126 protein-coding genes, 5 tRNA genes, 1 pseudogene and 1 riboswitch (2 of these 133 running past the window's edge) are annotated in these 112366 nt (G+C 51.5%); of the genes and pseudogenes, 73 read left to right on the top strand and 59 right to left on the bottom strand.

What is annotated here, in order from left to right:
* The 4 genes from dacD to WN16_RS18180 form a co-directional block, all read left to right on the top strand.
* Window positions 1-716, top strand: partial view of a serine-type D-Ala-D-Ala carboxypeptidase DacD gene (gene dacD, locus WN16_RS18195; protein ID WP_044701552.1) — the 3' portion only. The gene continues 457 nt to the left of window position 1, outside the view; only the last 716 of its 1173 coding nucleotides appear in the window; the start codon falls outside the window, past its left edge; its stop codon occupies window positions 714-716.
* A 123-nt stretch (window positions 717-839) separates the two neighbouring features.
* Window positions 840-1307 carry a DNA gyrase inhibitor SbmC gene (gene sbmC / locus WN16_RS18190; RefSeq protein ID WP_003030184.1) on the top strand — a complete coding sequence of 156 codons (468 nt, stop codon included), beginning with the start codon at window positions 840-842 and terminating at the stop codon, window positions 1305-1307.
* A 107-nt stretch (window positions 1308-1414) separates the two neighbouring features.
* Window positions 1415-2473 (top strand): FUSC family protein, encoded by a 1059-nt coding sequence (locus tag WN16_RS18185; protein ID WP_044701549.1) that lies wholly within the window; start codon window positions 1415-1417, stop codon window positions 2471-2473.
* A 238-nt stretch (window positions 2474-2711) separates the two neighbouring features.
* The gene (locus WN16_RS18180; protein WP_003030187.1) at window positions 2712-3047 is read left to right on the top strand and encodes a DUF496 family protein; all 336 of its coding nucleotides are present in this window, start codon (window positions 2712-2714) and stop codon (window positions 3045-3047) included.
* A 40-nt stretch (window positions 3048-3087) separates the two neighbouring features.
* On the opposite strand, the gene WN16_RS18175 is transcribed toward WN16_RS18180, so the two are convergent.
* The 21 genes from WN16_RS18175 to pduA all read right to left on the bottom strand — a co-directional run bounded on the left by WN16_RS18175 (window position 3088) and on the right by pduA (window position 19848).
* The gene (locus WN16_RS18175; protein WP_003844259.1) at window positions 3088-3954 is read right to left on the bottom strand and encodes an L-threonine kinase; all 867 of its coding nucleotides are present in this window, start codon (window positions 3952-3954) and stop codon (window positions 3088-3090) included.
* Window positions 3955-4046: 92 nt separating this feature from the next.
* Window positions 4047-5261 (bottom strand): acetate/propionate family kinase, encoded by a 1215-nt coding sequence (locus tag WN16_RS18170; protein ID WP_044701547.1) that lies wholly within the window; start codon window positions 5259-5261, stop codon window positions 4047-4049.
* Window positions 5246-5698: a propanediol utilization protein PduV gene (gene pduV / locus WN16_RS18165; protein WP_003838992.1), complete on the bottom strand. Its 453-nt coding sequence runs from the start codon at window positions 5696-5698 to the stop codon at window positions 5246-5248. The genes WN16_RS18170 and pduV overlap by 16 nt, the downstream gene beginning before the upstream one ends.
* Before the next feature lie 4 nt (window positions 5699-5702).
* Window positions 5703-6053 (bottom strand): propanediol utilization microcompartment protein PduU, encoded by a 351-nt coding sequence (gene pduU, locus WN16_RS18160; RefSeq protein WP_003030198.1) that lies wholly within the window; start codon window positions 6051-6053, stop codon window positions 5703-5705.
* Window positions 6053-6607, bottom strand: coding sequence for a propanediol utilization microcompartment protein PduT (pduT, locus tag WN16_RS18155; RefSeq protein ID WP_003030201.1), 555 nt, complete (start codon window positions 6605-6607; stop codon window positions 6053-6055). Before pduT ends, pduU begins: the two co-directional genes overlap by 1 nt.
* 2 nt (window positions 6608-6609) lie before the next feature.
* Window positions 6610-7965, bottom strand: coding sequence for a cobalamin reductase PduS (pduS, locus tag WN16_RS18150; RefSeq protein ID WP_044701545.1), 1356 nt, complete (start codon window positions 7963-7965; stop codon window positions 6610-6612).
* Window positions 7962-9074 (bottom strand): 1-propanol dehydrogenase PduQ, encoded by a 1113-nt coding sequence (locus WN16_RS18145; RefSeq protein ID WP_044701544.1) that lies wholly within the window; start codon window positions 9072-9074, stop codon window positions 7962-7964. Before WN16_RS18145 ends, pduS begins: the two co-directional genes overlap by 4 nt.
* 10 nt (window positions 9075-9084) lie before the next feature.
* Window positions 9085-10470 (bottom strand): CoA-acylating propionaldehyde dehydrogenase PduP, encoded by a 1386-nt coding sequence (gene pduP, locus WN16_RS18140; protein ID WP_044701542.1) that lies wholly within the window; start codon window positions 10468-10470, stop codon window positions 9085-9087.
* Window positions 10467-11474, bottom strand: coding sequence for a two-domain cob(I)yrinic acid a,c-diamide adenosyltransferase PduO (gene pduO / locus WN16_RS18135; RefSeq protein ID WP_032936761.1), 1008 nt, complete (start codon window positions 11472-11474; stop codon window positions 10467-10469). The genes pduP and pduO overlap by 4 nt, the downstream gene beginning before the upstream one ends.
* Before the next feature lie 8 nt (window positions 11475-11482).
* Window positions 11483-11758: a EutN/CcmL family microcompartment protein gene (locus WN16_RS18130; protein ID WP_003030211.1), complete on the bottom strand. Its 276-nt coding sequence runs from the start codon at window positions 11756-11758 to the stop codon at window positions 11483-11485.
* 3 nt (window positions 11759-11761) lie between these two features.
* The gene (pduM, locus tag WN16_RS18125) at window positions 11762-12253 is read right to left on the bottom strand and encodes a microcompartment protein PduM (protein ID WP_088169022.1); all 492 of its coding nucleotides are present in this window, start codon (window positions 12251-12253) and stop codon (window positions 11762-11764) included.
* Entirely contained in the window at window positions 12250-12882 is a 633-nt protein-coding gene (locus WN16_RS18120) for a phosphate propanoyltransferase (RefSeq protein ID WP_003839005.1), read from the bottom strand. The genes pduM and WN16_RS18120 overlap by 4 nt, the downstream gene beginning before the upstream one ends.
* Window positions 12882-13346, bottom strand: coding sequence for a BMC domain-containing protein (locus WN16_RS18115; protein WP_003839007.1), 465 nt, complete (start codon window positions 13344-13346; stop codon window positions 12882-12884). Before WN16_RS18115 ends, WN16_RS18120 begins: the two co-directional genes overlap by 1 nt.
* A 24-nt stretch (window positions 13347-13370) precedes the next feature.
* Window positions 13371-13646 (bottom strand): propanediol utilization microcompartment protein PduJ, encoded by a 276-nt coding sequence (gene pduJ, locus WN16_RS18110; RefSeq protein ID WP_001057752.1) that lies wholly within the window; start codon window positions 13644-13646, stop codon window positions 13371-13373.
* A gap of 19 nt (window positions 13647-13665) precedes the next feature.
* Window positions 13666-14016 carry a glycerol dehydratase reactivase beta/small subunit family protein gene (locus WN16_RS18105; RefSeq protein ID WP_003844243.1) on the bottom strand — a complete coding sequence of 117 codons (351 nt, stop codon included), beginning with the start codon at window positions 14014-14016 and terminating at the stop codon, window positions 13666-13668.
* Window positions 14006-15838 carry a diol dehydratase reactivase subunit alpha gene (locus WN16_RS18100; protein WP_003839013.1) on the bottom strand — a complete coding sequence of 611 codons (1833 nt, stop codon included), beginning with the start codon at window positions 15836-15838 and terminating at the stop codon, window positions 14006-14008. Before WN16_RS18100 ends, WN16_RS18105 begins: the two co-directional genes overlap by 11 nt.
* Window positions 15839-15853: 15 nt before the next feature.
* The gene (gene pduE, locus WN16_RS18095) at window positions 15854-16372 is read right to left on the bottom strand and encodes a propanediol dehydratase small subunit PduE (RefSeq protein WP_003030243.1); all 519 of its coding nucleotides are present in this window, start codon (window positions 16370-16372) and stop codon (window positions 15854-15856) included.
* A gap of 14 nt (window positions 16373-16386) precedes the next feature.
* Window positions 16387-17061 (bottom strand): propanediol dehydratase medium subunit PduD, encoded by a 675-nt coding sequence (gene pduD, locus WN16_RS18090; protein ID WP_032949568.1) that lies wholly within the window; start codon window positions 17059-17061, stop codon window positions 16387-16389.
* 10 nt (window positions 17062-17071) lie between these two features.
* Window positions 17072-18736, bottom strand: coding sequence for a propanediol dehydratase large subunit PduC (gene pduC, locus WN16_RS18085; protein ID WP_003030249.1), 1665 nt, complete (start codon window positions 18734-18736; stop codon window positions 17072-17074).
* 18 nt (window positions 18737-18754) lie between these two features.
* A complete protein-coding gene (gene pduB / locus WN16_RS18080) occupies window positions 18755-19567 on the bottom strand; it encodes a propanediol utilization microcompartment protein PduB (protein WP_003030252.1) in 813 nt (270 codons plus the stop codon).
* Window positions 19567-19848: a propanediol utilization microcompartment protein PduA gene (pduA, locus tag WN16_RS18075; protein WP_003030255.1), complete on the bottom strand. Its 282-nt coding sequence runs from the start codon at window positions 19846-19848 to the stop codon at window positions 19567-19569. Before pduA ends, pduB begins: the two co-directional genes overlap by 1 nt.
* Window positions 19849-20373: 525 nt before the next feature.
* On the opposite strand from pduA, the gene pduF reads away from it, so the two are divergent.
* From pduF to ldtA, 23 genes are all read left to right on the top strand, one after another.
* Entirely contained in the window at window positions 20374-21183 is an 810-nt protein-coding gene (gene pduF, locus WN16_RS18070; protein WP_003030258.1) for a propanediol diffusion facilitator PduF, read from the top strand.
* 203 nt (window positions 21184-21386) lie between these two features.
* The gene (gene pocR / locus WN16_RS18065) at window positions 21387-22298 is read left to right on the top strand and encodes a regulatory protein PocR (protein WP_003030260.1); all 912 of its coding nucleotides are present in this window, start codon (window positions 21387-21389) and stop codon (window positions 22296-22298) included.
* 332 nt (window positions 22299-22630) lie between these two features.
* A riboswitch (cobalamin riboswitch) is annotated at window positions 22631-22806 on the top strand.
* An 87-nt stretch (window positions 22807-22893) separates the two neighbouring features.
* Window positions 22894-24273, top strand: coding sequence for a cobyrinate a,c-diamide synthase (locus tag WN16_RS18060; RefSeq protein WP_044701540.1), 1380 nt, complete (start codon window positions 22894-22896; stop codon window positions 24271-24273).
* Window positions 24270-25229, top strand: coding sequence for an adenosylcobinamide-phosphate synthase CbiB (gene cbiB / locus WN16_RS18055; RefSeq protein ID WP_103790821.1), 960 nt, complete (start codon window positions 24270-24272; stop codon window positions 25227-25229). Before WN16_RS18060 ends, cbiB begins: the two co-directional genes overlap by 4 nt.
* A gap of 10 nt (window positions 25230-25239) precedes the next feature.
* On the top strand, window positions 25240-25872 hold the full coding sequence (locus WN16_RS18050) for a cobalt-precorrin-8 methylmutase (protein WP_003030267.1): 633 nt from the start codon (window positions 25240-25242) through the stop codon (window positions 25870-25872).
* On the top strand, window positions 25869-27005 hold the full coding sequence (gene cbiD / locus WN16_RS18045; protein WP_003030269.1) for a cobalt-precorrin-5B (C(1))-methyltransferase CbiD: 1137 nt from the start codon (window positions 25869-25871) through the stop codon (window positions 27003-27005). Before WN16_RS18050 ends, cbiD begins: the two co-directional genes overlap by 4 nt.
* Window positions 26999-27604 (top strand): cobalt-precorrin-7 (C(5))-methyltransferase, encoded by a 606-nt coding sequence (locus WN16_RS18040; RefSeq protein WP_003030270.1) that lies wholly within the window; start codon window positions 26999-27001, stop codon window positions 27602-27604. Before cbiD ends, WN16_RS18040 begins: the two co-directional genes overlap by 7 nt.
* Window positions 27594-28163, top strand: coding sequence for a decarboxylating cobalt-precorrin-6B (C(15))-methyltransferase (locus WN16_RS18035; RefSeq protein ID WP_003030273.1), 570 nt, complete (start codon window positions 27594-27596; stop codon window positions 28161-28163). Before WN16_RS18040 ends, WN16_RS18035 begins: the two co-directional genes overlap by 11 nt.
* Window positions 28156-28929, top strand: coding sequence for a cobalt-precorrin-4 methyltransferase (locus WN16_RS18030; protein WP_003030275.1), 774 nt, complete (start codon window positions 28156-28158; stop codon window positions 28927-28929). Before WN16_RS18035 ends, WN16_RS18030 begins: the two co-directional genes overlap by 8 nt.
* A complete protein-coding gene (gene cbiG / locus WN16_RS18025; protein ID WP_003030276.1) occupies window positions 28910-29965 on the top strand; it encodes a cobalt-precorrin 5A hydrolase in 1056 nt (351 codons plus the stop codon). Before WN16_RS18030 ends, cbiG begins: the two co-directional genes overlap by 20 nt.
* Window positions 29965-30690 carry a precorrin-3B C(17)-methyltransferase gene (locus tag WN16_RS18020; RefSeq protein WP_003030278.1) on the top strand — a complete coding sequence of 242 codons (726 nt, stop codon included), beginning with the start codon at window positions 29965-29967 and terminating at the stop codon, window positions 30688-30690. Before cbiG ends, WN16_RS18020 begins: the two co-directional genes overlap by 1 nt.
* Window positions 30687-31472: a cobalt-precorrin-6A reductase gene (locus WN16_RS18015; protein ID WP_003844233.1), complete on the top strand. Its 786-nt coding sequence runs from the start codon at window positions 30687-30689 to the stop codon at window positions 31470-31472. The genes WN16_RS18020 and WN16_RS18015 overlap by 4 nt, the downstream gene beginning before the upstream one ends.
* Window positions 31473-31482: 10 nt before the next feature.
* Window positions 31483-32277 carry a sirohydrochlorin cobaltochelatase gene (locus WN16_RS18010; protein ID WP_003839033.1) on the top strand — a complete coding sequence of 265 codons (795 nt, stop codon included), beginning with the start codon at window positions 31483-31485 and terminating at the stop codon, window positions 32275-32277.
* The gene (locus WN16_RS18005) at window positions 32274-32987 is read left to right on the top strand and encodes a cobalt-factor II C(20)-methyltransferase (RefSeq protein ID WP_003839034.1); all 714 of its coding nucleotides are present in this window, start codon (window positions 32274-32276) and stop codon (window positions 32985-32987) included. Before WN16_RS18010 ends, WN16_RS18005 begins: the two co-directional genes overlap by 4 nt.
* Window positions 32984-33721 (top strand): cobalt ECF transporter S component CbiM, encoded by a 738-nt coding sequence (gene cbiM / locus WN16_RS18000; RefSeq protein WP_003834098.1) that lies wholly within the window; start codon window positions 32984-32986, stop codon window positions 33719-33721. Before WN16_RS18005 ends, cbiM begins: the two co-directional genes overlap by 4 nt.
* A gap of 2 nt (window positions 33722-33723) precedes the next feature.
* Window positions 33724-34005: an energy-coupling factor ABC transporter substrate-binding protein gene (locus WN16_RS17995; protein ID WP_003030289.1), complete on the top strand. Its 282-nt coding sequence runs from the start codon at window positions 33724-33726 to the stop codon at window positions 34003-34005.
* Window positions 33992-34669: an energy-coupling factor ABC transporter transmembrane protein gene (locus WN16_RS17990; RefSeq protein ID WP_003030290.1), complete on the top strand. Its 678-nt coding sequence runs from the start codon at window positions 33992-33994 to the stop codon at window positions 34667-34669. The genes WN16_RS17995 and WN16_RS17990 overlap by 14 nt, the downstream gene beginning before the upstream one ends.
* Before the next feature lie 8 nt (window positions 34670-34677).
* A complete protein-coding gene (locus WN16_RS17985; RefSeq protein WP_003839037.1) occupies window positions 34678-35493 on the top strand; it encodes an energy-coupling factor ABC transporter ATP-binding protein in 816 nt (271 codons plus the stop codon).
* Window positions 35490-37010 (top strand): cobyric acid synthase, encoded by a 1521-nt coding sequence (locus WN16_RS17980; RefSeq protein ID WP_003844229.1) that lies wholly within the window; start codon window positions 35490-35492, stop codon window positions 37008-37010. The genes WN16_RS17985 and WN16_RS17980 overlap by 4 nt, the downstream gene beginning before the upstream one ends.
* Window positions 37007-37552: a bifunctional adenosylcobinamide kinase/adenosylcobinamide-phosphate guanylyltransferase gene (cobU, locus tag WN16_RS17975; protein ID WP_003030294.1), complete on the top strand. Its 546-nt coding sequence runs from the start codon at window positions 37007-37009 to the stop codon at window positions 37550-37552. Before WN16_RS17980 ends, cobU begins: the two co-directional genes overlap by 4 nt.
* Window positions 37549-38292: an adenosylcobinamide-GDP ribazoletransferase gene (gene cobS, locus WN16_RS17970; RefSeq protein ID WP_003844226.1), complete on the top strand. Its 744-nt coding sequence runs from the start codon at window positions 37549-37551 to the stop codon at window positions 38290-38292. The genes cobU and cobS overlap by 4 nt, the downstream gene beginning before the upstream one ends.
* A gap of 24 nt (window positions 38293-38316) precedes the next feature.
* Complete coding sequence (gene cobT / locus WN16_RS17965) at window positions 38317-39381, top strand: nicotinate-nucleotide--dimethylbenzimidazole phosphoribosyltransferase (RefSeq protein WP_044701536.1); 1065 nt, start codon at window positions 38317-38319, stop codon at window positions 39379-39381.
* Window positions 39382-39508: 127 nt separating this feature from the next.
* Window positions 39509-40438: a L,D-transpeptidase gene (ldtA, locus tag WN16_RS17960; protein WP_032936776.1), complete on the top strand. Its 930-nt coding sequence runs from the start codon at window positions 39509-39511 to the stop codon at window positions 40436-40438.
* A gap of 24 nt (window positions 40439-40462) precedes the next feature.
* Here ldtA and WN16_RS17955 read toward each other — a convergent pair whose 3' ends face one another.
* The 5 genes from WN16_RS17955 to mtfA all read right to left on the bottom strand — a co-directional run bounded on the left by WN16_RS17955 (window position 40463) and on the right by mtfA (window position 45098).
* Window positions 40463-41146: an ABC transporter ATP-binding protein gene (locus tag WN16_RS17955; RefSeq protein WP_003844224.1), complete on the bottom strand. Its 684-nt coding sequence runs from the start codon at window positions 41144-41146 to the stop codon at window positions 40463-40465.
* 10 nt (window positions 41147-41156) lie between these two features.
* A complete protein-coding gene (locus tag WN16_RS17950; RefSeq protein ID WP_016150560.1) occupies window positions 41157-42845 on the bottom strand; it encodes an iron ABC transporter permease in 1689 nt (562 codons plus the stop codon).
* The gene (locus WN16_RS17945) at window positions 42829-43866 is read right to left on the bottom strand and encodes an extracellular solute-binding protein (protein WP_044701535.1); all 1038 of its coding nucleotides are present in this window, start codon (window positions 43864-43866) and stop codon (window positions 42829-42831) included. Before WN16_RS17945 ends, WN16_RS17950 begins: the two co-directional genes overlap by 17 nt.
* 259 nt (window positions 43867-44125) lie before the next feature.
* Window positions 44126-44201 (bottom strand) — tRNA-Asn (locus WN16_RS17940).
* Window positions 44202-44333: 132 nt separating this feature from the next.
* Window positions 44334-45098, bottom strand: coding sequence for a DgsA anti-repressor MtfA (gene mtfA, locus WN16_RS17935; RefSeq protein WP_003030306.1), 765 nt, complete (start codon window positions 45096-45098; stop codon window positions 44334-44336).
* A gap of 93 nt (window positions 45099-45191) precedes the next feature.
* Between mtfA and WN16_RS17930 the strand changes: the two genes are divergently transcribed.
* Window positions 45192-45281, top strand: a tRNA-Ser gene (locus WN16_RS17930).
* Window positions 45282-45308: 27 nt separating this feature from the next.
* Here WN16_RS17930 and WN16_RS24595 read toward each other — a convergent pair.
* A pseudogene (locus tag WN16_RS24595) lies at window positions 45309-45494 on the bottom strand (hypothetical protein); the annotation flags it as partial.
* 290 nt (window positions 45495-45784) lie between these two features.
* Between WN16_RS24595 and WN16_RS17920 the strand changes: the two are divergent.
* Window positions 45785-46117: an EmrE family multidrug efflux SMR transporter gene (locus tag WN16_RS17920; RefSeq protein ID WP_003839058.1), complete on the top strand. Its 333-nt coding sequence runs from the start codon at window positions 45785-45787 to the stop codon at window positions 46115-46117.
* 102 nt (window positions 46118-46219) lie between these two features.
* Here WN16_RS17920 and WN16_RS17915 read toward each other — a convergent pair whose 3' ends face one another.
* Window positions 46220-47386, bottom strand: a complete 1167-nt coding sequence (locus tag WN16_RS17915; protein WP_032936822.1) for a porin — start codon at window positions 47384-47386, stop codon at window positions 46220-46222.
* A 440-nt stretch (window positions 47387-47826) separates the two neighbouring features.
* On the opposite strand from WN16_RS17915, the gene WN16_RS17910 reads away from it, so the two are divergent.
* From WN16_RS17910 to WN16_RS17900, 3 genes are all read left to right on the top strand, one after another.
* Window positions 47827-48519: a phosphohydrolase gene (locus WN16_RS17910; protein ID WP_003839062.1), complete on the top strand. Its 693-nt coding sequence runs from the start codon at window positions 47827-47829 to the stop codon at window positions 48517-48519.
* Between the two features lie 76 nt (window positions 48520-48595).
* On the top strand, window positions 48596-50026 hold the full coding sequence (locus WN16_RS17905) for a DNA cytosine methyltransferase (RefSeq protein WP_032933152.1): 1431 nt from the start codon (window positions 48596-48598) through the stop codon (window positions 50024-50026).
* Window positions 50007-50474 carry a very short patch repair endonuclease gene (locus WN16_RS17900; protein WP_003839067.1) on the top strand — a complete coding sequence of 156 codons (468 nt, stop codon included), beginning with the start codon at window positions 50007-50009 and terminating at the stop codon, window positions 50472-50474. Before WN16_RS17905 ends, WN16_RS17900 begins: the two co-directional genes overlap by 20 nt.
* Here WN16_RS17900 and yedA read toward each other — a convergent pair.
* Entirely contained in the window at window positions 50466-51386 is a 921-nt protein-coding gene (gene yedA, locus WN16_RS17895) for a drug/metabolite exporter YedA (RefSeq protein ID WP_003839069.1), read from the bottom strand. The genes WN16_RS17900 and yedA overlap by 9 nt on opposite strands.
* Window positions 51387-51561: 175 nt before the next feature.
* Here yedA and WN16_RS17890 point away from each other — a divergent pair, with 175 nt between their 5' ends.
* A complete protein-coding gene (locus tag WN16_RS17890) occupies window positions 51562-52476 on the top strand; it encodes a DUF808 domain-containing protein (RefSeq protein WP_169316136.1) in 915 nt (304 codons plus the stop codon).
* A 77-nt stretch (window positions 52477-52553) separates the two neighbouring features.
* Complete coding sequence (locus WN16_RS17885; RefSeq protein ID WP_003030415.1) at window positions 52554-52739, top strand: DUF2158 domain-containing protein; 186 nt, start codon at window positions 52554-52556, stop codon at window positions 52737-52739.
* Between the two features lie 206 nt (window positions 52740-52945).
* On the opposite strand, the gene yodD is transcribed toward WN16_RS17885, so the two are convergent.
* A complete protein-coding gene (gene yodD, locus WN16_RS17880) occupies window positions 52946-53173 on the bottom strand; it encodes a YodD family peroxide/acid resistance protein (protein WP_003030417.1) in 228 nt (75 codons plus the stop codon).
* A 163-nt stretch (window positions 53174-53336) separates the two neighbouring features.
* Here yodD and dsrB point away from each other — a divergent pair, with 163 nt between their 5' ends.
* On the top strand, window positions 53337-53525 hold the full coding sequence (gene dsrB / locus WN16_RS17875) for a protein DsrB (protein WP_003030419.1): 189 nt from the start codon (window positions 53337-53339) through the stop codon (window positions 53523-53525).
* Window positions 53526-53579: 54 nt separating this feature from the next.
* Here dsrB and rcsA read toward each other — a convergent pair whose 3' ends face one another.
* The 14 genes from rcsA to fliF all read right to left on the bottom strand — a co-directional run bounded on the left by rcsA (window position 53580) and on the right by fliF (window position 65080).
* On the bottom strand, window positions 53580-54203 hold the full coding sequence (gene rcsA / locus WN16_RS17870) for a transcriptional regulator RcsA (protein ID WP_003030421.1): 624 nt from the start codon (window positions 54201-54203) through the stop codon (window positions 53580-53582).
* Window positions 54204-54491: 288 nt separating this feature from the next.
* Window positions 54492-55277: a flagellar biosynthetic protein FliR gene (gene fliR, locus WN16_RS17865; protein WP_003839074.1), complete on the bottom strand. Its 786-nt coding sequence runs from the start codon at window positions 55275-55277 to the stop codon at window positions 54492-54494.
* 8 nt (window positions 55278-55285) lie between these two features.
* Window positions 55286-55555 (bottom strand): flagellar biosynthesis protein FliQ, encoded by a 270-nt coding sequence (gene fliQ, locus WN16_RS17860; RefSeq protein WP_003030425.1) that lies wholly within the window; start codon window positions 55553-55555, stop codon window positions 55286-55288.
* Window positions 55556-55564: 9 nt separating this feature from the next.
* Window positions 55565-56302, bottom strand: a complete 738-nt coding sequence (fliP, locus tag WN16_RS17855; RefSeq protein WP_003030427.1) for a flagellar type III secretion system pore protein FliP — start codon at window positions 56300-56302, stop codon at window positions 55565-55567.
* Complete coding sequence (fliO, locus tag WN16_RS17850) at window positions 56302-56679, bottom strand: flagellar biosynthetic protein FliO (protein ID WP_088169021.1); 378 nt, start codon at window positions 56677-56679, stop codon at window positions 56302-56304. Before fliO ends, fliP begins: the two co-directional genes overlap by 1 nt.
* Window positions 56679-57092 (bottom strand): flagellar motor switch protein FliN, encoded by a 414-nt coding sequence (fliN, locus tag WN16_RS17845; RefSeq protein ID WP_003030433.1) that lies wholly within the window; start codon window positions 57090-57092, stop codon window positions 56679-56681. Before fliN ends, fliO begins: the two co-directional genes overlap by 1 nt.
* A complete protein-coding gene (gene fliM / locus WN16_RS17840) occupies window positions 57089-58093 on the bottom strand; it encodes a flagellar motor switch protein FliM (protein WP_003030434.1) in 1005 nt (334 codons plus the stop codon). Before fliM ends, fliN begins: the two co-directional genes overlap by 4 nt.
* A 4-nt stretch (window positions 58094-58097) precedes the next feature.
* Window positions 58098-58565 (bottom strand): flagellar basal body-associated protein FliL, encoded by a 468-nt coding sequence (gene fliL, locus WN16_RS17835; protein WP_003030435.1) that lies wholly within the window; start codon window positions 58563-58565, stop codon window positions 58098-58100.
* 104 nt (window positions 58566-58669) lie between these two features.
* Window positions 58670-59884: a flagellar hook length control protein FliK gene (gene fliK / locus WN16_RS17830; RefSeq protein WP_044701527.1), complete on the bottom strand. Its 1215-nt coding sequence runs from the start codon at window positions 59882-59884 to the stop codon at window positions 58670-58672.
* Window positions 59881-60324 (bottom strand): flagellar export protein FliJ, encoded by a 444-nt coding sequence (gene fliJ, locus WN16_RS17825; protein ID WP_003030438.1) that lies wholly within the window; start codon window positions 60322-60324, stop codon window positions 59881-59883. The genes fliK and fliJ overlap by 4 nt, the downstream gene beginning before the upstream one ends.
* Before the next feature lie 21 nt (window positions 60325-60345).
* Window positions 60346-61716, bottom strand: coding sequence for a flagellar protein export ATPase FliI (gene fliI / locus WN16_RS17820; protein WP_003030440.1), 1371 nt, complete (start codon window positions 61714-61716; stop codon window positions 60346-60348).
* The gene (fliH, locus tag WN16_RS17815) at window positions 61716-62423 is read right to left on the bottom strand and encodes a flagellar assembly protein FliH (RefSeq protein WP_003030441.1); all 708 of its coding nucleotides are present in this window, start codon (window positions 62421-62423) and stop codon (window positions 61716-61718) included. The genes fliI and fliH overlap by 1 nt, the downstream gene beginning before the upstream one ends.
* On the bottom strand, window positions 62416-63414 hold the full coding sequence (gene fliG, locus WN16_RS17810) for a flagellar motor switch protein FliG (protein WP_003030443.1): 999 nt from the start codon (window positions 63412-63414) through the stop codon (window positions 62416-62418). Before fliG ends, fliH begins: the two co-directional genes overlap by 8 nt.
* Window positions 63407-65080, bottom strand: coding sequence for a flagellar basal-body MS-ring/collar protein FliF (gene fliF, locus WN16_RS17805; RefSeq protein ID WP_003839087.1), 1674 nt, complete (start codon window positions 65078-65080; stop codon window positions 63407-63409). The genes fliG and fliF overlap by 8 nt, the downstream gene beginning before the upstream one ends.
* 216 nt (window positions 65081-65296) lie before the next feature.
* Between fliF and fliE the strand changes: the two genes are divergently transcribed.
* Window positions 65297-65611 carry a flagellar hook-basal body complex protein FliE gene (gene fliE, locus WN16_RS17800; RefSeq protein WP_003030448.1) on the top strand — a complete coding sequence of 105 codons (315 nt, stop codon included), beginning with the start codon at window positions 65297-65299 and terminating at the stop codon, window positions 65609-65611.
* A gap of 55 nt (window positions 65612-65666) precedes the next feature.
* Here the strand turns inward: fliE and yedF are convergent, their stop codons facing one another.
* Both yedF and yedE read right to left on the bottom strand, forming a co-directional pair.
* Window positions 65667-65900, bottom strand: a complete 234-nt coding sequence (yedF, locus tag WN16_RS17795) for a sulfurtransferase-like selenium metabolism protein YedF (RefSeq protein WP_000790504.1) — start codon at window positions 65898-65900, stop codon at window positions 65667-65669.
* Window positions 65897-67102 carry a selenium metabolism membrane protein YedE/FdhT gene (gene yedE / locus WN16_RS17790; RefSeq protein ID WP_003839093.1) on the bottom strand — a complete coding sequence of 402 codons (1206 nt, stop codon included), beginning with the start codon at window positions 67100-67102 and terminating at the stop codon, window positions 65897-65899. The genes yedF and yedE overlap by 4 nt, the downstream gene beginning before the upstream one ends.
* 185 nt (window positions 67103-67287) lie before the next feature.
* Here yedE and yedD point away from each other — a divergent pair, with 185 nt between their 5' ends.
* Window positions 67288-67701, top strand: coding sequence for a lipoprotein YedD (gene yedD / locus WN16_RS17785; protein ID WP_003030454.1), 414 nt, complete (start codon window positions 67288-67290; stop codon window positions 67699-67701).
* 40 nt (window positions 67702-67741) lie between these two features.
* Here yedD and amyA read toward each other — a convergent pair whose 3' ends face one another.
* The 4 genes from amyA to fliD all read right to left on the bottom strand — a co-directional run bounded on the left by amyA (window position 67742) and on the right by fliD (window position 71492).
* Complete coding sequence (gene amyA / locus WN16_RS17780; protein ID WP_044701521.1) at window positions 67742-69229, bottom strand: alpha-amylase; 1488 nt, start codon at window positions 69227-69229, stop codon at window positions 67742-67744.
* A 68-nt stretch (window positions 69230-69297) separates the two neighbouring features.
* Window positions 69298-69669, bottom strand: a complete 372-nt coding sequence (gene fliT / locus WN16_RS17775; protein WP_003030458.1) for a flagella biosynthesis regulatory protein FliT — start codon at window positions 69667-69669, stop codon at window positions 69298-69300.
* Window positions 69669-70076 carry a flagellar export chaperone FliS gene (gene fliS, locus WN16_RS17770; RefSeq protein WP_016150550.1) on the bottom strand — a complete coding sequence of 136 codons (408 nt, stop codon included), beginning with the start codon at window positions 70074-70076 and terminating at the stop codon, window positions 69669-69671. Before fliS ends, fliT begins: the two co-directional genes overlap by 1 nt.
* A gap of 15 nt (window positions 70077-70091) precedes the next feature.
* Window positions 70092-71492 carry a flagellar filament capping protein FliD gene (gene fliD, locus WN16_RS17765; protein ID WP_016150549.1) on the bottom strand — a complete coding sequence of 467 codons (1401 nt, stop codon included), beginning with the start codon at window positions 71490-71492 and terminating at the stop codon, window positions 70092-70094.
* Window positions 71493-71747: 255 nt separating this feature from the next.
* On the opposite strand from fliD, the gene WN16_RS17760 reads away from it, so the two are divergent.
* From WN16_RS17760 to sdiA, 8 genes are all read left to right on the top strand, one after another.
* A complete protein-coding gene (locus tag WN16_RS17760; RefSeq protein ID WP_044701519.1) occupies window positions 71748-73019 on the top strand; it encodes a flagellin FliC in 1272 nt (423 codons plus the stop codon).
* A 162-nt stretch (window positions 73020-73181) separates the two neighbouring features.
* Complete coding sequence (locus tag WN16_RS17755; protein WP_003030465.1) at window positions 73182-73901, top strand: RNA polymerase sigma factor FliA; 720 nt, start codon at window positions 73182-73184, stop codon at window positions 73899-73901.
* Between the two features lie 56 nt (window positions 73902-73957).
* Entirely contained in the window at window positions 73958-74509 is a 552-nt protein-coding gene (fliZ, locus tag WN16_RS17750; RefSeq protein ID WP_016150547.1) for a flagella biosynthesis regulatory protein FliZ, read from the top strand.
* Between the two features lie 100 nt (window positions 74510-74609).
* A complete protein-coding gene (gene tcyJ / locus WN16_RS17745; RefSeq protein ID WP_003030469.1) occupies window positions 74610-75410 on the top strand; it encodes a cystine ABC transporter substrate-binding protein in 801 nt (266 codons plus the stop codon).
* Between the two features lie 108 nt (window positions 75411-75518).
* Entirely contained in the window at window positions 75519-76505 is a 987-nt protein-coding gene (gene dcyD / locus WN16_RS17740; protein ID WP_003030471.1) for a D-cysteine desulfhydrase, read from the top strand.
* Between the two features lie 21 nt (window positions 76506-76526).
* Window positions 76527-77195, top strand: a complete 669-nt coding sequence (gene tcyL / locus WN16_RS17735) for a cystine ABC transporter permease (RefSeq protein WP_003030474.1) — start codon at window positions 76527-76529, stop codon at window positions 77193-77195.
* Window positions 77192-77944, top strand: coding sequence for an L-cystine ABC transporter ATP-binding protein TcyN (tcyN, locus tag WN16_RS17730; RefSeq protein ID WP_003030477.1), 753 nt, complete (start codon window positions 77192-77194; stop codon window positions 77942-77944). The genes tcyL and tcyN overlap by 4 nt, the downstream gene beginning before the upstream one ends.
* Before the next feature lie 230 nt (window positions 77945-78174).
* Window positions 78175-78897, top strand: coding sequence for a transcriptional regulator SdiA (sdiA, locus tag WN16_RS17725; protein ID WP_044701517.1), 723 nt, complete (start codon window positions 78175-78177; stop codon window positions 78895-78897).
* A gap of 66 nt (window positions 78898-78963) precedes the next feature.
* Here the strand turns inward: sdiA and WN16_RS17720 are convergent, their stop codons facing one another.
* Entirely contained in the window at window positions 78964-79188 is a 225-nt protein-coding gene (locus WN16_RS17720; RefSeq protein ID WP_003030482.1) for a DUF2594 family protein, read from the bottom strand.
* Between the two features lie 459 nt (window positions 79189-79647).
* Between WN16_RS17720 and uvrY the strand changes: the two genes are divergently transcribed.
* From uvrY to WN16_RS17690, 6 genes are all read left to right on the top strand, one after another.
* Window positions 79648-80304, top strand: a complete 657-nt coding sequence (gene uvrY, locus WN16_RS17715; RefSeq protein ID WP_003030486.1) for a UvrY/SirA/GacA family response regulator transcription factor — start codon at window positions 79648-79650, stop codon at window positions 80302-80304.
* Window positions 80301-82133, top strand: a complete 1833-nt coding sequence (uvrC, locus tag WN16_RS17710) for an excinuclease ABC subunit UvrC (RefSeq protein WP_003030488.1) — start codon at window positions 80301-80303, stop codon at window positions 82131-82133. The genes uvrY and uvrC overlap by 4 nt, the downstream gene beginning before the upstream one ends.
* A gap of 55 nt (window positions 82134-82188) precedes the next feature.
* A complete protein-coding gene (pgsA, locus tag WN16_RS17705) occupies window positions 82189-82737 on the top strand; it encodes a CDP-diacylglycerol--glycerol-3-phosphate 3-phosphatidyltransferase (RefSeq protein WP_003030490.1) in 549 nt (182 codons plus the stop codon).
* A 151-nt stretch (window positions 82738-82888) separates the two neighbouring features.
* Window positions 82889-82964: transfer RNA gene (locus WN16_RS17700), tRNA-Gly, on the top strand.
* A gap of 51 nt (window positions 82965-83015) precedes the next feature.
* Window positions 83016-83089, top strand: a tRNA-Cys gene (locus tag WN16_RS17695).
* Window positions 83090-83101: 12 nt separating this feature from the next.
* Window positions 83102-83188 (top strand) — tRNA-Leu (locus WN16_RS17690).
* Between the two features lie 109 nt (window positions 83189-83297).
* On the opposite strand, the gene WN16_RS17685 is transcribed toward WN16_RS17690, so the two are convergent.
* Window positions 83298-83642, bottom strand: coding sequence for a hypothetical protein (locus WN16_RS17685; protein WP_044701515.1), 345 nt, complete (start codon window positions 83640-83642; stop codon window positions 83298-83300).
* A 204-nt stretch (window positions 83643-83846) separates the two neighbouring features.
* Between WN16_RS17685 and WN16_RS17680 the strand changes: the two genes are divergently transcribed.
* The 6 genes from WN16_RS17680 (at window position 83847) to WN16_RS17655 (ending at window position 87858) form a co-directional block, all read left to right on the top strand.
* On the top strand, window positions 83847-84536 hold the full coding sequence (locus tag WN16_RS17680; protein WP_044701512.1) for a membrane protein: 690 nt from the start codon (window positions 83847-83849) through the stop codon (window positions 84534-84536).
* Window positions 84537-84549: 13 nt separating this feature from the next.
* On the top strand, window positions 84550-85020 hold the full coding sequence (locus WN16_RS17675; RefSeq protein WP_003844192.1) for an SRPBCC family protein: 471 nt from the start codon (window positions 84550-84552) through the stop codon (window positions 85018-85020).
* Between the two features lie 208 nt (window positions 85021-85228).
* A complete protein-coding gene (locus tag WN16_RS17670; RefSeq protein ID WP_044701510.1) occupies window positions 85229-86371 on the top strand; it encodes a transglutaminase family protein in 1143 nt (380 codons plus the stop codon).
* A complete protein-coding gene (locus tag WN16_RS17665; protein ID WP_016150541.1) occupies window positions 86349-86705 on the top strand; it encodes a mercuric transporter MerT family protein in 357 nt (118 codons plus the stop codon). The genes WN16_RS17670 and WN16_RS17665 overlap by 23 nt, the downstream gene beginning before the upstream one ends.
* Window positions 86702-86983, top strand: coding sequence for a heavy metal-associated domain-containing protein (locus WN16_RS17660; protein ID WP_003839119.1), 282 nt, complete (start codon window positions 86702-86704; stop codon window positions 86981-86983). Before WN16_RS17665 ends, WN16_RS17660 begins: the two co-directional genes overlap by 4 nt.
* Window positions 86984-87192: 209 nt before the next feature.
* Window positions 87193-87858, top strand: a complete 666-nt coding sequence (locus tag WN16_RS17655; protein ID WP_044701508.1) for a YecA family protein — start codon at window positions 87193-87195, stop codon at window positions 87856-87858.
* Window positions 87859-87884: 26 nt separating this feature from the next.
* Here WN16_RS17655 and tyrP read toward each other — a convergent pair whose 3' ends face one another.
* Window positions 87885-89096, bottom strand: coding sequence for a tyrosine transporter TyrP (gene tyrP / locus WN16_RS17650; protein ID WP_044701505.1), 1212 nt, complete (start codon window positions 89094-89096; stop codon window positions 87885-87887).
* A gap of 226 nt (window positions 89097-89322) precedes the next feature.
* Here tyrP and WN16_RS17645 point away from each other — a divergent pair, with 226 nt between their 5' ends.
* Entirely contained in the window at window positions 89323-89562 is a 240-nt protein-coding gene (locus WN16_RS17645; protein ID WP_003034586.1) for a YecH family metal-binding protein, read from the top strand.
* 45 nt (window positions 89563-89607) lie between these two features.
* Here the strand turns inward: WN16_RS17645 and ftnA are convergent, their stop codons facing one another.
* Complete coding sequence (gene ftnA / locus WN16_RS17640) at window positions 89608-90105, bottom strand: non-heme ferritin (RefSeq protein ID WP_003034588.1); 498 nt, start codon at window positions 90103-90105, stop codon at window positions 89608-89610.
* 194 nt (window positions 90106-90299) lie between these two features.
* Entirely contained in the window at window positions 90300-90635 is a 336-nt protein-coding gene (yecR, locus tag WN16_RS17635; protein WP_003034590.1) for a YecR family lipoprotein, read from the bottom strand.
* A gap of 267 nt (window positions 90636-90902) precedes the next feature.
* Here yecR and WN16_RS17630 point away from each other — a divergent pair, with 267 nt between their 5' ends.
* On the top strand, window positions 90903-91541 hold the full coding sequence (locus WN16_RS17630; RefSeq protein WP_003034591.1) for an RpiB/LacA/LacB family sugar-phosphate isomerase: 639 nt from the start codon (window positions 90903-90905) through the stop codon (window positions 91539-91541).
* A 33-nt stretch (window positions 91542-91574) separates the two neighbouring features.
* Here the strand turns inward: WN16_RS17630 and WN16_RS17625 are convergent, their stop codons facing one another.
* Entirely contained in the window at window positions 91575-92996 is a 1422-nt protein-coding gene (locus WN16_RS17625) for an MFS transporter (RefSeq protein ID WP_044701504.1), read from the bottom strand.
* Between the two features lie 130 nt (window positions 92997-93126).
* On the opposite strand from WN16_RS17625, the gene WN16_RS17620 reads away from it, so the two are divergent.
* The gene (locus WN16_RS17620; RefSeq protein ID WP_003034595.1) at window positions 93127-93378 is read left to right on the top strand and encodes a DUF2766 family protein; all 252 of its coding nucleotides are present in this window, start codon (window positions 93127-93129) and stop codon (window positions 93376-93378) included.
* Between the two features lie 139 nt (window positions 93379-93517).
* On the opposite strand, the gene WN16_RS17615 is transcribed toward WN16_RS17620, so the two are convergent.
* Window positions 93518-94021, bottom strand: coding sequence for a non-heme ferritin-like protein (locus WN16_RS17615; RefSeq protein ID WP_003839130.1), 504 nt, complete (start codon window positions 94019-94021; stop codon window positions 93518-93520).
* A 552-nt stretch (window positions 94022-94573) separates the two neighbouring features.
* On the opposite strand from WN16_RS17615, the gene WN16_RS17610 reads away from it, so the two are divergent.
* The 6 genes from WN16_RS17610 (at window position 94574) to otsA (ending at window position 101441) form a co-directional block, all read left to right on the top strand.
* Window positions 94574-95131 carry a DJ-1/PfpI family protein gene (locus WN16_RS17610; protein ID WP_044701501.1) on the top strand — a complete coding sequence of 186 codons (558 nt, stop codon included), beginning with the start codon at window positions 94574-94576 and terminating at the stop codon, window positions 95129-95131.
* Window positions 95132-95446: 315 nt separating this feature from the next.
* Complete coding sequence (locus tag WN16_RS17605; protein WP_003833897.1) at window positions 95447-96436, top strand: arabinose ABC transporter substrate-binding protein; 990 nt, start codon at window positions 95447-95449, stop codon at window positions 96434-96436.
* A gap of 114 nt (window positions 96437-96550) precedes the next feature.
* The gene (araG, locus tag WN16_RS17600; protein WP_044701499.1) at window positions 96551-98065 is read left to right on the top strand and encodes an arabinose ABC transporter ATP-binding protein AraG; all 1515 of its coding nucleotides are present in this window, start codon (window positions 96551-96553) and stop codon (window positions 98063-98065) included.
* A 14-nt stretch (window positions 98066-98079) separates the two neighbouring features.
* Complete coding sequence (araH, locus tag WN16_RS17595) at window positions 98080-99066, top strand: L-arabinose ABC transporter permease AraH (RefSeq protein WP_003034609.1); 987 nt, start codon at window positions 98080-98082, stop codon at window positions 99064-99066.
* A 175-nt stretch (window positions 99067-99241) separates the two neighbouring features.
* Window positions 99242-100045: a trehalose-phosphatase gene (gene otsB / locus WN16_RS17590; RefSeq protein ID WP_016150535.1), complete on the top strand. Its 804-nt coding sequence runs from the start codon at window positions 99242-99244 to the stop codon at window positions 100043-100045.
* Window positions 100020-101441, top strand: coding sequence for an alpha,alpha-trehalose-phosphate synthase (gene otsA, locus WN16_RS17585; RefSeq protein WP_044701497.1), 1422 nt, complete (start codon window positions 100020-100022; stop codon window positions 101439-101441). The genes otsB and otsA overlap by 26 nt, the downstream gene beginning before the upstream one ends.
* Before the next feature lie 17 nt (window positions 101442-101458).
* Here otsA and uspC read toward each other — a convergent pair whose 3' ends face one another.
* The gene (uspC, locus tag WN16_RS17580) at window positions 101459-101887 is read right to left on the bottom strand and encodes a universal stress protein UspC (protein ID WP_003034619.1); all 429 of its coding nucleotides are present in this window, start codon (window positions 101885-101887) and stop codon (window positions 101459-101461) included.
* A gap of 793 nt (window positions 101888-102680) precedes the next feature.
* Between uspC and flhD the strand changes: the two genes are divergently transcribed.
* The 7 genes from flhD to WN16_RS17540 all read left to right on the top strand — a co-directional run bounded on the left by flhD (window position 102681) and on the right by WN16_RS17540 (window position 112019).
* The gene (gene flhD / locus WN16_RS17570; protein WP_003034622.1) at window positions 102681-103022 is read left to right on the top strand and encodes a flagellar transcriptional regulator FlhD; all 342 of its coding nucleotides are present in this window, start codon (window positions 102681-102683) and stop codon (window positions 103020-103022) included.
* Entirely contained in the window at window positions 103019-103603 is a 585-nt protein-coding gene (flhC, locus tag WN16_RS17565) for a flagellar transcriptional regulator FlhC (protein WP_008785071.1), read from the top strand. The genes flhD and flhC overlap by 4 nt, the downstream gene beginning before the upstream one ends.
* Before the next feature lie 124 nt (window positions 103604-103727).
* Window positions 103728-104615, top strand: a complete 888-nt coding sequence (motA, locus tag WN16_RS17560) for a flagellar motor stator protein MotA (protein WP_003034628.1) — start codon at window positions 103728-103730, stop codon at window positions 104613-104615.
* Entirely contained in the window at window positions 104612-105541 is a 930-nt protein-coding gene (gene motB / locus WN16_RS17555; RefSeq protein ID WP_003034631.1) for a flagellar motor protein MotB, read from the top strand. The genes motA and motB overlap by 4 nt, the downstream gene beginning before the upstream one ends.
* Window positions 105542-105545: 4 nt before the next feature.
* On the top strand, window positions 105546-107582 hold the full coding sequence (cheA, locus tag WN16_RS17550; RefSeq protein WP_003034635.1) for a chemotaxis protein CheA: 2037 nt from the start codon (window positions 105546-105548) through the stop codon (window positions 107580-107582).
* Between the two features lie 20 nt (window positions 107583-107602).
* The gene (gene cheW, locus WN16_RS17545) at window positions 107603-108106 is read left to right on the top strand and encodes a chemotaxis protein CheW (RefSeq protein WP_003839146.1); all 504 of its coding nucleotides are present in this window, start codon (window positions 107603-107605) and stop codon (window positions 108104-108106) included.
* A 352-nt stretch (window positions 108107-108458) separates the two neighbouring features.
* Entirely contained in the window at window positions 108459-112019 is a 3561-nt protein-coding gene (locus WN16_RS17540) for an autotransporter outer membrane beta-barrel domain-containing protein (protein ID WP_103790820.1), read from the top strand.
* A gap of 110 nt (window positions 112020-112129) precedes the next feature.
* Here WN16_RS17540 and WN16_RS17535 read toward each other — a convergent pair whose 3' ends face one another.
* On the bottom strand, window positions 112130-112366 hold the end of the coding sequence (locus WN16_RS17535; RefSeq protein WP_044701493.1) for a dicarboxylate/amino acid:cation symporter. 1035 nt of this gene lie beyond the right edge of the window; 237 of the gene's 1272 nt are visible here — the last part of the coding sequence; the start codon falls outside the window, past its right edge — the gene reads right to left on this strand; the stop codon is at window positions 112130-112132.

Genomic DNA, 112366 nt, shown 5'->3' with positions numbered 1-112366 from the left:
TGATGAACAACTATGTGCAAAAGCTGAACCTGCGGGACACGCATTTTGAAACGGTACATGGTCTGGATGCGCCAGGTCAGCATAGCTCAGCTTACGATCTGGCCGTGCTGTCGCGAGCTATCATCCATGGAGAGCCGGATTTCTACCATATGTACAGTGAAAAAAGCCTTACCTGGAACGGAATCACGCAGCAAAACCGTAACGGTTTGTTGTGGGATAAAACCATGAACGTCGATGGCCTGAAGACTGGGCATACCTCCGGCGCTGGATTCAACCTGATTGCTTCTGCTGTTGATGGGCAGCGCCGCCTGATTGCGGTTGTGATGGGGGCGGAGAGTGCGAAAGGACGTGAAGAGCAGGCGAGAAAACTGCTGCAATGGGGACAACAGAACTTCGATACCGTGCAGGTTTTACGTAGCGGTAAGCAGGTCGGTATTGAACGGATCTGGTATGGCGATAAAGAAAAAATTAGCCTTGGCACAGAGCAGGATTTCTGGATGGCCCTGCCTAAAGCCGAAGTCGCGAATATCAAGGCAAAATATGTTCTTGATAAGAAAGAACTGGTTGCCCCCATTGCTGCCCATCAACGTGTGGGGGAAATTGAACTCTACGATCGGGATAAACTGGTGGCGCACTGGCCTCTGGTTACGCTGGAGTCTGTCAACGAAGGCGGCGTCTTCTCGCGTTTGAGCGATTACTTCCACCATAAGGCGTAGTTTTTCCTGATGTGCCTGACTGGCAAGAGTGCGAATCTGCTCACATAATAATCACTGATTCCTTGTGGCCGTCATATCTAAAAATTACACTGTATATAAATACAGTGTAATAACGGAGGTTATATGGAGTACGAGATAAAGCAGGTCGAGAAACGCATAATTGCCGGTTTCCATATGGTTGGACCGTGGGAACAAACGGTAAAGCAAGGTTTCGAACAGTTAATGATGTGGGTCGACGGTAAGCAGATCGTACCGCTGGAATGGATAGCCGTTTATTACGACAATCCTGACGTTGTTCCGGCGGAAAAACTTCGTTGTGATACCGTGGTGTCTGTGCCTGAAGGTTTTGAGATCCCGGAAAACAGCGAAGGCGTGATCCAGACCGAGCTGGCAGGTGGCGACTATGCTATAGCCGTTGCGCGCGTTGAAAATCATGACTTCGCGACGCCGTGGTATCAGTTTTTTGAGCGCCTGATGCAGGATTCGACGTATGCGATAGCGGCTAAACCCTGTTTTGAAGTTTATATGAACAACGGCATGGAGGACGGTTACTGGGACATTGAAATGTACGTGCCGGTACAGTTGAAGTAACTGTTTTTGGTGTAAATCAGGATGAATGTCCTGGTCATCAGGATGATGTTTTCACCGTAAAAACAGGTACAATTCGCTTCTTTGCTATTCCCTGACGGAGTGCATGAGTGCGTGCAGATAAGTCGCTGAGTCCTTTTGAAATTCGTTTGTATCGTCATTATCGTGTGGTGCATGGCATTCGCATTGCGCTGGCGTTTCTTCTTACTTTTCTGTTGGTACGCCTGTTAAACATTCCCGAAGGTACATGGCCTCTGATCACGCTGGTGGTGATTATGGGGCCAATTTCTTTTTGGGGTAACGTTGTTCCCAGAGCGTTTGAGCGTATAGGCGGAACGATCCTGGGCTCGGTGCTTGGATTGATTGCCCTGCGTCTGGAACTCTTTTCGCTTCCGCTAATGCTAATCTGGTGCGCGGTGGCGATGTTTCTCTGTGGCTGGTTGGCGTTGGGTAAAAGGCCGTATCAGGCGCTGCTGATTGGCATTACGCTTGCCGTGGTAGTGGGGGCGCCTGCCGGAGATATGAATACCGCGTTATGGCGCGGTGGCGACGTTATTTTGGGTTCGTTACTGGCGATGCTGTTTACTGGCATCTGGCCGCAGCGGGCATTTATACACTGGCGTATCCAATTGGCACATTGTGTGACGGGGTACAATCGGGTGTATCAGGCCGCGCTATCCCCTAATTTGCTTGAGCAACCGCGGCTTGAGAAGCATTTACAGCAGCTCTTAAGCGACGTTGTCAAAATGCGCGGACTCATCGTTCCCGCCAGTAAAGAAACCCGTATTCAAAAATCCATTTTTGAGGCTATTCAAACGGTTAACCGCAATCTGGTCTGCATGCTTGAGCTGCAAATTAATGCGCTTTGGGCCAGCCGCACCAGCCACTTTGTCATGCTGAATGCACAAACTTTGCGTGAAACTCAGCTCAGGATGCAGCAGGCGCTACTGACCATAACCCACGCCTTGTACGAAGGAAATCCGCAGCCGGTGCTTGCCAATACGGAAAAGCTCAATGACACCGTGGCGGAGTTGCGTCAGCTCATTGCTGAGCATAAAGGCGATAATGTCGCAGAAACGCCCATTCACGGCTACGTTTGGTTGAACATGGAAATGGCGCGACAGCTGGAGTTGCTCTCACATTTAATCTGTCGCGCGCTGCGCAAATAAAGAGCAGATGAGGCGATAGGTTCTACTGCTGCTTCGATTCAGCAAAGATTAGAGGTATGATACTGAAAAAGGCTAAAACCATTGGTAACTGCAATGGCTTTACCCTCGATAATTCAGGTTTCAACCATGCATTGTCGATGCAGATGCAACTTGAAGTATGGCGGGCATGAAAGTAATGTTGACCCACTTTAGCCGTTGTTTTAACGAATCCGAATCTCACATTATCAGGGGTGTAAAAATGGAAACTACCAAGCCTTCTTTCCAGGACGTGCTGGAATTTGTTCGTCTGTTCCGTCGTAAAAACAAACTGCAACGTGAAATTCAGGACGTTGAGAAAAAGATCCGTGACAACCAGAAACGCGTTCTGCTGTTGGACAACCTGAGCGACTACATCAAGCCTGGAATGAGCGTGGAAGCGATTCAGGGCATTATCGCCAGCATGAAAAGCGATTATGAAGATCGTGTTGATGATTACATCATCAAAAACGCTGAGATCTCTAAAGAGCGCCGCGACATCTCTAAAAAGCTGAAAGCGATGGGCGAAGTGAAAAACGCCGATGCGAAAGCTGAGTAACGATTTTATGCTCGTTTGGGTCGCTGCTTAGCGGCGGCCCTTATTGCAGTTCGACCCCGCCAGTTACCATCCGCAACAAATGTTGTTCCGGCCAGTGCACTGTCAATTTTTTCTGCGTCAGCATCCATTTAATGTAGTCCACATCATGACGCCTTCTGTCGAGCATCAGACCGACGACGCTGCCGCTGTGCGCGACGTTGACGCCGTATAAATCACATTCTTCTACCAGTGCTAATAGTGAATCAAAATCTGGTTTAGGTAACAGCAACTGGCTGGCGATCGCGCTCAGCGTGGCGGCTTCGCCCATCCGATAAGGGTTTTGACTGATACAGGCTTCCTGTACCTTTTCCCATGCGCGTTTCAGAGCTGGGGCGCCCGCCAGTAGCCCTGACTGACGTGGAGTACGGTGATAATCAGCAGTAAGCAAGGTTTCCGGACTTTCGAGAACCAGCAGATCGAGTTGTGGCTGGGATTCACAGGCAATTTGCGTGGAGGCGTCGTTATGATCGAACAGCGTAAGCTGGCGGAAAACGGTGCTGTCGGTAGGTTCCAGCGAAACGCAAAGCTGCGCCAGAGTGGATTCGTCTAGCTGATGCCCCAGATACTGTGCCGTGGCGATTGCCGTGGCGGCGATATCCGCTGTGCTGCTGGCCATCCCTTTAGCGACAGGAATGGTTGACTGGACATCTATTCGGATATCCTGACTCATGTGTGCCGGGTATTGCCAGTGCAGCAATAACCTCTCAACCATTGCTCGCGAAAGTGGACGTTCATCTGTCAGCGGTGAACCTGAAGTGACCTCAACGGTGCTATACCATTCAACCGGGCAGGAGACCAATTTCTCACTGCCCAGAATCCAGCCCTGGATAAGTTCTCCGCACGATGCGGGACATTGCGCAACAGCCACGTCTTCACCTATGTGATCAGCAATCCTCGGCGCATAGTGTCATGGCGATCGCGCTATTACCATGATTTGCCGCAATTTGCGGTGCGGCAGTATTATGCAGGAATGCCCAATGTCACAGTTTCAGATATCGCTAAACGCATAACGTCTTGCGCAATCATTAGCTCTTCATTGGTATTAATCACTGCTACTTTGACTATCGCATTTTCCGTTTGAATGAAGGTGGCATTACGCTGATTTTTTTCCTCATCAACGGCCAGACCCAGGAAATTCAGGTTACGACAAATCGCAGCGCGCGCCCGTGCGGAGTTTTCGCCAATACCACCGGTAAAAACCAGGGCATCCAGACCGCCCATCTGCATAATATAGCTACCAATGGTGGCACGAATGCGCTCAGCAAAAAGCGTCAACGCCAGCGCAGCCTGGTGATTGCCCGTATCTGCGGCATGTTCAACGTCGCGGTAGTCAGGTGAGATGCCAGAAACACCGAGCAATCCGGACTCATTGTTGAGCAATTGATTGAGCTGCTGCGGTGTTTTGCCTTCTCGCAGGGCTATCCAGGGCAAAATGGATGGATCAATATCGCCACTTCGCGTGCCCATCATCACGCCAGACTGTGGTGTAAAGCCCATTGACGTATTCACCGATTGTCCGCCTTTGATGGCGCAGATGCTGCTGCCGTTGCCCAGATGACAACAAACAACGCGCAGGGCGCTGAGTGGCACACCCAGTTTTTCAGCAAGCTGTGAGCTAACGTATTTGTGGCTGGTACCATGAAAACCGTAACGACGAATACCCAACTCGACATAGTAACGCCAGGGCAGGGGATAGATGAAAGAAGGCTCATCAAGCGTTTGATGAAACGCGGTGTCGAACACCGCAACGGCTGGCGTTTTGGGCAATAGCTGGCGGAATACCGCGATCCCCAACGCATTTACTGGGTTATGCAGTGGAGCCAGTTCCGCGAGTCGCTCGATTTCTGCCAGCGTTTCATCAGTTACCAGCGCGGAGTCTTTAAAGGATTCCCCGCCGTGTGCGACGCGGTGGCCCACGCCGTCGATCTCTTCCAGACTGCTGATAATGTGGTGGTTGAGCAGTTTTTCCAGAAGCAACGTTACGGCTTCACGGTGATCTGCTACAGGCAAAGTCTCCTGCCATTTCTGCGCTGGTGTTTTTAGGGTGACCTGTGCATCAGACAAACCGATACGTTCTATCAACCCCTGGCAGATCATTTCACCCTGCGGCATCGCCAGTAGTTGAAACTTAAGCGAGGAACTACCTGCGTTAATGGCCATTATTTTGTGAGACATGAAGGTTCCTTTGCATTCAGAAAAATGAACATCTCATCGACCCCGGTATTCTCCAGCGCGCTGGTGACAAATACTTTTTGCGCACCAGCCTGAGCTAACCAACTCTCCACAAGAGAAATACGCTGCGGGTTGGCTAAATCGGCTTTGGTAACGAGGCCAATAACGGGTCGGTTCATTGGTCCGGTAAAACCGGGAGAAAATGGTGACCACGGCGCGTCAGCATTGAGTACCAGCGCAATAATGTCCGCTTCACAGGCGCTGGCCAGCAGCGCACTGTACAGGCAGCGGTTCTCAAGATATTCACCCGGTGTGTCTATTGTCGTAGGTGACCAGACTATGGCCTGGGTCTTCTGATAGTGGAGCACCTCTCCGCGCATGCACTGTGTGAGCGACGTTTTACCGCACTGGCTGGGGCCAATTAGCATGATACGTTTCATGAGATTACGTCCGGGTGATGGGACACGCGGTAAAACGCATCATTTCGCCCAGCGTTCGGGTTACCTGTTTCAACGCGTACTCAACGGCTGAAACATCGCCCGTCAGTACCACCGCGCCGGTAAACCGGTCGAGAAAACCAATCTCTACCGCCCCTGATTTCGTGGCGATATCACAGGCGATGATTGAGGCTTCGCTAGGGGTAATGGTCAGAATACCGATCGCAGAAACCGAATCTGGTAATCCCAGTTTCTTGAACAAATCCTTACCCGGATTAGCTATAAGATGCGCTAATGTGACCTGTTTGCCAGGTACATATTCCTGAATCATTCGATCCGTGGTGGGTTGCCTTTCCATTATCCCTCCACCATCTGTCGCCACATGCTTTCATGCGGGCGAGGAATGACCGAGCGGTAAACCAGCAGGCCTTTTTCACCCGCACTTTCACTGGCAACCGTCACCGCGTTATTCACATCGGATACATCGCCGGCAACGACCATGTAGCACTTGCCGCCAATACCAAATGCCATATGGACGCGGACCAGCGTGACGTTGGAGGCTTTAACCGCCCTGTCGGCGGCGCAGATGCAGGCAGCAACGCTCCATGTTTCGACAATACCAACTGCCTGACGCTTATCTACGCTGTTTAGTCCGCTGATTGCGGGGAGTACGCTGGCATGAATGTTGGGGAGTACCAGACTATCAACGAGCATATCGCCAGCAAGAGATGTTCCAGTGGCAATCGCCTGTTGTACGGCACCTACGTCACCACCGAGCATGAGTAGAAATTTTCCCGGGCAGATGGTCTTGCTGACCAGTAAATTCACATTCGCGCTTTTTAACATGGCATCGCCAGCTTCCATTCCTTTGGCAATGCTGGTGAGTTCTAAAATCCCTATAGCCTGAGACATGATTAACCTCTTATTACCGTGATGGATTGCTCAGTGATTTCGCTGACAATACCGTCAATACTGGCGTGAACAGGCGCGCCTAATGCACCGGACGGCACATCGGCAACGCATTGACCGCGAACAACGCATTCGCCTTGTTCTACACATGGGATAGCGCTGGCACCTATATGCTGGCGTAACAACAGCGTCGTTTTATCTGTGGAGTAGTCAGTCTCAGCCAGTGGCGCATCGTGATACCAGTCGCTAAGGCCCAGTTTGGTAATAAGGCGCTTAACTGGGATCAGCCGGTACTTCGCCATTTCATCCTCAGGATTTAGCGGCCCTTCATAACGATGGTTGAGCGCCCGCAGCTCGCGTTTAAGCATGCGGTTGATTCGCATCGGCGAAATCCCAACCGGACAGGCAACGCTTTCACACACATTGCATTCTGAGCAGGTCAGGGCCGTGAGCAGTAGCTGCGGCGTGGCCGCCTGCTGATAATTAACCGCACGAACCAGCAGATGCGGGGATAATTCATGACCGATCAAATGCCTTGGGCACAAATCCGTACACAAACGGCACTGCTCGCAAACGGTTTTTGCAACAGAAAGCACAGTGCGTTCATCCTGCATCCGCCGCTGAATCAACGCATGAGACTTAGGCAAAACCAGCAGGCCCCCGGTGGTCTTGCTGACTGGGGTATCCAGTGAAGTAATCAGGCCGCCCATCATCGGACCACCGTTAATAAAGCCGGGATCGTCAACGGTTGCACCCCCGGCCAGCGCCAGAACGTCACGTAAAGACATGCCGACAGGGACTGTGAGTGTGATGGGACTGGCGACTGCGCCGTTAACGGTCAAGGTACGACGCGTAACGGGGTACTGCTGCTCAACTGCTCTCGCGATGTTGAGCACGGTCTGGACGTTATTGACCACTACCCCGACGCTGACCGGCAGCGCGGCAGGCGGAACTCTCCGGCCTGTTGCCATCCAGATGGTCAGAACCTCGTCACCTGCCGGGTAGACATCGGGCAAAATATGTAAGCGGATCCCGGCAGGCAGAAGGGGTGTTAATGCATTGATAGCCTCTTGGTATTTCTCTTTGAGCGCAATAATTCCGGAACTGGCTCCGGTAGCCGTCATGGCATATTGAACGCCGTGGATAAGTCGCTCAGCCTGGACGGCCATCAACTGCTGGTCAACTTTCAGCATTGGCTCACATTCAGCCGCATTGACCAGAAAAGTATCGACCTGCGCCTGTAATTTTACGTGAGCAGGAAAGCCTGCGCCTCCGGCTCCGACAACACCCGCTGCGCGAACGCGTTCGCGAATTGTCTGCGCATCATAGAGCGTGGACTCTGCCGTCATGGCTGTCTTCATAATAATTCCTCAAGCAGTTCCTGCATGGCACTGGCGTCGGCAACACGAGGATTGGTTTGCAGCGTGACATCAGCCAGCGCGGCCTGAACCATCACCGGGATACGTTGTGACCAGGCTTGCTTTCCGTCTTTAAGCGCGTCAACTAAAGAAGGCAACGCACACTGTTTTTTGAGTAGCTCGATATGATGAATGAGCGCATTCAATGCCGCTGTATCGTTCGCGTTATCCGGGCATAAATGGCAGGCTTTAGCGAAACGGGCATAGCGCTTCGCAGCCCGCGGATCGCGAGCATTAAAATGAATGACATGGGTCAGCAGCAGCGCATTGGCAAGTCCGTGTGGCAGATGAAACTGACCGCCCAACTGATGGGCAATCGCATGATTGATCCCCAGTCCAGCCTGACTAAATGCCATTCCCGCGAGCGTTGACGCATTGTGCATTTTCCCTCTGGTTGCCAGACATTCGCCTTTGCTGACGGCGACAGGCAGGTACTGGAAGACGATTTGAGCCGCTTTTTCAGCTAGTGCATCGGTGAAGTCGCTGGCCTTCGTGGATACGTATGCCTCCAGCGCATGCGTTAATACGTCCATGCCGGTATTCGCGGTTATGGCTGGCGGTACGCTGACGACCAGCGTTGGATCAAGGATGGCCATGTCTGGATAAAGCGCATTATTAAACAATGGATATTTAATGCCTTTATCCGGATCGCTAATCACGCAGGCGCTGGTTACCTCGGAGCCCGTACCGCTGGTAGTGGGAATTGCGACACAGGTTTCAATTTCAATACCGAACTGGCGGCTGAACCAGACGATGGCTTTTGCGGCGTCCAGTGCTGAGCCGCCACCAAAACCCATCACGATGTCCGGCCGCAGGGACTGCATTTGTGCAATCCCTTGAACTACAGTGCTGATGGTGGGATCGGGGGTGATATCGCTGAAAATGCTGATGCGGTTATCCGCTGGCAGAGCGTTGCGCAGCTTTTCAATCAGGGGAGAACGCGCGAGAAAACCATCGCAAATAATCCAGATATGCTTATTCGTGAAGCGCTTGAGCACATCCAGACTTCCCTGGCCGCTGTACAATCGAGTTTGCAGTGAAAAGCTATTCATAACGGCCCCATTAACGAATAGAAAAACCGTTTGTCAGCACGCAACGACGAGAGCGTGCGAAAGTGCGCGCAGATGTTGTTCCTTCACCGGTTGGCGTCGCAATAGTGAAGGTTGTAAAGCCTTCACCACCAACGCCGATCCCGGCGTAAGAGGGGCCATTTTTCACAAAGATGGAGGTCTGAAGCGTGCGCGCGGCAAGGTTCAAACGTGACACATTTTGCGAATGCATAATGGCCGTGTGATGCAATCCCTCTTCAACCTTCAGGGCCAACGTTAATGCACTATCAAAATCGCTCACCGTTACGACGGGGAGCATTGGCATCAGTTGCTCGCTGGTAACCCACGGGTCGTCCGCCTGGACGATGCCTATCAGTAATCGAGGTGCTTTTGCCGGAACTGGTATTCCTGCTGCTTCCAGTAAGGTTGCCGGGCTTTTACCTACCAGTTTTTTATTGGCTATGCCTTCTGGTAGACAGACGGCTCGCAGTTTGTCTACCTCTTCTCTATTGAGAAGCATCGCACCAAAAGACTGCATCTGTTGAACCAGTCGTTCGGCAACGGCATCAACAACAATCAGGCTCTTCTCAGCAATGCAGGGGAGGTTGTAATCAAAGGATGCGCCATTGATGATATCTTCCGCCGCCTTAACCAGGTCGGCCGTTTCATCAACAATGCAGGGTGGATTTCCTGCGCCTGCGCCGATGACTTTTTTCCCGCTTTTCATGCCCATAGCAACAATGCCTGGGCCACCGGTAATCGCCAGAACTGCGATTTTAGGGTGCGCCATCATCTGCTGGGTAGCCTCAAAAGTGGGTTCTGTGACCGTGACGACAAGATTACGAATTCCGCAGCAACGGAAAGCAATATCTTCAATCATGGCAATCAGCTTGAGTGAAATCTTTTTAGCACCCGGATGCGGACTGAAGTAAACGCTATTCCCTGCCGCCAGCATGCTGATGCTGTTGTTAATAATGGTCTCTGTCGGATTAGTACTGGGGGCGACAGAACCAATTACGCCAAACGGTGAATACTCGAATAACACCATGCCGCCATCGCCGGTTAGCGCCGTGGTGGTGAGATCTTCGATACCCGGAGTGTTGTCCAGCGCGGCTTTATTTTTAAGGAACTTATCCTCTTTGTTGCCCATACCCGTTTCGGCAGCGCTCTCAGCGGCCAGTGAAGCAAGATGAGGCGTCAGTTCTTCGCGTAGGGCGTTTATGATGGCGCTGCGGGTTTTCAATGGACATTGCTGGTAACGCAGAAAAGCCTGATGAGCGGCATCGATCGCTTCGCCAACGGACGGAAAAATACCGTTACCCTTAACTTCTGCTTTTGCCGGGGCGAGTTGCTCACTCAAAATGTTACGAATAAGGGTTTCAAGTTCTGAAGTATTCATTGATGTGTTCTCACGTTAATCGCCGCAATGGCCGTTTCTGCAATGTCCATATCCTGTTCAACGCTTCCTCCGCTGATGCCAAGACCCCCGAGGAGTAAACCCTCACGCCATAATGCGTACCCGCCACCGAAGGTGACGACTTTTCCCTGCATATGGCTTTCCAGACCGTAAAGCGCGGCGCCTGGTTGCACTGCTGATGACAGCTCATGCGTGGCGGTTTTCATCGCCACGGCAGTCCATGCTTTTTTCGGTGCCAGTTCGCTACTCACAAGTAATGCGTCAGGCATGCGCCAGGCCACCGTTTGGGTACCGTTCGCATCAACAATACTAATGACGACCGGAACCTGAAGTTCTTCTGCTCTCGTCACCGCAGCGCGAGTGAGTTGGTGGAGCTCCTGAAAAGACAGAGACATAGTCGGCTCCTTTGTGGCTGGTGGTTGAACGGCAGCGAGATAGCGCTCAGCCACTTTCTCAATGATTTCGTTTTGATGGGCGTCATGATCTTCTGCTCGTGCAAGCGCATATAAGCAGTCGGACAGGCGGTTGATATAACGCATCAGTACGTGTCTGACGGAGATCTCGGTGGACAGCTCGACCAGTCGTCTCTCTGCGCGGCGTGCCAGAGTTCGGGCAAAGTGCAGTCGGCTGGCGGCTTCGCTGCGGCCTGGTAAAATAAAGCTGCGCAGGGGCGGTACTCTTCCCATTGCGATATCGATGGCACCTTCCAGTGCCGCAATTTCTTCTGAGCTGATGTAGCGTTGCTCTGGCGTCGGTTCTTCGCTTTCGCTTGCCAGTTCGGCGCTGAACCAAAAAAGTTGCAGCTGGATATTTTCAAGTAACTGCCGGTGCTGAGGGTTTTTCGCCACGCAAACGCACAGGCTAAGCGCCGCATTCAGTTCGTCCAGCGTACCGTAGGCTTCCACGCGCGGATGCGTTTTGCTCACGCGCTGTCCGGTAAATAGGGCTGTGGTTCCGGCATCACCTGTGCGGGTATAAATCGCCATAGTTCCTCCTAACGAGAAAGCGTGTCGACAATGCCGACGATAGCCAGATCGATGGCCTCATTAGGGCCGGAAAAAACGTGTCTGGCGCTGGACCCGCTGCTGAGTAATACCAGTTCGCCGGTCCCCGCGCCGACAGAATCAACAGCGACTTCATCTCCACTCACTGGAGACGCAGGAAGCTCTCCGTCAGCACTTACCCGACGTACCAGCAACAGTTTTTTTCCCACCAGTGATGGAGATTTTTGCGTGGAAACCACAACGCCTGTAACCCGTGCCAGATGCATAGCTCACTCCTGCTTAATTAGTTGGACATTTCGCAGACTGACAGCTTCCTGAGCCAGAGCCGTCACGACACATCGACGGCGTAGCACCAGTACGCCATCCCTCAATTGGGCGACGTCGGCATAGCTGAAAAGCTTCTCAGGATGCAAAAAGATGATTCGCCCCAGTTCGTCACTGAACTCCAGCGGCAGACGCGCGAGTTTTTTCACGGGGATTGCGGGTAACAATCGGTGTTGTAGTGAAATCTTCACGCGGACTCCGCATGCCAGCGCGTCGTGAATCATTACCACCGACATGTTGACTGGGCAGCCTTCGGCAATTTGCTCCAGAAATGGCAGGTCCACTTGCTGGAGATGGAGCGACGAGTACTGGCAGCATACTGTCCGTGAATCGATTTCCCGTAACTGCGCGACGCTAAGAGTGAGCGTGCTTTCCGCGCGTTTTTTTAATCGGGAAACAACCTCCTCGATAATGCGTTGCAGCAGTTCGTTGTTCATCGTGAGGTCACCAGTGTGGCGAATGCCTGGGGATTATCAGCGCCTGCAGCATTGGCTTCGTCTGTATCGATATGCATTTCGAGGCGCATATCCGGCGAAACGCGTACGGCGACGTTATCGAAAATCAGTCGACGTTCATCGCCATTAATGGCGACCGAGACTTTATCACCATGGGAAACTCGCAGAATCAGAGCATCGAGCGGCGACATATGGATATGCCGTTGGGCAACGATCACCCCGGATGCTAAGTCCAGTTCAGCAAATGGGCTGACAAGACGAACACCGGGTGTGCCCTGAATATTGCCCGACATCCGCAGCGGAGCAGCAATTCCCAACGTGCGGGCGTCAGTACGGGAAATTTCGACCTGGCTGGTATTGCGCAGCGGACCGAGTAAACGCACATTTTTTAACTGACCTTTTGGCCCCACCAGCGTGACAGTCTGCTCTGCTGCATATTGCCCTGGCTGCAGCAGCTCTTTTTTCTCACTAATTGGGTGATTGGGAAACAAGCGACCGTAATCTTCAGCGCACAGATGAATATGCCGATTAGAGATCCCCAGCGGAATCGGGCGCTCGCGCATTTCATCCAGAACCTTAGCGACAGTGGTTTCCAGTTGCTGTTTATCCATCACGCTTCACCTCGTTTGCCGGAGTGAAGACAAAGTGTGCGCGGCTCACCTTTTTGGCGAGGGCAGGCAGGATCAAGACACAAATTGCAGCTAATCAATTCTGCATCTTGCGGTGCTTCGGGTGCCGCATGGTCTACAAATATCTCTTCATGCGGTATGGCTGGTATGGGGTCGGGCGTTGGTTCAGGCTCCAGGACAACGCTATGCGACAGGATCCCGTCCCCGGGTCTGGAAATGACTTTGTGAGCCACCAGTCCATCTCGCTGGTCAGCGAAACTGACACCGGTGGAAATGGCTGCCTGGACGGAGGCCACATCACCGATTATCTTGATCACCGTCCAGCCCGAACCGTTGGTTTTTTCGAGGCCCACCAGCGTGATGGAGGCGGCTTTCGCCATGACGTCCGCGCAACTGATGGCTAATGCCAGACCACTAACTTCAAGTAATCCCAGTGATTGCTTCACGCTGTGCTCCTTGGTTGCAACGACTTATGCGGATTTAGGTAAAATGGCTTCAACGTCGCTGTGCGGACGCGGGATAACGTGGCAGGATTTCACCTCACCAACGGCGCTTGCGGCTGCGCTTCCAGCATCTACGGCTGCTTTCACCGCGCCGACATCACCGCGAACCATAACGGTGATCAGGCCAGAGCCGATTTTTTCGTAACCAACCAACTGCACGTTTGCGGATTTCACCATGGCATCAGCGGCTTCAATAGCGCCGACAAGCCCTTTTGTTTCAACCAGTCCCAGTGCGTTATTCATACTGCTTTTCTCCTGTGGGTTATGAGTGGCATTCCCGGAACGGAATGCCTTTAACCAGCCGCGCAGCGTTGTTACCAATGCTGCGGCGATCGTGGCTATTTTGTTGATACGTCAGCGTAAAAAGCGGTGCTGATGAGGGTAAGTTTTTGTAGTGCACGACCAGTTTTTCACGGCTACAGCCAATACCAACCAGCAATGGTGATTGGCAGGCGGCCAACCATGCGTTGTGGATAACGTCAGTTGAGTCATTCTCCTGAATCACAAAGGGGATCCCTTCTTCTTCAATACCCAGCAGTACGTCATTCCAGACGTCAGCGCAGTCAGCACTGGTGAAGATAACGATGGCTGGCGTGGTGAGATTACTTTCCATGAGCGAATGCCTTATGCCAGGAGAGAATCAGCCCTGTCGCAACCGCATTGCGCGGACCTTCGGTACCACGAATATTGCCGCGCCCGGCAACCAGTCGATAATGCGCCAGAGCATCGGTGACCAGCTGCGGAACTTCAAAATCCAGGGATGAGCCGCCAACCAGTACCACAAAGGGAATATCCCGAATGTTCCCGGTCGGACTCACCTGACGTAGCGCTCTGAGTGCGTTAGTAACGAAAACGCGTTCCTTAGCACTTCGACGAATGGCTCGTACTTTCTCCAGCGCCAGTTCACCCGGCAGTGGCACCAGTTCATCGGGCTTCACTACGCACACGCGCGCAAAAACCGTTGGCGGGAGAGGCGTAGGGAAGAACTGAACGCTGCCGTCTTCGTGGCGAAGATGGAACAAGCTCTCAACTTTCGCCAACGGATACTTTTTAATCTCTTCCGCGAGGTAACGGTCATCCAGACCCAGTTCACGGGCAATGATCATCGTGACCATATCGCCTGCACCCGCCAGGTGCGTGGCAATAATTTCGCCCTTAGGATTGATGATAGAAGCGTCGGTTGAACCCGCGCCGAGGTCCAGAATAGCCAGTGGTCGCGTGGTGCCCGGAGTAGTTAAGGCCCCCAGAATGGCAGCTTCGGCTTCGGCCCCGCCAACCTGGACGTCAATGTTGAGCTTTTGCGTGATCTCCTGGGCAATCATCGCCATTTGCAGGCGGTCTGATTTCACCATGGAGGCTATGCCGACAGCTTGTTCCAGCGAGAACTCACCGGCAAGTCCACCCGTCACGCTGACAGGAACCGAGGTATCGACCGCCAGCAGATCCTGAATAAAAATTTCATGACTGGGTTTATTGGTTAATTCAGCCATCGTCTGGCGCACATGCTCCAGCATGCCGCCAATATTGGTGCCAGCTTCTCCGGTAACGTTATCCAGTTTTGGGCATTCACCAACCGCTTTCATAATCGCTTCGGCGCCCGCTGCAACGTCGACCCGTACTGTACGACCCTGAGACTGTAGCTCCAGATTTCCGGCAGGAATCGCTCGCGCTTTCACATCCCCTGACGGCGTTTTCACCACCACGGCTGAACGGTTGCCGATCAGCGCCCGTGCCATCGGAACAATGTTTTTAGTCTCATCGGCATTGAGGCCAAAGACAGTTGCAATGCCGTAGGGGTTAGAAAGCGTTTCAATGACCTTTCCTGGTACGGCGACCTCAATGGCAGCCAGCATCCCCAACGGGATACGGTCAATATGAAGGACTTCATCGACGATGGGCAGGGGATGAGTCAGACGATTACTGACCAACACACCATCGTCCTGCTGCAAAATAACGCCAGTCAACTGGTATCCGGCACGGACGGAGGCATTAATCATCGTAGCAACATCGGCGAAATCAAATGCCGATGACACCACCAGAATATAGGGCGTATCCGCCGGGCGACTGAGAAGGTCTTCCGGCGTAATAGTGACGCCCACGCCTAACCCGACGCCGCCCGGTGTTTTAGGGTTATGGCCGATCATGGTGGATTCAGTGATGATGGTTTCGGTTATTGTTTCCATCGCCACGTCGCCAATGACCGGGGTGGCTTCGTTAATACGGATGAGCGAAATATCGCTGACATTGATACCGGCGTTTTTTGCCGCCAGCGTAAGGGCCTCCTGAATGCCAAACACATTACGTAATGTGCCCTTAATTCCGGTGGTTTCTGCCAGCGCGCTGCCGGTGATGCTCAGCACGCCAGACTCATCCAGAGTAGCCAGAGCGACTTCCGTTGATGAGTTGCCTATGTCAATGCCAGCTATATATCGCATGATCCTGTCCCTGAGTTAGTCGTCGCCTTTGAGTTTTTTACGCTCAACGTACAGCGCTGCCGCTTCACGAACGAAAGCTGCACAGATTTTTGCCTGATAACGATTTTCGAGATCGTCGGCGATAGCCATCAGCTCATCTTTTGTTGAGCGGTACGGGCGCAGCGCGTTGTAGATCTCAAGAATGCGATCGTCAGGAACAGCGGTTAGCTCAGCAGCGCGCTCAAAGTTCATCGCCAGCCTGTCACGTCCGGCATCTTTGGCGATTTCCGCCTGGAGGCGCAGTGTTTCAGGGGTGATGCGCATGTCCTGCGCGGTCACTTTGTTGCTCAGAACATTTTCAAGCGTGAAGTCGTCCAGCGTTTTGTTGGTCGCAGTTTTTACCCACTCAGGATGTTTATTCGCGAGAGGGTAATCCGTGACTTTCGCGGTATGTGCTGATGAACTCGCCGCGGGCGGAGTCGCGGACTCGCCTTGCAGGCTGTTCATCCGGCTCAACACATCCCGAACCATCGATTCAATTGCGTCGGTATTCATGGAGGTATCCTTTATCAAAGCGTCACGCGCAGTTCCTGCGGGTTTTTGCCTGTCACAACGTATTTGGTCTCTTTAATGTGCAGAATGGCTGATTTCGCCTGGTACTTAGGACGGGCCATCTGGTCATTCAGAGTCGGGACCGGTTGTGGAGATTCACGCTTGGCATAACGCGCGGCGTTTTTACCGATCTGACGATAGGTTTCCAGCGTCAGAAGCGGTGCCTGAGGGAACAGCTCCAGGTTTGAAAGCGGTGGTAACCCCTGCTGGTGGATAACCGTCGTGCCTTTTGACTGGATGCCGATAGAGATCCCGGAACCGCTCAGACGGTTACCCTCAACGGCAACAAACGCCACATCGGAGGATTTAAAGCAGCGGATAACGCGCGCTTTAATGCCTTCTTCTTCAATACCGGCAATCACTTCGCGCAAGATATTCTTATGCGGGATCCCAACAATATTGACGGTTTGTGACAGGCCAAACGCCGGCCCTACGGCAATAATCACTTCGTCCTGTTGCTGGCCTTGTTTGGCTTCACCAATCTCGGTCAGAAAGCTGTCGCCCTGTGCCGCAGCAGCCTGAGGTGCGCTTGCCGCTGTAGATGCGCGGAAAGAGACGGGTTTGTCGCTGGTCTGCATTTCAGACAACACATCTTCAATTATCTGGCGCAGCAGTTTTTCATTAATTTCCATTTTTCACCCCTTAGCCAAGCTCGTTGGGATCAAGTGCGCCAGGGATGTTTTTGATCTCTTCCCAGCGTTCGCCTTGCAGGCGATAACCTGTTGCCGGACCGGCATAGTCGTTAACATCATTGACAGCGGATAGCACCTGTCCGTCGCCAACGATAATGGCGGAGGTATGCAGGTAATCCCCGGTTAACTTGGCTTTCTGGATGTTGAGCATGTCCTGAGCGACATCGGTAAATCCGCCCTGAGCAAGGGCTTTCACCACTTCCAGACCGTTACGGTTTTTGTTGATGATCTCTTGTGCAAACTTGATATCTTCAACGATGTTACGTTCCGGCATATCTTTCGAACCGTGGGCGTAGGTCGCCGCTTCCACTTCTTCATCAGTGATTGGCGGTAATCCCATCCCGGCAAAGACGGCCTGCAGCGCACGCGCCGCTTTGTTACGAATGGCGATAACGTCTTCTTCACGAACCGGGCGCAGACCACCGTCTACTTTCAGGTCACGCTGGAGAACGTTGTAGTCGTCAAAATCTTCAGCATCCTCGTTCGAACCCGCAAACATGTTGTCGTAGTTCGGCACTGCGGAATAACCAGAAGAAATGAAGTCAGTACCCGGCAGGAACTGCATCAGCAGACGCGCAGTACGACGCATATCCGAGTGGGTAAAGGTTTGGTCGTTGCTGGAGGCGCATTCCAGATCCAGAGAGGAGCAGATCAGGTTTTCAGCCAGCACTGCACGAATTCCTGACGGCACGGCGGAAGGGACTCCGATGCAGCTTACGGAACCGTTTTGCAGACCCTGTACGCCAGCAGCTTTGGTGATGTAAATACAGCGGGCTTCCAGATAAAGCATCGATTTGCCTTCGGCGTAACCCATCTGAACTTCTGAGCCAGAGCCGGAGGTAAAGCGCATTTTCAGACCACGGGATGCGTAGGATGAGGCGAGGAAGCCTTTAGACCATGGCGTGTCATCGCCGTCGGTAAAGACGGGTTCAGTACCATAGACGGAGATGGTTTCAGCGTAGCAGGTGTGGCCTAGCATCCCGAGTTTGAGTTCGGTTGCTTCTTCCAGAGAACACTGAGTTAACACGCCCGGGCGTCCAACCTGTGAGCCGACTAACAGCGCAATGGCGTTAAATGGCGCATAACGCGCAACGGCAACGGTCGTTTCCTGTTCGTCAAATCCACGCCATGCGCCTTCAGCGGCATCAGCGGCAATTTGCACGGGGTTATCTTTGACATTAGTGACGTGCGCTTGTTGAGATGGTGTACGACGAGCACGCATTTTCTGCATGGCCATCATCATCTCAACGACGTTCATATGGGACACGACTTCGACAATTTTTGCCGGCGTCATTGCGGTGGTCAGCGGCACAATGTCTTTGCGCTTCACGTTAGGATCGCAAAGCATATTGGCCAGTTTGACCGAATCCATCGCCATGACTTCTTCAGCGCGCGCCAGGTTAATGCCATAGCGGGCAATAAAATGGTCGATTAAGTCAAATTCACTAGCGGATTTACCGTCCAGTTCAGTGACTGTACCGTTGACGATTTTAATCGACGGTTTGGGGTCGTTCGGGCTTTCCATCGCAATGAAGCCTTCTTCGATCCACTCCTTAACGAAGCCATCCTGATTCACAGGGCGCTTCGCCAGTGCTTCAAATCTTTTCGATCTCATGAATCAGCCTCACTGATATCAGATGTAGGACGGACGATCGTTTTTCGGCTCTGAGCCGAGGGTCCCGAGTACGGTTTTACCGATTTCACGGGCGGAGATAACAGCCTGACGAACAGCGCCAGAGTCACCCGAAATAACCAGAATGGCTTCGTTACTGAAGCTGGTGCCATGAGCAGGGGAGCTGTAAGCCACAACTTCCACGTTGGCGGATTTCAGGGCAGTATCAGCCATCAGGACACCAACGGATGCTGGTGCGCCGACGATGACGCCACAGGCACGACCAATCGGTGCGCCAAAGGCTTTTTCCAGCGCGTAGCTGGCGCGTGCGGTGTACTGCATTTCGATGTGACCGGCTTCGTTGGCATAAACGTCGCCAAAGGTGCGATCCAGTTCTTTCAGTGCAACTTCAATGCCGCGTTTCACGTCGGAAACATCGTTGCCGCCAAGAATAATCAGCGAGCCATGACCTGCGCCGCCTTTGGTATCACGTGGTAACTCAATACTGACGACTTCAGTATTGGTGGCTTTCACCGCTTCATCAGCGGCCATGATGTGTGGACCCGCACCAGTACGGGCGCCAAGGATGCCAATGGAGCGATAGCGTTTTTCAAGTTTCATTGCGTCCAGTAGGGCACTGTCTACGTTGGCGATTACCAGACCGACGGTGTCGCCAATCGCGGTACCGACAAACTCCGTTAAACTGCAGCTTTTCTCTGCCATAGCCGTTTCTCGTGTTGGGTGATTATTTTCTGGGATAGCCTGCTGTTCCGGCGTTGCCACACGAGCAATCACCTGCGCCATGATCTGTTCAACCAGTTCATTGCTGCTCATTAGCTAATTCCCTTCGGTAAGATTTTTTCTACATCGGTATGCGGGCGTGGGATAACGTGTACGGCTTTCACTTCTCCCACATTACGGGCTGCGGCGGCACCGGCATCTGTTGCTGCTTTGACTGCGCCGACATCGCCGCGGACAATAACTGTTACCAGCCCCGAACCAATTTTTTCGTAGCCGACCAGCATTACATTGGCTGACTTCACCATTGCATCTGCGGCCTCTATGGCTGCAGTTAAGCCTTTGGTTTCTACCATTCCTAACGCTTCTTGTTGCATAAAGACCTCGCCTGGGTTGTCCCGATTTTCATGACTATAAAAAGAAGCGAGGAAAAAGAATGGCTGAGTTGAAAGTAAGAGTGAAAAAATAGTGGGGTAACGATGAGATAAAATTGCTGTGAGTTATTGTAATACTATGTTTTTATTGGTTATTTTAATCTTAATTGATATGACTATTTGGTTATGTTAATTCCATATTTACACTTTTCTGAGTGACAGTTTAAATATCATTTGCTATGCGAGAAAAATGAAATTGTGATGATCGTTTGAAAATGGAATTCTGCTGTTCGCAATATTTTATTATTTTGAAAATGTACTTTTAATTGGGTGAATCCACGTTTTGTCGCCTGTTTTAATAAAGGTGATAGCAAAAATTTGCTATCACAACACGATTTTTAAGGGTATGTCGCTTGCAGATTGCCAACAATTTGCCGATACAGATTTTTATAGTAAGTCTTGAAGTAACCTTCCTGCCAGCAAGGAGTCCGCTGGTAAAGACACGAACTCTGCTTAGAAGGTGTCACAATGAACGATTCACTAAGAGCGCAATGTATTGCTGAGTTTTTGGGTACCGGGCTATTTTTGTTTTTTGGTATTGGGTGCCTGAGCGCCCTGAAGGTCGCGGGTGCCAGTTTGGGATTGTGGGAGATCTGTATCATATGGGGCTTGGGGATCTCGCTTGCAGTTTACCTGACAGCCGGGATTTCTGGGGCCCATCTCAATCCCGCTATTACCATCGCACTTTGGTTGTTTGCCTGTTTTCCTGGCCGTAAAGTACTGCCTTATTCTGTCGCTCAGATAGCGGGTGCCTTTGGTGGCGCTATGCTGGCCTATTTGTTGTACGGCAGTTTATTTATTGAGTATGAATCAGCCCACCAAATGGTACGCGGCAGTCTGGAAAGCCTGCAACTTGCCAGTATTTTTAGCACGTATCCTGCCGCCGCACTGAGTGTCTGGCAGGCCGCACTGGTCGAAGTGGTAATTACCTCCATTCTGATGGGGATGATTATGGCGCTAACGGACGACGGTAACGGTGTTCCCAAAGGCCCTCTGGCACCACTGTTGATTGGTATTCTGGTTGCTGTTATCGGCGCATCAACCGGTCCACTTACCGGTTTTGCGATGAACCCGGCACGTGATTTTGGTCCTAAATTGTTTGCCTGGATGGCCGGGTGGGGTGATGTTGCGATGACCGGTGGGCGCGATATCCCTTATTTCATCGTGCCGATTGTGGCTCCCATCATCGGCGCCTGTGCGGGCGCAGCAATTTATCGTTATTTTATTGGCAAAAATTTACCGTGTAATTCGTGTAAGTTGGAGGAAAACGAGAGCTAGCTTCATGAAAGATGTTTATTATTGAAAGGTAAAAACTGTTTTCGTGATCCGGTTTCCTGAACGGCTTAAAAAGTCTCCCAAGAATGGGAGACTTTTGTTATGTTCAATGCTGACTTTCATCAGAGCGCTGGATCGCGAGATGAAAATGAATGTGTGAATAATATGTTTTATTTATAACAATAAATTAACTGAGAGGTTTTATCATGATTTCTGCGAGTGCCCTGAACTCAGAACTCATTAATAAAATCGCACAGGATTTTGCACAGGCCACCAGTCTGGCTGTTGTGGTTGTCAATATTCACGGTGATGAAATTTCTGAGCTTTTTAATTTCACTCCTTTTTGCCAGTTGATGCGCCAGCATCCTCAGCATAGTACGCGTTGTCGTATGAGCGACCGCTGTGGCGGGTTGGAAGCCTCTAAGTCCGATCAACCTTGCATTTATCGCTGCCATGCCGGGCTTACCGATTTCTCAATTCCGCTGGTCATCGCGGGACACCTGGTAGGGTTTGTGCTTTGTGGACAAGTACGCTTAAGTAACGATGTAGGCCTCGTTGATATTCTGAACGTCGATGACCGCTGGCAAGCCGATCCTGAGCTGGTCAACGAGTTCCGTAATGTACCTGAGATGGACTATTCTCGAGTCATTGCCTCAGCGGATTTACTCAAGCTCATCGTCGAAAATTGCCTTAAGAAACAACTCAATTTTGTTGTTATCAAAGATAACCCGCAGCAGTCAGAGCCGGTACGCGCTAACCGCAGTACCAACCCCCATGACAGTAAAATGAAAAAAGCCCTGCGCTATATTGATGCGCATTTATCAGACGAGCTGCGTCTGGAAGATGTTGCCTCTCATGTTTTCCTTAGCCCGTACTATTTCAGTAAATTGTTCAAAAAATATCAGGGTATCGGTTTTAACGCATGGGTAAACCAACAGAGAATGGCAAGTGCCAAAGAGTTGCTTTGCCACAGTGACTGGAGCATAGCCAGCATTGCGCGTAATTTAGGCTTTTCGCAAACCAGCTATTTTTGCAAAGTGTTCCGTCAAACGTATCAGGTTACGCCGCAGGCATTTCGCCAGCAAATTAATGTCATTTCACGCGGAGAGTCCGCTTAAATAGCAATATTTTGCTATTGCCGATTTTTGATATGTGGCGCTATGCCCGTCATTATAAAATGAAAAATAATGACAGCTGCCAATAAATTGTCATAGCGCAACAAAATAATGGTATTAGAGGGATAAACTGCACCAGTTTTTATTTTTGTGATGAGATACAGTGTCTGTGTGAATGACTTTCTTTATTCTTAGCTGATACTTTCATTCAAAAAGTGAACGTATGAATATGTGGGAAAAGGCCAGGAAATTGGCTGAATGAATTCGGAAAGATATTAAACTGAATTATTGTCATGAGGTCGTGAATTTACCTCATAACAGAGAGCTTAATTAACCAGGCTCTTGAACTGACAGGTTTGCCACATTTGTGGTAGGGAAGGGGGTGAGAATCCCCCGCAGCCCCCGCTGCTGTGATGCTGACGACCCCGTATGGACCACTGATCGCAAGATTGGGAAGGACGGGTGAGGATGACGCTAAGCCAGAAGACCTGCCTGTCAGTGACTACCAACAACTTCGGTGGGAAGTGGGTGGTTCAGATGCATACAGTCGAGAGACTGGGTATCTCTACACCCCTACCACCCTGAACAGGATCAGGGTATGGCGGCCAATTTTCACGCATTTGTTCTTGCAGGTACCGGAAGCGGCTGTGGTAAAACCACGGTGACGCTGGGCTTGTTGAGCTTGTTGAAAAAACGCGGTTTGCGCGTCCAGCCTTGCAAAGTGGGTCCTGATTACCTTGATACCGGCTGGCATACAGCGGTATGCGGTACCGCTTCCCGCAATCTTGATAGCTTTATGCTTCCCGTCCCCACGCTGAACGCTCTATTCAACGAGCAGATGCGACATGCAGATATCGCCGTTATTGAAGGTGTGATGGGGTTGTATGACGGCTATGGTACCGACCCAAACTACTGCAGCACCGCCGCGATGGCTAAACAGTTAGGCTGTCCGGTCATCTTACTGGTTGATGGCAAAGCCGTTTCCACCTCAATCGCCGCAACAGTAATGGGTTTTCAGCATTTTGATCCCACTCTGAACATCGCCGGCGTTATTGTTAATCGAGTTAACAGCGAAACGCATTACCAGTTACTGAAAGTCGCAATCGAACGTTACTGCGATGTACCCGTCTTAGGTTACGTACCCCGTATGGATGGTGTTGCCCTTCCCGAACGACATTTGGGTTTAGTCACCGCACGTGAGTCGGTTATCAATCAGCAACCGTGGCAGGAGTTTGCCGCGACTCTGGAGCAAACCCTTGATATTGACGCACTGCTGACATTAAGCCAGTCAACCAATCTTCCTGCTGGCGAATGGCCCGCGCTGCCTGCCGCAGATGCCGGAGCAGGGCTAACGCTTGCAATTGCCGATGACGAAGCCTTCAACTTCTACTACCCGGACAACATTACGCTGCTGGAACGTACGGGGCTTAATATTGTTCGTTTTAGCCCGTTGCACGACACCTGCTTACCCGACTGTCAGATGATCTGGTTAGGTGGTGGATATCCTGAGCTACATGCTGCGGCGCTGGCTCGCAATGTCTCGATGCTGAAGCAACTGCGAGCGGCACATCAACGTGGCGTCGCGATTTACGCAGAGTGTGGGGGGCTGATGTATCTCGGCAGTTCGCTTGAGGACAGTAACGGCGATACCTGGCTGATGGCGGATATCATTCCCGGCCACAGCAAAATGGGAAAACGTCTGACCCGATTTGGCTACTGCGAAGCGCAGGCCGCGCAGCAAACATTGTTAGCAGCAGAAGGGGAAGTGCTGCGCGGGCATGAATTCCACTATTCCGATTTTACCCCTGAAACGCCAGCGGTGATGAACTGTCGCAAAGTGCGCGATGGTAAAACGCTGCAAGCCTGGTCTGGCGGCTGGCAGGTCGGAAACACCTTCGCCAGCTATCTACACGTTCATTTTGCTCAACGTCCGCAGATGCTTAACCACTGGCTGACAGCCGCGAGGAGCGCGCTATGACGATCCTTGCGTGGTGTGTTGCCTGGCTGCTTGATTTTATCATCGGCGATCCGCAGAACTGGCCGCATCCGGTGCGCTGGATTGGCAATCTGATTTCTGCCGTGCAGCGAATTATTCGGCGTTATTGTCATAGCGACCGTGCGCTGCGCATTGGTGGCGCGGTAATGTGGATTGTGGTGGTTGGTCTGACCTGGGCTGCGTCCTGGGGCGTGCTGGTACTGGCAAAATTTGTTCATCCCTGGTTGGGTTGGGTGGTAGAGGTATGGATGATCTTTACCGTGCTGGCCGGGCGATGCCTGGCGAATGCCGCACAGGATGTCGAACGTCCTCTACGGGCCGGTGACCTTGCCGCGAGTCGGGAAAAACTGTCGTGGATAGTGGGGCGTGATACCTCGCAACTGCAACCGCAACAGATCAATCGCGCGGTGGTGGAAACCGTGGCTGAAAACACCGTCGACGGCATTATCGCGCCGCTGTTCTTTCTCCTTCTCGGCGGTGCGCCCCTGGCGATGGCCTACAAAGCGGTAAACACCCTTGACTCCATGGTGGGCTACAAACACGAAAAATACCGCGCTATCGGTATGGTCAGCGCGCGTCTGGACGATGTCGCGAACTTTATTCCTGCAAGACTGAGCTGGCTGCTGCTGGGCGTGGCGGCATTTTTATGCCGTAAAGACGGCTCGCGAGCTTTACAGATTGGCTGGCGCGATCGCTACAACCACAGCAGCCCAAACTGCGCGTGGTCAGAGGCATCCGTAGCCGGGGCATTAGGCATTCGTCTGGGTGGTCCTAATGACTACTTTGGCGAGCGCGTTGAGAAACCGTGGATCGGTGATGCACAACGCGACATTTCGGTAGACGACATTTCCCATACGATTCGACTGATGTGGGTGGCATCGACGCTGGCACTGGCGCTGTTTATTGCGCTGCGGTGGCTGTGGGCCGGTGTAGCCTGAGGACAACATAATGCAATATATCCAGCAACCCCAGGCGATTGAAGCCAAAAGTTTCGACATTATTGGCGAGATCATCCGTGAAACCCGTCCGGACTATCAGTTTGCCAGTCCGTTACATGAAGCCATTATCAAGCGGGTCATTCACACGACGGCAGATTTCGACTGGCTGGACATTCTGTGGTTTTCCAGTGATGTGCTGGAGCAGTTTTGTGCGGCGCTTAGCCGTTCGAGCGTGATTTATACCGACACCACGATGGCGCTTTCCGGGATCAATAAAACGCTGCTGGCAAAATTCGGCGGTGAATGCCGCTGTTACATCAGTGACCCGCGGGTTGTGCGTACGGCAAAAGAGCAGGGTATTACCCGGTCCATGGCTGCTGTCGACATTGCGGTGAAGGAAGAGGGGGAAAAGCTGTTTGTCTTTGGCAACGCGCCGACAGCGCTGTTTCGCCTGCTTGAGCATGATGTCGCTGTCAGCGGTGTGGTTGGCGTACCGGTCGGGTTCGTTGGTGCAGAAGAGTCGAAAGATGCCTTGACCCAAAGCAAGTTGCCCGCCATTGCCGCGTTAGGCCGTAAAGGGGGGAGTAATGTCGCTGCCGCTATCGTCAACGCCATGCTTTATCACATGCAGGGGGCGCGATGAGCGAGGCCTTCGATACGCCGGTGTGGCACAACGGTAAAGCGCTGCGTAAAGGATATACCACGGGATCGTGCGCCACGGCGGCGGCAAAAGTGGCAGCGTTGATGGTATTGCGCCAACACCTCATCCACCAGGTTTCCATCGTCACGCCTTCCGGGGTGACGTTGTGCCTGAATGTTGAGTCGCCACATATCGAAGGGCAGCAGGCGATAGCCGCCATCCGCAAAGACGGTGGTGATGATGTGGACGCCACACATGGGATGCTGATTTTTGCGCGCGTGACGTTAGACGATAGTGGCGTGATTGCCTTACAGGGCGGTGAAGGGGTCGGTACGGTAACCCGTAAAGGGATTGGCCTACCGGTCGGCAGCTCGGCGATTAACCGTACACCTCGCCAGACCATTGAATCTGCCGTCCGCGAAGCGATTGGCCCAAATCGTGGGGCGCAGATTGAAATCTTCGCGCCAGAAGGAGAAGAACGGGCGCAAAAAACCTACAACTCCCGCCTTGGCATTCTGGGCGGTATTTCGATTATCGGCACCACGGGTATTGTCACGCCGATGTCGGAAGAGAGCTGGAAACGTTCGCTGTCGCTGGAGCTGGAAATTAAGCGGGCGGCTGGGCTGGAGCGTGTCGTACTGGTGCCGGGAAACCACGGCGAGCGTTTTGTGCGCGAGCAGATGGGTATCGACACCCAGGTTGTAGTCACCATGAGCAACTTTGTCGGCTACATGATTGAAGAAGCCGTACGTCTTGGATTCCGGCAAATTGTGCTGGTGGGACATCCCGGTAAGCTCGTCAAAATCGCGGCGGGGATCTTCCATACCCATAGCCATATTGCCGATGCCCGCATGGAAACGCTGGTGGCCCACCTCGCATTACTTGGCGCACCGCTGGAACTGCTGACGCTGGTCAGCGAGTGCGATACCACCGAAGCGGCGATGGAGCATATCGACGCATACGGTTTCCAGCACATTTATGACCATCTGGCTCAGCGCATTTGTATGCGTGTTCTGCAAACATTGCGCTTTACCAAAAATCCACCGACCTGCGATGCCATCATGTTTTCCTTTGATAATCAGGTTCTTGGCAGTAATCGTCCGGTCGCAGAAATTGCTGAGGAGATGCAATGTTAACCGTTGTAGGGATGGGCCCCGCCGGTTTGCATTTGATGACGCCTGCGGCACGTGAAGCGGTCGCGGCGGCGGATGTTCTGGTCGGTGGAAAGCGGCATTTGCAGCAATTCCCGGATTTTGCCGGTGAACAGTTTGCTCTTGGCGCCAATATCCCGGAACTCCTGAGCTGGATTAGCGCGCACCAGGAGAAGCATGTTGTGGTACTGGCATCTGGCGATCCGCTGTTTTACGGCATCGGGACGCGCATGGTGGCGCATTTTGGTATTGAGAATGTGCGGATTATTCCCGGCATTAGTGCGGTGCAGTACCTGTGTGCGCAGTCCGGTATTGATATGAACGATATGTGGCTGACCAGTAGCCATGGCCGCAGCGTCTGTTTTGATGAGCTGGCGCGACATAACAAGGTAGCGATGGTGACTGATGCGCTGTGTGGCCCGCGTGAAATCGCGCAGCAGCTCATTGCCCGAGGCAAGGGGCATCGCTGGATGGTGATTGGCGAAAACCTGGCGATGGAAAACGAAAAGATCCATTTCCTGCCTGTGCGTGAAGTTAACGCTGACTATGACATGAATGCAGTGGTGATCCTCGATGAAAGATGAGCTGTTTCTGCGTGGAGAGAAAGTGCCGATGACCAAAGAAGCGGTACGCGCACTTGCCCTCTCAAAACTTGAATTACACCGCGCCAGTCACCTGATTGATATAGGCGCCGGAACCGGCAGCGTGTCGATAGAGGCGGCGTTGCAATATCCCGGATTACGTGTCACGGCCATCGAACGTAACCCGGCGGCGCTCAGGTTGTTGGATGAAAACCGCCAGCATTTTGCCTGCGCAAATATCGATATTTTTCCCGGCGTTGCTCCCATGACCATCGCGGAAAAAGCCGATGCCATTTTTATGGGCGGCAGCGGTGGTCATCTGACCGACCTGATTGACTGGTCGATGCGCCAATTGCATCCCGCAGGGCGTTTGGTGATGACATTTATCCTCCAGGAAAACCTCAACACCGCGCTAACACATCTGGACCATCTTGGCGTACAGGGAGTGGATTGCCTGCAGCTACAGGTTTCCTCGCTTACCGCGCTTGGCAGTGGTCACTATTTTAAACCGAATAACCCCGTATTTGTTATCGCCTGTCAGAAGGAAGGAAACCATGTCTGAGATTTTTGATCCCCGTAGCGTGTGGTTTGTTGGCGCAGGTCCTGGCGATCGCGAGCTGATTACCCTCAAAGGTTACCGGTTGCTGCAGCAGGCGCAGGTTGTTATCTACGCCGGATCGCTGATTAACACCGAACTGCTGGAGTATTGCCCTGCTGGTGCTGAATGTCACGACAGTGCCGAACTGCATCTGGAGCAGATCCTTGATCTGATGGAAGCCGGAGTGAAAGCGGGTAAGACCGTTGTGCGTCTGCAAACCGGCGATGTCTCGTTGTATGGTTCCGTGCGCGAGCAGGGCGAGGAGCTGACCAAACGCGGGATTGACTGGCAGGTGGTGCCCGGCGTCAGCGCGTTCCTCGGCGCGGCGGCGGAGCTGGGTGTTGAGTATACCGTGCCCGAAGTGTCACAGAGCCTGATCATTACGCGCCTGGAAGGCCGCACCCCGGTACCAGAGCGTGAACAGCTGGAGTCTTTTGCCAGCCACCAGACATCAATGGCGATATATCTTTCCGTCCAGCGTATTCATCGGGTGGCTGAGCGTCTGATTGAAGGCGGCTATCCGGCGACCACGCCCGTAGCGGTGATCTATAAAGCGACCTGGCCGGAAAGCCAGACCGTGCGCGGGACCCTGGCGGATATTGGCGACAAGGTTCGCGATGCTGGCATCCGTAAAACGGCCCTTATTCTGGTCGGTAATTTCCTGGGCTCGGAGTATCACTACTCCAAACTCTATGCGGCGGACTTTAGCCATGAATACCGTAAAGCCTGAGTCAATTGCGCTTTTTTGCCTGACTCCTGGCGGCGTTGTGCTGGCGAAACGTCTGGCAGCTATGCTGCCGGTTACCTGTTTTACCAGTGAAAAGCTGCTGGAGGAGGGGTTTATTCCCTTCGAAAACGGCTTTGCGAATACCGCTCGCGAAGCGTTTACGAATTATTCGGCGCTGATTTTTATCGGGGCGACCGGCATTGCGGTGCGCGTACTGGCCCCGCTGGTCAACGACAAGTTTTGCGATCCGGCGGTGGTGGTCATTGATGAACGTGCCCAGCATGTCATCAGCCTGCTCTCCGGTCATGCGGGCGGTGCTAATGCGTTGGCTCGTTATCTGGCGGGCATGTTGGGTGCCGACCCGGTTATCACCACCGCGACGGATGTGAACGATATGGCGGCACTGGATACGCTGGCATTTCAACTGAATGCCCGAATGAGTGATTTCCGTTCGGCGGTGAAGATCGTCAATCAGATGTTGGTCAGCAATAAGCGGGTTGGGCTGTGGTGGGATGACGAACTGACGCAGGATGTCAGCCATTGCGACCGGCGCGGATTTATTACGGTCACCGATCTCAACCAACTCCCTGAACTGGATGCTTTGGTGTGCATCACCTTACGCACCAATTTACCTGAGCTGCCTGTTCCGCACTGGAAGCTGGTGCCGCAGCGGGTTGTGGCCGGAATTGGTTGTCGCCGTGATACGCCGTTCCCGCTGCTGGCTGCGCTGCTTGCCCGCCAACTCGAAGCCCAACAGCTCGATCCGCTGGCGCTAAAAGCGATTGGCAGCATCACGCTGAAAAAAGATGAACAGGGACTTATCCAACTGGCTTCATGCTGCCGCGTTCCTTTCGAAACCTTTACTGCTGACGCGCTGCGTGAGCATGAGCACCGTTTTCCGGCCTCATCGTTTGTTCGCAAAACGGTGGGTACAGGAAGCGTTTCTGGTCCTGCAGCCTGGCTGTTGAGCCACGGACAACTGTTAGGCGAGACCCTGCGAGAACAGGGCGTCACTATCACTTTGGGAGTTTCACACTGATGTTAAGCGTAATTGGAATTGGCCCTGGCTCGCAGGCAATGATGACCATGGAAGCCGTTGAAGCACTGCAGGCAGCGGAAATCATCGTGGGCTATAAAACCTACACCCATCTGGTAAAAGCGTTCACTGGCGACAAGCAGGTGATCAAAACCGGGATGTGCAAAGAGATTGAACGCTGTCAGGCGGCGATCGAACTGGCGCAGGCGGGGCACAACGTGGCGCTGATCAGCAGCGGTGACGCGGGGATTTACGGTATGGCCGGGCTGGTGCTCGAACTGGTCAGCAAGCAAAAGCTGGACGTTGAGGTCAGGCTAATCCCAGGGATGACCGCCAGCATTGCCGCCGCCTCTTTGCTGGGTGCGCCGTTGATGCACGATTTCTGCCACATCAGCTTAAGCGATCTGTTAACGCCGTGGCCGGTTATCGAAAAACGCATCGTTGCCGCCGGTGAGGCCGATTTTGTTATCTGTTTCTACAACCCACGCAGTCGGGGTCGCGAAGGACATCTGGCGCGCGCATTTGAGCTGTTATCTGCCAGCAAGAGCGCACAAACGCCGGTTGGTATTGTGAAGTCAGCCGGACGTAAAAAGCAGGAAAAATGGCTGACCACGCTGGGTGAAATGGACTTTGAGCCGGTTGATATGACCAGTCTTGTGATCGTGGGCAATAAAACAACCTATGTTCAGGACGGCCTGATGATCACGCCACGAGGTTATGTGCTGTGAATTATGGTGATGTGCTGGTCATGGGCGGCACCAGCGACGCGCGCATGCTGTGCCAGCAACTGGATGCGGCAAACGTGGCCTACACCCTGTCCGTTGCGACCCCGACGGGAAAGCAGCTGGCGGGAGACATCAAAGGCCAGGTGCGCTGCGGGCGTCTGGAACGTGAACAAATGATTGCCTGGCTACAGGAAAATCAGACGCGCTGGGTGATCGATGCCTCGCATCCGTACGCCGAGGTGGTGAGTCGCAACATCATGAATGCCTGCGAAGCGGCGGGCGTACTGCTGAGCCGCTACCAGCGCCCTGAGCAGTTGAGCGGATTAACTCACCCGCAGCTTTATACCGTACAAAGTATTCCGCAAGCCTGTGAGGTGGCGCGACGCTTCGGCGATCGCGTGCTGTTGACGACTGGCAGTAAAGATCTGGCCATCTGGCGCGAAGGGTTGCCTGAAAAAACGCTGCTGGCGCGCGTTCTGCCTGTACCTGAGGTCATTCAGCAATGCGCGGATCTGGGATTTGGCGTCGGTGAAATCTTCGCACTGTGTGGGCCGTTTAGCGCCGAGTTCAACGCCGCGTTTTATCGCCAGTGTCAGGCTGATGTGGTGATCACTAAGGCTTCAGGCGCTGAAGGTGGTTATCAGGAAAAAGTTCAACCCTGTCTGGATGCCGGTATCCCCTGCATCGTGATTACACGTCCGGCACCGTTGGTGACGGGAGACGAGTTACTGGAAAGTCAGGCCGCCTTTGCGGCGCGTTTAACGCGCTGGCTGGCCGCGGCTTAAGGAGTTAGAGATGAAAAAGGCGCTTCTGGTGGTCAGCTTTGGCACCAGCTATCACGACACCTGTGAGAAAAATATTGTGGCCTGTGAGCGCGATCTCGCAGCCAGTTGCCCTGATCGCGACCTGTTCCGGGCGTTTACCTCCGGGATGATTATCCGCAAGCTCAAGCAGCGTGACGGCATTGAAATCGACACACCGCTGCAGGCGCTGCAAAAACTGGCGGAGCAGGGGTATCAGGATGTGGCTATTCAGTCGCTGCACATTATCAATGGCGACGAATACGAAAAAATTGTCCGCGAAGTGCAAAGTATGCGTCCGCTGTTTTCACGCCTGACGTTGGGTGTACCGCTACTGAGCAGCCATGAAGATTACGCCCAGCTGATGCTGGCGCTGCAACAGCAAATGCCGACGCTTAGAGAAAATGAAAAAGTGGTGTTTATGGGACACGGCGCCAGCCATCATGCCTTTGCCGCCTATGCCTGTCTCGACCATATGATGACGGCGCAGCGCTTTCCGGCGCGGGTTGGGGCGGTGGAAAGCTATCCGGAAGTGGATGTGCTGATTGAAAGTTTATCCCAGGAAGGGGTGACGGCGGTGCATCTGATGCCGCTGATGTTAGTTGCTGGTGACCATGCCATCAATGATATGGCCTCTGACGAAGATGATTCGTGGAAAACATTGTTCAATGCGGCCGGGATAACGGCTACGCCATGGCTCAGTGGACTGGGTGAGAATCCGGCGGTTCGCGCCATGTTCGTGGCACATTTACAGCAGGCGCTTAATGTGGCGCTGGAGGAAGCAGCATGAGCGGGAAACTGTACGCATTAAGCACCGGACCTGGCGCTTCCGATCTGATCACCGTACGTGCTGCACGTACGCTGGGCATGCTGGATATTCTCTATGCGCCTGCCGGGCGTAAAGGCGGCGATAGCCTGGCGCTGTCGATTGTACGGGAGTATATCGGCGAGCAGACCGAGGTCCGCTGCTGCCATTTTCCCATGAGTGCCGACAGCGCGGAAAAAGAGGCCGTCTGGGATGAGGTTGCAACCGCGCTGGTTCAGGAAGTCGAAGCTGGAAAAAAAGTAGGTTTTATTACGCTCGGCGACGCCATGCTGTTCAGTACCTGGGTCTTTTTACTGCAGCGCATTGGTTCGCCTGACTGGTTAGAAATCGTCCCGGGCGTGACTTCTTTCGCTGCGATTGCCGCGCGTTCGAAAACCCCGCTCGCCATGGAGCAACAATCGCTGGCAGTGGTCTCCTGTACCGCGCCGGAAGCTGAAATTCAGCAGGCGTTAAAGCAGCATGACAGTCTGGTGTTGATGAAAGTGTACGGTCGTTTTGCGCGTATCAAAGCGCTGCTGCAACAAGAAGGTTTGTTGGGCTGCGCATTAATGATGTCTGAAGCCACGCTGCCAGGTGAACAGTGCTGGCGTCATCTCGATGAGGTGAGCGACGATCAGCCGCTGCCTTATTTCTCGACCATTCTGGTCAACAAACAGTGGGAGTATGCACAATGAAGCTTGAACAACAGCTAAAACAGCTGTCTTTCAGCGGGTTGGCTGCGGCGCTATTACTGATGATTGTTCCTGAGCAAGCGTTCGCCATGCACATTATGGAAGGCTTCTTGCCGCCGATGTGGGCGCTGGCATGGTGGCTGCTGTTTTTACCCTGCCTGTGGTACGGTCTGGTGCGTTTGCGCCAAATCGTGCAGGAAGATAACCACCAGAAAGTTTTACTGGCACTGTGCGGCGCCTTTATTTTTGTGCTGTCGGCGCTGAAAATTCCTTCCGTTACCGGAAGTTGTTCACACCCTACCGGCGTAGGCCTGGCAGTTATCCTGTTTGGACCTGGCGTAGTGGCCATCCTCGGGGCGATCGTTCTGCTGTTCCAGGCACTGCTGCTGGCACACGGTGGTTTAACGACGCTTGGCGCGAACGGCATGTCGATGGCGGTAATTGGCCCGGTAGTGGGTTACATGGTGTGGAAAATGGCCTGCCGTGCAGGGCTGCGTCGTGATGTTTGCGTCTTCTTGTGCGCGATGCTGGCGGATCTCGTCACCTATTTCGTGACGTCGGTACAGCTGGGCGTGGCGTTCCCGGATCCCTCTGCTGGCGCTACCGGTTCAATCATTAAGTTCATGGGGATTTTCTGTCTGACGCAGATCCCAATCGCGATTGCGGAAGGGTTACTCACCGTGCTGATTTACGATCAGCTAACCAAACGCCAGTTAATAACCGCACAAGGACATTAACGATGAAAAAGACGCTGATTATATTGGGCATGGTAGTGGCGCTGGTGATCCTGCCGTTCTTTATCAACCACGGTGGAGAGTACGGCGGTTCAGACGGTGAGGCGGAGAGTCAGATTCAGGCTATTGCCCCGCATTATGAACCCTGGTTCCAGCCGCTGTATGAACCGGCAAGCGGTGAAATTGAAAGTCTGCTGTTTACACTTCAGGGATCGCTGGGCGCAGCCGTGATTTTCTATATTCTGGGTTATACCAAGGGCAGGCAACGCCGTGATGACCGGGCTTGACAGGCTTAGCTATCAAAGCCGTTGGGTTCATGTCTCGCCAGTGCGGAAATTTCTGCTCTGGCTGGTGATGATGATTCTGGCGTTTACTCTGCCCCCGTTGGGGCAGGGTATTGAGCTGTTATTGATTGCCGCGCTGAGCTGCTGGCTGCTGCGTATTTCCTTCTGGCGCTGGTGCCGTTGGATGGCATTACCGTTTGGTTTTCTGGCGGTTGGCGTAGTGACCATCCTGTTTAGCATCAGCCGCGATCCACAGACGCTGTTGGCCAGCATACCTGTGGGAAGTTACTGGTTGGGGATCAGCGCACCAGGTCTGGTGACAGCGAATGAAACATTCTGGCGCAGCCTTGCAGCGCTGGCGGCAACCTTCTGGCTGGTACTGAATCTGCCGTTTCCGCAATTAATTATCCTACTCAAACGCGCGCACGTTCCTCGCCTGCTAACTGAGCAGATCCTGCTGACCTGGCGGTTTATTTTTATTCTGTTAGACGAGGCGCTGGCTATTCACCGCGCACAAACGCTGCGTTTTGGTTATCGTAGCTTGCCGTTGGGCTACCGCTCTCTGGCAATGCTGGTGGGATTGCTGTTCACTCGCGTGTTGATCCGCTACCAGCAAATGACCACCACACTGGATATCAAACTTTATCAGGGTGATTTTCACCTGTAAGGAAAAGTATGCTTGCCACCTCAGCGCTTTGGTTTCGCTATCAGGATGACCCGATCCTCAAAGGGCTAACGCTGGATTTTTCTACGCATGCCGTCACCGGGTTGGTAGGCGCTAATGGTTGCGGGAAATCCACGCTGTTTATGAACCTGAGTGGCTTATTGCGCCCACAGCAAGGCGCGGTGATGTGGCAGGGCAAACCGCTGGATTACAGTAAACGCGGCCTGCTGGCGCTGCGTCAACAGGTGGCAACGGTATTTCAGGACCCCGATCAGCAAATTTTTTATACCGATATCGACAGCGATATCGCCTTTAGCCTGCGCAATCTCGGGGTGGATGAGGCTGAAATCGCCCGACGCGTGGAAGATGCGCTTACGCTGGTCGACGCCCAGCATTTTCGCCATCAGCCCATTCAGTGTTTAAGCCATGGGCAAAAAAAACGCGTAGCGATAGCCGGGGCGTTGGTGTTGCAGGCGCAGTATCTGCTGCTGGATGAACCTACTGCGGGCCTCGACCCGTCAGGCCGCACGCAGATGATTGAGATTATCAAACGCATCGTAGCGCAAGGAAACCATGTCGTAATTTCAAGCCATGATATCGATCTTATCTATGAAGTCAGCGATGCGGTGTACGTTTTACGCCGGGGCGAAGTACTCACGCACGGCACGCCAGGTGACGTTTTCGCCCGTACGGATCTTATTGAACAAGCGGGATTAACTCAGCCCTGGCTGGTGAAGCTGCATACCGAGTTGGGCTTCCCGCTGTGTAAAACAGAGGCTGAATTTTTTAGCTGTATGCGAGAGAACGCACTGAAGGAGGCGTCATGACGCAGGCAATAATGTTGCAGGGAACGGCATCTGATGTGGGTAAAAGCGTATTGGTCGCCGGGCTGTGTCGTATTTTTTATCAGGATGGACTGCATACCGCACCGTTCAAATCGCAGAACATGGCGCTGAACTCTGGCATTACGCCAGAGGGAAAAGAAATGGGCCGCGCGCAAATTTTTCAGGCTGAAGCCGCAGGTATTACGCCAGATGTGCGTATGAACCCGGTTCTGCTTAAACCGACCAGCGATCGCAAAGCGCAGGTAGTGCTGATGGGCAAAGTAGCGACGGATATGGACGCGGTGAGTTACCACGAGTACAAACCACGTCTGCGGGAACAGATCCTGTCAGTTTATAACAGCCTGGCGCAGGAGTTCGATGTGCTGGTGCTGGAAGGTGCGGGGAGCCCGGCAGAGATTAACCTGCGCGATCGCGATATCGTCAATATGGGCATGGCAGAAATGGCGCAGTGCCCTGTCGTTTTGGTGGCGGATATCGATCGTGGTGGGGTATTCGCCTCCATTTACGGCACGCTGGCGCTGTTGCACGATCACGAACGCGCACGCGTAAAAGGGGTGATCATCAATAAGTTTCGCGGTGATGTGACGCTGCTGCACTCCGGTATCGAGCAAATTGAAGCGCTGACCGGTGTTCCGGTGCTGGGCGTGATGCCATGGCTGGATGTTGATCTGGAAGATGAAGATGGCGTTGCGCTGCAAAAGGGCAAGTATTTGCGCACTGATAAACGCGACATCGACATCGCCGTTGTGCAAATACCGCACATTTCTAACTTTACGGATTTCAATGCGCTTGCTGCGCAGCCGGATGTGCGTGTGCGCTATGTTCGCCAGCCTGAAGAGCTGGCGGGGGCCGATCTGGTGATTTTGCCCGGCAGCAAAAATACCCTTGGCGATCTGGTGTGGCTGCGTGAAAGCGGGATGGCGCATGGCGTCGTGCAATTGCATCGTAATAACGTACCGGTGGTGGGGATTTGCGGCGGTTATCAAATGCTCGGCGATACCATCATTGATGAAGTGGAGTCAGGACTCGGTACGCTGCCGGGGCTGGGCTTGCTCAATACCGTAACCCATTTTGCCCAGCACAAAACCACGACCCTGGTTGAGGGGCAAATGTCCTCATCGCTGCCTGACTGGCTGGCGGGCACGGCGGGGCTATCCGTTCGCGGTTATGAAATTCATATGGGCGAAACAGCATTAACCGATGAATGTCAGTCGGTGATGACGTTGCACAAAGACGGCGGCAACGTGGTTGACGGCGCGGTCACTGCGGATGGTCTGGCGTTCGGCACCTATCTTCACGGTCTTTTCGACAGCGATGATTTCACCCGTGCGTTGGTCAATGGCCTGCGAGAACGTAAAGGGTTAGCTCCGCTGGATTCCACCTTCCATTACGCGCAATATAAATCGCAGCAGTTTGATCTGCTGGCGGATGCGATGCGGCAACACATCGATATTGAGAAAATTTATACCATCATGCAGCAACACCGGGAGCCAGTATGATGATTCTGGTTACTGGCGGCGCGCGAAGCGGTAAGAGTCGGCATGCGGAAGCGCTGATCGCTGATTCCCCAAACGTTTTGTATATTGCGACTTCGCAGATTTTTGATGAGGAGATGGCTGCGCGAATTCAGCATCATCGCGATGGACGTCCTGCGCACTGGCGTACAGCCGAACGTTGGCAACATCTTGATGAACTGATCACGGCAGCGAACGATCCTCAGGAAGCCATTCTGCTTGAATGCATCACTACGATGGTGACCAACCTGCTGTTTGCTCTGGGCGGTGACAGCGATCCGGATAGCTGGGATTACGCGGCGATGGAGCAGTCTATCGAAGGTGAAATCCGTTCGCTGATTGCAGCCTGTCAGCGCTGCCCGGCAAAGATCGTGTTGGTCACTAACGAAGTGGGAATGGGGATTGTGCCGGAGAACCGTCTGGCGCGGCATTTTCGTGATATTGCAGGACGCGTGAACCAGCGACTGGCGGCGGCGGCTGATGAGGTCTGGCTGGTGGTATCAGGAATTGGAGTCAAAATTAAATGAGTAAGTTGTTCTGGGCAATGCTCTCTTTTATCAGTCGCTTGCCCGTTCCTGCTCGCTGGTCGCAAGGACTGGATTTCGAGCACTATTCCCGCGGTATTGTGATGTTCCCCCTGATTGGCGTCGTGTTGGGAGGGTTGACGGGGCTGGTCTTCATGGCGCTCCAGACCTGGTGCGGTATACCGTTGGCCGCCCTTTTTGCGGTGCTGACGCTGGCGTTATTGACCGGGGGATTTCATCTGGATGGTCTGGCGGATACCTGTGACGGCATTTTTTCGGCGCGTCGACGCGAGCGGATGCTGGAAATCATGCGCGACAGTCGTCTGGGAACCCACGGTGGACTGGCGTTAATTTTCGTTTTACTGGCGAAGGTGCTGGTGGTGAGCGAACTGGCTTTGCGTGGCACGCCGATGCTGGCTGCGCTGGCGGCGGCATGTGTCGCCGGGCGAGGAACGGCGGTGTTGCTGATGTATCGGCATCGCTATGCCCGCGAAGAAGGGCTGGGCAACGTTTTTATTGGTAAAGTCACCGGGCGTCAAACCTGCGTTACGTTGGGATTGGCGGCGATCCTTGCCGCCGTGCTGCTTCCCGGCATGCGCGGCGTGGCAGCGCTGGTTGTCACAATGGTGGCGATTTTTATTCTTGGGCAGTTATTAAAACGCACGTTGGGTGGGCAAACCGGCGATACGCTGGGCGCTGCCATTGAACTTGGCGAGTTGATTTTCTTGCTGGCTCTGCTCTGAGTCAGCCCACATACTGGAACCCTTATGCAGACTTTAACCTCTTTACACCGCGCGATCCCATTACCTGACAGTGCCGCGATGCTGCGCGCGCAGCAGCATATCGACGGCTTGCTTAAGCCGCCGGGAAGCTTGGGGCGACTCGAATCTCTCGCCGTACAATTGGCCGGGATGCCTGGCCTGAAGGGTGTGCCGCATGTGAATGGCAAAGCGATGCTGGTGATGTGCGCCGATCACGGCGTGTGGGATGAAGGGGTTGCCGTTTCACCTAAAGTTGTCACGGCTATACAGGCTGCCAATATGACGCGTGGAACGACCGGCGTCTGCGTCCTCGCCGCTCAGGCGGGGGCGAAGGTCCATGTGATAGATGTGGGGATTGATGCTGAACCTATTCCCGGCGTGGTGAATATGCGCGTGGCACGCGGCTGCGGCAATATAGCCGAAGGCCCGGCAATGAGCCATTCGCAGGCCGAGGAGCTGTTGCTGGAAGTCATTCGCTATACCCATGAACTGGCCAAAGACGGCGTAACGCTGTTTGGTGTCGGTGAGCTTGGTATGGCAAATACTACACCTGCGGCGGCCATTGTTAGCGTGCTTACCGGCAGTGATGCTGAGGAAGTCGTGGGTATTGGCGCTAACCTTCCTCTTTCTCGGGTGGGGAATAAGGTAGACGTTGTGCGTCGGGCAATTGCCGTCAATCAGCCGGATCGCCATGACGGTGTCGATGTGCTGGCTAAAGTTGGTGGGTTCGATCTTGTCGGCATGGCAGGGGTAATGTTGGGGGCGGCCTCCTGCGGCCTGCCGGTCGTGCTGGATGGTTTTCTTTCTTATTCCGCTGCGCTGGCGGCCTGCCAGATTGCACCACAAATTAAACCCTACCTAATCCCGTCACATTTCTCCGCTGAGAAGGGCGCCCGTACCGCGCTGGCGCATCTTGAATTGGATCCATATCTGAATATGGGGATGCGTTTGGGTGAAGGCAGTGGGGCCGCGTTGGCGATGCCAATTGTTGAGGCTGCTTGTGCGATGTACAACAATATGGGGCAGTTAGTCGCCAGTAACATCGAGCTTCCGGATGGTAAGGAAGCGTAGTTACCGCTCAACCTGAACCTCGCCTGTTGGCGAGGTTTTTTTATGCGCAAATATGTCGTAACCCACTAAAACAGATAATAAAAGCTATAATTAACGGATATCTGCTGCGACGAAGGAAAGGAAAAAGATGCGTCGTGTAAAACTGCTTTGTTCACTCATTATGCTGCTTGCGAGTCAGGGCGCGCAGGCGGTGAGTTATCCACTGCCGCCAGAGGGCAGTCGCCTGGTGGGTAGCCCTTTGACTATTACGATTCCACCAGGTAATACCAAGCCGCTGGAGGCATTTGCCGCTCAGTACGGGCAGGGGTTGAGCAATATGCTTGAAGCCAATCCGGGCGTCGATGTTTTTCTGCCTAAATCGGGTTCAACGCTGGTTGTGCCGCAGCAACTGATATTACCGGATACCGTACGCGAGGGGATTGTCATCAACGTCGCCGAGATGCGGCTTTACTATTATCCTGCTGGCAGCAATACGGTTGAGGTTTTACCCATTGGCATTGGTCAGGCGGGTAGAGAAACGCCGCGCAACTGGGTGACGGCGGTAGAGCGTAAGCAGGAAGCACCAAGCTGGACACCGACGCCAAATACCCGACGCGAATACGCCGCTCGCGGGGAAAGCTTGCCAGCATTTGTTCCTGCCGGGCCAGAAAATCCGATGGGCCTGTATGCAATTTATATCGGCAGGCTTTATGCCATTCACGGGACAAATGCCAATTTCGGTATTGGTCTGCGGGTAAGCCAGGGGTGTATCCGTTTGCGGAATGACGACATCAAGTACCTGTTTGATACGGTGCCTGTAGGGACCCGTGTACAATTAATTGACCGACCGGTGAAATACAGCGAAGAGCCGGACGGTAGTCGGTGGGTGGAAGTGCATGAGCCGCTGTCGCGAAATCGTTCGGAATACGAGTCTGACAGAAAGGTACCTTTGCCAGTCACTCCCGCTCTGCGTACCTTTATCAGCGGGAATGACGTGGATGTGAGCCGTGGGAACCAGGCACTGGAAAGACGTTCCGGTATGCCGGTGAACATCAGCCTGGTACAGAAACATTATTAATTTTCAGGGCGACTCTGGTGACCTTCAGGTCGGATGGGTCGCTTTTTTTATTTGATACTGCCCCATTTTTACCACGCCAATATGGTCTGCCATTAGTTGAGCTTCGTGTTCGCTGTGGGTAACCAACAGCGCCGTTTGCCCGGCGGCGCGCAAAATATCCCGTACCTCGTTGCCAAGACGTTCACGTGTGCGCTTATCAAGGCTGGAGAAGGGTTCATCGAGCAACAGGATTTCCGGATGTGGCGCCAACGCGCGCGCAAGGGCGATACGCTGTTGTTGCCCGCCTGAAAGCTCATGCGGATAGCGGTTGGCATGGCTGTGTAACTCCACCATTTTCAACAGCTCAGTCACTCTGGCCTGTTGTTCCTCACGCGGCATGCGACGCAATCCAAAGGCCACATTTTGCTGCGCGGTCAGATGGGGGAATAACGCATATTCCTGGAAGACCATGCCGACATGACGTTTTTCCGGTGGCAGATGAATGCCGGGACCGGCAACACGGCGCTGTGACACATAGATCTCTCCGTTTTGCAGGCGTTCAAATCCGGCAACTGCGCGTAGCACCGTGGTTTTTCCGCAGCCTGAAGCGCCCAGCAGACAGGCGATTTCACCTTTACGTACCGACATTGAAAATCCGCTCAGTACCGATTGCTGGCTGTTGCCATAAGTAACGTGTACATCCTGGAGTCGTAATGCAATTTCTGACATTGTTGCTCTCTTAACCACGGCGAGTCATTTGGTGACGCACCAACAAAATAACCGGTAGCGTGCCAGCTAAAACAATCATTAGCGCGGCGATAGCACCTTCTTCATAGGTTCCACGGGCGGCTTCCGCATACAACAATGTTGCCAGCGTTTCGAAATTGACCGGGCGCAAAAGCAACGTTGTTGGCAGTTCTTTCATGGCATCGGCAAAAACCAGCAGGGCACTGCTGACTAACGCTGGACGCAGCAGGGGAAAATGGACCCGTGCAAACGTCCCCGCACCATTCTCACCCAACAGACGAGACGCCTGTTCCAGCGAGGGGGGGATACGGCCCAGACCAGAATCCAGTGCGCCAATGGCAATCGCCTGGAATCGCATGGCACAACAAATTACCAGCAGGATCCCGGCGGACATCAGCGGCAGACCACGAACATCCAGTAAATCGGCCAGCCAGCGGTCTACCGCCATGGCGGGGGTCAAAAAACCAATTGCCAGAATTGTGCCGGGAACCGCATAGCCTAAAGAAGCCAGACGCATCACGCCGCGACGAAATCCTGGCATGGCGTTGTCGGCGGCGCTATGACGCGCGCTCCAGGCCACTAACATACTGACGCAAACCACCACCAGCGTGGTTCCTGCCGCCAGCGATAGCGTATTTTGTAATGCTGATAGTAACGAAGAGGAAAGCGGATTCTCATCACCTATGCGTTTGGCGCTTTCCCACATTAAAAACAGAACCGGAGCCAGAAAACCCAGCAGGACAGGCAGTGAAATAACGCCACCAAGCAGCCAGCCACGCCAGCCCTGCACGCGCGTAGGTTGAATTTCCCGTAGGCTGCGACTGCTGAATCCTTGTTTTCTGCGACCATAAAATTCCAGCGTCAGAATAAGGAATATAAACATCAGCATCATGCAGGCAATTTGCGCCGCGGCAGATAAATCAGAACGCGAGATCCATGTGGTGTACACGGTAACGGTTAACGTCTGTACCCCGAGAAACTCCGATGCGCCGATATCGTTGAGCGTTTCCAGTAGTGCCAGGCTGATCCCAACGGCCAGTGCCGGACGGGCCATGGGCAATGCAACACGAAAGAAGGTTCCGGTTGCGCTGCATCCCAGCGTGCGTGCGGCTTCCAGTAAATGGGCCGGTTGGCTAATAAACATGGCGCGGGTTGTCAGATACACGTATGGGTAAAGCACCAATCCGAGTAGGATGATTGCGCCGGAAAGTGAGCGCAAATCTGGCAGACGGAACTGTCTTGGGCTGTCAAAACCCAGTAAAAAACGGATAAAGGTTTGCAGGGGGCCAATCGGATGCAGCAGATCGAGCCACGCAAAGGCCACAATGTAGGTCGGCATCGCCAGCGGCAACAGTAACGCCCAGCTAAGTATTTTACGTCCAGGGAAATCCCATGCCGTTACCGCCCATGCGCTGCCTACGCCAATCACGCCGACCATCACCGCGACACCGGCTAATAACAGCACGGTATTTTTTAGTGCGGCAGGTAGTACATACGTCAGGAGATTACCCCAGTGAGATAAATCGGCCTGGGTAGCCTGCCAAATCAGCGCTATGATCGGTGTCAGAACGCCAAGCGCCACGCACAGTGCGCCAAGATGTAGCGGCGTTAATAATGACTGCGGCCCAGAAACCAGGCCGCGTAACGTCGGAAACTGCAGAGGTTTATTGATCGAATCCAACTTTATCTACCAGCAGACTAGCTTGTTTACGATATTTAACGATTTCGGTTAATGGTGTTTTATCGACGTCGATTTCGCCAATAGTTGCGTTGATAACCGGGTCAAGCGTCACGCCTTTCAGTACCGGGTATTCGAAGTTCGCTTTCGCATATTGCTGCTGGGCAGGTGCGGAAACCAGATATTCCATCAGCTTAACGGCATCGGCTTTATTTGGCGCATAGCGGGCTACAGCTGCACCACTGATGTTGACGTGTGTACCGCCATTTTCAAAGGTAGGTTTAACGACTTTAATCGCATCGCCCCATTGACGCGCATCGCTGCCTTCTTTGGCATTTTTCATATGGCCGACGTAATAGGAGTTGGCGAGACCAATATCGCAAATGTCGCCGAGGATATCGCGAGCAACATCGCGATCGCCACCAGTAGCTTTACGCGCCAGGTTAGCTTTCACACCGCGCAGCCATTCTTCGGTCTTTGCTTCGCCGTGATGAGCAATCATTGCGGCGATCAGCGCCGTGTTATACGGGTGCTGTCCGGAACGAATACAGACTTTACCTTTGTACTCAGGGCTGGCGAGTTGTTCGTAATGCCAGTTATCGATTGGCAGTGACTTCTCGGCATACAGCACGCGGGCACGCATCGATAGCGCAAACCACTGATTATCTGCACCGCGCAGATTAGCCGGAATAGCGGTTTTCAGTGCTTCTGACTCTACTGGCTGAGTTACACCCGCTTCCACTAAATCAATGAGATTACCGGCATCGACGGTCATCAGCAGGTCGGCAGGTGAATTTTTACCTTCAGCTTTAACGCGCTCAAGCATACCGTCCTTGATATAGACCGTACTGACTTTGATGCCGCTGGTTTTGGTCCAGCTATCAAGCAAAGGCTGGATTAGACCCGGTTCACGGGTTGTATAGAGCGTTAACGTTTCCTGAGCGAAAGCCGGTAGGCTAACTGAGAAGACCAGGGAAGAGGCAAGAGTGATACGGCGCAGTCCGGCGCGAGGCAGAGAATTCATCGTTTATATCCCAGAGTAATTGGAACGTACAGTGAACCGAGCGAGGGCTCGTTCCTTTGGCTCGCGTACAATAAATGATAATCACTAGCACTTACAATAATTGCAAAGTTTAAACGATTTACATTTACATAACTTTAATCAACGTTGTGATGCGGCATGTAACGGGGTGCGGAGCAGGCAGGGTGCTTATCAGAGGGGATTTTATAGCGACCGAAAAAGCAAAAAGCCTGCTTAGTTTCCTAAGCAGGCTTCTTAAATTTGGCTCCTCTGACTGGACTCGAACCAGTGACATACGGATTAACAGTCCGCCGTTCTACCGACTGAACTACAGAGGAATCGTGTGAACGAGGCGCATATTACTGACCTCACCATGAGGTGTCAACAGTAAAATTAGCGCGTCATTTCAATTGCTTAATTAATCTTCAAATTCAGCGTTAATGCACATTTGGTGAGCGATAATGACCATCTTAGCGGGTATCGCGTAACCGCTCCATGGGGTTCTGGCGGTAAAACTGAATAAAACGCTGCCATAAGGCCGGAAAACGTGGCGCAAATAATTCAGGAGCACTGAAGAAATACTCCGAAAGAACGGCAAAGCATTCGGCCGGGTCGGTTGCTGCGTAAGCATCTATACTGCACGCGGTTTCACCGACCAGATCAATTTCATCCTGAATGTTATTCATTGCGGCATACAGGTCGTGCTCCCAACCGGCAATATCTCGCAGAGGGATCGCCGGAATACCGCTGGCGCGGTCGCCATTACGCATATCAAGCTTATGTGCCACTTCATGGATGATCAGATTAAAGCCGGAGGCATCAAAAGAATCCTGAATGTCGAGCCAGTTAAGGATTATCGGACCTTGCTGCCAGCTCTGCCCGGACTGTACAACCCGTTGATTATGCACCAGTCCAATATCGTCTTCCCATTCATCGTCCACGACAAACGGGGCAGGGTAGATGAGAACTTCATGAAACCCGTCGAGCCACTCGACCCCTAATTCCAGGACAGGCAAACAGAAAAGCAGCGCAATGCGCGCACTTTTCAGCGGGTCAAGTTCAAACCCCTGAAGCGCTACCAATCTTTTTTGCTGTAAAAAGCGCTCGGCCAGGGCGATAAGTCTGGCTTGTTCTTGCTCGGTGAGATTCACCAGAAGAGGAATAGCCAGGGCGTCGTCCCACGGCCAGTCGTCACTCCGGGTTGTTTCTTGCTCTTTCCAGGGCCACTTAATCATCGTTTTGCTCGCAAACTCGTCACTTGAACGAAATTGACGGAACGGGGTCTGTTAAAATGCCAAATTACCTGGCATCATGGCAACCGCCAAAACGGAGAGATGCCAGAGCGGCTGAATGGACCGGTCTCGAAAACCGGAGTAGGGGCAACTCTACCGGGGGTTCAAATCCCCCTCTCTCCGCCACTATTCAAACACTTAGCTCAATTCCTTTCAACGACTCATGTCACACTTGGTATAGTGTTGATATATTCGCTTAGTATAAAGCTCGCCATCATCATGTTCTGATTTGCCCAATACTGGAAGATCCAGTGTGGGGGAAATTTTCACTTTTCTGTCATAAACCGCAACCTGGCGTTCAGTTTTGTGATCTGAGAATAGTTGTTTGTCCTTTCTCGTTTCTATCAAGTTTTTTTCCTGCGGCTCAAAGTTAAACCAGGGGCAGGGTAGCTAAAGTTATTTTGGCTTTTATGCTAGAAGAAGATAGCCCCAGAAACCAGGCCGTTAGAGAAATTAGCAACAAGCCTCGAGAATAAATCTGACAGTTATCTTTGAGCGATGAGCGGGCGCACAAGACGGTGACAAGATTGCAATATTTGTTGGGGTTATGCCCACGACTTGTTTTGGATAAACTCACTTAACCCTTTGTGATACGATAATTATCTTAGATTGTCACATGGGGCCAGATTTTGAATTCATACATTTTCCTTGCCGGGGCCATTGTAGCTGAAGTAATAGGTACAACCCTGATGAAGTTCTCTGACGGGTTTACACGTCTATGGCCATCTGTCGCAACCATTGTGTGCTACTGCACTGCTTTTTATCTTCTCGCTCAGACGCTGTCGACGATTCCAACGGGTATTGCGTACGCAATTTGGTCAGGTGCTGGAATCGTATTAATCAGCCTTTTGGGCTGGTTGGTAAGTGGGCAAAAGCTGGATTTCCCGGCGATCGCAGGCATGTTCCTGATTTGCGCTGGGGTTCTGGTTATCAATATTTTTTCAAAATCTTCCCCGCATTAATTCTAAAAGAATGTCGGATATCTGGCGCTGTTAGCAGAGCTTATCCCTGTGCGGTGAAAAAGCCCGCTTGGTATGAAGCGGGCTTGCGTATTTTTGTCGTAATTAGAACTGGTAGACTAAACCAACGGCAACGATGTCGTCAGTTGCGATACCATTGCTTTCATAGAAGCTGTCGTCTTCGTCCAGCAGGTTGATTTTATAGTCAACGTAGGTGGACATGTTTTTGTTGAAGTAGTAAGTCATACCCACTTCAACATATTTGACCAGATCTTTGTCGGTGTAGCGTGGGGTGCCATTGCTATGGTGATCCCAGCCACCTAAGTCGACACCTTTAGATTGCAGGAATGCAACGGACGGGCGCAAACCAAAGTCAAACTGGTATTGTGCAACAACTTCGAAGTTCTGCGTTTTGTTGGCGATACCGCCTTTGTCATCACCATAAGCGGTCATATTGCGGGTTTCGGCATACATTGCAGCCAGGTATACGTTGTTAGCGTCATATTTCGCGCCAACAGTCCATGCATCTGCTGTTTCACCACCAGCATATTTACTGGTGTAGCTACGATCATTGCGACCTTCAGCAACTTGATTGTTAGAACGGTCAGAACTGGAGTATGCAGCGCCAAGACTTAAACCGAAGTCGAAGTCATAAGAGGTGGACATACCGAAACCGTCGCCGTTCTCACGTGTCAGGTCCCGACCTTTACCATTACCGGTACCTTCGCCTGAACCACCATCTTCATTATTGCCTTGATACTGCAAAGCAAAGTTCAGGCCATCAACCTGACCAAAGAAACCATTATTACGGTAAGTGGCCACGCCATTGGTACGACCGGTCATATACACGTCGGTCTGGGTGTAGGTGTCACCGCCAAATTCCGGCAGCATATCTGTCCAGGCTTCTACATCGTAGACGACGCCGTAGTTACGACCGTAGTCGAAGGTACCGTTCTGGCCAAAACCTAAACCGGCAAAGGCCAGACGAGTTGCAGCATTTGCGCCTTCACCTTCAGCAGTATTGGCCTTAATGTTGTATTCCCACTGACCATAACCAGTCAGCATGTCGTTGATCTGTGTTTCGCCCTTAAAACCCAGACGGGCATAGGTCTGATCGCCATCGTCGCCAGGGTTATCAGAGAAATAACGCAGACCATCGACTTTTCCATACAGATCCAGTTTATTGCCGTTTTTATTATAGATTTCAGCCGCATTTGCTGCGCCTGCAGCTAATAAAGCAGGGAGAAGCAGTGCCAATACTTTTCTTTTCATTATGTATTCCCTTTTCATGATAATTAAAATGAATATGTAGTACTATCCAAGCAACTACATTTGGATACTATCTATGAAGTTCATTTAATTTAAAATATAACATGTAACAAATGTATTTAAAATATTTCTAAATGTTTCATTGATGTGTTTTTATAACTAAAAATATATGTTGGATAAATTGTTATTTGTCACATAAATCATTTTTAATCAATATCTTATGTATATCTAGTTATTTATTTGAAACTTGAATTTTATTTGTGCGGAGTATTTGTTTTTGTTATTCATATAATATAGTTGTTGATATTGATATTATGGTTTCTATAAATTCATGTGGATTTTTTTTTGGTGCGATAATAAAAGTTAATTATGTAATGGGGCAGGCAGTGGTTTGCAATGAAAATTGTTGCTAAGGTGATTTTCTTTCTACAAAGGGAGATAGCATGAAACTGCACGACTGGCAGTCGCAATTTGAAGCTTGGTTAGCTGATAACCATTCCGGACAAGATGCTGCGCATGACATCTTTCACTTTCGTCGTGTGTGGATGACGGCGCAAAAGCTGAGTACAGATGCTACTGTAGACTGGCTAGTGGTGTTGACCGCGTGCTACTTCCATGATCTCGTCAGCCTGCCAAAGAACCATCCTGAGCGTCATCGTTCGTCGGTACTGGCAGCTCTGGAAACGCGTCGCATTTTGATGCGCGATTTTCCGGATTTTCCACAACAAAGAATACCTGCCGTGTGCCATGCCATCGAGGCGCACAGTTTTAGCGCCAAAATTGCACCAGAAACCCTTGAAGCGAAAATCGTGCAGGATGCGGACCGGCTTGAGGCGTTGGGGGCTATCGGTCTAGCGCGCGTATTTGCTGTGTCTGGTGCGTTAGGCGTGGCGCTATTTGATGCGGAAGATCCGTTTGCCCGCCAGCGTGGCCTTGACGACAAACAGTACGCGCTCGATCACTTCCAGACCAAGTTATTGACGTTGCCGTCGACGATGCAAACTGAACAAGGACGACATTTAGCGCAGCATAATGCTGACTTCTTACTGACGTATATGGCGAAGCTGAGTGCGGAGTTAAAAGGAGAGTATGAAATGCTGGATCTTGACGCGATTCAACCCTTTAAAGCACGTTAGTCGCCAGTACAGCCTCAACGTCAACCGCACTATTTTATGTTAATCTGTCGGTTATCCATTTCGGCCGGTTAAATGTATGCAGGATAATTTTTCAGTAGCAGGCTCCATGAACCCGATGACAGATGATAACAAGGCCGCCGCGCAGGTGATTTTGGCTAAGTTGCTTGAAATATATGACGTGAAAACCCTGGTTGCTTATCTGAACGGTGTTGGCGAGAACCGCTGGAGTCCGGCCATCTTTAAGCGAGTGGTGGCGAACGAAACATGGCATCGCCTCAGCGACAATGAGTTTACTTATCTGAATTCCTTGCTGCCGACGCCACCTGCGCATCATCCGCATTATGCCTTTCGATTTATCGATCTGTTTGCCGGCATTGGCGGGATTCGTCGCGGCTTTGAGGCAATTGGTGGGCAGTGCGTGTTTACCAGCGAGTGGAACAAGCATGCGGTGCGTACCTACAAAGCGAACAACTATTGCGATCCCTTCCAGCATCACTTTAATGAAGATATTCGTGATGTCACGCTGAGCCATCAGGATGGGGTGAGCGACCAGCAGGCGGCAGAACATATTCGCCAGCACATTCCAGAACACGATGTACTGCTGGCGGGATTTCCTTGTCAGCCCTTCTCCCTGGCCGGGGTGTCAAAGAAAAATGCGTTAGGGCGGGCCCACGGTTTTGCCTGTGATACACAAGGCACACTCTTTTTTGACGTGGTGCGCATTATCGACGCTCGTCGACCAGCAATATTTGTGCTCGAAAACGTCAAAAACCTGAAGAGTCACGATCAGGGCAAAACGTTTCGCATCATTATGCAGACGCTGGACGAGCTGGGGTATGACGTGGCAGATGCGGCAGATAACGGTCCGGATGATCCGAAAATTATCGATGGGCAACATTTTTTGCCTCAACATCGCGAACGTATCGTGCTTGTCGGCTTCCGACGCGATCTGAATTTGAAATCAGACTTCACGCTGCGGGATATTGTCACGCGTTATCCGCAGCGGCGTACTACCCTGGCGGAACTGCTTGAGCCGACCGTCGATGCGAAATATGTGCTGACGCCGGTGCTGTGGAAATACCTCTATCGCTATGCGAAAAAGCATCAGGCGCGGGGAAATGGATTTGGCTATGGCATGGTGTATCCCGGTAACCCTGATAGCGTAACGCGCACATTATCTGCGCGTTATTATAAGGATGGGGCGGAGATCCTGATTGACCGTGGCTGGGATATGGCGCTGGGTGAAAAAGATTTTGACGATCCGCAGAATCAGCGACACCGCCCACGCAGACTTACGCCCAGAGAGTGCGCGCGCCTGATGGGGTTTGAATCTCCGCAAGGCTATCAGTTCAGGATCCCCGTGTCAGATACTCAGGCTTATCGCCAGTTTGGTAATTCGGTGATCGTTCCGGCATTTGCGGCGGTGGCCAGGCTGCTGGAGCCAAAAATCAGGCAGGCAGTTGCTATTCGCGAGAAAGAGAACCTGCATGGCAGACGTTCACGATAAAGCAACACGCAGTAAAAATATGCGGGCGATAGCCACCCGCGATACCGCAATTGAAAAACGCCTTGCCAGCGTGCTGACAGAGCAGGGAGTAACGTTTCGCGTGCAGGATGCGACGTTACCCGGTCGCCCCGATTTTGTGGTGGATGATTATCATTGTGTGATTTTTACTCACGGTTGTTTCTGGCACCACCACGATTGCTATTTGTTTAAAGTCCCCGCGACACGAACGGAATTCTGGCTGGAAAAAATAGGCAAAAATGTCCAACGCGATGCGCGGGATTGTGAAAAATTGCAGGCTCTTGGCTGGCGCGTACTGATTGTCTGGGAGTGCGCCCTGCGTGGTCGCGAAAAGCTGGATGATGAGGCGTTATCTGAACGTGTCATCGAGTGGATCTGCGGCGGTGGCGACACCGCGCAGATCGACACTCTCGGTATTCATTTACTGTAATGTCTTTTCCGACGAACTCGCGACGGCATCCGCTTTAACAGGGAACAGGTATTTCCCCAACGTTACCAGCACCACTGCAAACACGATCACGCCGAGCGCCAGCCATTCGATAGGGGCTAGTCTTTCTCCCCCCAGACCGGTACCTAACAGCACCGCAACAACCGGATTGACGTAGGCATAGCTGGTGGCTAGCGCCGGGCTGACATTGCGGATCAAGAACATATACGCATTAATGGCAATAATGGAGCCAAACAGGGCCAGGTAAGCCACCGCCATAAAGCCTGAAAATGTTGGCATGGTGGTCAGTTTTTCCCCGGAGAGTAACGATGCGCACATCAGCACAATACCGGCTGCTAACATTTCAATGGCTCCGGCCATCATGCCAACGGGTAGCGTAATGCGTGAACCGTACACCGAGCCAAACGCCCAGCTTATCGAACCGATCAGGATTAAAATAGCGCCCCACGGATTGCCACTTAAATTGCCTCCGCTGTTCAGCATGATGATCCCTGCGAGCCCAATCGCTATCCCCAACCATTCCAGTTTGCGCGTTTTGATGCCAAAAAAGTGGCTAAAACACAGCGTAAATAGCGGGACGGTGGCGACCACCACGGCGGCAATACCGGAAGGGACATTTTGATGTTCTGCGACGGTGACCAGTCCATTACCCACAGCCAGCAGCAGGATACCAATTAACGCGGCGTTCAGGATTAAGCGTAAGGGGGGGAGCTTATGCCCGCGAATAAGTAAAAAACTTGTTAATAAAATTCCCGCAGAGAGAAAACGTACGGCTGCCATCATTAACGGCGGCCAGCTTTCAACACCAATGCGAATAACGAAGTACGTGGAACCCCAAATGATGTACAGCGCGAATAGCGCACTGAAAAGCGGTAACAATTGCCTGAAACGCATAATCCCTCACGGTAGAAATAAAAAGGTGCAACATAGTAAACGTCAAAACTATCTTACTGGCGAGATTTATAATTACGTGTCGATGTTAAAAACTTGTTGACCAGAAAGGTCAGTTTCAGCATGGCGTGTTTTACTTCATACTTATGACTGCAAAAAAATAATATTGAGGGTCAAAATTTTGGCAGGAAGTAGCTTACTAACCTTACTCGATGATATCGCCACGCTGCTGGATGATATATCAGTGATGGGAAAATTGGCCGCGAAAAAAACCGCGGGCGTGCTGGGAGATGATCTGTCGCTTAATGCGCAGCAGGTATCGGGCGTGCGGGCGAACCGTGAACTCCCGGTGGTCTGGAGCGTGGCGAAGGGGTCGTTTGTAAACAAAGTTATCCTTGTACCGTTGGCGCTATTGATAAGCGCATTTATTCCCTGGGCGATCACCCCATTATTAATGGTAGGTGGGGCGTTTCTCTGTTTTGAAGGGGTAGAAAAGGTTCTGCATACCCTGGAGGCGCGTAAGCACAAAGAAAGCCCGGAAGAGCGTCAGCAGCGTCTGGCTGCTCTGGCCGCACAGGATCCACTCACCTTTGAGAAAGATAAAATCAAAGGGGCAATACGTACTGACTTCATTTTGTCTGCCGAGATTGTTGCGATTACGCTGGGTATTGTAGCGGATGCACCTTTGCTGAATCAGGTGTTGGTGTTATCGGGTATCGCGTTAGTGGTGACCGTGGGCGTGTATGGCCTGGTCGGGATTATCGTTAAGCTTGACGACATCGGGTACTGGCTGGCAGAAAAACGTAGCCAACTTGCCCAGTCGCTGGGGAAAGGGTTGCTGGTGGTTGCCCCCTGGCTGATGAAAACACTTTCTGTGGTCGGTACATTGGCGATGTTTTTGGTGGGGGGCGGTATTGTGGTACACGGAATATCACCGCTGCATCATGCGATTGAACATTTTGCTCAACAGCAAAGTACATTGATTTCGCTAATGCTTCCGACCCTGCTTAACCTGGTGCTCGGCTTTATCATCGGTGGGATTGTCGTTCTGCTGGTGAAAGCTGTCGCCAGACTGCGCGGAGTTTCGCACTAATTGTTACAGGACTGATTATGCAAAACGCCTCTTTGTCATCTAAGGTGTAAAGGTTTCTCTTGATACAGGAGGCAGGTATGGTCTTTTCTGTCAGTGAGGAAGTCACCTCCAAAGAGGGTGGCCCACGTATGATCGTTACCGGGTATGCCAGCGGAATGGTGGAGTGTCGCTGGTACGACGGCTTTGGCGTTAAACGGGAAGCATTCCGTGAAGATGAACTGGTGGTGCCGGGCGAGCGAAGACAGCTCTGTCAGGATGCCTGAACATTTGACTCGACCGTAACCTGGTGATCTCTCACCCATTAGTTATATTTATCATTTTGGTGAGAATTATTTACTTGTCAGGCAAAAAAATTGCAGATAAGGTTTGGTTCACATCAGATTTTCTGGTGTAACGAATTTACAAGTGCTTCTTGCATAAGCAAGCTTGATCCCGACCCTATAAGGGCCGGGATTTTTTTCGCCCTCAGTCAGCGATTGATCTCCGATACGCTAAAGTCATGGATATCAAGCTCGAACGCGTCGGCCAGTTCATGCCATGTATGGTAATCTCGGCCGTCGACGCTAACGCGCTCCGGGTCATCCTGGCTGCGATGAATTTCACTCTCGCAGATTTCGTTGATTGCCTTTAGCAGCGCGTCCACATCGACGCTGACTTCACGTTTGGCCGTATCGCTGTACTCTTTCGCGGTTTTCATCCTCATACCTCTCAACCGTTAAGGATACCGGGGGAGCGTACCCAAACATCAGATACGCACAACTTAAGTATAGACCGTCGATAAAACCCGCAATCGCGCGTGCAGAGCGCTGCCAGAAAAAGGAATTTGTTCTACACTGGCACAAAGCCACAGGAGGAAAACTATGAAGGTGAATGATCGGGTCACAGTCAAAACGGACGGCGGTCCTCGTCGACCGGGCGTGGTACTGGCAATCGAAGAGTTTAGTGAAGGCACCATGTACCTGGTTTCGCTGGAAGACTACCCGCTCGGTATCTGGTTCTTTAATGAATCAGGTCATCAGGATGGTATCTTTGTGGAAAAAGTGGAGTGAGATGAGTTCCGCTGTTTGAATCTGACTGGTGGAGTCGCCACCAGTCAGAACGTCTTAGCGCATATTCACAAAGATACCATTGGTGACGTTATCCGTAAGTCTCACCACGTGATAGATAACTTGCTTATTATGCGTCTTAATCTTTCGTTTTATATTCCCCTTATGGGATGACACCGTCTTGGCTTTGATATTCATTTGATCTGATATCTGTATTGTTCCCTGACCCTCCATCCACATACGCAGCATGCTGGATTCGGTTCGACTTAATGATAATGTCGGCAGATTCACATCAATAGCAATATCTACTTCTTTTTTCAGAATATCGCCAAGTAGTTTATCCAGTGAGTCAGGTTTAATCGATTTAGAACTAATCAATAAGTTTTTTCTGACGAGTAGATATTCATCAAAATGCACGTTGGCAATTGCCATAAACACAATAAATAATGTGCTGGGATGCTGATTAATGATTTGCTTTATTTGCTGGCTATTAGCAGGATCGTGGATAAAGCAGTCCTCATTAATAAACACCACAGCGGGTTGTTGAGAGACACAGGCGAGACTGAGTTCATCAACGTTGGAAATGTTGTTGATTTCCCTTTTTTTCACTCCCCGACTTACCAGATACCCGGTTAACCCTAGTCGGGTGTAACTGCATAAATCCATAATAATCGTTGACATGGCATACCCTCACTCAATGCGTAACGATAATTCCCCTTACCTGATTATTTCATCACAACTAAACGGAATAATAACGACCCAAGATGACGCTTTCGCTGTTTTTCAGGCGAATTTACTATCCCGTAAAGTTGCGTATAATTTGCCAGGAAACATCTTAAAGTAAAGTGAATGTTGCGTTATGTGAGTGAGGCAAAAACAAATAAGCCGCGACAGAGATATCCTGGTGGATGTTGTCACTTTTTAAAATTAGGACAATCCTTAGTAAAACAGGATAAAAATTAAGGGTTATTATTTTCCAGGCATTTCGCTGACGATATCGGCCAGTAAATTAAAAATTTCACTGAATAATCGTTCGCAGAATGGCGCAATTAATGGCATTAGCGCCGCCATCAGTGAAATACCTACGGTCAGAGTGAGAGGAAAGCCGATGACGAAAACCGACAGCTGTGGCGCCATGCGATTTAACAAACCAAGTGCGAGGTTCAGCGTGAGTAGCAGCGTCATTACTGGCAGGGCCAGCATTAGCCCGTTGAGGAAAATCAGGCTACCCGCCCGTGCCAGCGCGAGAAACGCATTGCTGTTCACCGGATTGCCACCGATGGGCAGAGTATGAAAAGTATCTACCAGCAGCGAAATCAGCCATAAATGACCGTTAAAGGTCAGGAACAGCAGCATGGCGAGCATGTCGATCAGTCGTGCCAGAACCGGCATATTCAGACGGCTACCGGGATCGAAGAACGTCGCGAAGGAAAGGCCCATTTGCAGGCCAATTAATTCCCCGGCGGTACGTACCGCGGCAAACGCAAACTGCATGGTGAAGCCTAAAGCGATACCGATCAGGATTTGTTGCATTGCCTGCCATAGTGCGCCGATCGAAAAGATGGGGACGTCAACGGCGGGAATTGACGGGGCGATAACGACGGTTATCATCAACCCCAGCCCCAGCTTTACCCGTTTGGGGATGGCTCGTTCACTGAGGATGGGGGCCGTTGAGATGAGCGCCAGTATGCGCAGCAAAGGCCAGAAGTATAAATTCAGCCAGTGGAGCCACTCAACGCTGGTCACCTGCAACATAACGTTGTCTACCCGATGATGTAGGGGATATTGCTGAACAGCGTACGCACGTAGTCGAGCAGCAGGTTAAGCATCCACGGGCCAGCAACAATGATGGCAATAAACACCGCGACAATTTTGGGAATGAAGGACAGCGTCATTTCGTTAATCTGGGTCGCCGCCTGCAGAATACTGATGATAAGACCTGTGACGAGAGCGACCAACAGCAAAGGCGCAGCAAGGGCCAGGGCGACTTTCATCGCCTCTGTGCCCATCATCATGACCGATTCAGGAGTCATTTCGCGCCTCTAACTGTAAAAGCTTTGTGCTAGCGAGCCGACAAGTAGCTGCCAACCGTCTACCAACACAAACAGCATCAGCTTAAACGGCAACGCGATTGTGGCTGGCGGTACCATCATCATCCCGAGCGCCATCAGTACGCTGGCGATCACCAGGTCGATAATCAGAAACGGAATAAAAATGGTAAAACCTATCTGGAATGCTGTTTTCAACTCACTGGTGACATAAGCGGGTAGCAAAATTCGCATCGGCACGGCTTCTGGTCCCTGTAATGGACCGCTGTTTGCTAAGCGCGCGAAGAGGGCCAGATCGGCTTCACGGGTCTGGCGCAACATAAACTCACGCAGCGGCTGGGCACCTTTCTCCATAGCTTCCTGCATGGAGATCTTCTCTTCGCTGAACGGTTGATATGCGTCGACGTAGATTTTATCGATCACCGGCGACATGATGAAAAAGGTCAAAAAGAGCGCCAGGCCCAGTAGCACCTGGTTAGGTGGTGCAGAGGGGGTACCCAGTGCATTTCGCAGGAGACCGAAAACAATGATGATGCGGGTGAAGCTGGTCATCATCAGCAAAATTGCAGGCAGGAACGTCAGCGAGGTGATGAACACCAGTGTCTGCACGGGCAAAGACCAGCTTTGTCCGCCGCCCGGCAATGGCTGACTAACCAGACCCGGGAGTTGGGCGAGGGCAACGGGACTGAAAAGCCACAAGCCTGCCAGCGTGAGGGATAGCAAACGGCGCATCAGGATCTCCCAGGACGCTTAAGCAAACTCTTCATCATGGCCTGGAAATCCGCAGGGGAGGCCGTTTTTTCTTCTGCATCGGCAGGTGCCGGGGGCAGGGTGTGCAGGACGTTAATCTGCGAGGCTGTGACACCCAGTACCAGACGGGCATCTTCGACCTCGACAATCACCACGCGCTCACGTGGACCCAATGAGGTGCTGGCCGTGACTTTCAGCCCGCGTGTACCGGTACTTTTTGGGGCAAACCCCAGACGTTTAATGACCCAGGCCACCGCCAGGATCAAGATGATGATCCCGAGCAGCGCGCCGCTTACCTGCACCAGCGGTGAGCCGGGAACGGCGGCGGGTTGAGAAACGGTAGCCTGGGTATTCATGATTAACGGCTCAGACGGCGCATACGTTCAGATGGGGTGATAATGTCAGTGATACGCACACCGTATTTATCCGCGACCACGACGACTTCGCCCTGGGCAATCAGATAACCGTTGATCAGGATATCCAGCGGTTCGCCTGCCAGACCATCCAGTGCGACAACCGACCCCTGCGTCAGGCGCAGCAGCTCTTTGATGGTCATGCGGGTACGGCCCAGTTCGACGGTCAGTTTGACCGGAATGTCCATGATTAGGTCGATGTCCTGCAAAGCACCGCTGACGTCGCCGCCACCTAACTGCTGGAATACCGCATCGGCCGCACTTTTGGTGGGCGTGGTTTTTTGCTCGTTTAACGCGTCAGCCCACAGATCGTCCAATGCGCCAGTGTTCTCATCGGACGGATTATTCATATCACTCATTTGGGCTGTTCCTCATTCAGCGAATTCAAAATCGGGTTTATCAGATGTTCTACGCGTAACGCATACTGACCGTTTACGGTGCCATACTGGCTGGTCAGCACAGGCACGCCGTCCACATGAGCAATAATGCGGTCGGGTTTTTCAATCGGCAGTACATCGCCGGGTTTCAGTTTTAAAATCTGGGATAGCCGCAGCGGAATGTCGGCAAAGTTTGCCACCAGCTCCAGCTCAGAATGCTGAACCTGACGCACCAGATTATTGCGCCAGTTCTGATCTTCATTACGCGAGTTTTCCAGCGGCGGATTCACCAGCAGCTCACGCAACGGCTCAATCATGCTGAATGGCAGACAGATGTTAAATTCACCGGTCAGGTTGCCAATTTCAACGTGGAACGGGGTGTTCACCACAATGTCGTTCGGGGAGGTGGTGATATTGGTAAATTTCACCTGCATCTCGGAACGGACGTATTCCACTTCCAGCGGATTGATGGCCTTCCACGCGTCGCTGTAGCTTTCCAGCGCCAGCTTCAGCATGCGGTTGATAACGCGCTGTTCCGTGTGCGTAAATTCGCGGCCTTCCACTTTCGTCGGGAAACGACCGTCACCACCGAACAGGTTGTCTACGGCGATAAATACCAGACTTGGTGAGAACACTACCAGACCCGTACCGCGCAGCGGCTTCAGGTGGATTAAGTTCAGGTTGGTCGGAACCGGCAAGTTGCGCGCAAATTCGTGGTAAGGCTGGATACGGATCGCCCCCACGGTAATATCCGGACTACGGCGCAACAGGTTAAATAACCCCATACGGAACTGGCGCGCGAAGCGTTCGTTAATGATCTCCAACGCCTGTAAACGCTCACGTACCACGCGACGTTGAGTGTTGGGATCATAAGGACGAATATCGCTTTCTTTTGCGATACCTGAAATGGGTTCGTCTTTGGTTTCGCTATCGCCGTTCAGCAATGCGTCGATTTCTGCCTGAGAAAGAATACTGTCGCCCATGTCTTTACCGCAGAATAAAAGCTGTATAAAGAACGTCGGTGACAACCTGTTTCGGTTGCCCAACAACAAGCGGAGTCGCCAGCGTCTCTTTGATGGCGGTAATCAGCTGTTGCTTACCTTCCTCGGTGGCGAGTGTGGCCGCATTCTGACGAGAAAATAGCAGCAGCAAGCGGCTGCGCACTTCCGGCAGATATTCGTTAAGACGTGAACGTGTCGCCTCATCTTTCATGCGCAGTGTGATACCGATATACAGCACACGGTCTGCATCACCCAGATTGACGGTAAAGGTATCCAGCGCAAAGAACACCGGGGCTGGCGGTGGAGCCGGTTCCGCTTTGACGCTGGCGGAAGGCTGCTGCTGCATGCGCCAGTAGCTATAACCTGCAGTTGCGCAGGCGGCGAGGGTAATTAATACCAGCAGAGGGATCCAAATAGCGCGTTTACTTTTTTTGTTAATCGCGGAGTCAGTCATCAGATACGGGCTTCCTGTTTCGGTACAGCTTATGGGCTGATTATCCCGTGTCCTGTCCACGACAAAGCGTGGAAAAGACGCGGATAATCATGCTACCTCTGGCGTTAGGCGAAGATGTCTACTGCGCCATCGCCGCGGGCAGCGGCTTGCAGCGAGGCTGGGGTTGCCAGTATTGCGTCATCTTCAGCGGCAAAAATGTCTTGTCCTTGAGCGCGACCAGACTGCTGTTGCTGTCCGGAAGACTGCTGATGGCCAGCGAAGCTTTCACTGCTGATGTTGCTTTGCCCCAGTTGGATCCCGCTTTCAGCCAACTGTGTACGCAGCATCGGTAATGCGGCTTCCAGTGCGGCGCGCACGTGACTGTGCGGTGAAACCATTTGTAACTGCGCGAGGTTATCGTCCAGCTTGAGCGAAATATGTACCTGACCCAGGTCCTGCGGATGCAGACGCAGCTCTGCGCTTTGCTGGCCCTGGCGCGTGAACAAGGTGACGTGCTGGCTCAGCGATTGCTGCCATTCATGGCTACCTAACGGAGCGCTTAACACCGGCGCGGCCGTCGGTAACGGTTGTGCGTGTGTTTGTGGACCACTTAGCGGGGCCGCAGTCATGCCAATGCTGGTCGGTGACGGGGTGCTGTCGATTTCAGCTCTGGCGTTCGCTGCCGCCGTCAGCGGGGTTAATGCCGGGTTGTTTGCCTGATTAGCACCACCGCCAGCAATCGTGACATCCGCTTTGCCTTTTTTGGCATCACCAGGCAGTAATTCGTCTGCATTATCAGTTGCCGCGCCGTGTACCGCGCCTCGTGACAATGCGGAAAGCGCCGCATCAACAGGGGCTGGTGCGCTATCGACGGCAGGCGTAGCCAGTGGTTGTCCTGGCAGCATGGCGAACAACGCGCTCAGGTTGGCGAGATCGTCATCACTCAGCGCAGTGTTTTTTTCGTCCTGCTGCGCGACTTTGCCCAGTGTCGTCAGGGCATTCGCTTTTAGTGAAGGCGTGAGAGCGGACAACAGTTGCTGAGCGTCAGTCATGTCGGCAAGAGAAGTCTCGGTTTGCAGCTCCTGTTGCGCCAGCAGATCGGTTAATTTGACCGACTGTGTGGCATCGCCATTTTTTTGCAGCAACCCTTTTTGCAGCTTACTGCTGGCCGCCTGTAAGTCGGCAAGCGACAGCGGGGCGTCTTTACCTTGTGCGTCGCCCGCACTTAATGCGCCAGCCAGTAGCGCTAAAAAATCCTCGGGTGAATCTACCGCTTTGCCTGACTGAAGACCTGCGGCTACATCGGTGTCGGTGGTAATCAGTTGGGGTAAAGTAATCATTCGGGTTTCCTCATAGCTGCGCGCTGAGCAAATTCATCCATTTTTTTCTGATCCAGGCGGTTTTCGGCCAGTAACGCCGCCGAGGTTTGTCTGTCCTGCAACGTCTGCCACGCCTGTAATCGTTGTTTTTTGTCGCGCCAACTGTTCAATGCCTGGTCTACTTTCTGTGTCCATTGATTGAGCTGTTGGCGATGTTGCTCAATCGCTTTTTCCAACGTCTGAATAAATTGTTGGTAATTGATCCAGCGATTGCTGGTAATACCCTGGCCCATGTCGTTGTTCAGATTGTTGCGATACTCATGCTGATAATCGATCAGCATTTTCAACTGTTCTTCCGCCTGCTGACAGCCACGACGCATCTCTCCCAATAAGACAGCAGCGTCATCTACCTCTTTTTCAGCCAGGTCTTTCAATGTTGCTAATGCACCATGTTGTGCCATGACCTATGCTCTCCTGCTTAATCACACACCAGGGAAAATCAGTTCCAAAGCTTGTAGAGAATCTTCCCAGTCAGCCCGTTCAAAAATACCTTGCTGTAAGAATGCTTCCAGCTGCGGCCATAAGGCGATGGCTTTATCCAGCATCGGATCGCTGCCTTTGGCATACGCCCCCACGCTGACCAGATCACGGTTACGCTGGAAGCTGGACAGCAACTGTTTAAAGTTACGCACCCGTGCATAGTGTTTTTCACTAATGAGCGCGGTCATGGCGCGGCTGATCGAGGCTTCAATATCGATGGCCGGATAGTGACCCGCCTCGGCCAGATGACGAGACAGCACAATGTGACCGTCCAGAATCGCGCGCGCGGAATCGGCAATCGGGTCCTGTTGGTCGTCACCCTCGGTCAGTACCGTATAAAACGCGGTGACTGAACCGCCGCCGTGGATACCGTTACCGGCCCGTTCGACCAGCGCCGGTAACTTAGCGAATACTGAGGGTGGATAACCTTTGGTTGCCGGTGGCTCGCCGATCGCCAGGGCTATCTCACGTTGTGCCATCGCGTAGCGGGTGAGGGAGTCCATAATCAGCAATACATGCTGTCCGCGATCGCGAAAATCTTCGGCGATGCGCGTGGCGTAGGCCGCGCCTTGCATACGTAACAGCGGCGAGACGTCCGCCGGAGCGGCAATCACTACCGAGCGTGCGCGACCGTCAGCACCGAGAATATTTTCAATAAAATCTTTAACTTCGCGACCACGCTCGCCAATCAGACCCACGACGATAACATCGGCCTGGGTATAGCGCGCCATCATGCCGAGCAGGACGCTTTTACCGACGCCGGAACCGGCGAAAAGCCCCATACGCTGGCCGCGGCCAACGGTTAACAACGCGTTGATGGGGCGTACGCCGGTATCCAGGACGTGTTCAATTGCGGTCCGTTGCAGCGGGTTAAACGGCGGCGTAATCAATGCGCCGGTTTCGGTGGTATCCGGGGCGGGCAGTCCGTCGAGCGGTTTGCCGCTACCGTCCAGCACACGACCCAGCAGAGCTGGGCCAAGCGGTAATTGCTTCCCGCTTTGCAGACCTTCTCCGGCAATGTTCTTCGCGTATACGCGTGCGCCGGGCAGAACGCCTTCGACCTCTTCGAGCGGCATCAAAAACAGACGTTGACCGTTAAAGCCCACGACTTCGCTTTCGACCTCCTGGGTTTCGTTGCCGTCCTGGCGTTCAATGACGCAGGTGGCACCGAGCGGCAGCTGTAATCCTGTGGCCTCCAGCACCAGCCCGGTTGCGCGGGTCAGGCGACCATAACGACGCACCGCAGGCAGCAGTGACATTTTCTCTTCGAAGTTGTCCAGCGTATTGAGCCAGCGAGTCAGGCGAGTGGTCATTACACGACTCCTGGCGCTGCCAGACGGCAGAGTTCTTGCCAGCGCGTGGCGACGCTGGCATCCAGATCGCCTTCATCAGCTGAGACTTTACAACCGCCGTGATGCAGCGTGGGATCGCCGCGTAGCCGCCAGCCGTGCAGGCTGAGAGTGGCACCGAGCATCTCCTCCACACGCTGGAGATCGTCCGGATGTACGCGCAGCTGCGGTTTACCGCTAAACAGCGGTTCCTGTTGCAATAACTGTTGGATTTGCTTAATCAGCGCCGCGTTATCCACGATTGGCGTCTGACCAATCACCTGACGCGCAGCTTCCAGCGCCATTTGCATCAGTCGCGAGGCAATGACGCTATCCAGCGCGTCCAGCGTATTCTGAAACTCACTCACCAGCTGCTGCATGCGGGCATGGATCGGCGCATGCTGTGCTCGCGCCTGGTTCTGGCCTTGCTCCAGCCCCTGGCTCAGACCTTCCTGATAGCCTTGTTCGTGACCTTTTTGTCGACCTTCCGCCAGCCCCGCGTTATACCCTTGCTCATGGGCCTGCATTTGCAGCTGTGCGAGCTGCTGTTCAAGCTGTTGCTCTGCGGAAAGCTGTGGCTCTTCAGCTTCTTCTGACAGCGGCGTTTCGCTGTGGTCGGCCAGTACGAACTCCGCCATCGGTGGGGCGAGGTCGTCCGGAGTCCAGACTTTCCACGGCAGTTCGTTAGACATAGGTATCCTCGCCGCTGCCTATCACCATCTCGCCGGTTTCCGCCAGACGACGCACAATAAGCAGAATGGCTTTCTGTTCGTTTTCCACTTGCGACAAACGCACCGGGCCGCGGTTGGCAAGGTCGTCGCGCAGAATATCGGCAGCACGTTGCGACATGTTGCGCAGGAACTTCTCGCGTAGCGGCTGTTCGGCACCTTTCAGGGCAATCAGCAGTGATTCGGAATCCACTTCCTGCAACAGGCGCTGGATACTGCGATCGTCGACGTCCACCAGGTTTTCGAACAGGAACATCTCGTCGATAATTTTCTGTGCCAGCTCGCCGTCGAATTCGCGTACGGCGGTAATAACCGCTTCTTCCTGCTGGGTTTTCATCAGGTTGATAATTTCTGCTGCCGTTCTCACGCCGCCCATTTTGCTGCGCTTGAGGTTCTGACCATCGAGTAGACCGTTCAGTACCTCGGTCAGTTCTGCCAGCGCGGCAGGCTGCACACCGCCGAAGGTGGCGATACGCAGCATCACGTCGTGACGTAAACGCTCGTCGAACAGCGCCAGAATATCGGCGGCCTGGCCCCGTTTGAGGTGTACCAGAATGGTGGCGATAATCTGTGGATGCTCGTCGCGGATAAGGTCGGCGGCGCTTTGTGGCTCCATAAAGTTGAGCGTTTCAATGCCGCTGGTGGTATCGCGGGTTTCCAGAATATCTTCCAGCAGGCTGGAGGCGCGTTCCTCGCCCAGCGCTTTCACCAGCACGGAGCGCAGATATTCGTTGGCGTTGATATTCAGCGCGGCAAATTGTTCTGCTTCTTGCTCAAACTCGGCCAGTACTTCCGTCAACTGTTTGTTGGAGATCTGGCGTACGTTCGCCATCGCTGTACTGAGCGCCTGAACTTCGCGCGTGGAAAGGTGTTTAAACACCTCAGCCGCGCGATCTTCGCCAATGGTCATCAGCAAGATGACGCTTTTATCGGTACCGGTAAGGGCATTACTCATGATCGTTACTCATCCACTGGCGAATGACCAGCGCCACGACGCGCGGATCGTTATCTGACATTTCACGAATACGCTGGCTCATCACTTCTGCACCCAGACGTTGATTCGTACGACGCTGCTGGGTTTGTTCGTCTTTGCTGAGGCGAACTTCTACCGCTTCTTCGGTTTCCTGACGGATACGCGTTTGTTCTTGTACCGCTTTGGCTTCTTCGCTGCGGCGAACCAACTGCGGGCGAACAGCCTTACGCCACAGGATCCAGGCAACAAGCAGCACCAGCAACCAACGGCCAGCGGTCATCAACTGTTCAATAAAGACCTGCTGTTTCCAGAACGGCAGTTCGCCAATGGAATCGTCGGTCGCCGTGAAGGGTGAATTCACCACGTTCAGGGTATCGCCACGCTTGTCGGAGAAGCCCATCGCTTCGCGGGTCAGGTCCTCAATCTGTTTCATCTGATCGGCGGTTAACGGCAGCGGTTTACCGTCCGGCAACGTTTTATAGTTGACCACCACTGCAACCGAGAGACGCTGTACATCGCCGACGTTCATTTTGGTGTGGCGAATGGTACGGTCGACTTCATAGTTGCTGGTTTCATTACGCTGCGTACTGCGTGGACCAGCATTATTGTTGTTATTTGCCGTTTGCGTGGTTTGCGCATTTTGCTGATTAGCCGGAGGGGTGGCGATTGGCGCGGTATTAGCCGGTGCTGGTTGATTAGACAATGCGCCCGGTACGCCGCCTGGCGCTCCGCTCCCGATCTGCTCGCTGACGTTTAACTGGCGTGAACGCAGCACGGCCTGGGAATCATCACCGTTTGGACGGTACTGTTCTTCGGTTTGCTCTTTATTAGCAAAATCCAGTTGCGCGGTGACCTGCGCATGTACGTTACCGTTGCCGACAATCGGCGACAGGATCGATTCGATACGACGTTGAACGCGCCCTTCGACATCGCTCGCGTATTTCAACTGCGCATCGTTAAGATCGCGGCTGCTGGTGTTCGACTGAGTTAACAGATGACCCGCCTGGTCGACCAGCGTAACGTTGCCCGGCGGCAAGCCTGCAACAGCGCTGGAAACCAGATGCGTGACCGCACTGATTTGACCTTCATCCAGTGCGCGGCCAGGTTCAAGGTTAACGGTCACGGAGGCTGAAGGCGCTTTTTGCTCACGCACAAACAGCGACGGTTTTGGCATTGCCAGATGCACGCGGGCGCGTTTTACCGGTCCCAGAGTTTCAATGGTACGGGCTAATTCACCTTCCAGCGCACGCTGGTAGTTGACCTGCTCGCTAAACTGGCTAATACCAAACTTTTCCTGATCCAGCAGCTCAAAGCCAACGGCGCCGCCCTTCGGCAGACCTTGTTGTGCCAGACGTAACCGCAATTCGTGAACTTTATCGGCAGGAACTTCTATAGCACCGCTTCCCTCAGTAAAACGATAGGGAACGTTCATCTGCGTCAGTTGGGTGACAATCGCGCCACCATCCTGATCGGATAGGTTGCTGAACAGTGTGCGGTAGTCAGGTGTTTTGGCCCACAGGACCATCGCCACGATGATAGCGACGGCAGCGGCTCCCGCCACAATCAGAGGAATTCTGGGATTCGCGCGCAGGCGGTTTAACCACTCGAGAGGTTTAAGCTGGGTTGCAGTCGATGCTGTCGCACTCATCTCGCACCTCGTGGCTTATCGTGGACGGCGTTTTTTGCAAAGTGGAACAAGACTCACTCCCGGGTCAGCAAACTCGAAAAATTGACGGTCTCATTATTTGCGGTTTCGAATTTTTCTATGCGTTAAAAACCGTGGTTTTTTATCGTTATTTAACGCCTTTATCTTATTGACTAACTGGTAATCTCAGCTAAGTAAAAAATCATCCAGGGGATCAGAATGTCGGCAATACAGGGGATTGAAGGGGTCATCAGCCAGTTACAGGCCACGGCGATGTCAGCAAAAATGCAGGATATGCAGCCACAACCGACCGTGAGTTTTGCCGGTCAGCTGCATGCGGCGTTAGACCGAATCAGCGATGTGCAAACCGCGTCCCGTACGCAGGCTGAGAAATTTACCCTCGGTGAGCCGGGTATTGCGTTAAATGATGTGATGACCGATATGCAAAAAGCGTCGGTCTCGATGCAGATGGGTATTCAGGTACGTAACAAACTGGTGTCGGCCTACCAGGAAGTGATGTCGATGCAGGTGTAGGTTTAACGTGCAGAGATTGTTTGCCGGATAAGCGCAGCGGCCATCCGGCAACCAGTTACTTCTGAATCAAATAGCGGATCGTTGGGCCATCCTGCTGAATATCCAGCACCGTATAGCCGTGATTACGCGCATCCAGTGGAATATTGTTGATTGACTGCGGGCAATCGCTCACCACTTCCAGAATTTCACCTTTCTTCAATTGCGGCATCGCTTCCAGCGTGGCGACAGCCGGGTATGGACACGGTTCGCCGACCATATCGAGGCGATAATCAGGCACGATATTTTTCATACAGACTCCTTGGCAGGCGTCAGTCCTGCGCGACGGAAGAAGCGTTTTTCCCAGCCGATAATGAGCATCAGCGCGGCAAACAACAGCAGATAGGTTACCAGCAGACCACCGAGCGGACCGAAGGTGTTGAGCAAATTCACTTTGTCCCAGTTGGTGGCAAGCGCGGGAGCAAAATCATCCCAGTAGTAGGCCAGAATGGTCGAGCCAATAACGTTGCCCAGACCAACCCACCAGTAATGCACCTGGCCTTCAACGGCGCGATACATCCAGCCGGTTTCGCATCCGCCCGCTAAAACGATGCCAAAGCCGAACAGCAAGCCGCCGATCACCGCATTTGGACCCGCCCACATGATTTTAGGTTCGACGCCCAGTTGTACGTAGCTAAAGATACCGATGGCGCTGACCGCCATCCCGAAGATGATTGCTTTTGCCATATGGGTGCGACCAGAAATCCACAGGTCGCGGAAGGCGGAGGTGAAGCAGATTTGCGCCCGTTCAATCAGCAGACCGAACCCAACGCCAAATAGCATCGCCAGACCGAGCTTGGGTTTATCCATCGCGGTGAGCAGCGCCCAGCCGATCATGCCGATAAACACCAGCATGCCAAGGCGGAAACGGCGACGGGCCTGATCCGGCTTTTGCGTCAACGGCGAAGCGGCGGAGACTTTCTGCATTTTGACCGGAATACGAAACATCGGCAGCAGGGTAAAGCGTGCGCCAAACCATGAGCCGATTGCCGTTGCCAGCGCGAAAAACCAGGCATGTAGCGAGAACTGTGGAATGCCGGTGAAGAATGCGGCCAGGTTGCAGCCCATCGCGAGCCGGGCGCCGAATCCGGCGATCATCCCGCCGACTATCGCCTGCATAATGCGCACCCGACTGCGCGGCATGCGTAACTTGACGTTGTTAGCCCACAGTGCGGCAGCAAAACAGCCACCGAACATACCGAGGATCATCATGCCGTCAATGCGGGTCAGGGGCGAGCCTTCGAGATGAATCAGCTTGTAGTATCCCCACTCTTCGGCGTGCACGCCAAACAGTTGCAGGATTTGCCCACCCCAACGGGTGAATTCACCGGTAACGGCCCAAAAGGTTCCCGTAATGCCGAAATAATAAGTGGAGAGAATACCCGCTGCGATGACCGCAGGGGCGGGGGCCCAAAATTTAATTAACCAGGCCTGTTTGAAGTGTTGCCATGACATGCGTTGCGCCTCTGAACTCAGAAGGTATGTAACAAGAAGTGTGGATACTACACCGTTCAGAATTTTTGACTATGAGTAATAAGAGGTAATACCGTCTGGATCAATCTTTCTCAACGCTGCCGAAAGGCTGGCGACATCAGGCCTTTAATGCCACAATCCCATTTTCTTCGCATGCAGGATGAATGATGAAAAAATTAGCAATCGTTGGTGTATTTCTGGCGCTTACCGGATGCGCCGAAGTAGAAAATTATAACGACGTGGTGAAAACGCCAGCGCCAGCCGGTCTGGAAGGATACTGGCAGTCAAAAGGTCCGCAACGCAGTCTGGTAAGCCCGGAAGCGATTGCCAGCCTGGTGATAACGAAAGAGGGCGATACGCTGGATTGTCGCCAGTGGCAGCGGGTGATCGCGCTGCCGGGGAAACTGACGATGCTCTCTGGCGATCTCACCAACGTGACGGTGAAACGCGAGCTGTATGAGATCGAGCGCGAAGGCAATACGCTGGAATATGACGGTATGACGCTGCAACGGGTCGATCGCCCAACGCAGGAGTGCGCTGACGCGTTAAAGAAAACGCCGCTGGCTACGCCACTGCCATAAGCCGTACGCCCCGGTAGCCTCTGGCCACCGGGGTTGAACTTTACAACACGTCCTCAATCACCCACACGCTGACGCTCCCGCCGTTACAGAAAAACGTTGCTTCACCGTTTTCATCGGTGACCACGCTTTCCTCGCGATTTCCCAGATAGTCACGCCAGGTTTTATTGCCGTAATTGGCGCCGAGATTGATGGTCTTTTCTCCGTCATCGCCGTTAGACAATACCACCACACATCCGGGATCGTCGTCCGTTCCGCTGCGGCTAAAAGCGATACAGTTAGGATGATCGAAAAAGAGCGTCTGTACCCCGTGTGCGAAGCGCTGGCGAGCGAGGATCAGTTCATCAAGCTGTTCAATGATCGGCATGTCGATAGGATAGGTTTCGCCATCGCCGCCGGTGTCTTCGTAATGCGCTCCGTAGAGGTCAGGGTAAAACACCGACGGTACGCCATTTTCACGCAACAGAATCAACGCATAGGCCAGCGGCTTAAACCACGGCTCGACGGGGGCTTCGAGTGCCTGTAAAGGTTGGGTGTCGTGATTGGCCACCAGCGTGACGGCATGAAACGGATCTGCTTCTACCAGGGTATCGGTGAAAATCTGGCTCATGTCATAATCGCGGCCCTGACGGGACGCTTCGTGAAACTTCATCTGTAGGGGGGCGTCGAACAGCATGGTTTTCCCCTCTACCTGGTTGATGTAGGTTTGCAGCTTATCGACTTCGTGGGACCAGTATTCCGCGACGATAAACAGCGGTTTTGGCGCCACCTCCTGCACGTGCTCAATCCACTCTTTATAAAACCAGGCCGGAATGTGCTTGACGGCATCCAGGCGAAAGCCGTCGCAATGGGTTTGATCCATCACCCAGCGTGCCCAGTATTTGAGTTCCTCGGTGACGGCGTGATTACGAAAATCGATATTTTCGCCCATCAGGTAGTCAAAGTTGCCGAGTTCGTCATCGACCTGATCGTTCCAGCCTTCCCCGGTGTAGTCGTTAACGATTTTAAAAATGCCGTCTTCGGTTGGGTTCTCGATATGGTCAATGCCGCTGAAGCATTTGAAGTCCCAAATGAATTGCGAGTACTGGCCTGCGCGGGCAGGGAAGGTGTAGCGCGTCCAGCCTTCGCATTCGATAATCTCATCGTCTATTTGTGTGCGATCCTCGGCGTTAACCCGCTGGACGCGAATACTCTCTTTCTCATCCGCGCCCATTTTGTGGTTAACCACTACGTCCAGCAGTACAGCAATATCATTGTGCTTAAGCGCGTCTATCGCCGCCAGCAGCTGGTTTTTATCGCCGTATTTGGTGGCGACGGTTCCCTTTTGGTCGAATTCGCCCAGATCAAACAGATCGTAGGAGTCGTAGCCAACGGAATAACCGCCGGACGCGCCTTTATAGGCGGGGGGCAGCCATACCATATTGATGCCGATGTCATTGAGTCCACCTGCGCGTTCGGCAAGTTCGGGCCAGAGTTGGCCGCCATCAGGGTAATACCAGTGGAAGTACTGCAATAATGTGGGATTTTTCATCTTCCGTGCTCCAGAAGTCGTTTGGCCGACCTCTGGAGTATGGAAGATAATTCAGACGAGACGGGAAATTATTGTGGGGCAGTGGGGGCGTCGGGTACCAGCAGCATGCCGGAAAGACGGCCATAGGCGTTATTCAACGTTTTCTGGCGCGTTGACTGACCGATGAGATTGCTGAGCTCATCCAGGCGTTGCTGCAACAACGTTTTGAGTAACTGTTCGTTATCCAGCGTCTGTTTAATGTACCCGGCGACTAAGTCCTGAATACTTCGCGTAATGCCTGGTGGAGTTTGCTCTTCCATGACCACTTCAATACTTTGCAGATAGGTAACTTCCTGTTCCAGTAAAAGGTCCCATTCACCTCGCTGCGCCAGTTCCAGCAGTGAGTGACTGAGCAACGCGATGCGCTGCCAACGGTTGATAAACTCCACGGCTGAGGTCATTAACGAGACTCCTGGGACGACGCTTTCGGTGAGATCTGTTTCCAGGCATCTGCAATGTTGCCGAGTAATTCTTCGACTTCTTCAATGGCCTGACAATCATTACGCAAGTTAGCTTGCAGTAAACGGCGGATCATATAGTCATACAGCGAGGACAGGTTAGTGGCGATTTCACCGCCATTCTCCTGATCCAGGCCTGCTTTCAGACCATTGTCGATAATGTTAATGGCTTTGCTTAAGGCCTCGCCTTTGGCGACGATATCACCCTGCTGCATAAACAGGCGAGCGCGCACCAGGGCGCTGTTCGCGCCATCAAACAACATTTCGATCAGCTGGTGTGGACTGGCGCTCATCACGCCACTCTCTATGCCGACCTGTGCATAGGCTTTGGTACCGCTCGCGGTATACATACTTACCTCGTGTTATCAGGATTTATTCATCGCTGTAAATTGCTGGCCCAGATAGGTACTGGTGTTATTCAGTTTGCTCATCATGCTATCAAGCTGGGTAAACTGCGCCGTATAGCGCGCAACCATGTCATCAATGCTGGCGCTCACAGACAGGTACTGTTTGGTCAGCTTTTTCAACGTGGCATTAATGCTGTCCTGCGCGCTGTCAATAATACCGTCATCAGCCAGGTAGCTTTTAACTTCAACTGCAATCTTGGTAGTAATACCGGTTTCTTTACCATCGCCAGCCAGCAGTTCACGTACCGAAGCGGTGTTTTCGTCCAGCGCTTTTTTCAGTTTGGTATCATCGATGGTCATCTTGCCGGTTTTGCCATCTTGTTTAATGCCGATTTCATTCAGGGTCTTAAAGGCGCCTTCGCTACCAGAGTTAGCAAACTGCGCACGGATACCAGTCTGGATCATACGTACTACGCTATCACCCACCAAGGCACCGTTGTCTTTGTCCTGTCCTTCAGCACCTTGATCAACGGCTTTATATTTGGTCAGCGTATTAAAGGTATCGATCAGTGAGTTATAGGCATCCACCCAGCCTTTAATCGCTTCCGTGGCTTTGTCATTGCTTTTGGTCACGGTCACTCGGGCGTCGGTGACTTTTTTGGTCAGCTCAAGCGTAACACCTTGCGGGGCATCGGTGACTTTGTTGCTTTGACGTTCAATATCGATACCGTTCATCGTGAGCTTGGAGTTTTGGGCCTGAACCAACTCGGTCATTTTCCCAGCACCGGTCTTACTGTCGTAGGCCAGCAGATCGTTCAGCTTACTGTCGCCGTCAACGGAGATGGTCATCTTGCTGTCCAGACCTTCGGCTGCGGTGAGTACCAGTTTGAACTCACCGTCTTTCACCTTCACGATACTGGCGGAGATACCGCTGTCGGTATCGTTAATTGCCTTGCTGATATCATCCAGCGTGGTCTTATCTTGCGAGAGTTTAATCTCCAGCGGCTCTTTCCGACCCGTCTGTTCAATTTTAATAGTACGAGTACCAGAACCATCACCCAGGGCCTCTTTGCTGGAAGTAACCGATGAGGTGCTCAGAGACTGTGCCTGGGCCAGCTGCGTGACGCTGATGGTATAAATACCCGGTGCCGCGCCGGCTTCGGTGGTAACTTTCAGATCTTCGGTACTGCTGGTCACATTACTGCTTCTGAACAGTTCTGGTTTATTTAACGCAGTATTGGCCGTCTGGAATTTTTCCAGCGCACTCTTAAGCGTACCGTAGGCCGTCAGGCGGGCGGTATTGTCGGTTTGTTGCTGAGTGATTGGGTTTAAACGTTTTTTTTCCGCGATAGTCAGGTTGTTTAGCAACGTATCCAGTGGTAAGCCTGAGCCTACGCCCAATGATGTAAATGAAGCCATGCCCGATTCCTTGTGATTGCAAACAATTGTTAAGCGGGTTATCGGCAATCTGCGCGCAAAGTTTAATGATAGTTTTGTAATAATAATGCGCAGAATAGTGGGGCATATTGCGGGTAATTCTGGGGCTAAGAAAAAAGAGGGCGGAAAGTAAAAAATTTCTAAAGTTCGAATTTAAGGTGCCGATACATGGGTTACGGTGAGAAACCGTGGGCAACAGCCCAATAACATCAAGTTGTAATTGATAAGGAAAAGATCATGGCACAAGTCATCAATACGAACAGCCTGTCGCTGTTGACCCAGAACAACCTGAACAAATCTCAGTCTTCCCTGAGCTCCGCTATCGAGCGTCTGTCTTCCGGTCTGCGTATCAACAGCGCGAAAGATGATGCGGCTGGTCAGGCGATCGCTAACCGTTTCACTTCTAACATCAAAGGCCTGACTCAGGCTTCCCGTAACGCCAACGATGGTATCTCCATCGCGCAGACCACTGAAGGTGCGCTGAACGAAATCAACAACAATCTGCAGCGCGTTCGTGAATTGGCTGTTCAGTCTCAGAATGGAACAAACTCAGATTCTGATGTTCAATCTATTCAAGAGGAAATTCAACAACGTTTAGCTGAAATTGACCGGGTCTCAGGTCAAACTCAATTTAACGGTGTTAAGGTATTAACCTCAGACTCAAAACTTAGCATCCAAGTTGGCGCTAACGATGGAGAGAAGATTGATATCGATTTGAAGAAAATAGACACAGGAACTCTCGGTTTAGCAAACTTCTCTGTTGATTCAAAATTTGATGCAACAAGTGCTAAAGATGTTGCTGCTGGTGCTGATATCGTTCTGTCCTCCAAGACTGTTAAAGCAGAAATCCAGATTGATAGTGAAACTACTACTCCAAAAGCGGCAAACGGTTTGTATGCTCTGAAGGACGGTAGTGGATATGTAGTAAAAGATGAAGACGGTGTATATCATGCTGCTACTAAAAATGCTGATGGCAAGGTTACCTGGAATTCAACTACGGCCGCAACAACAGCAACTGATGTTGATGAAACGACTAAAATTACAGAGTTCAAGGAAGTAGATAAAAAGGTTGCCGCTGATATATCCGGACTTGCTACTAACCAAAAATTGCAATCTTACAAAAAAGATAATGGCGATCTTGGATATGTGGTTAAAAATGCTGATGGTTCTTTTAATCGCGCTAATGTCGATTCTAAAACGGGTGTTGTGTCTGTAGGAACTAAAATTTCCACAAGTCCTGATGTCTTAGCTACTATCGATAATGCTTTGAAGATTGTTGACTCCCAACGTAGCTCATTAGGTGCAATCCAGAACCGTTTCGATTCAGCTATTACCAACCTGGGTAACACCGTCAACAACCTGTCTTCTGCACGTAGCCGTATCGAAGATTCCGACTACGCGACCGAAGTGTCTAACATGTCTCGTGCTCAGATCCTGCAACAGGCGGGTACTTCTGTTCTGGCACAGGCTAACCAGACCACGCAGAACGTTCTGTCTCTGCTGCGTTAATTTACGCTTATCGCGCAAACCCCGCTCCGGCGGGGTTTTTTACATTCGGCTTTACCCGTAACCCCTAAATAACCCCCCATTTCACCCACTATTCACCCGATTAAAACCCCTGCAGAAACGGATAATCATGCCGATAACTCATTTAACGCAGGGCTGTTTATCGTGAATTCACTGTATACCGCTGAAGGTGTAATGGATAAACACTCGCTGTGGCAGCGTTATGTACCGTTGGTGCGTCACGAAGCATTGCGCCTTCAGGTGCGTTTGCCGGCGAGCGTAGAACTGGATGACCTGCTACAAGCGGGCGGCATCGGGTTATTGAATGCCGTTGACCGATATGACGCTTTGCAAGGAACGGCATTTACCACTTACGCAGTGCAGCGTATTCGTGGAGCAATGCTGGACGAACTACGTAGCCGGGACTGGGTGCCGCGTAGCGTTCGGCGCAATGCTCGCGAAGTGGCACAGGCGATGGGACAACTGGAGCAGGAATTAGGGCGCAACGCGACGGAAACCGAAGTGGCGGCGCGTCTGGCTATTCCTGTGCAAGAGTATCGTCAGATGTTGCTCGATACCAATAACAGCCAACTCTTCTCCTACGACGAGTGGCGGGAAGAGCATGGCGATAGTATTGAGCTGGTGACGGAAGAACATCAGCAGGAAAACCCGTTACAACAGCTACTTGAGGGTAACCTCCGCCAGCGCGTAATGGACGCGATCGAGGCGTTGCCGGAGCGCGAAAAGCTGGTGTTAACACTGTACTATCAGGAAGAGCTGAATCTGAAAGAGATTGGCGCGGTACTGGAAGTCGGGGAATCACGGGTCAGCCAGTTGCACAGTCAGGCCATCAAACGTCTACGCACCAAGCTGGGTAAGCTATAGGGGTACACATTACCCCTGAACAATGCCGCATTACGAATTGACTACCAGGAGTTCTCATGACGGTGCAGCAATCAAAAAGACGGCCTTTAAGCCGCTACCTCAAAGATTTCAAACACAGCCAGACGCATTGCGCCCATTGCTTTAAGTTGCTCGACAGGATCACGCTGGTTCGTCGCGGGCAAATTGTGAATAAAATCGCCATCGCCCGCCTGGACACTTTGTTGGATGAAGCCGAGTGGGAGCAGGAGAAAAAAGAGTGGGTGGCACTGTGTCGTTTTTGCGGTGATTTGCATTGCAAAGAGCAGAGCGACTTTTTCGATATTATCGGTTTTAAACAGTTTTTATTTGAGCAGACCGAAATGAGTCACGGTACGGTACGTGAATACGTTGTCCGTCTGCGTCGCCTCGGGAATCACCTGACCGAACAAAATATCTCTCACGATCTGCTACAGGAAGGGTTCCTCGACGAAAACCTTGCCCCGTGGCTGCCGGAAACCAGCACCAACAATTACCGCATCGCCTTACGTAAGTATGAGCAGTTTAAAGCCCATACGCATATAGGGCATATGCAGAAATCCTCCTGGACAGCCAGTTCTGATATATATTAAAAACGAATAAGGTGTAACAGAGTCGTGTTTGTGGATCACAGCAAACGTTTTACACTGTAGTCATAAATGATAGTCACTAATGACAATATTCGGGGTAACTATGAAATTAGCACTTCTGGGACGTCAGGCTCTGATGGGTGTAATGGCTGTTGCACTTGTCGCCGGAATGAGCGTAAAGACTTATGCAGATGAAGGTCTGTTAAATAAAGTTAAAGAGCGCGGCACGCTGCTGGTGGGCCTGGAAGGGACCTATCCCCCGTTTAGTTTTCAGGGCGATGACGGCAAGCTGACCGGTTTCGAAGTGGAGTTTGCCGAAGAACTGGCCAAGCACCTTGGGGTGAAAGCTAACCTGAAGCCGACCAAGTGGGACGGTATGCTGGCGTCGTTAGATTCCAAACGTATCGATGTGGTGATAAACCAGGTAACCATCTCTGACGAACGGAAGAAAAAATACGATTTCTCTACCCCGTATACGGTTTCTGGTATTCAGGCGCTGGTGAAAAAAGGCAATGAAGGCGTTATTAAGACCGCTGCCGATCTGAAAGGTAAAAAAGTCGGCGTTGGTCTGGGCACCAACTATGAAGAGTGGCTGCGCCAGAATGTGCAGGGCGTGGATATTCGTACCTATGATGACGACCCGACCAAATACCAGGATCTGCGTGTAGGCCGTATCGACGCCATTCTGGTTGACCGTCTGGCGGCGCTGGATCTGGTCAAGAAAACCAAAGACACGCTGGCTGTGACCGGTGAAGCATTCTCCCGCCAGGAGTCCGGCGTGGCGCTGCGCAAAGGCAATGAAGATCTGCTGAAAGCGGTTGATGCGGCCATTGCTGAAATGCAGAAAGACGGTACGCTGAAAGCCCTGTCTGAAAAATGGTTTGGAGCGGATGTGACGAAATAATCGTCATCCGCTGAAAAAAAGGCGCCTTTAACAGCGCCTTTTTTTATTTCATTGCGCCTGAACGTGCATAATAAAAAGAACATCACAACAACGAATACCGGAGGCTGTATGCCGCTGCATAACTTAACGCGCTTTCCACGTCTGGAATTTATTGGCGCGCCAACGCCGCTTGAATATCTTCCACGCTTCTCCGACTACCTTGGGCGCGATATTTTCATCAAACGCGATGACGTCACGCCGATGGCCATGGGCGGCAATAAGCTGCGTAAGCTGGAGTTTCTGGCCGCAGACGCGCTGCGTGAAGGCGCTGATACGCTGATAACCGCGGGTGCCATCCAATCTAACCACGTTCGTCAGACTGCGGCGGTAGCGGCTAAGCTTGGCCTGCACTGCGTGGCGCTGTTGGAAAATCCGATTGGCACCACGGCGGAAAACTATCTCACCAATGGCAACCGTCTGCTGTTGGATCTGTTTAATACGCAGATCGAAATGTGTGACGCGCTAACCGATCCGAATGCGCAGTTGCAGGAGCTGGCGACGCGCATTGAAGCGCAAGGGTTCCGCCCGTATGTGATCCCTGTTGGGGGCTCTAATGCTCTGGGGGCGATGGGTTATGTGGAAAGCGCGCTGGAAATTGCCCAGCAGTGTGAAGGGGCCGTTTCGCTCTCTTCCGTGGTGGTCGCGTCGGGCAGTGCGGGAACGCATGCCGGGCTGGCGGTGGGGCTGGAGCAACTGATGCCAGACGTCGAGCTTATCGGCGTGACCGTTTCGCGCAGCGTCGCCGATCAAAAACCAAAAGTTGTCACGTTGCAGCAGGATATTGCCCGTGAACTGGAGCTGACGGCCTCAGCGGATATCCTGTTATGGGATGATTATTATGCGCCGGGCTACGGTACGCCAAACGAAGAGGGCATGGAGGCGGTAAAACTGCTGGCGCGCCTCGAAGGCATTTTGTTGGATCCGGTGTATACCGGTAAGGCGATGGCGGGTTTGATTGACGGCATCAGCCAGAAGCGCTTCAAAGATGAAGGGCCAATCCTCTTTATCCATACCGGTGGGGCGCCTGCACTGTTTGCCTACCATCCTCACGTGTAACAACCAGGTCGAAAAACGCTAATGCATGAAAGTATCCAACTGGTAATTGATTCCCTGCCGTATCTGCTCAAAGGCGCGGTTTTTACGCTGCAACTGAGTATCGGCGGGATGTTTTTTGGCCTCGTGCTGGGGTTTATCCTGGCGTTGATGCGTCTGTCGCCGCTGCTGCCTGTGCGCTGGCTGGCGCGTTTTTATATCTCTATCTTTCGCGGAACGCCGTTGATTGCTCAGCTGTTTATGATTTATTACGGTCTGCCGCAGTTTGGAATTGAGCTTGATCCCATCCCGGCGGCGATGATTGGCTTGTCGCTTAATACAGCCGCCTACGCTGCGGAAACCCTGCGTGCGGCAATCTCTTCCATCGACAAAGGACAGTGGGAGGCGGGTGCCAGTATTGGTATGACGCGCTGGCAGACCATGCGCCGGGCAATCCTGCCACAGGCTGCGCGCGTTGCGCTGCCGCCGCTGAGCAACAGCTTTATCAGTCTGGTGAAAGATACCTCTTTGGCCGCCACTATTCAGGTACCGGAACTGTTCCGTCAGGCGCAGCTGATTACCTCGCGTACGCTGGAAGTCTTTACGATGTATCTGGCGGCCTCGTTGATTTACTGGGTGATGGCGACGGTGCTTTCTGCGCTGCAAAACTATTTTGAAGAACAACTGAACCGCCAGGAGAGAGAGCCGAAATGAGTGCTATCGAAGTCAGAAACCTGGTCAAAAAATTTCATGGGCAAACGGTGCTGCACGGGATCGATCTTGACGTCAAACCTGGTGAAGTAGTAGCGATTATCGGGCCGAGCGGATCGGGCAAAACCACGCTGCTGCGTAGCATTAATTTGCTGGAGCAACCGGAGGCGGGCACCATTAAAGTGGGTGAGATTACCATTGATACCGCGCGTTCGTTGACCCAGCAGAAAGGGCTGATTCGTCAGTTACGCCAGCACGTCGGTTTTGTGTTCCAGAACTTTAATTTGTTTCCCCATCGGACAGTGCTGGAAAACATTATTGAAGGGCCGGTGATAGTCAAAGGTGAACCAAAAGCTGAAGCGACAGCTCGTGCGCGTGAATTGCTGGCGAAAGTCGGGCTGGCAGGTAAAGAAACCAGCTATCCACGGCGTTTATCGGGTGGACAGCAGCAGCGCGTAGCGATTGCCCGAGCGCTGGCGATGCGACCTGAGGTTATTCTTTTTGATGAACCGACCTCCGCGCTTGATCCTGAATTGGTTGGCGAGGTACTTAATACCATCCGCCAACTGGCGCAGGAAAAACGCACCATGGTAATTGTGACGCATGAAATGAGCTTTGCTCGCGATGTCGCCGATAGAGCGATATTTATGGATCAAGGACGGATAGTCGAGCAGGGACCAGCAAAGTCCTTATTCACGCACCCGCAGCAGCCACGTACCCGTCAGTTTCTTGAAAAGTTTTTGATGCAATAAATAGTGTATATGGCACTCGCCGGGATTGTTTCTGGCGAGTGCTCTTCGCATAACTATTTATAATTATTGCTTTATTATTAACATTTGATTCTGTTACTTACTTCCGCTGTTGAGTAATACTCAAGTAATTGTTCATTTGTCCGATAATTTGCATATATAAAATACATTTATGTGTTAGCTTGTTTCATATGTTTGGATGATTATCAATCTCAGGGGCATTACCACTTAGTATGCAGGATCTTGATTTCTTCACCTGGCGACGGAGCATGCTGTTACGCTTTCAGGAAATGGCGACGGCAGAGGATGTCTATACGGAATTACAACAACAGACGCAGCACTTAGAGTTTGATTTCTACGCGCTCTGTGTTCGTCATCCGGTACCTTTTACCCGACCTAAAACGTCACTTCATACGACCTATCCCAAAGCATGGGTGGCGCATTATCAGTCCGAAAATTATTTTGCCATTGATCCGGTGCTGAAACCTGAAAACTTCAGTCAGGGGCATTTACCCTGGAACGATACTCTGTTTTGCGATGCGCAACCTTTGTGGGACGCCGCGCGCAATCACGGTTTACGCAAAGGGATGACGCAATGCTTAATGTTGCCTAACCGGGCGTTGGGTTTTTTATCTGTATCGCGTGCAAGTATCCGTAACAGTCGCCTTGCTAGCGATGAAGTGGAGCTCAGGATGCAGCTTCTGGTACGGGAAAGTCTGTCTGTACTGACGCGGCTGGAAGATGACATGGTTATGGCGCCAGAGATGCGTTTTAGCAAGCGGGAAAAGGAAATATTGAAATGGACGGCTGAGGGGAAAACCTCTTCAGAGATAGCCATCATTCTGTCGATTTCTGAAAATACCGTGAACTTCCACCAGAAGAATATGCAAAAGAAATTCAATGCGCCAAACAAAACGCAGATAGCCTGTTATGCCGCGGCAACCGGGCTTATCTGAGTAAATTATCGTTCTGAGTGTCAGACGCAAAACCGGCTGAGAGCATTGCTATCAGCCGGTTTCTTATTACTGGCGGTAAGCTTGTTTAATTTGCTTAACCGTGTTGGAAAATACCGCAGCCTGTGATTGATCTTCAATCAGCGCGAGCTGTTTTTCCATTTTAAGAATCACGCGGCCTGCATCGGCTTGACCCATTGCCTGCAGCATCAGCGTTAACATGGCTTTCAGGCAGGTGACTTCATTGGCCAGTTCCTGGTTATTCTCAGCAGTGGAAAAGTCAGGCGTACTCATTTATTTTCCTCGTTATGTTTCAATGAAAAAGTGCGATGTCAAATCTTAAGGCGGCGGAGTATACCATAAGCGAGGCTAAAAATATCTGTGGTTGTTTTTTGCGCGGACCAATGTTGTGGACATTAAAATAAACAACATGTTGCAGTGCATATATTTTCTCCACATGTTGTTTATTTCGAGTATTTTCCTCGTTAATTATTGTTACAACTTTGACTGCCTGGTTTGCATTCAGCGAAGGAATATGATCTTTTTGTCACCATTATGAAACAGCTATGCAGATATAACCTTGGCAGAAGGCTGTCAGGACTGAAAGTTTCCACTCGTCGTACAATCTAATTTCCAAAAACGAGAGCAAAATCGAAAGTCGGGCGTTTTTTACATTTCAAAGTTGAGATAAAACCCGTTAACATAGGACCGATTAACTATCGGTAGCGTTATCCCTATTCTGGAGATATTCCTTTGATCAACGTTTTTCTTGTTGATGACCACGAACTGGTGCGCGCAGGGATACGACGCATTCTGGAAGATATAAAAGGCATAAAAGTTGTCGGCGAAGCGTGCTGCGGTGAAGATGCGGTAAAATGGTGCCGCTCAAATTCCGTTGACGTTGTGCTGATGGATATGAATATGCCCGGTATTGGCGGTCTGGAAGCAACCCGCAAAATTGCGCGTTCCACGGCAGACATTAAAGTGATCATGTTGACGGTACACACCGAAAACCCATTACCTGCAAAAGTTATGCAGGCGGGGGCCGCAGGGTATCTCAGCAAAGGCGCTGCCCCCCAGGAAGTAGTGAGTGCGATTCGTTCGGTTTTTTCCGGGCAACGGTATATTGCCTCCGATATCGCTCAGCAAATGGCGCTCAGCCAGATTGAGCCTGAGAAAACGGAAACCCCGTTTGCCAGTTTGTCTGAACGCGAGTTGCAGATTATGCTGATGATCACCAAAGGGCAGAAGGTTAATGAGATCTCAGAGCAACTGAATCTTAGTCCTAAAACGGTGAACAGCTATCGCTATCGAATGTTCAGTAAATTAAACATTCATGGCGATGTAGAGCTGACTCACCTGGCAATTCGCCATGGCCTGTGTAATGCGGAGACATTAGCAAGCCAGTGACAGATCAGTTTGATGCCAAAGCGTTCCTGAAAACCGTGACCAGCCAGCCCGGCGTCTATCGTATGTATGATACCGCAGGAACGGTTATCTATGTCGGGAAAGCGAAAGACCTGAAAAAAAGGCTTTCCAGCTACTTCCGTAGTAATCTTGCGTCACGCAAGACCGAAGCGCTGGTCGCGCAAATCCAGCAGATTGATGTCACGGTAACGCATACTGAAACCGAAGCGTTATTGCTTGAGCACAACTACATCAAGCTATATCAGCCGCGTTATAACGTATTGCTGCGTGATGATAAATCCTACCCCTTTATATTCCTTAGCGGCGATACCCATCCGCGTCTGGCGATGCATCGTGGGGCAAAGCATGCCAAAGGCGAGTACTTTGGACCGTTCCCTAACGGTTATGCGGTGCGTGAAACGTTGGCGCTGTTGCAGAAAATATTCCCTATCCGCCAGTGCGAAAACAGCGTTTATCGCAACCGTTCTCGACCTTGTCTGCAATATCAGATTGGCCGCTGTCTCGGCCCGTGTGTCGCGGGTCTGGTGAGCGAGGAAGAGTATGCTCAGCAGGTCGAGTATGTTCGTCTGTTCCTGTCCGGAAAAGACGATCAGGTATTAACACAGCTGATCACCCGCATGGAAAAGGCCAGCCAAAATCTCGAATTTGAAGAGGCTGCGCGAATTCGTGACCAAATCCAGGCCGTACGCCGCGTGACCGAAAAACAGTTTGTCTCTAACACCGGAGACGATCTGGACGTCATTGGCGTGGCGTTTGACGCCGGCATGGCCTGTGTGCACGTTCTGTTTATTCGCCAGGGTAAAGTGCTGGGTAGCCGCAGCTATTTCCCTAAAGTACCCGGTGGTACGGAACTCGGCGAGGTCGTCGAAACCTTTGTCGGGCAGTTTTATCTGCAGGGGAGCCAGATGCGTACCTTACCCGGGGAGATCCTGCTCGATTTCAATCTTAGCGATAAAACCCTGTTGGCAGACTCTCTGTCTGAACTGGCCGGACGGAAGATTAACGTGCAGACGAAACCGCGAGGGGATCGCGCGCGTTATCTGAAGCTGGCGCGGACCAACGCGGCAGTGGCGCTCACTACGAAACTTTCCCAGCAGTCGACGATTACGCAACGTCTGACGGCGCTGGCCTCCGTATTGAAGTTACCTGCGGTGAAGCGTATGGAGTGCTTCGACATTAGCCATACGATGGGGGAGCAGACAGTAGCCTCCTGTGTGGTTTTTGATGCCAATGGCCCGCTGCGTGCAGAATATCGGCGTTACAATATTACCGGCATTACGCCGGGTGATGATTATGCAGCGATGAATCAGGTCTTACGTCGGCGTTATGGTAAGGCGATTGAAGAAAGTAAGATTCCGGACGTCATATTGATCGATGGCGGTAAAGGTCAGTTAGGGCAGGCGAAAGCCGTTTTTGCTGAACTGGACGTTCCCTGGGACAAACAGCACCCACTTTTGCTGGGGGTGGCAAAAGGGGCCGATCGTAAAGCTGGTCTGGAAACACTGTTCTTTGAGCCGGAAGGTGAGGGCTTTAGTCTGCCGCCGGATTCTCCTGCATTGCACGTTATCCAGCATATCCGCGATGAATCTCACGATCATGCGATTAGCGGGCATCGTAAAAAGCGGGCGAAAGTGAAAAGTACCAGCACGCTTGAGACCATCGAAGGTGTCGGACCAAAGCGTCGCCAGATGTTGTTGAAATATATGGGAGGTTTGCAAGGTCTTCGTAATGCAAGTATCGAAGAAATTGCAAAAGTGCCGGGTATTTCGCAAGCTCTGGCAGAAAAGATCTTCTACTCGTTGAAACATTAGGCCCTCTGTAGCAACATAGAGGTAATTTCACTGACAACAGATAGTTATCCGTCATATGCAATTTAATATCCCTACGTTGCTCACGCTGTTTCGCGTCATCCTGATCCCATTCTTTGTATTGGCTTTTTACCTGCCATTCACCTGGGCTCCCTTTGTTTGTGCGCTGATCTTCTGTATCGCAGCGGTCACAGACTGGTTTGACGGTTTTCTGGCTCGCCGCTGGAACCAAAGCACGCGTTTTGGCGCCTTCCTCGATCCGGTCGCTGATAAAGTGCTGGTAGCTATTGCGATGGTACTGGTGACAGAGCATTACCACAGCTGGTGGGTGACGCTCCCTGCCGCAACAATGATTGCGCGTGAAATCATCATCTCTGCACTACGTGAATGGATGGCCGAACTGGGTAAACGCAGCAGCGTAGCCGTATCCTGGATTGGTAAAGTGAAAACCACTTCGCAAATGGCTGCACTGGCCTGGCTGCTGTGGCGTCCAAATATCTGGGTTGAGTATGCTGGGATCGCACTTTTCTTCGTCGCCGCGATACTGACTTTGTGGTCAATGTTCCAGTATTTGAGCGCTGCACGTGGAGATTTGCTTGATCAGTGATCGTTTCGACGCAAATTTCAGCAAACGATCGTTAGTGGTGAAAAATATCGTTGACTCATTGCGTCAGGTAAGTAGAATGCAACGCATCGAACGGCAGCACTGATTGCCAGACGATAACAAAATCAAGTGATTAACAAAGTTACTTGGTGATGCGGGAATAGCTCAGTTGGTAGAGCACGACCTTGCCAAGGTCGGGGTCGCGAGTTCGAGTCTCGTTTCCCGCTCCAAATTAGAGACATCGGCAATAGCGGATGTCGGCTGAAAAGCCAGAAGATTTCGGCGCGTTAGCAAAGCGGTTATGTAGCGGATTGCAAATCCGTCTAGTCCGGTTCGACTCCGGAACGCGCCTCCAATTTCTTCCCGAGCCCGGATGGTGGAATCGGTAGACACAAGGGATTTAAAATCCCTCGGCGTTCGCGCTGTGTGGGTTCAAGTCCCACTCCGGGTACCATGGGAAAGAACAGAATAATCAAAGCAATAAGCAGTGTCGTGAAACCACCTACGGGTGGTTTTTTTGTGCCTGTTTTTTACAAGCATAGAACTCACTATTGCACATCAATCTATCGCCGAATCGGCGCGTTAAACATAAAGCCCCCTCGGGCAGGGTTGTTGATAAAACCATCGCGGGCGGGATTATAGTTGTGGTCCTGGAAACCATTCATCAGGATGGGATCGCCAAAGTCATCCTGTATCGCCAGATGTCTGTGGATTCGGTTTCGTGCCCTGAACGTGAAAACGAAGTCATCCGTCCCGCCAATGATGATCACGCCATTACCGGCTTGAAGTGCCGCGCTTAACTCTTGCTCTCTGACGGCCTGGTTTTGTAACGTGCTGGATGTGGCAGAAGATGACGACAGCAGCAGTAATATGAGAACGGTGCATGAAAATACCGATGGCAGTTTCATGATTAATACCTATTAAAAGTATGGCTATTAAAGTATAGCTTTATGTTGTCATCTCAACTGAAAAGAAAACCAATAATTTAAACCTGCTGTCCATACTGAGTCTGAGGGGCCGGAAGAGTAGTGCCGCGCAGTTAAGAACTATAATAAAAACAGTCGGCAGGTGATAACTCCTGTTTGCCAATCGCGCTGGTTCAGGGGGCAGCTATGAACATTTCATCTTCTCCGATAGTCATGTTCGCAGCATTGCTCACCTTTAGTTGTGCAGCATATTCGGTGGAAAAAGGGAATATCTTTTCGCAGAATGCCAGGTCTATGGATCCCATCGCATTTTCTCAACAGTCATTTAATAACCTGACATCTTATCAGGTCATGATGCGCTCTTCGTCGCCATCCGATGAAAGCAAAATTATTCGCTATAGCTTTCAAAAGCCTGGGTATGTGCGGATGGATTTTACCCAACCGCATTCAGGAGCGGTGCTTATCTTTAATCCTGTCAGCGGTAAAGTGACGTTATGGCCATTTGGTGTGGGTTCTTTGCCCATTTTGCACCTGTCGCCTACTAATTCATTGATCCAGGATGAGCGTGGTCATCGGGTGGATCGCTCTGATATCGGCGTGTTGTTGGGCAATATTCGTCATCTGCAACGCGAAGGGACAATGACCACTGTTGGTAAGGAAAACCTTGCAGGACGGGCGACGACGCACGTATCTGTGGTTGGGCCTGGAACAATGGTGGTTGATGGTGTTCACCGCTATGACGTCTGGCTGGATAATTATCACGGACTTCCTGCCAAAGTGATCAGCTATGCGCCAGATGGGCAGCGATTAGAAACCGTGCTTCTGGATGCTATGGTCATTAACATCCGTTTTCCCGCCAATTTCTTCTCACCCTGAAGGAGGCTGTATTATGGCTGACTATCAGTTTTCCACCGTCTGGCGGGTTGAGGCTTCTATTCAAGAGGTATGGGATGTTTTTTCTCATCCCGATCAGTGGCCTGAATGGTGGGAAAGTCTGGAACGCATTGTTGAGATTAAAAAAGGTGATGTACAGGGCATTGGAGCGCTGCATCGTTATACCTGGAAAGGAGCGCTTCCCTATCGCTTAACCTTTGACATCAACGTGTTAAATATTCTGCCTTGCTCGCTGCTTGAGGGACAAGCCAGTGGGGCGGTAGAAGGGCGAGGTGTGTGGTATTTTTCTGCCAGTGGCGCTGAGACCATCGTCAGATATGACTGGAATGTTCGCACCACGATTCGTTGGATGAATTACCTGGCCCCGCTGGCGGCACCCGTTTTTCGCTGGAATCACGATACGGTCATGCGCGAAGGGGCCAGAGGGTTAGCCCGTAAGCTGGCAACGAATGTCTATATTTTCTGAACTCGCCCTCACGGCTGTACTTTTTGCCTGCCTATGGCTTACTATCTGTCGCGCAGTTTCTTATTTCATTCACAGTTAACAGGTCTGTTATTGATGAATAACCTCCATCGGCTTACCTTTTTATGTCAGCGTCTGTCTGCTGTGATGATCGCATGCGGTTTTTACCTGCTTAGCCGTAGCTCAACTCTTACAACATGGACAGACAGCAATGCAACGTCGACAATTTCTCAAAAATAGCGTTCTCCTTTCGGCCGCCGGTTTAGTCGGTCCTGCGGTCATTAGTCAGACGGTTCACGCCGCTGAGCCATCCGTTGCACCAGTCGCGCGTCGGCGCTTTGTGTTATCCCAGACCTATAAACTTAACCCTCCTAAGGGCTCGCACGGTGTAGTAAAACTGTGGATCCCGCTTCCTGTAGATACCGCGTTTCAACAAATGACGGCGCTTGCCTTTAGCGGAAACTATAAGCAAGCGTATGTCACCACTAATAATACTTATGGCGCGAAAACGCTGTTTGCCACCTGGCCTGACTCGCAGGGCGAACTGTTGATTAACGTTGATATCGACATTGAAACCGCCGACTGGGAACCGCTGAAGCAGGACGCGTTGAAAACCTGGCAAGCGCCGGAGCAGATTATTTACCCGCTGGATGTAAAACCGTACCTTTTGCCGACGGCACATACCCCAGTTGATGGGCTGGTTCTGGAAACCGCACGTAAAATCACCGGTAATGAGCAGGATCCGCTGAAAAAAGCACGCCTGATTTACGAGTGGGTGAGTAGCCATATGGAGCGCGATAACGACGTTATCGGCTGCGGCACGGGGGATGTAGCGGAGATCTTAAAAAGCGGTAAGCTCAAAGGAAAATGCACCGACATGAGCTCCGTTTTTGTGGCTCTGGCGCGGGCCAGCGGCATTCCCGCGCGCGAACTGTTTGGTATCCGTCTGGGTAAAGCCAATAAGCTCGAACGTTACTCGAAAAGTGCTTTTGGCAAAGCAGACAGCGCAGGCGTTGCTGATGTGAGCGGTGGGCAACATTGTCGTGCCGAGTTCTATCTGGCCGGTTACGGTTGGTTACCTTGCGATCCTGCTGATGTGACCAAAATGCGTCTGGCAGAGAAAAAATCGCATCAGGACGCCGATGTCCAGGCGGTAAACACTTACCTGTTTGGCAACTGGGAAATGAACTGGGTTGGATTCAACTACGGGCGTGATTTCGAGCTGTATCCGGCAACGGAGCAGGGCGCGGTGAACAACTTTGGTTATCCTTATGCTGAAGTTGATGGCGACCCGATCAATTTCTACGATCCTAAAGCGTTCTCCTACAGCTATGTCGCCACAGAACAACGCTAAAGGGGCGGGACTCACCCTGTTGACGGCTGCGGTAGCTGCCGTCACCGCGGGCTTATGCTGCGTTGGACCGCTGCTCTACCTGCTGTTTGGTATTTCGGCGGCGAGCTTTGCTGTTTTCACCCAGTTTGAGTTTTTGCGAATTCCCTTGATGCTGGTGTCATTGGGCTTATTACTGCATGTTTTCTGGCGGCTCTATTTCTCCAGGCGGCTGTGGTGCTCCGGGTGGCTAACTCTGAAGCAAGCGCGCGTTCTCTACTGGTGCGCACTGGCATTGATTTTGCCAGTGTTATTTTACCCAACGCTTGTTGCCTGGTTTTATGAGGTATTTGAATGAAAATCTTCACATTAGTTGCATGCTTGTTGCTGCCGCTGTGGGCTCAGGCGACCAATCAAAAAGTGGTGCTGGATATACAAAATATGACCTGCTCGCTATGCGTTATTTCGGTCAATCAGGCGCTACGTGAAACCGACGGCGTGATTAAAGCAAAGTCCTCCCTAAAAACCCGACAAGCAGAAGCGATTGTGCCAGAAGGTTTCCCAACCGATACTTTACTTAACGCGGTAGCGAAAACGGGCTATACCGCAACGCTCAACCGCATTGAACAACAGTAAATCACCTGCGGGTGGTTTTATTGTGTTTTCCCGGTATGATGCCCGGCGGCTTCGTGTTCTCTTTTGTGCGTTAACTTCCGGAATTCCCCTCGTTTCCTGTTAACCTGAACAGGCGGCAGCTGTATGCCGCATATGCCCATTTGTATCTGTTATCCCTCCAGCCATGTAGGATGATCACAGGCAAGATTTTTTGACTAAGGAAAAGCGTTATGAAAACGGGACCATTAAACGAGAGCGAACTGGAATGGCTGGATGATGTACTGACTAAGTACAATACAGACAAGGCTATTCTGGATGTGTCAGAACTGGATGGTTTGCTGACGGCGGTGCTGAGTTCACCGTATGAAATTGAACCAGAGCAGTGGCTGGTCGCGATTTGGGGGGGCGCGCAGTATGTCCCTCGCTGGTCCTCCGAAAAAGAAATGACGCGTTTCATGAACCTGGCGTTTCAACATATGGCGGATACGGCCGATCGTCTGGATGAATATCCTGAGCAGTTTGAGCCGTTGTTTGGTTTGCGTGAAATTGACGATCATGAACTGACCATCGTTGAAGAGTGGTGCTTTGGTTATATGCGCGGCGTTGCACTGTCAGACTGGTCTGCGTTACCGGACACGTTAAAACCAGCACTTGAGGCTATTGCGCTGCACGGTACGGAAGAGAACTTTGCGGTGGTTGAGAAATTGACACCTGAGGCGTTTGAAGAGAGCGTCGATGCCATCCGCCTGGCTGCGCTGGACCTGCATGCTTACTGGATGGCGCATCCTCAGGAAACGCCGGTCAAAGTACCGGTGAAAGTGGATGCCAAAGTAGGGCGCAATGACCCTTGCCCCTGTGGCAGCGGCAAGAAATATAAGCAGTGCTGTTTGCATTAACAGAAAGGGGCGAAAGCCCCTTTGTTTTAACCCACTTCTGGTAGTAATCCTGCTGCAATAGAAAACTGTACTGCGATCACCACAATGCCGCACAAAAATACCAGTGCCAGCGCCGGAGCACCGCCGGCTACGCGGTAGTTGGCCTGCGGATTATGTTTTCTGCTCTGCCAGGCCAGCATCGAGGGAATGAGCAGCGCCAGCACCGCCAGGGCAACGCCCGCATACCCTAATGCCATGACAAAACCACGCGGATAGAACAGCGCGAATGCCAGCGGCGGCAGGAAGGTCACCACGCCGGTTTGCATTCTTCCCGCTACGGTATTGCGGCGCTGGAAGAGGTCGGCCAGGTAGTCAAATAATCCCAATGCAACGCCGAGGAAAGAGGTTGCCAGCGCGAGGTCGGCAAACAGATGTACCGCCAGTTCGACGTGCGGCGAAGCCACGACTTCACGCAATGCCTGCAATAAGCCGTTTAAGCCTGCGTGGTTGGCTAAAAGCCCCATGAACGTTGTCGAGTTAATGCTGCCAAGCGTCGCCAGTTGCCAGAAGATATAGGCGACCAGTGGAATAGCGCTACCCGTAATAAACACCCAACGCAGTTTACGGATGTTACCGTTCATATAGCTGACGATACTGGGAACACTGCCGTGAAAACCGAACGAGGTGAAGATGACCGGGATTGCGGAGAGCGCCAGCCCCTGTTGCAGCGGCAGCGTAAGCAGGTTCACTTTATGGATATGCGGCATTAACAGAGCCAGCATCGCCACCAGGAAGATTATCTTGGCACTGAATAGCAGACGGTTGAACAGATCAACCAGTGAGGTCCCAACACAAACCACGCCACCGGCAACAAAGGTGAACAGCATTACGCCTGTTGTCGGGGATATATTTGTTCCGGTCCAGTCGCTGATGCTGGAGGCCAGCAGTTCACCTGCACCACTTATGTACGCCGCCGTCAGGGCATACATTAAAAACATCATGCTAAAGCCCGTTACCCATTGTCCGTAACGACCAAGATACCGTTTTGCCAGCGTACCCAGCCCGGTGTCTGCCGGGACATGTTGATATACTTCAAGCAGCAACAGCGCGGTGTAGCACATCAACGCCCAAAGACTGACTAACAATACCAACGTGACGCTAAACCCCACGCCTGCCGCAGCCAACGGCATTGCCAACATACCGGCACCAATCGTGGTTCCCGCCACGATAAAAATACTACCCAGGGTTCTGTTTTTCACGCTTTCCTCTGTCCCAGAGATAATCAACGGTTATATCTGCGGCGCAGGTTAAGGCAAAACGCTATGTTCGTCAAATCGCCGTTACAATGGTTGTACATTAATGTTTACGATGTTTTTGACTATTAAGATGTATAACAAATGACATTTATCTGCGGATAAACCTGCGTTAGCGCAAAGCAGCGCCGTGCGGTTCACATTAGGCTACGGTCTTTATTGAGGAGGTAGTATGGAATCTATTCACGGTCACGAAGTGCTCAACATGATGATTGAATCTGGCGAGCAGTATTCAAATGCCAGCCTTGAAGCGGCGATTACGGCACGTTTCGGCGAGCAGGCACGTTTCCACACTTGTTCTGCGGCAGATATGACGGCAGGCGAGCTGGTGGCGTTTTTAGCGGCGAAGGGAAAGTTTATTGCAAAAGAAGACGGCTTCTCTACGCACGAAAGCAAGATCTGCCGTCACTGATTTTAATGGGTAATGATGGCGGGTTGCCTTCATTACCCCAGAATATTAATTCTGCGTATCAAGCGTAGCCAGTTCTTTATCGATGAAATAAAGACCTTCGCCGCTTTTCCCTGCCAGCGACAGCTTATCAATAACAGATTTAAATAATTTCTCTTCTTCATGCTGCTCGGCAACATACCATTGCAGGAAATTAAAGGTTGGATAATCCTGGTGGGTCATTGCCGCGTGTGCCAGCTCATTAATTTTCTGGGTGATCAGCTGCTCGTGTTCGTAAGTGACACGGAACAGTTCATCCAGAGACGCATATTCAGCAAAAGGGGAAGAAACGGTATTAATACGCGGCAAGCTGCCGGTATCGGTCAGGTAATCGAACAGACGCTGCATGTGCGTCATCTCTTCCTGAGCGTGACGGCGCAAAAACGCGGCGGCACCTTCGAAGCTGTGATAGCTGCACCACGCGCTCATCTGTTGGTAGAGCAGAGATGAATATAATTCAAGATTCATTTGCTCATTCAGTTGGTCGATCATTTCTGTTTTCAGCATGGTTCTGCTCCACAAACATTATTATATATTGACGTGGCGTCACTATAATTTGTTATTTAATTATTTGCAAAAGGTAAAATAATAAATTTATTTATTAAAAATGCGAATGGGAATAAAACGCATTAACGATATTAAGCAGGGGATATAAATAATAAAGTGGTAAAAGACCAGCAAAAATGTGCTGGTCGGAAATATTAATAATTGAATGAGGGGGATTGCGATACCGCGACACCATGACACTGCCAGGCGAGTGTAATTTTGGTATTTAAGCACAGAGAGCCTGCATATACGCTGCAGGTTGACACCGGCTGACCAAACGCTTCAGCGCTGGCATAGCCCAGGCGCTGACACTCTTTGGTGGCTGTCCCTTGGGTAACGTAGTCATCGGTACGTGCTGTTTGTAACATGGCCTGATTATAAGTCAGGCGAACCACACCAGTGATGGCGCTGGCTTCGCTGACCTGCGCCTGTTTTGTAATTGTGCATCCTGTCAGCACGAGCGGCAAAAGCGCTAGGATAAAGGTCTTCATGAGATCGCTCTGAAAGTTCGAAGATACACTATCATGGCATACAGAGGCCCTCATCAATGGCTTGAATAGCCCGAAGATCACCTGTGATTAATCACAACGAGGTCATTCGTTTGAGGCAATTCTGAACTGTTCAGACAAGAATGTGAGCGCAACTTTGTTTTTTAAAACTAAATTTCATTAAATTTGAAAGTGTGATTACAAAATAGTAATGTGGCTGAATGTTATGACTTTCAGCGGGCTACCGCAGTGCATTCAGGAGAGTACAGAATGAAAATTGCATTGATGATGGAAAACAGCCAGGCAAGCAAAAACGCCATCATCCATAACGAGCTTAAAGCCGTTGCGGATGAGAAAGGTTTTCCGGTCTATAACGTTGGGATGAGCGATGAAAATGATCATCATCTGACCTACATCCATTTAGGAATTATGGCCAGCATCCTGCTTAATTCCAAAGCGGTTGATTTCGTGGTCACCGGTTGCGGCACGGGCCAGGGGGCAATGATGTCACTGAATATCCATCCGGGTGTGGTGTGTGGTTATTGCCTCGATCCTGCAGATGCGTTCTTGTTCTCTCAGATCAACAACGGCAACGCACTTTCTCTGGCATTCGCCAAAGGTTTTGGCTGGGGTGCTGAGCTGAATGTGCGCTATATGTTTGAAAAAGCGTTCACCGGGCGTAACGGGGAAGGCTACCCACCGGAGCGTAAAGAGCCGCAGGTACGTAACGCCGGTATTCTGAATCAGGTGAAAGCGGCTGTGGTAAAAGAAAATTATCTGGACACGCTGCGCGCTATCGATCCTGAACTGGTGAAAACCGCTGTATCAGGCCCGCGCTTCCAGCAGTGCTTCTTTGAAAACTGCCAGGACAAAGCAATCGAAGCGTTTGTACGCGAGGTAATTGGCTAAATCCTGTTGGCCCGGCAGCGTTCACCCTCCGGGCTACCTGTTCTTGTTCGATACTGCACTTCCTGCATCACGGGTGAGCCGCAGCGTATCCACCATACCTACCAGGCAAATAATGGCAATAGCGACAAAGGCCAGCCGGAAACTGATCCCTGGAATATTGCCCAATGCCAGCCTTTCACTGACCACATCGCCAATGCGGATCCCAATAGCGGCTAAAGAAATGCCCAATCCTACCGCTAATTGTGTCGCTGTACTGAACAGCGTATTAGCGTAGCTCATTTGTGCCGCGGGGACGTCCGCGAAGGCAAGCGTGCTGACGCCGGTAAACTGAATTGAGCGGAACACACCGCCCAGATACAACACCAGCAAAATAACCCACACGGGGGTCTGCGGCGTAATTAATGCACAGGCCAGCAGCGCCAGAACGTTAAGCGCACCGTTAATCAACAGCAGTTTCTTAAAGCCCAGCCAACGTATCAACGGTGTGGTGGCCGGTTTAATCGTCAGATTGCCCACAAATACCGCCAGCACCAGCGAACCCGCGTGAAAAGCGTTCATGCCAAAACCTACCTGAAACATTAACGGCAGCAGAAACGGCACGGCGCTGATAGAGGCACGAAACAGCGATCCGCCATACATGGTGACGCGAAAAGTAGGGACGTTCATGGCATCAAGGCGAATCATTGGCCATGCGGCGCGACGAAAATGATGCAGGGCAAACAGAAATGTCACTGTTCCTAGCGCCAAAAGTCCGGCGGTCAGCCAGCCCTGAGGCTGTTGGGTTCCCAGTAACTCCATGGCATACACCAGGCTTACCATCGCAACAGAGGTTGCGATAAATCCCGTTATATCAAATAGGCGGCGCTCGTCGTCATGAATATCCGGGATAAAACGAAGCGCCAGCGCAATCGCCAGTATCCCGAGCGGTACATTGATGAAGAAGATCCAACGCCAGTTGGCATAGCTGGTAATGAATCCGCCAAGGGGAGGGCCAATGATGGGGGCGACTAACGCGGGCCAGGTCAGGGTCGCAATAGCGGTGATCAACTGATGTTTAGGCGTGGTACGCAATACCGCAAGTCGGCCAACCGGAGCCATTAGCGCGCCACCTACACCCTGTAAGATTCGCATGGCGACAAAGCTCTCAAGGCTTTCGGACAAACCGCATAAAACCGAGGCGAGAGTAAATATCGCCAGCGCCAGGGTAAACACCTTTCGGGCGCCGAAGCGATCCGCAATCCAGCCGCTGGCAGGAATCAGCACCGCGAGGGTGATCAGATAGGCGCTGATACCTATGTTCAGGTCTACAGCTTGCACGGCAAAACTCTTCGCCATGTCGGGTAGTGCGGTGGCAATCACTGTGCCGTCAATAAACTCCATAAAGAAAGCCCCGGCAACAAGTAATGCAGCCGGGGATAGACCGCGTTTGTTCTCAACCGCTAAATGTTCACTCATGTTGTGCTTGCCATCTCAAAAGAAACTGACTGGATCTATTTTTATTTTCCAGCGCATTCGTAATGCATGCGCGGCTATCGTTTCGTTCGTTGAATAGGTACTATGACGACCTTTCTATAAGGAGCTCACTATGTCCCAAACACTGAATGCCGATCAGGAACTGCTCTCGGACGTTGTTGCCTGTCAGCTGGTTATCAAGCAGATTCTGGATGTTCTTGATGTTATTGCCCCAGTAGAAGTGCGGGAGAAAATGTCCAGCCAACTGAAAAGCATCGATTTCTCCAGCCATCCTGCGGGCGCCGATCCGGTTACTATGCGCGCAATACAAAAAGCAGTTGCCTTGATCGAGTTGAAATTCACGCCGCAGAATGAATCTCACTAAAATAAACCGTTGTTTCAGGTTTTAGAAAGGTTTTTTTGCGCCTCGCAGAATGAGAGGCGTGAGCGTAGAGAAAATTAAGCACCAGCCGGATAAGGTGCGTCGCATCGTTATCCGGCATTAACATGATGAAAATTGAAGATTAGTGATGTTGATAGTTCACGACGTTCAGCAGATGCTTATCGGTTTGCGCCATGCACAGTCCCGCACGTTTAGCGCTGCGGACTTCATCAAGAATCGTCTGTAACAGCACGCCATCCTGCTGCTGCTCTTTTTCCAGATCGTGAAGAAAATCAATGGTTGTTGCATCATTCAAGGCTTCTGCTTCATTGGTCAAGCGTGATAGCTTGCTGTAACGCTGTTGGTATTCATCCAGCGTTTTCTGAAACAGTTCTTCAAGAGAAGTTAGTTCATCACCCGGAACATCAATTGCCTTGACGATGGGGTTAGCCCCGGCACTTTTCATAAAATTGAACATACGCATCATTTGAGTCACGTTACATTGTGCCTGAGTGCGTAGAAAGGTTGCGGTGCCAGTCAGGCTGTGTTCGTAACACCATTCACTGAGATGCAGGTAAAGATTCGATGCGTAGAACTCGAGGTTCATTTGTGTGTTGAGTTTATGAACAATTCCAACTGCAGCCATATCAATATCCTTATTTCCAGAAAGGGGGATGTACGTTACTTACGTCAGTGCAACGGGCTGCCGCTACACATCACCTCTACGTACAATTAAAACTGTTAGCAGAATAAATCCGTTCCGCCGGTCCTTTAGTGATCACGAATTATATTCGCTCCCGATCGAGATTCAGCATAACTCCTGTTCCGACTTAAGAAAATCCTTAAATCTGCGTATTTATGATTTTTTACATATTGTCATAGCAATATTAGTTATTTTTCTGCTTGTGTATATAAGTGGTGTGAATATAACAGATTGATATTTATGGTATTAAAGTCAAGCGTTAATATTGAAATGATGTTTCATATCACGAAATGGAATTTCACAATCAGGTATTGTCTGTCACCGGATGATTATCCGGCATTGGGATGAAGAAATTTCATCATCGCGACGTGTCGGTGAACGAAATCTGCGGCTAATTATTTGCGCCAGATCAGTTTTGTGGAAATTAATAAAGTTAAGCGCCTGAATGATTCGGCATTTATTGTTTGGTGTATTTGGAAAAATCGAGGAGTGTGTATGAAAAAGGTTGCCGTGCTACTGGCACCTGGTTTTGAAGAGGCGGAAGCCATTGTTACCATTGATATTCTGCGCCGCCTGCAGATCGAAGTTGAAACACTGGCCTGCGCCGAGTCCCGTGCGGTGGTGAGCTATCATGACGTGCCGATGGTGACGGACAGCACGCTGGCTGCGCGTCAGACGGATCTTTACGATGCCGTTGTGTTACCGGGCGGGCCGCAGGGCAGCGTTAATCTTGCCGCCAGTAAGGCTGTCATCCAGTTTATCGCTCGCCATGACGAGGCAGGAAAACGCATTTGCCCGGTGTGTTCCGCGGCTGCGCGCGTGCTGGGTGGCAACGGCCTGCTGAAGGGGCGTCGCTACGTGTGTTCGGGGGATCTGTGGCAAAACGTAACGGATGGGGAATATATCGATGCGCCGATTGTGGAAGATGGCAACCTGATTAGCGGTAAAGGGTTAGGGCATATTTTCGATTTTGCATTGACGCTTGCGGCGCGTCTATTGGGAGATGATATTCCGGTTCGCGATCACGCTGATCACATTTATTACCGATGGTAATCATTTTCCCGAATACTTCGGTATTCGGGAACAAGGATTCGTTGGCTGATGTTATGGACTAATCTGCTATTCCTCTTTTTTCCCGTCGACAAAACCGCGTTTTTTTATGTCATTTCCCGCTGAATTTATGTACGCAATTACTGTAATTCTGTGGTGTGATGCCGCTCTCTTATGGAGAATCAATTTCCCGCTACAAATACTCTCAGCACTGGCATTGATCTTATCAATAAAAGGTAATGCCTTGTTTTACGTCCGAATTACAAAAAATCGTCTGATTTTACCCTACATAAAAGAACGTTAAAGCTGGAGTTAACCATGCACAAATTCACTAAAGCGCTGGCTGCCATCGGTCTGGCGGCCATTATGTCACAATCCGCTATCGCTGAATCCATGAAGCTCGGTTTCCTGGTCAAACAGCCGGAAGAACCGTGGTTCCAGACTGAATGGAAATTTGCCGATAAAGCCGGTAAAGACCTTGGTTTTGAGGTGATTAAAATTGCCGTCCCGGATGGTGAGAAAACCCTTAACGCCATCGACAGCCTGGCTGCAAGTGGAGCAAAAGGGTTTGTTATTTGTACGCCAGACCCAAAACTGGGGCCAGCTATTATGGCTAAGGCGCGTGGCTACGATATGAAAGTCATTGCCGTCGATGACCAGTTTGCCAATGCCAAAGGTAAGCCGATGGATACCGTTCCGCTGGTGATGATGGCGGCAACCAAAATTGGTGAGCGCCAGGGCCAGGAGCTGTACAAGGAGATGCAAAAACGCGGTTGGGATGTGAAATCCACCGCCGTAATGGCCATTACCGCCAACGAACTGGATACCGCACGTCGTCGTACTTCTGGTTCAATGGAAGCGCTTAAAGCCGCAGGCTTCCCGGAAAAACAGATCTACCAGGTCCCAACAAAATCGAATGACATCCCCGGCGCATTCGACGCCGCTAACTCCATGCTGGTTCAGCATCCTGAAGTCAAAAACTGGCTGATTGTCGGCATGAACGACAACACTGTGCTGGGCGGCGTACGTGCGACCGAAGGGCAGGGCTTCAAAGCACCAAACGTAATTGGTATTGGTATCAACGGCGTTGACGCAGTAAGCGAACTGTCTAAAGGCGAAGCGACCGGGTTCTACGGTTCACTGCTGCCAAGCCCGGACGTTCACGGCTACAAGTCCAGTGAAATGCTCTACAACTGGGTAACGAAAGGTGCAGAGCCACCGGCATTCACTGAAGTGACGGATGTGGTGCTGATTACCCGCGATAACTTCAAAGAAGAGCTGGCGAAGAAAGGCTTAGGCGGTAAGTAACACAAATGCCGGATGTGACGTCAACGCGTCTTATCCGGCCTACGAATTGTGTCCTCAGAAGGCCGGATGAGGCAAAGCCCCCTCCGGCATAAAGATCTGACTCACGGAGACGTTATGCAACAGTCTACCCCGTATCTCTCATTTCGCGGCATTGGCAAAACGTTCCCCGGCGTTAAGGCGCTGACGGATATCAGTTTCGACTGCTATGCCGGACAGGTGCATGCGCTGATGGGCGAAAATGGCGCCGGGAAATCAACACTCTTAAAAATTCTCAGCGGTAACTATGCGCCAACGACGGGATCATTGACGATCCGCGGACAGGAAGTTTCCTTCGCAGATACCACTGCCGCGCTCAACGCCGGCATCGCCATTATTTATCAGGAACTGCATCTCGTCCCGGAAATGACCGTTGCCGAGAATATTTATTTAGGGCAGTTACCGCACAAAGGCGGGATTGTGAACCGCTCGCTGCTGAACTATGAAGCAGGAATCCAGCTGAAGCATCTGGGAATGGATATCGATCCCGATACTCCATTGAAATACCTCTCCATTGGTCAGTGGCAGATGGTAGAGATTGCTAAAGCGCTGGCGCGAAATGCCAAAATTATCGCCTTTGATGAACCAACCAGCTCCCTGTCGGCTCGCGAGATTGAGAATCTGTTTCGTGTCATCCGTGAGCTGCGCAACGAAGGACGCATCATTCTGTACGTTTCGCACCGTATGGAGGAGATTTTTGCCCTCAGCGATGCCATCACTGTGTTTAAAGATGGTCATTACGTCAAAACGTTCACGGATATGCAGCAGGTCGATCACGACGCGCTGGTGCAGGCGATGGTCGGACGCGACCTCGGGGATATCTATGGCTGGAAATCCAGACCGTATGGCACAGAGCGTCTGCGGTTGCATGAGGTAAAAGCCCCGGGCGTGCGTACGCCAATCAGTTTATCCGTGCGAAGCGGTGAAATTGTCGGGCTGTTTGGCCTGGTGGGGGCCGGACGTAGCGAATTAATGAAAGGACTGTTCGGTGGTACGCGTATCACGGCGGGCCAGGTATTTATTGATGAACAGCCTATCGATATCCGTAAACCAAGCCATGCCATTGAAGCAGGGATGATGCTGTGCCCGGAGGATCGCAAAGCCGAAGGGATCATTCCGGTCCATTCAGTGCGCAACAACATCAACATTAGTGCACGGCGTAAGCATGTTCTGGGGGGATGCGTGATCAACAACGGCTGGGAAGAGACCAATGCCGATCACCATATTCGTTCACTCAACATCAAAACACCGGGTGCAGAGCAACTGATCATGAATCTCTCCGGCGGTAATCAACAGAAGGCTATCCTCGGTCGTTGGTTATCGGAAGAGATGAAGGTGATTTTGTTGGATGAGCCTACACGCGGCATTGATGTAGGCGCCAAGCATGAAATTTACAACGTGATTTATGCCCTCGCAGCGCGCGGTGTGGCCGTATTGTTTGCTTCCAGTGACCTGCCAGAAGTGCTCGGTGTCGCCGACCGTATTGTGGTGATGAGAGAAGGCGAAATTGCCGGTGAGTTACTTCATGAACAGGCGGATGAGCGCCAGGCGTTGAGCCTTGCTATGCCTAAAGTCAGCCAGGCTGTAGCCTGAATAAGGAGAGTATGATGTCTTCCGTTTCTACATCGGGTTCTGGCGCAGCGAAGTCGGCGCTAAATCTGGGCCGCATTTGGGATCAATACGGTATGCTGGTGGTGTTCGCCGTGCTGTTCCTCGTTTGTTCCCTGTTTGTGCCAAACTTTGCCACCTTCATCAATATGAAGGGACTGGGGCTGGCAGTATCGATGTCGGGCATGGTCGCGTGTGGGATGCTGTTTTGTCTGGCGTCCGGTGATTTCGACCTGTCTGTCGCATCTGTGATTGCTTGTGCTGGTGTTACCACTGCCGTAGTCATTAACATGACTGAAAGTTTGTGGATTGGCGTGGCTGCCGGACTGCTGCTCGGTATTCTGTGTGGCCTGGTGAATGGGTTCGTGATTGCGCGGTTAAAAATTAACGCCCTGATCACTACTCTTGCGACGATGCAGATTGTACGTGGTCTGGCTTATATTATCTCCGACGGTAAGGCAGTCGGGATTGAAGACGAGCGTTTCTTTACACTCGGTTATGCTAACTGGTTTGGTCTGCCTGCGCCTATCTGGATCACTGTCGTTTGTTTCATTGTCTTTGGTTTACTGCTGAACAAAACCACGTTTGGTCGTAATACGCTGGCCATTGGGGGCAATGAAGAGGCGGCGCGCCTGGCAGGGGTTCCGGTTGTTCGTACCAAGATTATTATCTTTATTCTTTCCGGTCTGGTATCCGCCATTGCCGGGATTATCCTCGCATCGCGTATGACCAGCGGCCAACCAATGACCTCAATCGGTTATGAGTTGATCGTGATTTCAGCCTGCGTGTTAGGGGGCGTTTCGCTTAAAGGTGGCATCGGAAAAATCTCATATGTGGTGGCCGGGGTGTTGATCCTGGGTACGGTTGAGAATGCGATGAATCTGCTGAATATCTCTCCGTTCGCGCAGTATGTGGTACGTGGCCTCATCCTGCTGGCGGCGGTGATCTTCGACCGTTACAAGCAAAAAGCGAAGCGTACCGTTTGATGATTTAAACCCTAACTTTTTAGTCTAGCTTCTGCCCATCGCCAGCCGCTACCCGGCTGGCGATTGTTTTTCCAAATGGCGAGCATGGTCACACTGTCTATACTTATATCCGTCATACATCATCTATACGCCGCGATCCGCGTGGCGTTCTGACCATGATGAGGAGGATAACCGGGTGACAGCATCACTGATCTTACCCCCTGAACAATCTGTAAACTGTGCTTACTTTTTTGATCTCGATGGGACACTTGCTGAGATTAAACCCTTTCCCGACCAGGTCGTTGTCCCTAAGGCAATCCTGCAATGTTTACAACAGTTAGCGACGCATAATGCGGATGCGCTGGCATTGATTTCAGGGCGCTCAATGGTTGAGCTTGACGCACTCACTACTCCGTTTCGTTTTCCGCTTGCCGGAGTGCATGGGGCAGAACGCCGTGACATCAATGGTCAAACGCACATAGTACACCTGCCTGAAGGTATCGAGCGTGAAGCTGGGGCTTTATTACACGCAGCGTTAGTGACGTTACCGGGGACAACGCTGGAAACCAAAGGCATGGCTTTCGCGTTGCACTATCGCCAGGCACCCGAACACGAAGCTGCGCTGATTACCCTGGCTGAACGCATCACGCGCAGATGGCCGCAGCTTGCTCTGCAGCACGGAAAATGTGTCGTGGAAATAAAGCCTAAGGGCAGCAATAAAGGCGACGCGATAGCTGCATTTATGCAGGAAGCGCCTTTTGCTGGCCGGATCCCTGTGTTTTTCGGTGATGATCTGACAGATGAAACAGGATTTGCTGTGGTTAACCGCGCTGGCGGTATTTCCGTGAAGGTGGGGATCGGGCCGACGCAGGCGACATGGCGTCTGGATGGCGTCAGGGATGTCTGGCGCTGGCTGGAGCAAATTAACTCTTCGCAGCAAGAATCGAAAGCAACGAATAACAGAAGAGGTGGCTATGAGTCGTTTAGTCGTAGTATCTAATCGTATCGCCTCACCAGATGACAAAGGGAGCGCGGGTGGGCTCGCGGTCGGTGTACTGGGTGCGTTAAAAGCTGCTGGTGGTTTGTGGTTTGGCTGGAGTGGTGATACAGGTAATGAGGATAAACCGTTAAAAAAAGTCACGCGTGGCAATATCACCTGGGCCTCGTTTAATTTGAGTGAGCAAGATTACGAAGAGTATTACTGCCAGTTTTCAAATGCGGTTTTATGGCCCGCATTTCACTATCGACTGGATTTAGTTCAGTTTCAGCGCTCTGCCTGGGAAGGCTACCAACGGGTTAATGCCTTACTGGTAGATAAACTTCTGCCGCTGCTTGGCGATGACGACATCATCTGGATTCATGATTACCATCTATTGCCGTTTGCCTGCGAGTTACGTAAGCGCGGTGTGAATAACCGCATCGGTTTTTTCCTGCATATTCCTTTTCCGACGCCGGAAATTTTTAATGCGCTCCCTCCACATCTGGCGCTACTTGAGCAAATGTGTGATTTTGATTTGCTTGGTTTCCAGACTGAAAACGATCGCCAGGCTTTTCTGGACTGTCTCGCAGCCCAGACTCGGGTGTCCACGCATAAAGATAAGCAGCATCTGGCATGGGGAAAAGTGTTTCGCACTCAGGTCTATCCCATCGGTATCGAACCTGATGAGATTGCACGACAGGCGTCCGGACCGCTGCCGCCAAAACTGGCGCAGCTAAAAGCGGAGCTTAAAAATGTGCAGAATATTTTCTCCGTGGAGCGTCTGGATTACTCCAAAGGCTTGCCGGAGCGCTTTCAGGCCTACGAGGCCTTACTGGAACATTATCCGCAGCACCACGGTAAAATTCGCTATACGCAGATAGCGCCGACCTCGCGTGAAGAGGTGCAGGCCTATCAGGATATTCGCCACCAACTGGAAACAGAAGCAGGGCGAATCAACGGCAAATATGGGCAACTGGGCTGGACGCCGCTTTACTATCTGAACCAGTATTTTGATCGTAAATTGCTGATGAAGATCTTCCGCTACTCTGACGTAGGATTGGTGACCCCGTTGCGCGATGGTATGAACCTGGTGGCGAAAGAGTTTGTGGCCGCACAGGATCCTGCTAACCCTGGCGTGCTGGTTTTATCGCAATTTGCCGGGGCGGCGAATGAGCTAACCTCTGCGCTTATTGTTAATCCTTATGACCGGGATGAAGTGGCAAGCGCATTAAACCAGGCGCTGACGATGACACTTACCGAACGCATTTCGCGCCACGCTGAAATGCTTGAGACTATCGTTAAAAACGATATCGACAACTGGCAGGCGACGTTCATTAGTGATCTTAAAGCAGTCACGCCGCGTCGGAGTCAATGCCAACTGCCAGACAATATTTCATCCTGTTCTAAACTCGCATGAAGTCCTGGCGCTGTGTATTAATCTCCGGCTAGCGGAACCAGAAGAACGTCCACCTGGCTGGTATGAATCACGCTTTTCGCGGAACAGGAAGCGCGTGAAAAAAAACTGTGGTTATGGTTGCCGTAAATGACCAGATCAATGGCGTATTTGCGGCATACATCCAGGATATGTTCATTCAGAGCCCCATAGGTAATAAAGGTATGCTCAATGGGGTATTCTGCTTCTTTGCTAAGTTTGTCGATAAAATCCTGAGTTTCTTCCTGCATGACTTCACGCAGGTCTTCCAGCATGGGGGCAGCAAACTGGTTATAAAGTTCGGGGTCTGAGACCAGTGTAATCAGGCTAATTCGGGCGTTGACAGGGCGAGCGATAGAAACCGCCTTGTCTAACAACTGCTGACTTTCAGGGGTGGCGGCAACAGCAACAAGAATGTGCGAATAGCTCATAACTCGCTCCTTTTTTTCAAGAATTATGAGAGGGCTTTTCAGCTTTACTCAGCTTACTCCATACTGCAACGTTTCCTTCCTTCATAGTGTGAATGTCATCATGATTATTCATTAATTATTCTTATAAATAGAATAATCGATTCATATTGGTTGCAGATATGTTCAGGTAACTTAAGTAAAACCCACGGCTAATGAAAACAATGTGTTAATAAAAAATAAACATACATTAACATTTGCAAGGTCGTCACATCGCGGTATTAATTAATCGCTCTAAATATTTAAGTCATTGTTTATAAAGAATTTAATTAAAAAAGTTTTTTGAGTTAAATATGTGATCCAGCTCGCTATTTCACGGCGTGATATTAACGGTCGTGAACATAATACTATTCGCTTTTATTGCAAGAATATTCGTACATCAGGAATCGAAATGGATAATGGAAGGTTAAGAAATAAGCAAAGTAAAAGCCACGCTGATGGATTTATGTTAAGTGTTTGGCTGGTTTATGTGATCTTGATCACATATTCTTTAAATTCGCAGCATAGCTCCGTTGTATGTGTAACTGACGGCGGGTAGAGTTGCGTCGAATTAGGAAAAATCTTAGACATTTGTAAGAATTGATGTGAGCTTGTAAGGGACGCTGCCTTCTTAAAAGGGATTGTTTAGACGACGCGTAAGTGTCGTTACGCTGCTATGTATTTGACCTTTTGCTTTTTTTTACCGGGCCTTCCCGGCGACATCACGGGGTGCGGTTTTACCGCATGAAAACAATGTTGGTTATTATGGATGCAAATAATGCATACATCCGAGTTGCTGAAACACATTTATGACATCAATTTGTCATATTTATTGCTTGCACAGCGTTTGATCGTTCAGGACAAAGCATCTGCGATGTTTCGCCTTGGTATCAGCGAGGAAATGGCGGACACGTTGGCAACATTAACACTTCCTCAAATGGTCAAACTGGCCGAAACAAACCAACTGGTATGTCATTTCCGTTTCGACGATCACCAGACTGTTACTCGCCTGACGCAAGACTCCCGCGTTGACGATCTTCAGCAAATTCATACTGGTATCATGCTTTCAACACGCCTGTTAAGCGACATCGATGATGCAGCACGTAAGAAAAGGGCTTGATGATGAGCGAAAAAAGCATTGTTCAGGAAGCGCGTGATATCCAGTTGGCAATGGAATTAATCACATTGGGCGCCCGTTTGCAAATGCTGGAAAGCGAAACGCAATTAAGCCGTGGTCGATTAATCAAGCTGTACAAAGAATTACGCGGTAGTCCTCCGCCAAAAGGGATGCTCCCGTTTTCCACCGACTGGTTTATGACGTGGGAACAAAATATTCATGCGTCGATGTTTTGCAATGCATGGCAATTCCTGCTCAAAACGGGTCTCTGTAGCGGCGTGGATGCCGTGATTAAGGCGTATCGGTTATATCTTGAACAGTGTCCGCAGCCTGAAGAAGGGCCATTGCTGGCGTTAACTCGCGCGTGGACGCTGGTGCGATTTGTCGACAGCGGATTGCTGGAGTTGTCCCAATGCAATTGCTGCGGTGGGAATTTTATCACCCATGCACACCAACCCGCAGGCAGCTTTGCCTGTAGTTTATGCCAGCCGCCATCAAGGGCCGTAAAAAGACGTAAACTTTCCCAGAATGCTGCCGATATTATTCCACAACTGCTGGATGAACAGATCGAACAGGCTGTTTAACTGATACGGTGTGGATGAACACTCCAGCAGCGGTAAGCGATTACCGCTGCTTTTTTTTGTCCTGACCTTACGTTAATTGCCCGACTGCGCATCCTGTCATAGTCAATTGCGAAAGGATGATGTCGTGCTTATCTTATTAGGTTACCTGGTTGTTATTGGTACAGTTTTCGGCGGTTACATGATGACCGGCGGACACCTTGGGGCACTCTATCAACCGGCTGAGCTGGTGATTATCGGTGGCGCGGGTATTGGGGCATTCATCGTCGGTAATAACGGGAAAGCCATCAAAGGGACGATGAAAGCGATCCCGCTGCTTTTCCGTCGTTCGAAATACACCAAAGCGATGTATATGGATCTGCTGGCGCTCCTGTATCGCCTGATGGCCAAGTCACGTCAACAGGGCATGTTCTCGCTTGAGCGCGACATCGAAAACCCCAAAGAAAGTGAAATCTTCGCCAGCTATCCGCGCATTCTTGCCGATGCCGTAATGCTTGATTTTATTGTCGATTATCTGCGCCTGATTATCAGCGGCAATATGAATACGTTCGAAATTGAAGCGCTGATGGACGAAGAAATTGAGACTCATGAGAGTGAGGCCGAAGTTCCGGCGAATAGTCTGGCGATGGTCGGCGACTCACTGCCGGCATTCGGGATCGTCGCGGCCGTTATGGGTGTTGTGCATGCACTGGCTTCTGCCGATCGCCCGGCAGCAGAGCTGGGGGCGTTGATTGCGCATGCGATGGTGGGAACATTCCTCGGTATTTTGCTGGCCTATGGATTTATTTCTCCGCTTGCCAGCGTTCTGCGCCAGAAAAGCGCTGAAACAACCAAAATGATGCAGTGCGTGAAGATAACGCTGCTCTCCAATCTGAATGGCTACGCGCCGCCGATTGCCGTTGAATTCGGTCGTAAGACTCTGTACTCCAGCGAACGTCCTTCGTTTATCGAACTGGAAGAACATGTTCGTGCGGTGAGAAATCCAACTGCGCAACAGACGACCGAGGACGCATGAAAAATCAGGCCCATCCCATTATCGTTGTAAAGCGACGCAAACATAAGAATCACGGTGGTGGGGCGCATGGCTCGTGGAAAATCGCCTACGCCGATTTTATGACCGCGATGATGGCCTTCTTTCTGGTGATGTGGCTCATTTCTATATCCAGCCCTAAAGAATTGATCCAGATTGCCGAATATTTCCGTACACCGCTGGCCACCGCGGTGACCGGGGGAAATCGTATTTCGAATAGCCAAAGCCCGATTCCAGGCGGCGGGGATGATTACACCCAGCAGCAGGGTGAGGTGAACAAGCAGCCGAATATTGATGACCTGAGAAAACGTATGGAACAGAGCCGCTTGAGCAAACTTCGTGGCGATCTCGATCAACTGATTGAATCCGATCCCAAACTGCGAGCGCTGCGTCCGCATTTAAAGATTGATTTAGTTCAGGAAGGGCTGCGGATACAGATTATCGACAGTCAGAATCGCCCAATGTTTAAGACCGGTAGTGCTGAAGTTGAGCCGTACATGCGCGATATCCTGCGCGCGATTGCACCAGTGCTCAACGGGATCCCTAACCGGATCAGCCTTTCCGGTCACACGGATGATTACCCTTACGCGAATGGTGAGAAAGGGTACAGCAACTGGGAATTGTCTGCCGATCGCGCAAATGCATCGCGTCGCGAGCTGGTTAGCGGCGGTCTGGATGATGGAAAAGTATTACGTGTGGTAGGTATGGCCGCCACGATGCGTCTGAGCGATCGCGGTCCTGAAGACGCTATCAACCGCCGTATTAGCCTGCTGGTTCTCAATAAGCAGGCAGAAGAGGCCATTTTGCATGAAAACGCTGAAAGCCAGAATGAGCCGGTAAGTGTCTTACAACGGCCAGCGGAACTCCCGCCGGTAAGCGTTCCCACATCGCCACCAGCCAATCCGAGGTGATAGCGTGAGCATGGATATTAGCGATTTTTATCAGACATTTTTTGATGAAGCTGACGAACTGTTGGCTGATATGGAGCAACACCTTCTTGATTTGGTTCCTGAAGCCCCGGACTCCGAACAGCTGAATGCCATTTTTCGTGCAGCGCACTCGATTAAAGGCGGGGCGGGCACCTTCGGCTTTACCATTTTGCAGGAAACGACCCATCTGATGGAAAACCTGCTGGATGAAGCGCGGCGTGGCGAGATGCAGCTCAATGCCGACATTATCAACCTGTTTTTGGAAACGAAAGATATTATGCAGGAACAGCTCGACGCCTATAAAAGCTCAGTGGAGCCTGATGCCGACAGTTTTGAGTACATTTGCCAGGCGTTACGGCAGTTAGCGCTCGAAGCGAAAGGTGAAACCGCACCGTCAGTTGTCAACTCAGCAAAACTGAGCGTTGTTGATAGCACCGCGATGCAGGAAGAGGCGGTTGCAAAGCCTGAACTCGCCAGTGAAGAGAGCAAAAAACGCATTACTCTCTCGCGTCTGAAAGCCAGCGAAGTGGATTTGCTGGAAGAGGAACTGGGGAACCTGGCGACCTTAACCGATGTGGTAAAAGGAAGCGACACGCTGTCAGCTACGCTTGATGGCAACCTCGCAGAAGATGACATCATTGCAGTACTCTGCTTTGTCATTGAAGCTGACCAAATTGAATTCGAAACCGTCAGCGCAGCGCCCGCGACTGTTGAAACTGAAGAGGTAGCCGTTGTCGCGAAGCCGCAGCCGGTTGCCGTTGCGCCAGCGGTGAAAGCCGCCGCCAGTGAAGCGCCACATGGGCGCGCGGAGCGTGAAAAACCAGCCCGCGCCAGCGAGTCGACCAGCATCCGCGTAGCGGTTGAGAAGGTCGATCAGCTCATTAACCTGGTCGGTGAGTTGGTGATCACCCAGTCGATGCTGGCTCAGCGCTCTAACGAACTGGATCCCGTCAATCATGGCGATCTCATCACCAGCATGGGTCAGTTACAACGTAACGCCCGCGATTTGCAAGAGTCAGTGATGTCGATTCGTATGATGCCAATGGAGTATGTGTTCAGTCGTTTCCCTCGTTTGGTACGCGATCTGGCCGGTAAGCTGGGTAAACAGGTCGAGCTGACGCAGGTAGGTAGCTCAACCGAACTCGATAAGAGCCTGATTGAACGCATCATCGATCCGTTGACGCACCTGGTGCGTAACAGCCTCGACCATGGTATCGAACTGCCGGAAAAACGCCTTGAATCCGGCAAAAGCCCAATCGGCAATCTGACGCTTTCCGCCGAGCACCAGGGTGGGAATATTTGTATTGAAGTGACCGATGATGGCGCTGGCCTGAACCGCGAACGTATCCTGGCCAAAGCTATCTCCCAGGGCATGCCGATCCACGAAAACATGAGCGATGACGAAGTGGGTATGTTGATCTTCGCTCCAGGCTTTTCGACCGCCGAACAGGTGACGGATGTCTCCGGACGCGGCGTGGGTATGGATGTGGTGAAGCGAAATATCCAGGAGATGGGCGGCCATGTTGAGATCCAGTCCAAACAGGGACAGGGGACCACTATTCGCATTCTGCTGCCGCTGACGCTGGCGATCCTCGACGGGATGTCCGTGCGCGTGGCGGATGAGGTCTTCATTCTGCCACTAAATGCCGTTATGGAATCACTGCAACCGCGTGAAGAAGATCTCCATCCGTTGGCCGGAGGCGAACGCGTTTTGGAAGTGCGTGGCGAATATTTACCGCTGGTTGAGTTGTGGAAAGTCTTTGAGGTTGAAGGCGCTAAAACTGAAGCGACTCAGGGCATTGTGGTTATTTTACAAAGTGCAGGGCGTCGCTATGCGCTGCTGGTCGATCAGTTAATTGGTCAACACCAGGTAGTGGTCAAAAACCTGGAAAGCAACTACCGCAAAGTGCCAGGTATTTCTGCAGCAACGATCCTCGGCGACGGCAGCGTCGCGCTGATTGTCGATGTCTCTGCATTGCAGGGATTAAACCGCGAACAACGTGTGGCGATCACAGCCGCCTGATTGAGTGAGAAGGGAAGAATATGACCGGTATGAGTAATGTAACTAAACTGGCCGGCGAACCGTCAGGTCAGGAATTCCTCGTGTTTACGCTGGGGGATGAAGAGTACGGTATCGATATCCTGAAAGTGCAGGAAATCCGTGGTTATGATCAGGTGACGCGCATCGCTAACACGCCTGCATTTATCAAAGGCGTCACGAACCTGCGTGGTGTGATTGTGCCTATCGTCGACCTGCGCGTGAAATTTAGCCAGAGTGATGTGGATTACAACGAAAACACCGTGGTGATTGTGCTGAACCTGGGTCAGCGGGTGGTTGGGATTGTGGTGGATGGCGTTTCGGATGTGCTGTCGCTGACAACGGATCAAATCCGTCCGGCACCGGAGTTTGCGGTCACGCTGTCGACGGAATATTTGACGGGATTGGGTGCGCTGGGTGACCGGATGCTGATCCTGGTCAACATTGAGAAGCTGCTGAACAGCGAAGAAATGGCGCTGCTGGATATTGCCGCATCGCATATGGCATAAAGGTAGTCAATATTATCATTCTCTGTAATATTTAGCTGGCAGTTATTAAACGCCCTCCACAATATGGAGGGCGTTTTGCTTTTAATTTTGTGTGTAGGGAAGCCAAGTAATAATGGTTGTTTTATTTTAGTTTTGAATGTTTATTGTTATTTCATTTGCTTGGTTTATTTGTATTTTTTTCTTTAATTAAAACTGGCAAGTCCTTATAGTATCTATTGTTTGCTGGCGCATATAATATAATCTACAAGTGCAATATATAAATTATTAATTGGTTGAAATAATTTATATTGTTCATGAATATATAATGAATTTGTGCCTCCTGATTTTTCTATTGGCGTAGAGGGAACTAAATATGAATGCTATATATAATATAGTCTGGAGTACGGCGCGTAATATGTTTGTGGTTGCTGGTGAGTTTTCCCGCGGTAATAATGGACTGCGTAATAGCATCAAAATAACAGGCCTGGCAACATTAATAAGTACTGCTGCTGTTAATGCTGCAGAGTTAGGCCCACAAAACGGTGCATCAATTATTTTGAGTGATAATGAAGTCGTTACGGCTAGTGGACAAACAAATACCACGGGTGTTGAGAGCATCACGACCGGCGGTGATGGCTTACAGATTGAAGGAAAAGCAACTATCAACGTATCTGGTGAAACTCTGTCTACCGGGGTTTCACTGGATAATGGCACCAAAAATGATTTAGGCACGAATACCGAAGTTCATGTCGCCGATACGGATGGCACACAAAATTCAAGTAAAAATACTACCGGAATTTTGATTTCAGCTAATAACCCGGGTACAGAGGTAAAAGCATCTGGTATTAATATCGACGTTTCGGGTAAAAATAATGTTTATGGATTTAAAAATATAGGAAAAGACAGTAACGTCGATCTTGGTAGTGGAAGTTCTATTACAGCCATAACCGAAACTGATTATAGTATTAGTGGGATAGGTGATGCCCGCGGTGTTTATTTATTAGGCGGGAGTGGTACTTTCACCATGGATAATGGTTTTATCCATGCTACGAGTAAAGACAACACCGCGTGGGGGATTCAAAGCACGGGTAATGCTAAAATTGATTTAGGTAAAAATAGCCAGGTGGTTGTAGAGGGCAATAATATTGTAACCGGTATTGAGATAGGTACTGATGGTGTATTAGATGCCGATCAACTCACTATCACTGCAACAGGACTGGCAACAGATTATGGTTCTGTGACAGGTTTAAAGTTGGGTAAAAATAATCATGTTGATTTGGGAAATAACAGCAGAGTAACTATCAATGGCACCTCCGATCTTGCTGAAGGTATCTCGGTTATGGGTCCTGATGCTACGTTAATCGCCAATAATATGGATATTAATATCAGTACGACTCTGGACTGCCGCACAGGAGGGTGTACCACGCGTGGTATCGCTATTAATGAGGCCGGATCACGCATTGATTTGGGCAGCGGATCGACCATCTCAATCACCGGGTTCTATGATGGGGCTGGAGTAACGATAAACCCCGCGGCAAAAGGTTCTGAATTTATTGCTGATAATCTAACGATTGATGTAACAGGGTCTCAGGTAAATGCAATATCAATGAACACAGGTTTTATGGATTTAGGCCAAAACAGCATCATAAGCGCAGCCGGAGAGGCGACGACTCTCTGGGTGACGGGGGGCGAATTCCACGCGGATGCACTTATCGTCAATACCGCCCAGTCTGTGGGCATCATTGCGCAGGGGGGCGATGTGATGATTGGTGCAGGCAGCGTTGTTGACGGCAGAAGTTCAGCCAGGTCGGGCTCTGCGACCAGCGGTATCGCTGCGGCCTCCGGGAGTACTCTTGATTTTAAAGGGGATGCCGACAATCGAAATGTTATTTACGCGATCGATGGTTACGGCGTGTCATCCCAGTTCTACGGCGCAACGGTTAATATCGCGAATACCGATATTATCATGAGTGGGCAAAATAACCCTTACGGGCTTTGGGCGATAGGAAGTAATAATTTAAACCGTCCGGGAATAATTAATGGTGAAAACCTGACCATTGATGTGACAGCGAGTGGGGAAAATGGTTATGGCGCGGTGGTTCAGCAGGGCGGGGCAATATCGCTGATCGGTAACACCACCATTAAAACCCAGGATGGTGTCGCTATTTTTGTTCCGGTTGTTACCGACAGTGCGGGAAATCTCTTACCCGGCGGGACCGTGACTGGTTCAGGTGTAATGGATATTACGGGCAATATCATTAGCGCGGGTGAAGGCAGCATTTCACTGGATATGGCGTCTGGTTCGCGGTTTGTGGGGGAGACGTTTGTTAACACCGAGCCAACGGTAGACTCTTCGCTGAATCTCTCACTGGCTGAACAGACGCAATGGACAATTACCGGTGATTCTTCTTTAACTCAATTAAATAATGCTGGAGATATTGTATTTGATACTCCTTCATATAACGGACAGTTCAAGACGCTGACGATTAATGGAAATTATCATGGTGATAACAGTAATCTTTATCTGAACACGCAGTTAGGGGATGACAATTCACCGACGGATAAAGTGATTATCACAGGTGATACTTCCGGTAGCACGACGCTCTATGTCAATAATATCGGGGGAGAAGGGGCGTTAACAACGAAAGGTATTGAAGTGATTGATGTCGGCGGTCAGTCTGATGGCGTTTTTAGTCAGGGTAATCAGGTGCAGACAGGTTTGTATGAATACCGATTGTATGAAGATGGCGGTGACTGGTATTTGCGTTCGCAGGCTGTCCCGCCGATAGACCCGGATGATGGCGACGATGTTACACCGGTAGACCCGGATGATGGCGATGATGTTACGCCGATAGACCCGGATGATGGCGACGATGTTACACCGGTAGACCCGGATGATGGCGATGATGTTACGCCGGTAGACCCGGATGATGGCGATGATGTTACGCCGGTATACCCGGACGATGGTGGTGATATTAAACCGGTAGAACCGCAATATCGGGCTGATATTGGCGCTTATCTGGGCAACCAGTGGATGGCGCGTAATCTGCAAATGCAGACCCTTTATGATCGCGAAGGGAGTCAATTACGTACAGGTGACGGCGGTATGTGGCTGCGCTTTAAAGCGGGTGAAGCGTCGTCAACAGCTGCAGACGGTCATGTGGATATTGACAACACTTATTCGCAACTGCAAATCGGTGGTGATGTGCTTAGCTGGGATAATGGCGAGCAGAGCCTGAAGGCGGGGCTGATGGTGAGTTATATTCACGCCGACACGGACAGTACGGGTAACCGTGGTGCAGATGGGAGCCGGTTCTCTGCCAGTGGTAACGTAGCCGGTTATAATCTTGGCGCTTATGCCACCTGGTTTGCGGATGCGAAAAATCACAGCGGCCTGTACGTGGACAGTTGGTACCAGTACGGGCTCTACAATAACAGCGTCGATAACGGCGATGTCGGGTCAACAGATTATGATTCGGCGGCGAGCGCGGTCTCTCTGGAAACGGGCTATCGGTACGACATCATACTTGCAAACTATAATGTCGTCAGCCTGACGCCGCAGGCTCAGACGACATGGCAGCAATTTAAAGCGGATGCTGTCGCACAGAATGGAACGCGTATTGATGGACAAAACGGGGACAGCTGGACCACGCGCCTCGGACTGCGGGTAGATGGCAAGCTGCACAAGAATACGACGTCGGTGATCCAGCCGTTTGCAGAGGTGAACTGGTTACACACCAGTGATGATGTTGGCGTAGCATTTGATGGTGCTGAGGTGAAGCAGGATCTTCCGGCAGATCGCGCCGAGGTGAAAGTGGGTATCCAGGCGAATTTGAATAGCCAGTGGAGTATCACTGGACAAGTGGCGGGTCAAAAAGGACGTAATGACTATGGCGATCTCAGCGGTAGTTTGCTCGTACGTTATAGCTGGTAATTGATGTAAATTATCATCCAGGTATTGTTGAAATACCCCAGTCTATGGCTGGGGTAATCTTTGTTGATTTGCTGCTCTTGTTTACTTAGCTTGCTCTTGTCTTAAAAAAGCTAAGCCTTAATTTGTTCTGTGATGTTTTCTGAAGACTTGCTTTCTTCCAGTAAACCTTCATCCTGCGCCAGCATCGCCGTTGCAATCCCGTTACCTAATACGTTGATTGCTGAACGTCCCATATCCAGGAAGTGGTCAATACCCATCAGTAGCAGAATTCCGGCAACCGGAATATTGAAGCTCGGGATGGTTGCCGCCAGCACCACCAGTGCTGAACGTGGCACACCTGCAATTCC

Origin of the sequence: Citrobacter sp. ABFQG, from assembly GCF_004322975.1 — a bacterium.
GTDB lineage: Bacteria > Pseudomonadota > Gammaproteobacteria > Enterobacterales > Enterobacteriaceae > Citrobacter > Citrobacter freundii.
The sequence above is the reverse complement of the archived record's forward strand: the minus strand, read 5'-3'. Positions and strand labels throughout refer to the sequence as shown.

Coding starts and splice junctions, on each gene's coding strand:
- sbmC (WP_003030184.1), top strand. CDS start 840: ATGGAGTACGAGATAAAGCAGGTCGAGAAACGCATAATTGCCGGTTTC.
- WN16_RS18180 (WP_003030187.1), top strand. CDS start 2,712: ATGGAAACTACCAAGCCTTCTTTCCAGGACGTGCTGGAATTTGTTCGT.
- WN16_RS18170 (WP_044701547.1), bottom strand. CDS start 5,261: ATGTCTCACAAAATAATGGCCATTAACGCAGGTAGTTCCTCGCTTAAG.
- pduV (WP_003838992.1), bottom strand. CDS start 5,698: ATGAAACGTATCATGCTAATTGGCCCCAGCCAGTGCGGTAAAACGTCG.
- pduU (WP_003030198.1), bottom strand. CDS start 6,053: ATGGAAAGGCAACCCACCACGGATCGAATGATTCAGGAATATGTACCT.
- pduT (WP_003030201.1), bottom strand. CDS start 6,607: ATGTCTCAGGCTATAGGGATTTTAGAACTCACCAGCATTGCCAAAGGA.
- pduS (WP_044701545.1), bottom strand. CDS start 7,965: ATGAAGACAGCCATGACGGCAGAGTCCACGCTCTATGATGCGCAGACA.
- WN16_RS18145 (WP_044701544.1), bottom strand. CDS start 9,074: ATGAATAGCTTTTCACTGCAAACTCGATTGTACAGCGGCCAGGGAAGT.
- pduP (WP_044701542.1), bottom strand. CDS start 10,470: ATGAATACTTCAGAACTTGAAACCCTTATTCGTAACATTTTGAGTGAG.
- pduO (WP_032936761.1), bottom strand. CDS start 11,474: ATGGCGATTTATACCCGCACAGGTGATGCCGGAACCACAGCCCTATTT.
- WN16_RS18130 (WP_003030211.1), bottom strand. CDS start 11,758: ATGCATCTGGCACGGGTTACAGGCGTTGTGGTTTCCACGCAAAAATCT.
- pduM (WP_088169022.1), bottom strand. CDS start 12,253: ATGAACAACGAACTGCTGCAACGCATTATCGAGGAGGTTGTTTCCCGA.
- WN16_RS18120 (WP_003839005.1), bottom strand. CDS start 12,882: ATGGATAAACAGCAACTGGAAACCACTGTCGCTAAGGTTCTGGATGAA.
- pduJ (WP_001057752.1), bottom strand. CDS start 13,646: ATGAATAACGCACTGGGACTGGTTGAAACAAAAGGGCTTGTCGGCGCT.
- WN16_RS18105 (WP_003844243.1), bottom strand. CDS start 14,016: ATGGAAAGTAATCTCACCACGCCAGCCATCGTTATCTTCACCAGTGCT.
- WN16_RS18100 (WP_003839013.1), bottom strand. CDS start 15,838: ATGCGATATATAGCTGGCATTGACATAGGCAACTCATCAACGGAAGTC.
- pduE (WP_003030243.1), bottom strand. CDS start 16,372: ATGAATACCGACGCAATTGAATCGATGGTTCGGGATGTGTTGAGCCGG.
- pduD (WP_032949568.1), bottom strand. CDS start 17,061: ATGGAAATTAATGAAAAACTGCTGCGCCAGATAATTGAAGATGTGTTG.
- pduC (WP_003030249.1), bottom strand. CDS start 18,736: ATGAGATCGAAAAGATTTGAAGCACTGGCGAAGCGCCCTGTGAATCAG.
- pduB (WP_003030252.1), bottom strand. CDS start 19,567: ATGAGCAGCAATGAACTGGTTGAACAGATCATGGCGCAGGTGATTGCT.
- pduA (WP_003030255.1), bottom strand. CDS start 19,848: ATGCAACAAGAAGCGTTAGGAATGGTAGAAACCAAAGGCTTAACTGCA.
- pduF (WP_003030258.1), top strand. CDS start 20,374: ATGAACGATTCACTAAGAGCGCAATGTATTGCTGAGTTTTTGGGTACC.
- pocR (WP_003030260.1), top strand. CDS start 21,387: ATGATTTCTGCGAGTGCCCTGAACTCAGAACTCATTAATAAAATCGCA.
- WN16_RS18060 (WP_044701540.1), top strand. CDS start 22,894: ATGGCGGCCAATTTTCACGCATTTGTTCTTGCAGGTACCGGAAGCGGC.
- cbiB (WP_103790821.1), top strand. CDS start 24,270: ATGACGATCCTTGCGTGGTGTGTTGCCTGGCTGCTTGATTTTATCATC.
- WN16_RS18050 (WP_003030267.1), top strand. CDS start 25,240: ATGCAATATATCCAGCAACCCCAGGCGATTGAAGCCAAAAGTTTCGAC.
- cbiD (WP_003030269.1), top strand. CDS start 25,869: ATGAGCGAGGCCTTCGATACGCCGGTGTGGCACAACGGTAAAGCGCTG.
- WN16_RS18040 (WP_003030270.1), top strand. CDS start 26,999: ATGTTAACCGTTGTAGGGATGGGCCCCGCCGGTTTGCATTTGATGACG.
- WN16_RS18035 (WP_003030273.1), top strand. CDS start 27,594: ATGAAAGATGAGCTGTTTCTGCGTGGAGAGAAAGTGCCGATGACCAAA.
- WN16_RS18030 (WP_003030275.1), top strand. CDS start 28,156: ATGTCTGAGATTTTTGATCCCCGTAGCGTGTGGTTTGTTGGCGCAGGT.
- cbiG (WP_003030276.1), top strand. CDS start 28,910: ATGAATACCGTAAAGCCTGAGTCAATTGCGCTTTTTTGCCTGACTCCT.
- WN16_RS18020 (WP_003030278.1), top strand. CDS start 29,965: ATGTTAAGCGTAATTGGAATTGGCCCTGGCTCGCAGGCAATGATGACC.
- WN16_RS18010 (WP_003839033.1), top strand. CDS start 31,483: ATGAAAAAGGCGCTTCTGGTGGTCAGCTTTGGCACCAGCTATCACGAC.
- WN16_RS18005 (WP_003839034.1), top strand. CDS start 32,274: ATGAGCGGGAAACTGTACGCATTAAGCACCGGACCTGGCGCTTCCGAT.
- cbiM (WP_003834098.1), top strand. CDS start 32,984: ATGAAGCTTGAACAACAGCTAAAACAGCTGTCTTTCAGCGGGTTGGCT.
- WN16_RS17995 (WP_003030289.1), top strand. CDS start 33,724: ATGAAAAAGACGCTGATTATATTGGGCATGGTAGTGGCGCTGGTGATC.
- WN16_RS17990 (WP_003030290.1), top strand. CDS start 33,992: ATGACCGGGCTTGACAGGCTTAGCTATCAAAGCCGTTGGGTTCATGTC.
- WN16_RS17985 (WP_003839037.1), top strand. CDS start 34,678: ATGCTTGCCACCTCAGCGCTTTGGTTTCGCTATCAGGATGACCCGATC.
- WN16_RS17980 (WP_003844229.1), top strand. CDS start 35,490: ATGACGCAGGCAATAATGTTGCAGGGAACGGCATCTGATGTGGGTAAA.
- cobU (WP_003030294.1), top strand. CDS start 37,007: ATGATGATTCTGGTTACTGGCGGCGCGCGAAGCGGTAAGAGTCGGCAT.
- cobS (WP_003844226.1), top strand. CDS start 37,549: ATGAGTAAGTTGTTCTGGGCAATGCTCTCTTTTATCAGTCGCTTGCCC.
- cobT (WP_044701536.1), top strand. CDS start 38,317: ATGCAGACTTTAACCTCTTTACACCGCGCGATCCCATTACCTGACAGT.
- ldtA (WP_032936776.1), top strand. CDS start 39,509: ATGCGTCGTGTAAAACTGCTTTGTTCACTCATTATGCTGCTTGCGAGT.
- WN16_RS17955 (WP_003844224.1), bottom strand. CDS start 41,146: ATGTCAGAAATTGCATTACGACTCCAGGATGTACACGTTACTTATGGC.
- WN16_RS17945 (WP_044701535.1), bottom strand. CDS start 43,866: ATGAATTCTCTGCCTCGCGCCGGACTGCGCCGTATCACTCTTGCCTCT.
- mtfA (WP_003030306.1), bottom strand. CDS start 45,098: ATGATTAAGTGGCCCTGGAAAGAGCAAGAAACAACCCGGAGTGACGAC.
- WN16_RS17915 (WP_032936822.1), bottom strand. CDS start 47,386: ATGAAAAGAAAAGTATTGGCACTGCTTCTCCCTGCTTTATTAGCTGCA.
- WN16_RS17910 (WP_003839062.1), top strand. CDS start 47,827: ATGAAACTGCACGACTGGCAGTCGCAATTTGAAGCTTGGTTAGCTGAT.
- WN16_RS17905 (WP_032933152.1), top strand. CDS start 48,596: ATGCAGGATAATTTTTCAGTAGCAGGCTCCATGAACCCGATGACAGAT.
- WN16_RS17900 (WP_003839067.1), top strand. CDS start 50,007: ATGGCAGACGTTCACGATAAAGCAACACGCAGTAAAAATATGCGGGCG.
- yedA (WP_003839069.1), bottom strand. CDS start 51,386: ATGCGTTTCAGGCAATTGTTACCGCTTTTCAGTGCGCTATTCGCGCTG.
- WN16_RS17885 (WP_003030415.1), top strand. CDS start 52,554: ATGGTCTTTTCTGTCAGTGAGGAAGTCACCTCCAAAGAGGGTGGCCCA.
- yodD (WP_003030417.1), bottom strand. CDS start 53,173: ATGAAAACCGCGAAAGAGTACAGCGATACGGCCAAACGTGAAGTCAGC.
- dsrB (WP_003030419.1), top strand. CDS start 53,337: ATGAAGGTGAATGATCGGGTCACAGTCAAAACGGACGGCGGTCCTCGT.
- rcsA (WP_003030421.1), bottom strand. CDS start 54,203: ATGTCAACGATTATTATGGATTTATGCAGTTACACCCGACTAGGGTTA.
- fliR (WP_003839074.1), bottom strand. CDS start 55,277: ATGTTGCAGGTGACCAGCGTTGAGTGGCTCCACTGGCTGAATTTATAC.
- fliQ (WP_003030425.1), bottom strand. CDS start 55,555: ATGACTCCTGAATCGGTCATGATGATGGGCACAGAGGCGATGAAAGTC.
- fliP (WP_003030427.1), bottom strand. CDS start 56,302: ATGCGCCGTTTGCTATCCCTCACGCTGGCAGGCTTGTGGCTTTTCAGT.
- fliN (WP_003030433.1), bottom strand. CDS start 57,092: ATGAGTGATATGAATAATCCGTCCGATGAGAACACTGGCGCATTGGAC.
- fliM (WP_003030434.1), bottom strand. CDS start 58,093: ATGGGCGACAGTATTCTTTCTCAGGCAGAAATCGACGCATTGCTGAAC.
- fliL (WP_003030435.1), bottom strand. CDS start 58,565: ATGACTGACTCCGCGATTAACAAAAAAAGTAAACGCGCTATTTGGATC.
- fliK (WP_044701527.1), bottom strand. CDS start 59,884: ATGATTACTTTACCCCAACTGATTACCACCGACACCGATGTAGCCGCA.
- fliJ (WP_003030438.1), bottom strand. CDS start 60,324: ATGGCACAACATGGTGCATTAGCAACATTGAAAGACCTGGCTGAAAAA.
- fliI (WP_003030440.1), bottom strand. CDS start 61,716: ATGACCACTCGCCTGACTCGCTGGCTCAATACGCTGGACAACTTCGAA.
- fliH (WP_003030441.1), bottom strand. CDS start 62,423: ATGTCTAACGAACTGCCGTGGAAAGTCTGGACTCCGGACGACCTCGCC.
- fliG (WP_003030443.1), bottom strand. CDS start 63,414: ATGAGTAATGCCCTTACCGGTACCGATAAAAGCGTCATCTTGCTGATG.
- fliF (WP_003839087.1), bottom strand. CDS start 65,080: ATGAGTGCGACAGCATCGACTGCAACCCAGCTTAAACCTCTCGAGTGG.
- fliE (WP_003030448.1), top strand. CDS start 65,297: ATGTCGGCAATACAGGGGATTGAAGGGGTCATCAGCCAGTTACAGGCC.
- yedF (WP_000790504.1), bottom strand. CDS start 65,900: ATGAAAAATATCGTGCCTGATTATCGCCTCGATATGGTCGGCGAACCG.
- yedE (WP_003839093.1), bottom strand. CDS start 67,102: ATGTCATGGCAACACTTCAAACAGGCCTGGTTAATTAAATTTTGGGCC.
- yedD (WP_003030454.1), top strand. CDS start 67,288: ATGAAAAAATTAGCAATCGTTGGTGTATTTCTGGCGCTTACCGGATGC.
- amyA (WP_044701521.1), bottom strand. CDS start 69,229: ATGAAAAATCCCACATTATTGCAGTACTTCCACTGGTATTACCCTGAT.
- fliT (WP_003030458.1), bottom strand. CDS start 69,669: ATGACCTCAGCCGTGGAGTTTATCAACCGTTGGCAGCGCATCGCGTTG.
- fliS (WP_016150550.1), bottom strand. CDS start 70,076: ATGTATACCGCGAGCGGTACCAAAGCCTATGCACAGGTCGGCATAGAG.
- fliD (WP_016150549.1), bottom strand. CDS start 71,492: ATGGCTTCATTTACATCATTGGGCGTAGGCTCAGGCTTACCACTGGAT.
- WN16_RS17760 (WP_044701519.1), top strand. CDS start 71,748: ATGGCACAAGTCATCAATACGAACAGCCTGTCGCTGTTGACCCAGAAC.
- fliZ (WP_016150547.1), top strand. CDS start 73,958: ATGACGGTGCAGCAATCAAAAAGACGGCCTTTAAGCCGCTACCTCAAA.
- tcyJ (WP_003030469.1), top strand. CDS start 74,610: ATGAAATTAGCACTTCTGGGACGTCAGGCTCTGATGGGTGTAATGGCT.
- dcyD (WP_003030471.1), top strand. CDS start 75,519: ATGCCGCTGCATAACTTAACGCGCTTTCCACGTCTGGAATTTATTGGC.
- tcyL (WP_003030474.1), top strand. CDS start 76,527: ATGCATGAAAGTATCCAACTGGTAATTGATTCCCTGCCGTATCTGCTC.
- tcyN (WP_003030477.1), top strand. CDS start 77,192: ATGAGTGCTATCGAAGTCAGAAACCTGGTCAAAAAATTTCATGGGCAA.
- sdiA (WP_044701517.1), top strand. CDS start 78,175: ATGCAGGATCTTGATTTCTTCACCTGGCGACGGAGCATGCTGTTACGC.
- WN16_RS17720 (WP_003030482.1), bottom strand. CDS start 79,188: ATGAGTACGCCTGACTTTTCCACTGCTGAGAATAACCAGGAACTGGCC.
- pgsA (WP_003030490.1), top strand. CDS start 82,189: ATGCAATTTAATATCCCTACGTTGCTCACGCTGTTTCGCGTCATCCTG.
- WN16_RS17685 (WP_044701515.1), bottom strand. CDS start 83,642: ATGAAACTGCCATCGGTATTTTCATGCACCGTTCTCATATTACTGCTG.
- WN16_RS17680 (WP_044701512.1), top strand. CDS start 83,847: ATGAACATTTCATCTTCTCCGATAGTCATGTTCGCAGCATTGCTCACC.
- WN16_RS17675 (WP_003844192.1), top strand. CDS start 84,550: ATGGCTGACTATCAGTTTTCCACCGTCTGGCGGGTTGAGGCTTCTATT.
- WN16_RS17670 (WP_044701510.1), top strand. CDS start 85,229: ATGCAACGTCGACAATTTCTCAAAAATAGCGTTCTCCTTTCGGCCGCC.
- WN16_RS17665 (WP_016150541.1), top strand. CDS start 86,349: ATGTCGCCACAGAACAACGCTAAAGGGGCGGGACTCACCCTGTTGACG.
- WN16_RS17660 (WP_003839119.1), top strand. CDS start 86,702: ATGAAAATCTTCACATTAGTTGCATGCTTGTTGCTGCCGCTGTGGGCT.
- WN16_RS17655 (WP_044701508.1), top strand. CDS start 87,193: ATGAAAACGGGACCATTAAACGAGAGCGAACTGGAATGGCTGGATGAT.
- WN16_RS17645 (WP_003034586.1), top strand. CDS start 89,323: ATGGAATCTATTCACGGTCACGAAGTGCTCAACATGATGATTGAATCT.
- ftnA (WP_003034588.1), bottom strand. CDS start 90,105: ATGCTGAAAACAGAAATGATCGACCAACTGAATGAGCAAATGAATCTT.
- yecR (WP_003034590.1), bottom strand. CDS start 90,635: ATGAAGACCTTTATCCTAGCGCTTTTGCCGCTCGTGCTGACAGGATGC.
- WN16_RS17630 (WP_003034591.1), top strand. CDS start 90,903: ATGAAAATTGCATTGATGATGGAAAACAGCCAGGCAAGCAAAAACGCC.
- WN16_RS17625 (WP_044701504.1), bottom strand. CDS start 92,996: ATGAGTGAACATTTAGCGGTTGAGAACAAACGCGGTCTATCCCCGGCT.
- WN16_RS17620 (WP_003034595.1), top strand. CDS start 93,127: ATGTCCCAAACACTGAATGCCGATCAGGAACTGCTCTCGGACGTTGTT.
- WN16_RS17615 (WP_003839130.1), bottom strand. CDS start 94,021: ATGGCTGCAGTTGGAATTGTTCATAAACTCAACACACAAATGAACCTC.
- WN16_RS17610 (WP_044701501.1), top strand. CDS start 94,574: ATGAAAAAGGTTGCCGTGCTACTGGCACCTGGTTTTGAAGAGGCGGAA.
- WN16_RS17605 (WP_003833897.1), top strand. CDS start 95,447: ATGCACAAATTCACTAAAGCGCTGGCTGCCATCGGTCTGGCGGCCATT.
- araG (WP_044701499.1), top strand. CDS start 96,551: ATGCAACAGTCTACCCCGTATCTCTCATTTCGCGGCATTGGCAAAACG.
- araH (WP_003034609.1), top strand. CDS start 98,080: ATGTCTTCCGTTTCTACATCGGGTTCTGGCGCAGCGAAGTCGGCGCTA.
- otsA (WP_044701497.1), top strand. CDS start 100,020: ATGAGTCGTTTAGTCGTAGTATCTAATCGTATCGCCTCACCAGATGAC.
- uspC (WP_003034619.1), bottom strand. CDS start 101,887: ATGAGCTATTCGCACATTCTTGTTGCTGTTGCCGCCACCCCTGAAAGT.
- flhD (WP_003034622.1), top strand. CDS start 102,681: ATGCATACATCCGAGTTGCTGAAACACATTTATGACATCAATTTGTCA.
- motB (WP_003034631.1), top strand. CDS start 104,612: ATGAAAAATCAGGCCCATCCCATTATCGTTGTAAAGCGACGCAAACAT.
- cheW (WP_003839146.1), top strand. CDS start 107,603: ATGACCGGTATGAGTAATGTAACTAAACTGGCCGGCGAACCGTCAGGT.
- WN16_RS17540 (WP_103790820.1), top strand. CDS start 108,459: ATGAATGCTATATATAATATAGTCTGGAGTACGGCGCGTAATATGTTT.